The organism is Amycolatopsis sp. NPDC021455 (assembly GCF_040640995.1).
Taxonomy (GTDB): Bacteria; Actinomycetota; Actinomycetes; order Mycobacteriales; family Pseudonocardiaceae; genus Amycolatopsis.
In genome coordinates this window covers 1-84,416 of the sequence record NZ_JBFACT010000036.1, presented here as the reverse complement: position 1 = coordinate 84,416, position 84,416 = coordinate 1, and the positions used below count along the sequence as shown (strand labels likewise).

Below are 84,416 nucleotides of genomic sequence, written 5' to 3'. Positions count from 1 at the left end.
CGCTTCCTGACCAAAAGCCGTGAAGGCCTCCTTCCCGGCCATAAGAGCCGGGAAGGAGGCCTTCACGGCTTTCAGTACTCGCCCTCGCGAGGGCACTTCGGCGGCGGCGCAGTGAGTTTCAGCTGCGCCGCCGTCGTGTCGGAGTCGATGACCGTCACGCGCTCGGCGGTCCGGTAGCGGGCGTGCAGCTCCTGTGCCCAGGCCCTCAGGTCGGTGCCGGGGACGGCGAGCAGGGAGACCGACGGCGGGTCCACGAACACCCGCCGGACCTTCGGGTCGTCGTGGAAAGACGGCATGGCCGCCCGCATTTCGGCGTCGGAGGGGAACACCACGACGACCGCCGCGCACAGCGTGTGCCCCGCCAGGGGCGCCGGGTTCGTGTCGACCGGCAGGTCCGGCGGCCGGACGAGCGCGGCGATGAAGAACGCCAGCCCCACCCCGGCCGCCAACGCGAGCGCGAAGACCGCCACCACCACTCGGACCACACCCAAGATCACAGCACACGTTGGCCGCCGGGACACCGCCCGTTCACCCCGGCGGCTTAGCGTCCCGCCGTGACCACCGATCGACGCCGCTTCCTCAAGGGTGCCGGGCTCGCGGCCGCCGCCGCGGGCGTGCCCCTCCCGGCCCCTGCTTCCGCCGAGTCCGACGCCGACCTGAGCCGCCTGTGCGGCCGCTACCAGTGGCTGGTCGGCGACCACCACACGCACAGCCAGTACTCCTACGACGCGATGTACCGGATCGACGACATCGCGCGCGGCGGCCGGGCGCACGGCGCGGACTGGATCGTCTTCACCGACCACGGCCACGCCGAGCACGAGAAGGCGTCGGTCGAGCCCACCGAAGCCGACTTCCTCGCCGCCCGGCGGAAGTACCCGGACCTGCTGCTGTGGCACGGCATGGAGTGGAACGTCCCGGGCGCCGAGCACGCGACGGTGTTCTTCCAGGCCGGGGACCGGCAGGCCGCGAAGCTGCGCGAGTTCGAGCGCACCTTCGACTGGCGGCTGACGAACTCGGAGGCGTCGAGCCCGGCGAACGAGGCCCTCGCCCTCCGGGCGCTGCGGTGGCTCTCGGACGAAGAACGCGCGCGGCGGATCCACGCGCCGGTCGTGCTGGTCAACCACCCGCTGCGCAACGGCCGCGTCGCCCCGCACGAGCTGCGGGCCTACCGCGACGCCGCCCCGGCCATCGTCATCGGCATGGAAGGCGCACCCGGCGCGCAGGCCGACGGCTTCCCGAAGCCGCTCGGCAACGGCGGCGCGCGCGGCGGCTACGTCAACAACCCCGGCGCGAACTCGTGGCCGGGCTTCCCGGCCGAGGCGTACCGGACGCACGGCGGCTGGGACTGGGCGACGGCGAAGGTCGGCGGGCTCTGGGACTCGCTGCTCGCCGAGGGCAAGCCGTGGTGGGTCACGACGAACTCCGACTCCCACTACAACCGCGGCGACACGCTGGTCCGCCCGCAGGTGCCGGACGGCTGGTACGACACCAGCGGCAAGTTCCCCGACCCGGTCGACACCGGCGTCCCGCAGCTGCTCGCGCCGTACGCCGACTTCTACCCCGGCGAGTTCAGCCGCACGTACGTCGGCGTCACGCGGCGAAGCCTCGAAGGCGTCCTGGAGGGCCTCCGGGCGGGCCGGATCTGGGGTGTGCACGGCGGCCTCGCGCAGGATCTGCAGGTCGGCGCGTACAGCCGTGGTTCCTCGGCGACCCTGGGCGGGCGCCTGCGGGTCCGGCGCGGGTCGGACGTGACGCTGGTGATCAGCGCGCGGCTGGCGTCCCGGCCGAACGGCGGCGGCACGGTGCCGCGGCTGGCCCGCCTCGACGTCGTCGCGGGCCCGGTCACCGGCCCGGTGACCGACCGCGACACGATGACCGCGCCGGGCACGCGGGTCGTGGAGTCGTTCGAGCCGCGCTGGGCGCCGGGACGGCAGGTCGTCTTCCGGCACACCTTCCGGAACGTGCGCGAGCCGTTCTACGTGCGGGTCCGCGGCACGAACGGCGATTCCGAGCCGACGCCGGACGTCATCGGCCAGGCGAACCCGTTCGAGGACCTCTGGCTGTACGCGAATCCGATTTTCGCGGACATTTGTTGAAACTTCCCGCGCGGGTGTCCACTGTATACGGTGTGAGACGGATGCTCGTGTGGTCGATCATGACCGGGTTGCGGTTCCTGCTGCGGCTGCCGGAGCCGGTGCTGCGCGTGATCGCCGGCCGTCCGGTGGTGGTGGACGGGCGGCAGCCGGTGCTCTCCGCCCGCGTGCTGATGCAGGTGTCGCGGTTCGCGCCGTTCGACGCGCCGCATCAGAACGGCGACCTCGCGCGGGCGCGGCGGGAGCTGAACCTGGCGGGCGCGCTCGCCGGCGCGGGGATCTGCCCGGGCGTCCGGACCCGCGACGCTTCGTGGCCCGGGCCGGGCGGGCCGCTGCCGTTGCGGCTGTACGAACCGGAGGGCGTCCCGGCGGGCGGCCCGGCGCTGGTGTACTTCCACGGCGGCGGGTTCGTGCTCGGCAGCCTCGACACGCACGAAGGCGCGTGCCGGCTGCTGGCCGAGGAAGCCGGGGTGCGGGTGGTGTCGGTCGGTTACCGGCTCGCCCCGGAGCACCCGTTCCCGGCGGCGGCGTCGGACGCGGTGGCGGCGTTCGCCCACGTGCACGACCACGCGGCGGAGTTCGGCATCGACCCGGACCGGCTGGCGGTGGGCGGCGACAGCAGCGGCGGCAACCTCGCGGCGGTGGTCGCCCACACGGCGGCCCGCGGCGAGCTGCCCCGCCCGGTGTTCAGCCTCCTGCTCACCCCGGCGACCGACGCTCTCGGCGAGTCGGAGTCGCACCGCCAGTTCGGCTCGGGCTTCCGCCTCGACCGGGACGAGTGGAGCTGGTACCGCGAGCAGTACCTCCGCGACCCGGCCCTCTACAAGGACCCCCGCGCATCGGTCCTCTACGACGACCACCTGACGGGCCTGCCCCCGACGTACGTGGCAACGTGCGGCTTCGACCTGCTGCGCGACGAAGGCGAGGCCTACGCGGCCCGCTTGGCTTCCGCCGGAGTCCCCTTGGTCCACCGCCGTCACGAAGGCCAGCTACACGGCTTCGCCAACCGCGTCGGCGTGGACCCGGACGCCCGCGCGGCCATGCTCCACGCGGCCGGCGTCCTCCGCGCCGCCCTCGCCCTCAGCCCAACACGTGATCAAGGCGTCGACACGCGTGATTGAGGGGTCGAGACGCGTGATTGAGGGGTCGACACTCCGGATCGAGCGAGCGTCGGCGTGTCGTCCCTCCAATCACGCATGCTGACCCTTCAATCACGGGTCAGCGGACCGGGAGGTGGACCGTCACGCCCAGGCCGCCGCCCACGATCGGTTCCGCCGTGACCGTTCCGCCGTGGGCCGCCACCGCGGCGCGGACGATCGACAAGCCCAGGCCCGCGCCCGAGCGGGCCGTGCGGGCCACGCCGGCGCGGCGGAACGGCTCGAACAGCTCCGGCACCGCCGCCGGGTCCACCAGACCGCCGGACGAGCGGACCCGCAGCGTCGACCACCGCGGCCCGGGCTGGGTGACGACGTCCAGCCAGCCGCCGTCGACGTTGTGGCGGACGGCGTTCTCCAGCAGGTTGCCCGCGATCCGCTCCAGCAGCGCCGGGTCGCCGAACGCCGAAGCCGGCGGCGTCGCGAACGAAGCCCGGATGCCGCGCTGCTCGGCCTCGCGGCGGACCGCGCGCCAGGCCCGGTCGACGACGGCCGCCAGGTCGACCGGCTCGCGCACCCCGAGGCCGGCACCGTCCGTGCGGGCCAGCAGCAGCAGCGAGTTGACCAGCTGCCCGGCCCGCTCGGTGGCGTCGCGGACCACTCCGCCCATCCGGCGCAGCTCGGCGACGTCGGCTTCGTCGTCGGCGAGGGTGACGTCCAGTTCCGTGCGGATCACCGACAACGGCGTCCGCAGCTCGTGGCTCGCGTTCGCGACGAAGTGGCGTTGGGCGTCGAACGCGGCCTGCAGCCGGTCGAGCATGTCGTCGAACGTGCTCGCCAGCTCGGCCAGCTCGTCGCGAGAGCGGATCTCGCCGATCCGCTCCCCCAGCGACTCGACCGACAGCCGCCGCGCGGTGCCGGTGATCTCGCGCAGCGGCAGCAGCACCCGCGAGGTGAACGTCCAGGCGAGGATCGCCGCGGCCGCCACCACCAGCAGGAACGCCAGCGAGCCGAACAGCAGCATCCGGTCGCGGGCGTGCACGCGCAGGTGCTCGGCGAGCGAGGACGCGTCGACCTCGACGCCGTCGACGACCACCGTGCTCCCCGGCGGCATCTGCGGGACGGCGTCGAGCGAGTCCCGGACCAGCGTCCAGGCCAGCCAGAGCAGCAGCAGGCTGACGGCGGCGACCAGCACGGTCGCCAGCAGCGTGATCCGGGCGCGGAGCGTGCGGGTGCCCGGCAGGTTCACGCGCGCGGCGCGCCGGGCTCCGGCACCCGGTACCCGGAGCCGACGACGGTCTCGATGATCCCCGGCTCGCCGAGCTTCTTCCGCAACGTCATCACGGTGACCCGCACGGTCGTGGTGAACGGGTCGGCGTTCTCGTCCCACACCCGTTCGAGCAGCTCTTCGCTGCTGACGACGGATCCCGCGGCCTGCAGCAGGACCTCGAGGACGCCGAACTCCTTGCGGGTCAGCTCGATCGGCCCGCTCGCGCGGCGGACCGTGCGCTTGGCCGGGTCGAGCTCGACGTCCCCGGCGGTGAGCAGCGGCGGCGCGGCCGGCGTGGCCCGGCGGCCCAGCGCCCGCACCCGCGCGACGAGCTCGGGGAAGGCGAACGGCTTGGCGAGGTAGTCGTCGGCACCGATCGACAGCCCGTCCACGCGGTCGGACACCGAACTGCTCGCGGTGAGCATGAGCACCCGGGTCAGCTCCCCGGACGCGACGATCTCCCGGCACAGCTCGTCCCCGGACATCCCGGGCAGGTCCCGGTCCAGCAGCACGACGTCGTACCGCGTGACGGCGGCCTTCTCGTGCCCGTCGTCCCCGGTGAGCGCGACGTCCACCGCCATCCCCTCGCGGCGCAGGCCGCGGGCGATCGCGTCGGCCAGGGGTTCTTCGTCCTCGACTACCAAAACTCGCACGAGCCCACAATCCCATATTTTCCTGAGAGTGCCCTTTAAGGACCTTGTGCGTCCGGTGAGGCCGTGTCCCGGAAGCTCTCCAGCGGCACGTTCTCCGAGAGGGCATCCCGCAGGACACGCGTGGGCTGGGCCGCTCCTCTTCGGTGCCAGTGGCGTCCACGCCCGTCCAGGAAATGAAGACTCAGCCCCAGCCGGCGCGGACGCAGGACATCAACCGGGCCGCCACCTTCGGGCAGGTGGAGGACGAGCCGGGTCCGCACCGATTCACCCGGCTTCACGATCCGGAATCCCTGTTGCCCCGTGCCCACTTCCGGGATGGCGACGACGAGATTGAAGATCGGCATATCGCTGTAGTTCCACACCACGCCTGCCAGCTCCAGCGTCCGGAATTCGGCATTGAGGGGGTAAGACTCCTCGGTGATGCTCGACACGAGGAGCCTCGCCTGCGTGGCCTGCTCGTCACGGTCGGCGGCCCTGCGGGCGCGGATTTCGTGGACCAGTTACCCGTGTGCGTCCGGTGAGGCCCAGCGAAGCGCGAACCACAGCCGCATGCGGGTCTCCGGATCCGACAAATCCACCTGCAGCGCCCGCTCGGCCTGGGCGATCCGGTGCCGGACGCTGTTGCGGTGCACGCCCAGCTCCGCCGCCGTCGGCTCCCAGCCGCCGTGGTGGGCCAGCCACGTCCGCAACGTCAGCACCAGCTGCCGGTCCTGCGACCGGTCCAGTGCCACCAACGGCTCCAGGGCCTTCGCCGCGAAGCCACCCGCCGCGGCCGGATCGAGCAGGGCGTCGAAGTCCAGCGGCCCGCTGCCCGCCACGACCGGACGGCCCAGGGCGCGGGCACGCGAAAGCAGCAGCTCGGCCTCCGCCACGGAGTCGGCCAGCTGCCCGGCGGGCACCGGCGAGCCCACGGCCGCGAGCCAGCCGTGCTCGCGCAGGTCCTCCAGCACCGGAAGCGGGACGGCGCCGGCGACGGCCGTGAAAGAAGGCCCGGGCAGCACCGAGACCAAGGGCGTGTCCAGCCGCGCCCGCAGCCAGTCCGGGCGCTGGGCCACCTCGCCGGGGCCGCGCCGGTACGCCGCGCCGGCCACCAGCCGGACGACCTCCGACCCCAGCAGGGACCGGGCCACCTCGCCGGGCGAGGTCCGGCCGAGCAGCAGGCCGGTGGCCGCCGCGCCCAGCTCGGCCGCGTCCGAACCCGCGCGGCCGACCAGGCCGAGCAAGGCCGCTCCGACGGCGAGGATCGCCCGGTCGGCCCCTTCGAGCCGCCGGGACCGGCCGACGACCACCAGGTGCGACGCCGTGGCCTGCGGGTACACCGGCTGGACGACCACGAACCCGCCGTCGACCTCGGTCGTCGCGCTCCGGATCCCGCTGCCCGCCCGCACGGTCGCCATCAGCTCCCGCACCGGGAGCGGCAGCGGCACGGGCGCGTCGTGCGCCGAGGCCAGCACGTCCCCGGCGCCGACCAGGGCGACCCACGACCGCAGCACCGCCGCCAGCGACGACGTCAGCTCGCCGAGCCCGCCACCCGCCGCCCGCGTCAGCGTCTCGCGCGCCGCCGTGATCCGCCGCTGTTCCCGCTGGCCCGCCTCGGTCAGCGCGACCGAGACCGCCCGGTTGATCGCCAGGAACGGAGTGCGCGGAGGCACCACCAGCAGCGGCAGCCCGCGGCGCGCGCAGGCCCGGCGCAGGGATTCCGGCAGGGTCTCGTGCACCGTCGGGGTGAGGCCGAAGCCCAGCGCCGTCACGCCGGCGTCCCGCAGCCCGCGTACGTACCGGTCGATCCGCTCGGGCAGGTCGACACCCGCGGTGAGGATCAGTTCGCCACCCACCAGGTAGGGCGCGGGGTTCTGCAGCTCACTGACGTGGGCCCAGCGCACGGGGAGGTCCAGCGCGCCCGGCCGCAGCGTTTCGGGGACGACCTCCAGCGCTAGCTCCCGGTTGCCGACCACGTCCCGTAACGGGACATTCACCTCCGTGGACACCGAATCCGGGGTTGTGGCCATTTCATCCTCGCCCAAGTCGATTTGAAGATGCATCATCCCATCCCACCGGCGTGGCGGGCGAACCTACGGTGACCCGAAACGACACTCCGGCGGCAAGGAGGACACCGTGACCGGCGACTACGCGGTGATCGCGCTGTACATCGCGGGCATGATCGGGGTCGGCTGGTACGGCCTCCGGCTCGCGAAGACCAAGTCCGACTACCTGGTCGCCGGGCGGCGGCTGGGCTGGTTCATGTATTCCGGCACGATGTCGGCCGTCGTCCTCGGCGGCGCGTCGACGGTCGGCGGCGTGAAGCTCGGCTACAAGTTCGGCATCTCCGGCATGTGGCTGGTCGTGAGCATCGGCGTCGGCATCCTCGTGCTGCACGCGCTGTTCGCCCGCCGGCTGGTGAAGCTGAAGGTCTACACCGTCGGCGAGATGCTCGACCTGCGCTACGGCGGCCGCACCAGCGCCGTGTCCGGCGTCGTGATGTGGGGCTACACGCTGATGCTCACGGTCACCTCGACCCTGGCGTTCGCGACCATCTTCAAGGTGCTGTTCGACCTGCCGAACTGGGCCGGGATCGCCGTCGGCGGCTCGATCGTCGTGCTCTACTCGGTGCTCGGCGGCATGTGGTCGATCACCCTCACCGACATCGCCCAGTTCGTCATCAAGACCATCGGCATCCTGGCCATCCTGCTGCCGGTCGCGATCGGCTCCGCCGGCGGTTTCTCCGGCATGAGCGCCAAGCTCGACGCGAGCTTCTTCAGCTTCACCTCGATCGGTACCGACACGATCATCACGTACTTCGTGATCTACACCTTCGGCCTGCTGATCGGCCAGGACATCTGGCAGCGCGTGTTCACCGCCCGCACGCCGGCGATCGCGACGTCCGGCGGCATCACCTCCGGCGTCTACTGCCTGGTCTACGGCCTGGCCGGCGCCCTGATCGGCACCGCGGCGCACGCGCTGTACCCGGACATCGCCAGCGCGCAGGACGCCTTCGCGACGATCGTCGAGCGGCTGCTGCCGACCGGCGTCCGCGGCCTGGTCCTGGCGGCCGCGCTCTCGGCGATGATGTCGACGGCGAGCGGCGCGCTGATCGCCTGCTCGACCACCACGACGTCGGACCTGCTGACGAAGCTGGGCCTGAAGAAGGGCGGCGAAGTCAGCCGCAACCGGATCGCCACCCTCGTGCTCGGGCTGATCGCCATCGGGATCGCCATGATCGTCGACGATGTCGTCAACGCGCTGACCATCGCCTACGACATCCTGGTCGGCGGCCTGCTCGTGGCCATCGTCGGCGCGCTGTTCTGGAAGCGCGGCACCCGGCAGGGCGCGTACGCGTCGATGGTCGCCGGCACGGTGTGCGTGGTCGCGTTCATGATCATCGACGGCGTCGACGCCAACACCCCGATCTACTGGGGCCTGGGCGCGAGCCTGGTGGTCTACCTGGCCGTCAGCTTCGCCACGCCCCGCACGTCCGACGCGATCCTCACCGTCTGGACCCGGCGCCTCAGCGGCGCCGAGGCCGATCCCGAAGCCGATCCCGAAGCCGCGGAGACCCCCGCGCCCGTCCGAGCCTGACCACGAGAACAGGAGCCCTCAGCAGTGAACGACATGCCCCCGGTCGGCCCGCTCGACTCGTCCCGGATCCCGCGCTTCGCCGGGTTCGCGACCTTCGCGCGGCTGCCGCGGATCGACCAGGTCGACCACGCCGACGTCGCCGTGGTCGGGGTGCCCTTCGACTCCGGGGTGTCCTACCGGCCCGGCGCGCGGTTCGGCCCGGCGGCCGTGCGCGAGGCGAGCCGGCTGCTGCGGCCGTACCACCCGGAGCTGGACGTCTCGCCGTTCGCCGAACGGCAGGTGGTGGACGCGGGCGACATCGCCGTCAACCCGTTCAACATCGGCGAGGCGATCGAGACGCTGCAGCAGGAAGCCGAAGCACTGCAGGCGAGCGGGACGCGGCTGGTGACCGTCGGCGGCGACCACACCATCGCGCTGCCGCTGCTGCGGGCGGCGGCGAAGAAGTACGGACCCGTCGCCCTGCTGCACTTCGACGCGCACCTCGACACCTGGGACACCTACTTCGGCGAGCCGTACACGCACGGCACGCCGTTCCGGCGGGCGTCCGAGGAAGGCATCCTCGACACGAGCGCGCTGTCGCACGTCGGTACGCGCGGGCCGCTGTACGGCAAGCGTGACCTCGAAGAGGACCGGCGGCTGGGCTTCGGCATCGTCACCTCCGGCGACGTCCTGCGCCGCGGGGTGGCCGAGACCGTCGACGCGCTGCGGCAGCGCATCGGCGACCGGCCGCTGTACGTCTCGGTCGACATCGACGTGCTCGACCCGGCGCACGCCCCCGGTACCGGCACGCCCGAGGCGGGCGGGCTGACCAGCCGTGAGCTCCTGGAGATCCTGCGCGGCCTGCGTGATCTCAACCTGGTCGGCGCGGACGTCGTCGAGCTGGCCCCGGCCTACGACCACGCCGAGATCACCGCCATCGCGGCCTCCCACGTCGCCTACGACCTGGTGAGCCTGCTGACCTTGGGGAAGGGCGCATGACGCGCATCGGCGGCGACGTCGTCGTCGAGACGCTGCGGGCGCTGGGCGCCGACACGGTGTTCGGCCTGCCGGGCCAGCACGCGCTGGGCCTGTTCGAGGCGCTGCGGCGCGCGGGCGACCTGCGCGTGATCAGCGGGCGCGTCGAGAACAACCTCGCCTTCGCCGCCGACGGGCACGCCCGCGCCCGGCTCGCCGCCGACCCCGACGGCCCGGTGCCGGTGACGCCGTTGATCGTCTCCACCGGCCCGGGCGCGCTGCTGACGTTGGCGTCCCTGCAGGAGTCCCGCGCCGCTTCGGTGCCCGTGCTCGGGATCTCCAGCCAGGTCCCGGTCGCCGGGCTGGGCGGCGGACGGCACGGGTACCTGCACGAGCTGCCCGACCAGCAGGCCAGCTTCCGGGACGTCGTGAAGTCGGTGCACGTCGTGCGGCGCGCGAGCCAGCTCCCGTCAGCCCTGCGGGAGGCGTGGACGTCGGCGGCGACCGCGCCCTACGGGCCGGTGTGGGTCGAGATCCCGCAGGACGTGCTGCTCGGCCCGGCCGGACTCCCGCCGATCACGTCGGTCTCGGCCGCACCGCCGGTTTTGCCTCCGCTTCCCGAACTGGTGACTTCGGCGGCCGACCTGCTGGCGGCGGCGTCGAACCCGGTGATCCTCGCCGGCGGCGGCGCCCTGCGCTCCGGCGCGCATGCGGAGTTGCTGGCGCTGGCGGAGGCCCTGCGGGCGCCGGTGATCTCGACGTTCGGCGGCAAGGGTGTCTTTCCTTGGGGCCACGAGCTTTCCGGGCGGTCGTGGCTGGAGGACTGGCACACCACGGAGTTCCTCGCCGCCGCCGACGTGCTGCTGGTGCTCGGTTCCGGCCTGGGCGAGCTGTCCAGCAACTACCGGGAGTTCGCCCCGCGTGGCCGGGTGATCCAGGTCGAAGCCGATCTGGGGAAGCTGGAGTCGAACTACCCGGGCCTGGGCATCCACGCCGACGTCCGGCTCACGCTGCAGGCGCTGCTGGAGTGGGTGCCGATGCGGCGCTCCGACGGCCGGGCCGAGAAGGCGGTTTCTTCGCTGCTGTCCTCTGTCGAGTCGCGGTTGGACGGTCAGGACCTGGCCGCCGAGCGGAAGCTGATCGACGACATCCGCGCGGCGCTGCCCGAGGGCACGCAGACGTTCTGGGACATGACGATCGCGGCGTACTGGGCCTGGTCGGCGTGGAACCCCGAAGGCGCGCCGATCCACACCGCGCAGGGCGCGGGCGGCCTGGGCTACGGCTTGCCCGGCGCGCTCGGCGGCGCCGTCGCCGGAGGCCCGACGCTGGCGGTGTCGGGTGACGGCGGCGCGATGTACGGCGTCGCCGAGCTGGCCACCGCGGTGCAACACGACCTCGACGTCACCTGGCTGATCATCGACGACGGCGGCTACGGCATCCTCCGCGAGTACCTCACCGACGCCTTCGGCCGGACGACGGCCACCGAGCTGGCCCGGCCCGACTTCGTGGCCTTGGCTGCCTCCTTCGGCGTGCCGGCGTGTCTGTCCACTCCGGACACGGTCGGCGAAGACCTGGCGAAGGCGCTGCGCACGCCCGGGCCGTCCGTCGTCGTCCTCCCCGCGTTGCTGAAGCTGTTCGCGCCGACCCACCTGGAGAAGGCATGACCCGCACGCTCGACCTGACCGACCCGGCGACCGGCGAGGTCTTCGGCACCAGCCCCGTCGCCTCGCAGTCCGAGGTGGACGAGGCGATGGCGGTCGCCGCGCAAGCGTTTGCGGTCTGGCGTCGCAGCACGCCGGCGCAGCGGCAGCTGGCCTTGCTGAAGATCGCCGACGCCCTGGAAGCGCGGGCTTCCGAATTCGCCGACCTGGAGGTGCGCGAGACGGGCAAGATCCGGTCGGTGGTGCTCGAGGAGGAGATCCCGGAGTGCGTGAGCGCGCTGAGGTTCTTCGCCGGGGCCGCACGGCAGCTGGAGGGCACCGCGGCCGGGGAGTACGCGCCGGGCCACACGTCGGTGATCCGCCGTGAGCCGGTCGGGGTCTGCGCGCAGATCGCGCCGTGGAACTACCCGCTGATGATGGCGGTGTGGAAGATCGCACCGGCGCTGGCGGCGGGCAACACGGTGGTGCTCAAGCCGGCCGAGACGACACCGTCGACGGCGGTGCTGCTGGCCCGGGTGGCGGCGGAGTTCCTGCCACCGGGGGCGTTCACCGTGCTGACCGGCGACCGCGACACCGGCCGCGCGCTGGTCCGCCACCCGGGCACCGACCTGGTCTCGATCACGGGATCGACGCGCGCGGGCATCGACGTCGCCACCGTGGCGGCCGCGGACCTCAAGCGCACCCACCTGGAACTGGGCGGCAACGCACCACTGCTGGTGTTCCCCGACGCCGACCTCGCTTCGACGGTCGAGGGCATCGCCGGAGCGGCGTTCTACAACGCGGGCCAGGACTGCACGGCGGGCAGCAGGGTACTGGTGCACGAGTCGATCCACGACGACTTCGTCGCCTCACTCGCGAAGGCGGCTTCGGCACAAACGCCGGGCGTCGACTACGGGCCGTTGAACAGCGCAGCGCAGTTCTCACGCGTCGAGGGCCTGATTTCGCGGCTGCCTTCACACGCCCGCATCGAAACCGGCGGGACACGGTTCGGCGCACGCGGGTTCTTCTTCTCGCCCACGGTGATTTCGGGAGTGCGGCAGGACGACGAGATCGTCCAGGAGGAGATCTTCGGGCCGGTGATCACGGTCCAGTCCTTTTCGGACGAGGCCTCGGCGGTTTCGTTGGCCAACGGCGTCCCGTACGGTCTGGCATCGTCGGTCTGGACCCGCGACCTCGCCGTCGCGACGCGGGTATCGGCCGAGCTGGACTTCGGCTGCGTGTGGGTCAACACGCACGGGCCACTGGTGGCGGAGATGCCCCACGGCGGCTTCGGCCACTCCGGCCACGGCAAGGATCTTTCGGCGTATGCGTTTGCCGAGTACACCCGTGTCAAGCACGTGATGACGAGGTTCGGCTGAGCGCTCGCGAGCTGCGACCCGGCCTGGCGAGGTACCGCCGATTTCCGGCAATTCTTTTCAGCGCCTTTTATTGCGCCGAAAGGGTGAGATATTCCACATTCTGGGACCAAAGCCCCTATCGTCGTTGTCCACGGCAGGACACGGTGAAATCACCTGCCCGCACGACCGGCGAGGGTGATGGAAATGGTACATGGGACGAGACCTCCGGACTATGAATCCCAACACGAGGATTCAGGAGGTTTCTTTCACTCGACCCGGGCTATGCTCATCGCCGTGGCCGGCGTGATCACCGCGTTGACCGCACTGCTCACCATTCTGTCGCAGACGGGTGTGATCGGCCGGAATTCCACGCCCACCCCCACGCCCGCTCCGGTTACGACCAAGGCCTCCGACGATCGCTGGATCGCCGAAGCGACTTCGGTGTGCACGCAGGCCGACTCGATGCTGAACTCGCTGCAATCCGAGGTCGACCAACGTCGGCCGTGGGCCGAAGTCGTCGCCAGAATCGCCGCCATCTACCGGGCCATGGACATGGATCTGCGCAATGTCAGCGCACCCACCGAGGCCCGGCAACGGATTCAGCTGATGACCGGCGCCTGGGACCAGGCCGCCGGCGAGTACGAACACGCCGCGACCGATTATGCCGGGGGAAACGCCGCCCAGGTACCGGACGACCTCCAGCGGGCGACCGAAGCGAACGCGCGGGGCAACCAGGTGGCAGACGACCTCAACCTGTCGCCCTGCGCGTCCGCCGGGGCGGGCTTGTCCTTCGGCGTCTACTGATCAGCTGCGGTTCGCGTTCTTCTTCGCCGGTTCCTCCGAGCCGATGCGGCCCGCAGCCCACTCCGTCACCCGGCGGGCCACGTCCTGGGCCGTCAGGCCCACACGGGCCAGCACCTCATCCCGGCTCCCATGGTCATGGAAAGACTGCGGCACGGCGAGATCCCGCAGCGGCACGTCGCACTCCGCGTCGCGGAACAGGGCCGCCAGGGCCGAGCCGAAGCCGCCGTGACGGCCGCTGTCCTCCACCGTCACCACCAGCTTGTGCTGCGATGCCAGCGCCACCAGCTCCGCCGGGACCGGGAGCACCCAGCGCGGGTCGACGACCGTGACGCCGATGCCCTGGTCGGCCAGCCGGTCGGCGGCCGCCAGTCCCAGGTTCGCGAACGCGCCCACCGTCACCAGCAGCACGTCGGCGCCCTCGGCCGGGCGGCGCAGCACGTCGACCGTGCCGATCCGCTCCACCGCCGTCACGTCCGTGCCGACCTTGCCCTTCGAGAACCGCAGCGCGGTCGGCCCGTCCGACACCGCGACGGCCTCGCGCAGCTCCTCGCGCAACGTCGCCGGGTCGCGCGGCGCCGCCACGCGCATTCCCGGCACCATGCCGAGCAGCGAGAGGTCCCACATGCCGTGGTGGCTGGGCCCGTCCGGCCCGGTGATGCCGGCTCGGTCGAGCACCAGCGTCACCGGCAGGCGGTGCAGCGCGACGTCCATCAGCACCTGGTCGAACGCGCGGTTCAGGAACGTCGAGTAGATCGCGACGACCGGGTGCAGCCCGCCCATCGCGAGCCCCGCGGCCGAGGTGACCGCGTGCTGCTCCGCGATGCCGACGTCGTACCAGCGGTCCGGGAACGCGTCGGCGAACTTGTCCAGCCCGGTCGAGCGCAGCATCGCCGCCGTGATCGCGACGACGTCCTCGCGCTCGGCGCCGATCTTCGCCAGCTCCGCGCCGAACACGCCGGTCCAGCTCGGGCCCTTCACCGGGGGCAGGCCGGTCTCCGGGTCGATCGGGTCGGTCTGGTGCATCTGGTCGTGCTCGTTGTTCACCGCGGGCGCGTAGCCGTGGCCCTTCTCGGTCACCACGTGCACGATCACCGCTCCGCCGAACGTCTTCGCGCTGTGCAGGGCCTTCTCCAGCGCCACCTGGTCGTGACCGTCGACCGGGCCGAGGTACTTCAGGCCGAGGTCGGAGAACATCGCCTGCGGGCTCAGCGCGTCCTTCAGCCCGGCCTTCGCGGCGTGCAGCGCGGCGTAGATCGGCTTGCCGACGACCGGGGTGTGCTTGAGGATCTCGCGGCCGCCGTCGAGCAGCCGCTCGTAGCCCGGCTGCAGGCGCAGCGCGGCGAGGTGGTCGGCCAGGGCGCCGATGGTCGGCGAGTACGACCGGCCGTTGTCGTTGATGACGATGACGACCGGGCGGTCCCGGTGCGCGGCGATGTTGTTGAGCGCCTCCCAGCACATACCGCCGGTGAGCGCGCCGTCCCCGACGACGGCGATCGCGTGCCGCCCGCCGCCGGCCAGCTCGAAGGCCTTGGCCAGGCCGTCCACATAGGACAGTCCGGACGACGCGTGGCTGCTCTCCACCCAGTCGTGCTCACTCTCCGCACGCGACGGGTAGCCCGTGACCCCGCCGGTCTGGCGCAGCAGGTCGAACCCTGCCGCGCGGCCCGTGACGAGCTTGTGGACATACGCCTGGTGACCGACGTCCCAGACGATCGCGTCGCGGGGCGAGTCGAACACGCGGTGCAGCGCCAGGGTGAGCTCGACGACGCCGAGGTTGGGCCCCAGGTGCCCGCCGGCGCGGCGGACCTTGTCGACGAGGAAGTCCCGGATCTCGGCGGCCAGTTCGCCGAGGTCCTCGACACTCATGCGCTTCAGGTCCGCCGGTCCGTCCACGGACTCCAGCAACGTCACTCGTCTCCACCTCGCCTGGTCGATCCACCCCATGTTCCGGCCAGTCTACGGAGACCCGCCGGAGAGGTTCCGCCCGCCGCGTCCGGCGTCACAACCGGAGCGCGACCACACGTCAGCGTCCGGGGTGAACCTCGTCTCGGTCCGTCGCTGTGGCGGTCACGCCGCGTGGCCACGAGAATGGACCGCATGGCGGACTTCTTCATCGGCGGCGACTGGGTGGACGCGGTGGGCGGCGGACGGCGGGAGATCCGCTGCCCGGCCGACGGTTCCCTGGTCGCGACGGTCGCCGAGGGCACCGCCAAGGACACCGAGGCCGCCATCGCGGCGGCGCGCCGGGCGTTCGACACCGGCCCGTGGGCGGGCACGCCCGCGCAGCTGCGCGGCGACCTCCTGCTGCGCACCGCGGACCTGCTCGACCGCGACGCGGAGGCGTTCGCCCGCGCCGAGTCGCTCGACACCGGGAAACGCCTGGTCGAGAGCCGGTACGACATGGCCGACATCGCCGCCTGCCTGCGCTACTTCGGCAAGCTCGCGGGGCAGGACGCCGGGCGCGTCGTCGACACCGGCAACCCGGACGCGTTCAGCCGGATCGTGCACGAGCCGGTCGGCGTCTGCGGGCTGATCACGCCGTGGAACTACCCGCTGCTGCAGACCGTGTGGAAGATCGCGCCGGCGCTGGCCGCGGGCAACACGTTCGTGCTCAAGCCGAGCGAGCTGACCCCGCACACGGCGATCCTGTTCCTGAAGCTGCTCACCGAGGCCGGGCTGCCCGCGGGCGTCGGCAACCTGGTGCTCGGCGCCGGTGCCGAGGTCGGCGCGCCGCTGGCCGAGCACCCGGACGTCGACCTCGTGTCGTTCACCGGCGGGCTGGCCACCGGCAAGGTGATCGCCGCGGCGGCCGCGGGCACGGTCAAGAAAGTCGCCCTGGAGCTGGGCGGGAAGAACCCGAACGTGGTCTTCGCCGACGCCGACTTCGAGACCGCTGTGGACTACGCGCTGACCGCGGTGTTCCTGCACTCCGGCCAGGTGTGCTCGGCGGGCGCGCGGCTGATCGTGCAGCGGGAGTGGCACGACGAGTTCGTGGCCGAGCTGGTGCGCCGCGCCGAGCGGATCCGGCTGGGCGGGCCGTTCGACGACCGCGCCGAGACGGGCCCGCTGATCTCGGCGGCGCACCGGGAGAAGGTCGAGCGGTACGTGGCCGCCGCGCTGGCGGAGGGCGCGGTGCTGCGGACGGGCGGCCGCCGTCCGGACGACCCGGCGCTGGAGGACGGCTTCTACTACCTGCCGACCATCCTGGACCAGGTGAAACAGGGCTCGTCGGCGGTCGTCGACGAGTCGTTCGGGCCGGTCCTGACGGTCGAGACGTTCACCGACGAGGACGACGCCGTCCGCATCGCCAACGACACACACTACGGCCTGGCCGGCGCGGTGTTCACGAACGACGCGTCGCGGGCGCAGCGCGTGGCCGGCCGGCTGCGCCACGGCACGGTGTGGATCAACGACTTCCACCCGTACCTGCCGCAGGCCGAATGGGGCGGCTACAAGCAGTCCGGGTTCGGCCGCGAGCTGGGTCCGACCGGGCTCGCCGAGTACACCGAGGTCAAGCACATCTACCAGAACCTGCGCCCGGCGCCGCAGCACTGGTTCGCCGGCTGAGCGCTCCCCCGATCGGGATCCACCGAACGGCCCAGCCCGGAAAACGCGGTCGGAAAGCCGTTTCCGGCGCTTTATGCTGCCTCCACCGCGACGCAGGGAGGCCGGGGTGGAGCAGCAGCGACCGGGCAACCGGCTCCGGGGCCCGCGCGCGGTGATCGTGGTCGCGGCCGGGCTGGGGATCATCGCCGGGCTGACCCTGCGGACCGCCGACCACCCCGGGCTCCTGCCCCCGGGCACCCCGGACCCCGAGCTGGACCTCGGCCTGCGCCTGGTGTGCGCGGCGGCGGTGCTCGCCGCCGGCACGCTCGCGTACCTGACGTTCGCCCGCAAGCGCGACGAGCCCCTGGCCATGGCGTGCCTGCCCGGCCTGGTGGTCACCGGCGTGGTCCTGCGTCACCTGGTGGTGACGCTCCCCCAGGTGGCGCGCTTCGAACCGGCGGCGCGCATCGCCCCCGGCGCCGGTTCGTGGGTGCTGCTGGCCTCGGGCGTGGTGATGACGGCAACCGGCTTGGCGGCGGCCTTCGCGGTCCGCCGCGCCGGCTGACCTGGCTGCGGGCATCGCGACCGAGCCGACCCTCCAGGCACGCGAACCGACCGCCCCGCACGCGCCCCAAGGCGGACCGGACCCGGCGCGAACCTGCCGACCCGCGCTGCTTCGCCGTCGTCCAGCCCGCAAGACCAGCCCCGCGAGCCGGCACGATGATCGAGCCGTTAACCTCAGCCGTTTGCCCCCTTCCGGCCCAGGAAGGCCGCCAGCCGGTCCGCGGCCGTCGCCCCTTCCGGTGCCTCCAGCTCCGGCCCGAACGGCCCACCCGGCTGCCGGGGCGTCGCCCCGAACCGGGACCGCCACTGCTCGAGCGCCTGCGACGCCAGATCGGGCAGCAGATCCGTCGAAGCACCTGTCGCGTCCGCGAGGTCCCAGCCGTGGACCACGTACTCGTTCACGCGCATGTGCACCAGGAACACCCCGGGCACCTCGCCCAGCGGAGTCGTCACCTTGCGCGTGAACAGGTCCGGCCCGGCCAGCACGGCCCGCGCCCGGGCCACCGACGCCGCGAACTCCGCCGCGGGGTCGGCACCCAGGTAGTCGCCGTCCGGGGCCGGTGGGCCCGTGCCCGCCCAGAAGGCCACCTTGGCGTTGCCGTGCGCCAGGTGGTTCACCACCGCGCGGACGTCCCAGTCCGCGCAGGCCGTCGGCAGCGTCCACTGGTCCGGACGCAGGCCCGTGACCAGGGCGATCACCGTCGAGGAAGCTCTGTCGAAGTCGTCGAGAGGAGTCATGCGCACAGTGTGCCGACCACCACCGACAAAAACTCAGGACAGCAGCGCCACGCACTCCACGTGGTGGGTCATCGGGAAGGCGTCGAACGCCCGCAGGTCGGTCAGCCCGTACCCGTGCGAGGCGAAGATCGCCACGTCCCGGGCCAGCGCCGCCGGGTCGCAGGCCACGTACACGACCCGGTCCGGCGAGCCCGCCACGATCGACTCCACGACCGCCTTGCCGGCGCCCTTGCGCGGCGGGTCCAGCACCACGACATCCACGGGTTTCTCGGCCGACGCCACCACGTGCTCCACCCGCCCGGCCCGCCACGAAACCTGCGGCAGGTCGGCGAGGTTCCGCTCGCCGTCGGCGACCGCGCGCCGGCCGGACTCCACCGCCAGCACCCGGCCCGCGGACCCCACCTGCGCGGCCAGCACCGACGCGAACAGCCCGACCCCGGCGTAGAGGTCCCAGGCCGATCCGCCCGCCGGTGCCTCCGCCCACTCCCCCACGACCGCGGCCAGCGTCGACGCCGCCGCCGGGTGGACCTGCCAGAAGCCGTGCGCGTCGAGGCGCCAGTCGCGGCCCGCCGCGTGCTGGACCGCGACCCCGCCGGTCAGCTGCCGGGCCCGTACCTTGCCACGCACCGTCGACAGCTCGCGGACGTGCAGGTCGCCGTCGCCGTCGGTGGTGACCTCCAGCTCGCTGCCCGGCCGCCAGCGCCGCGCGAGGACGTCGTCGAGCTCGCCCGGGACCGCGATCGGGCAGTCCTCCAGGGCCACCACCCGGTGGCTGTGGTGGGCGCGCAGGCCGGCGCGCCCGTCGCGGCCGGCGACCAGCCGGACCCGGCTGCGCCAGTCCAGCGGCCCGCCGTCGAGGGCCTCCACGACGACGTCCCGCTCGATCCCGGCCAGCCGCTGCAGCTGCTCGGCGACGACCGCGGCCTTCAGCTCGCGCTGGTAGTCCGGCGAAGCGTGCTGCCAGTCGCAGCCACCGCAGCCGCCGGGCACGGCGAGCGGGCAGGGCGGCGGGACCCGGTGCGCGGACGGCGTCAGCACCTCGACGGCGTCGCCGCGGCAGAACGAGCCGCCGTTGTCCTCGGTGACCTCGACGCGGACCTGCTCGCCCGGCAGCGCGTGCCGGACGAACACGACCCGCCCGTCCGCGCGGGCGACGCAGTGGCCGCCGTGCGCCACCGGCCCGACCTCGACCTCGAGGACCCGGCCCAGCCAGCTCGTCATTCGGCGGGCTCCTTGGGCTTCGGCGCGGCAGCCGGCTTCGCGTCGGGCGAGAAGCCGCGGCGGACGTCGCCGGCCGCCGGCCACTCGTTCCGGACGCGCGCGGCCGCCTTCGCCGACGACTCCAGCTGCCACGGCACGCTCGCCACGATCACGCCGGACTGGAACAGCAGGCGGCCCTTGAGCCGCAGCGCGCTCTGGTTGTGCAGCACCTGCTCCCACCAGTGACCGACCACGTACTCCGGGATGAACACGGTGACCACGTTGCGCGGATTGTCACCGCGCACGCGCTTCACGTAGTCGAGCACGGGCTTCGTGATTTCGCGGTAGGGCGACTCGACGACCTTCAGCGGCACCTTGAAGTTGTGGGCGTCCCACTCGGCGGTGAGCTTTCGCGTGTCGGCATCGTCCACATTGACCGTCACGGCCTCGAGGACGTCCGGGCGCATCGCCTTGGCGTAGGCCAGGGCGCGCAGCGTCGGCCGGTGCAGTTTGGACACCAGCACGATGGCGTGGTTGCGCGACGGCAGCACGGTCGGGGTGTCGCCGAGGTCCTTCAGCTCGTCGGCCACCCGGTCGTAGTGCCTCCGGATCGCGGTCATGAGCACGAAGATCGCGACCATCGCGGCGATCGCGATCCACGCGCCGAGCAGGAACTTCGTGATCAGCACGATGATCAGCACGGTGCCGGTGCAGGTGAGACCGACCGCGTTGACGGTCTGCGAGCGCCGCATCCGCCGCCGGACGCCGGGGTCGGTTTCCTTGGCCAGCAACCGGTTCCAGTGCCGGATCATGCCGGCCTGGCTCACCGTGAACGACACGAACACGCCCACGATGTAGAGCTGGATGAGCCGGGTGACCTCGGCGTCGAAGGCGATGATCAGCACCAGCGCGAAGGCGGCCAGGAAGATGATGCCGTTGGAGAACGCCAGCCGGTCGCCGCGCGTGTGCAGCTGCCGCGGCAGGTAGCGGTCCTGGGCCAGGATCGACCCCAGCACCGGGAAGCCGTTGAACGCGGTGTTCGCGGCCAGCAGCAGGATGATGCCGGTGGAGAAGGACACGTAGTAGAACGCGGGCTGGAAGTCGGCGAAGACCGCGTGCGCGATCTGGGCGAGGATCGTCTTCTGCTCGTAGCCCGGGGGCGCGCCGACCAGCTGGCGGTCCGGGTCCTCGGCGAAGGTGACCTTGGTGATGATCGCCAGCGCGATGATGCCGACCAGCATGATCACCGCGAGCAGGCCCATCATCAGCAGCGTGGTCGCCGCGTTCTTCGACTTCGGCTTCTGGAACGCCGGGACGCCGTTGCTGATCGCCTCGACGCCGGTGAGTGCCGCGGCGCCGGAGGAGAACGCCCGCAGCACCAGGAACGCGTACGCGGCGCCGGCGAAGGTGCCTTCGGCGTTCAGCGTGAGCCCGGCGCTTTCGGCGCGCATCTCGGTGCCAGTCGCGGCCTGCACGAGCCCCCACGCCACCATGACCAGGATGCCGAGGATGAACCCGTATGTCGGGATCGCGAAGGCCTTCCCCGACTCGCGGATGCCGCGCAGGTTCAGCGACGTCAGCACGACCACGATGACGATCGACGCCAGCACCTTGTGCTGCGCGACCCACGGCACCGCCGAGCCGATGTTCGCCACACCGGACGAAGTGGACACTGCGACGGTGAGCACGTAGTCGACGAGCAGCGCGCTCGCCACGGTGAGCCCGAACCGGCCGCCGAGGTTGGTGTTGGCGACCTCGTAGTCGCCGCCGCCGCTCGGGTAGGCGTGCACGTTCTGCCGGTAGGACGCGACGACGACCAGCATGACCAGCGCGACGGCAATGCCGATCCACGGCGCCAGCGCGTACGCCGAGAGCCCGGCGACGCTCAGCGTCAGGAAGATTTCCTCCGGGGCGTAGGCGACGCTCGAGAGCGCGTCGGAGGCGAAGATCGGCAGCGCGATGCGCTTGGGCAGCAGCGTGTGGGACAGCCGGTCACTGCGGAACGGGCGTCCGAGGACCAGGCGTTTCAGCACGGTCGGGAACTTCGACACCACGAAAGCCTAACGGCACCGGGCACGGTAGGTTCGCCCCTGGCATGTCTGGTGTACGACGGACGGGTAAACCGCCAAGGAGGAGGCAGGGCGTGCACGTGGTGATCATGGGATGCGGCCGGGTCGGCGCGTCCCTGGCCGCTGCGCTGGAGCGGCTCGGCCACGAGGTGGCCGTCATCGACAAGAACCAGCAGGCGTTCCGCCGGCTCGGCAGCGACTTCCACGGCCAGCAGGTCGTCGGCGTCGGGTTCGACCGCCGGGTGCTGATCGAGGCCGGCATCGAGCGTGCCGGCGCGTTCGCGGCGGTGTCCAGCGGGGACAACTCGAACATCATCTCGGCCAGGGTGGCCCGCGAGAACTTCGGCATCGAGCACGTCGTCGCGCGGATCTACGACCACAAGCGCGCGGCCGTGTACGAGCGGCTGGGCATCCCGACGGTCGCGACCGTGCCGTGGACGACCGACCGGTTCCTGCGCACGCTCCTGCCGGACGGCGTCGCGTCGGCGTGGCGGGACCCGTCGGGCAACGTCGCGCTGCTGCAGCTGCCGCTGCACGAGGGCTGGGTCGGGCACTCCGTGCGCTCGCTGCAGGAGGCGACCGGCGCGCGGGTGGCGTTCATCATGCGCTTCGGCACCGGCGTCCTGCCCGACACCAAGACCGTGCTGCAGGCCGACGACGTCGTGTGGGTGGCCGCGCGGTCCGGCACCGTCACCGACGTGACCAGTGTGGCCCACCGCGAACCGGAGGACGAGGCATGAGGGTCGCGATTGCGGGCGCCGGGGCGGTCGGCCGTTCCATCGCCGCCGAGCTGATCGACGGCAGGCACCAGGTGATGCTGATCGAGCGCGAGGCCGACCAGTTCGAGCCGCACGCGGTCGAGCAGGCCGACTGGGTGCTCGGCGACGCGTGCGAGGTGTCGATCCTGGAGGAGTCGGGGATCGAGCAGTGCGACGTCGTCATCGCCGCGACGGGCGACGACAAGGCGAACCTGGTGGTGTCGCTGCTGGCCAAGACGGAGTTCGCGGTCCGCCGCGTGGTGGCCCGGGTGAACAACCCGGCCAACGAGTGGCTGTTCACGGACGCGTGGGGCGTCGACGTGGCGGTCTCGACCCCGCGCATGCTCGCGGCGATGGTCGAGGAGGCGGTGAGCGTCGGCGACCTGGTGCGGCTGATGACGTTCCGGCAGAGCAACGCGAACCTGGTCGAGCTGACGCTGCCGGCGGAGACGCCGCTGGCCGGCAAGCCGGTGAGCGACCTGACGCTGCCGCGGGACGCGGCCTTGGTGACGATCCTGCGGGGTGACCGCGTGATCGTGCCGCAACCGGAGGACCCACTGGAGCCCGGCGACGAGCTGCTGTTCGTGGCGACCGCGGACGTGGAGCCGGAGATCCGGACGGCCCTGGGCTACTGAGGCTTTGCCGAGAGGCCGCGGAGGTCGCCTTTCAGTGGCCTTCGCGGCGTTCGGCGACCGGAATTGTCGGTGCCTGCCGGTAGTGTGGAAGACGGGGGGCGCCCCCGCGGGCCCGGCGTTCGCGCGATGCCTCCCTGAGCACAGGTGATGCCTGCCCAGTCACGCGTAATGCCTCTCCCGTCACGCGCGATGCCCCTCCGCCGGTCGGTTTCGTGTACCGCTGGCCGGAACCCGCGTGGCCCAAGCCGGATCTCACGTGATCCGGGCCGATCCAGGCCGGAACTCACGTGATTGGAGCCGGAACTCGCCTGACCCCGACCGGAACCCGCGCGGTTCGATACGGGTCTCGCGCCGTCCGAGCCGGATCCCCGCGTGATCCGAGCCGGAACTCGCGTGATTCGAGGCGGGTCTCGCGTGATCCGGGCCGGAACTCACGTGATCGGACGCGGACTTCGCGTGACCAGAGAGGCATCACGCGTGATTGGCGGGGCATCTCGCGTGATTGAGCGGGCATCGGGCGGTCGGCGCGGCGGAATTGTCGGTGCCTGCCGGTAGAGTCGAAAACGGGGGGCGCCCCCGCGCGGGTCAGGCTTCCGGGGTTGCGTACTTCTGGCGGAGGCGGGCTTCGACCTCCGCGTCCGTCTCCGGCGCAGGCTCCGACTCCGCCAGGGCCTTCAGGCGCTTGTCCGACCGCCGGACCGCCCAGACGACCACCAGCAGGCCCAGCGCGTACAGCGGGTAGCCCATGGCGATCTTCGCGAAGGCCAGCCAGCCCGTGTAGTCCTCCTGGTAAAGCCACCGCTGCACCACGAAACGGGCGGCGAAGATCGCCGCCATGGCCAGCGTGGCGACGTCGTAGCCGTAGCGGGACGGCTTGTCCTTGCGCCATGCCTGGCCCGTGCCGTTGAGCATGTTCCAGACCACGCCCGCGATCGGCCAGCGCACCACCACCGACAGCACGAACACGCCGCAGTAGATCAGGCTGGCGTAGATCCCGAAGAGGAAGAACCCCTTCGCGGACCCGGTCCGGTAGGCGATGAACGCCGCGATCGCGACGCCGAAGAACCCGGAGATCGCCGGCTGCAGCGGCTCCTTGCGGACCACGCGCAGCACCGTGATGGCCACCGCGCTGCCCACCGACGTCCAGATGGCCGCGGTCAGGCCGAAGAACGAGTTCGCCAGGACGAACACGATGACCGGCAGCGAGGAGTAGATCAGGCCGGACACGCCGCCCATCTGCTCGAGCAGGGTCGGCTGCGGCTCTTCTTCCGCGTCGGTCTTCTTCTCGCTCGGGGCGGGTTCAGTCACGATGGGTGATCAACTCACTGGGCTCTGGAGCTCGTAATAGGGGTTGTACAGCACCTTCTGGCCGTCACGCTCGGCCATCCGGCCGCGCACCTTGATCGTCCGGCCAGGCTCGATGCCCGGGATCCGGCGGCGGCCGAGCCAGATTAGCGTCACGCCCTGTGTCCCGTCGAACAGCTCGGCCTCCAGCGTGGCGGCCTCGTTGGTCGGGCAGAGCTCGACGCTGCGGAGCCGTCCCATCACCGTGACCTCTTCGCCCGAGCGGCAGTCACACGCCCGCTGCGCCCCTTCGGCGCCCGACCTCATCGACATCTCGTCGGCGTCGAGTTCCTCGACGTCGCTGGTCAGCTTGCGAACCAACCGGCTGAAGTAGCCGCCGTCTTTGGCGGACATAGGTGCTCCTGTGCTCCGGGGCCCCCGACGTGGTGCTGCGGCCCGTGCGATTTCCAGCGTAGCTGCGGTCCCCGCCAGGAGAACGCCTTTGCGCAAAGATCGCAACGTGACGTCCGCAATCAGAGTTCCCGCCGCGGTGCTGCTGCCCGGCACCGGCTCGGACGAGGTGTTCGTCCGGGCCGTCTTCGAAGGGCCGTTGCGCGCCCTCGGTGTCCCGCTCATCGCGCCACCGCCACCCCCGGGTACCGCGCTCGCCGAGGGCTACCTGAAGACGCTGGACGCCTTGGCGGACGAATACGGCGAACTGCTCGTCGGCGGCATTTCGTTCGGCGCGCACCTCGCCGCGGAGTGGGCGGTGCGCCATCCGGCCCGTTGCGGGGGCCTGCTGGCCGCGCTCCCGGCCTGGAACGGCGCCCCGGGCTCAGCACCCGCATCACTGGCCGCGACGCTGACGGCGGATCTGGTGGCCCGTTCCGGCGTCGACGCCGCGCTGGCGCAGACCGCGGGCAGCCCGGACTGGCTGCGGACGGAGCTGGACCGGGCGTGGCGGCGCCACGGCGACGGGCTGGCGGACAGCTTGCGCGTCGCGGCGGGGCGCCCCTCCCCCACCCTCGCCGAACTCGCGAACCTCGCCGTCCCCGCCGGGATCGGCACGTGCACCGACGACCCGATCCACCCGACGAAAGTCGCGTCGGAGTGGGCCGGCGCACTTCCCCGCGCGGCCCTCGGCGAGACGACGCTCACGGCGCTGGGCGCGGACCGGGAGTCCCTCGGCCGGGCGACCGTCCTCGCCTACCTCCGGGCCCGGCAAAAGCCGTGAAGGCCTCCTTACCGGCCTTAAACGCCGGTAAGGAGGCCTTCACGGACATCCGGCGGGACTCAGCCCTGCTGCTGCTGGGCGGCGATGTGCTCGGCGACCGCCTCGGGCAGCGTGATGGTCAGCGGGGTCCGGACCGGCATGGGCGCGTCGCCGCGGTCGACGATCGTCCGCCGGACGATCTCCCGCAGCACCTCGACGGCCGCCGCGGCCTCCGACTGGGGCCCGGCGATGACGCCGCGCAGCATCCAGCGGGGCCGGTCGACGCCGACGAAGCGCAGGGCGACGTCGCCGACGATGGCCGAGATCTCCAGGCCCCACTTGCCGCGGCCGATGTTCACCTTGGCGCCGTCGGCCCGCAGCTGCTCGGCCAGCTCGGAGCTGACCTCCCGCCACAGCCCGCCCGAGCGCGGCGCGGCGTACGCGCTGACCGTGATCTGGCCCTGCTCGGTGACGACGTGCACGGCGCGCACGCCCTGCGTCTCCGGGTCCATTTCGACCTGGACCTGGGAACCGTCGGGCACCGGCACCTTCACCGAGCCGAGGTCGATCCGCGGGACGCCGTCGTCGTCGAAGTCCGCGACGTCGTACGGGCCGTCGGAGACGTCGGACAGCTCCGGCCCGTCCTCGTCGTCGTACGCGTCGTCCTCGATCGTGTCGTCGGCCTCGGGCGCGGCGTGCCGTCCGGCGGACCCGCCCTCGGTCCGCCGCTTGCGTCCGAAAATCCCCACTAGCTCTCCGTTCCTTCCCCCGCGCCGGCGCCCGTGCCGGGCGCCGGTGCTCCCAGTGTGGCGTGTCCACCTGTCGAGCCGTAGCCTCCGTCGCCCCGCTCGGTGGCGTCGAGCTCGGCGACCTCGACGAACTCCGCGTGCTCGACCCGCTGCACGACCAGCTGGGCGATGCGGTCGCCGCGCGTGAGCTTCACCGGGTGCACCGGGTCGTGGTTGATCAAACAGACTTTGATCTCCCCGCGGTACCCCGCGTCGATCGTGCCCGGGGTGTTCACCACCGACAGGCCGACCCGGGCGGCCAGGCCCGACCGCGGGTGGACGAACCCCGCGTACCCGGGCGGGAGCGCGATCGCGACGCCGGTGCCGACGACGCCGCGTTCCCCGGGTTCGAGCACGATATCCGAGGTGGTGACGAGATCGGCGCCCGCGTCGCCCGGCCGGGCGTAGGCGGGCGGCGGGACATCCGGGTCGAGCCGGGAGAGGAGTACCTGAACGCTGGACACGGGCCGCGAGATTACTCTGTTCCCGTGGGTGAATCAGCGAAGACGGCCGCGAACGCCGCGGTCCGGCACTCCGAGCGGCTGTACGTCCCGTGGTGGGGCTGGCCGCTGCCGGTGCTGGGGGCGGTCCTGCTCGCCGCCGAGATCGACCTCGGGTACCCGGGGATCCGGGCGTGGCTGCCGTACGTGATCGCGCTGCCGGTGGTCGTGGCGCTGCTGCTCTCGCTGGGCCGGTCGAAGGTCCGGGTCACCGGCGGCGACGAGCCGGAGCTGTGGGTCGGCGACGCGCACCTGCCGCTGCGCTACGTGGGCGAAGTCGAAATCTTCGACAAGGACGCCAAGCGCAAGGCCCTCGGGCGGGACGGCGACCCCGCCGCCTACGTGCTGCACCGCGGCTGGGTCGGCCCGGTCGTCAAGGTCCACCTGACCGACGCGAACGACCCGACGCCGTACTGGCTGTTCAGCACCCGGCACCCGGAAAAGGTCGTCGAGCTGCTGAAAGGTACCTGACCCCAGACATGGGAAGGGGGCCGGCCTGCCGGCCGGCCCCCTTGTCCCCAGCGCGCTTCGAGCCTCCCCCTGCTCTCCCTCGAGGCTCTCCGTCGCGTCTGTTCGTCCCCTGTTCCGAGAACCCCTCTGCGTTTCTCAGGCGCAGTCGCGGCAGATCAGGCGTCCGCCGTTGTCCTCGGCCAGCCGGCTGCGGTGGTGCACCAGGAAGCACACGGAGCAGGTGAACTCGTCAGCCTGCTTCGGCACCACCTTCACGGTCATGTCCTCCCCGGAAAGCCCGGAGAGGTCGGCACCCGGCAGCTCGAAGTTCTCGGCGGTCGCGTCCTCGTCGACGTCGACGACGCCGGACTGGTTCTCGTTCCGCCGGGCCTTGAGCTCCTCCAACGAGTCTTCGGCCAGCTCGTCGGCTTCGCTGCGGCGCGGAGCGTCGTAGTCGGTAGCCATGTTGTCCCTCACCCCTGCGATCAGCTTGTGTAGTCGTTTTCCCGGACCCCCGGGTGCGCCCGTGAGTCCGCCGTGCCGCTGGTCAACGTTCCAGGGCCCCTGTTTGTGCCCGGCGGCCGAAGTGACCGAGGTCTCTTCTTTTCGGGCCTCTTCCTGCGGCCGGAGCCCGGGAAGGGTAGCTCACCGCGATCCGGGTTCTGCAACGAGTCAGACATTGCCGGGGAATCGTCACCCGACAGGGGGAACCCGCAGGTAAGACGCGTTGTGGTCCGTTCGGGTTGCGCGTGGGTGGAGAACTTCACGCGCGGCCCGTGTCCGCTTGCCCCGGCCGGGGCGGGCGTGGTGCGATCGCTGCACGGGGATCGGCCCGGGACCACGGCCGGAACCGGATGTTTCCGGCGGGGTGACCCGGGACGACGCGCTCCGGCCGGTGCGCCTAGGCTGACCGGCCTCGAACGGTGCCGGTGCGCAGGGTCGGCTCGCACGGTCGGATTCGGTGTTTTGGGGAAGGGACGGGCAGGTGGCGTCGGGGAACGGCATCGGGGACCGTGGGGCGCGGCCGTATCGCAAGCACAAGCCGCTGCCGGCGCTGATCGTCATCGGCGTGCTCGCCGTCGCCGCGATCGTCGTCTGGGTGAACGCGGTCGTCGGCAAGGGTGACATCGACGAGGCCGTCCGCTGCGACCCGCCCCCCAGCCCGCCGCCGGGTGTCACGTTCAGCACCCTCCCCCACGACGCGCTCGACGGCCGCGCGCCCATCCCGCCCGACAAGATCGCCTACCGGGTCCTCAACGCCTCCGAGACCCGCGGCAAGGGCGGCATGACCACGACCGCGCTGAAGGAGCTCGGGTTCACCGGCGCGGCCGAACCGGCCAGCGACCCGGCGTACGAGAACCGCGAGGCCAAGTGCCGGGGCCAGATCCGCTTCGGCGAGAACGGCATGGCCGCGGCCCGGACGCTCAGCCTGGTCGTCCCCTGCGCCGAGCTGGTCCAGGACAACCGCAAGGACGCGAGCGTCGACGTGGTCACCGGCACCCTCTTCGGCGACGTCCGGCCGCGCGCCGAAGCCCGCCAGGTCATCACCCAGCTCGCCGACTGGTCGAAGACCCACCAGGGCGGCGGCGGCAACGAGCAGTCCGCGGGCGCGAAGGCCCCCGTCATCGACCAGACGCTGCTGGCCTCGGCTCGCGACGTGGAGTGCTGACCGGCGCCGACCCAGCCGACCGGCGCCGGGCCCGCGGGGGCGCCCCCGTTTTCCACGCTACCGGAGGACACCGACAGTTCCGGCCTCCGTGCGTCGCGAATGACTCATTCGCGGCGCCGGAGGTCCCGAATGAGTCATTCGCGACGTTGCCCGAGGTCGGCGGGAAGCTCAGACCTCCGCCGCGCCGCAGTCCGCCAGGACCTTCCGCAGCGGACCGGCGATGGCCGGGGCCGCCGCGTACGTCGCGTCCGCGCCCAGGTCCGCCGCGCTGCCCGGCAGGGACACCTCCGCGCCCGCCTCCGCCGCGATCAGCGCGCCCGCGGCCCAGTCCCAGGGGTTGAGGCCGTGCTCGACGTACGCGTCCAGCCAGCCCGCCGCCACCGCGCACAGGTCCAGCGAGGCCGCCCCGTTGCGGCGGATGTCCCGGACCTGCCCGAGCAGCGAGGCCGCGAACTTCGACTGCCGCGTCCGCCGCGAAAGCGAATACGCGAAACCGGTTCCGACCAACGTCACCTCCAGCGCGGACGGCGCCGAGACCGCCAGCCGCCGCCCGTCCAGGAACGCGCCCTGGCCGCGGGCCGCCGACCAGACGCGGCCGCTCGCCGGCTCCACCACCGCCCCGGCCACCGACACCCCGCCGACCTGCGCCGCCACCGACACCGCGAACCACGGCAGGCCGTAGAGGAAGTTGACCGTTCCGTCGATCGGGTCGACCACCCACGTGACGCCGGCGCCCGCCGCGCCGCCGCCTTCCTCTCCCAGCACCGGCTCGCCGGGCCGCAGCGCGGCCAGCCGCGACCGCACGAGCCGCTCCGACTCGTGGTCCACCGCGGTCACCACGTCGGTCGCCCCGGATTTGGTCCCGACGGCGACCGCACGACCGGAAGCCATCCCCTCCCAGGCCTCGCGGACCAGGGCGGAGGCTTCCGTCGCGACCTGCACCGCGACGCTTTTCAGCAACGACTCGTCAACTCCCACGTCCGACATGTCACCACATCCGGTTAAAGTCTCCGAGGCAGGCTTCTGAATCGTGCGAGAAGGGACCACGTCCGTGGTGGAGGCGACCCGCCGAGGTTTCGGCATCGACATCGGCGGCAGCGGGATCAAGGGCGCTTTGGTCGACCTGGACGCCGGACAGCTCATCGGCGACCGGATCCGGGTCGAGACGCCGAAGCCGTCCACGCCGTCGGCGGTGGCGGACGTCGTGCACGACATCGTGACGCAGGCGGGCTGGGACGGCCCGGTCGGCGTGACGCTCCCCGCGGTCGTCAAGAAGGGCGTCGCGCACACCGCGGCCAACATCGACAAGCAGTGGATCGGCACGGACGCCGACGCGCTGTTCGCCAAGCGGCTCGGCCGGAGCGTCGACCAGGTCGCGATGCTCAACGACGCCGACGCGGCGGGCATGGCGGAGATCCGCTTCGGCGACCCGGTCGCGCGCAAGGGCGTGACCGCGCTGCTCACCTTCGGCACCGGCATCGGCAGCGCGGTGTTCCAGGACGGCAAGCTCGTGCCCAACACCGAGTTCGGCCACCTGGAGATCGACGGCCACGACGCCGAGAAGCGCGCGGCCGCTTCGGTCAAGGACAACGAGGGCCTCACCTACCCCGAATGGGCCAAGCGCGTGCACCGTTACCTGACCGTGCTCGAGAACTTGATCTGGCCCGACCTGTTCATCGTCGGCGGCGGTGTCAGCAAGAAGGCCGAGAAATGGGTGCCGCTGCTGGACATCCGGACTCCGGTGCTGGTCGCGAGCCTGCAGAACAACGCCGGGATCGTCGGCGCCGCGGCCGCCGCGGCGGAGGGCATCCAGCACTGATCGGCCGCTGAGGGTGATCGCTTCGCACCGCATGCGCGTACCGTCGTTACAATGGAACACGGCCCACGGCTGCGGAGGCCAAAACCGCAGGCCGAGGCGTGTTCCCCGAATGTGAGGCAGCAGTGGCACCCGTGCCGTTGCTCGTCATGATCGACCGCTGCGAAAGGGCGTAAGTGGCAGCCGCAAGAACCGCAACCCGAGGCGGGACGAAGACAGCGACCGCAGCCGGCGAGCCGGCCGAAGAGGCAGCCACCGGGACGGCGAAGCCAGCGGCGCGCAAGACCACCACCGCCAAGAAGGCGCCGGCCAAGAAGGCACCCGCGAAGAAGCCGGCGACCAAGGCCGCGAAGACCGAAGACGGCGAGCCCGACGGTCCCGGCGACCTCGAGGACGTCGAACTCGACTCGCCCGACCTGTCGGACCTCGAAGAGGTCGAGGTCGACGTCGTCGACGAAACGGTCAACGACGAGCCGGACTCCGACTCGGCCGACGACGAGGACGACGAAGAAGAAGCCGACGAGGAGACCCCGGCGGCCCGCCGTCGCAACGCGGCCGCCGACAAGGCGGGCAAGAGCGGCTCCGACAACCCGGACTTCGTCTGGGACGAGGAGGAGTCCGAGGCGCTGCGGCAGGCGCGCAAGGACGCCGAGCTGACCGCGTCCGCCGACTCGGTGCGTGCCTACCTCAAGCAGATCGGCAAGGTCGCGCTGCTGAACGCCGAGGAGGAGGTGGAGCTGGCCAAGCGGATCGAGGCCGGGCTCTACGCCGCCGAGCGCGTGCGCACCGCCGAGGAGGAGGGCGAGAAGCTCGTCACCCAGATGCGCCGCGATCTCAAGTGGATCGTGCGTGACGGCGAGCGCGCCAAGAACCACCTGCTCGAGGCGAACCTCCGGCTCGTGGTGTCGCTGGCCAAGCGCTACACCGGCCGTGGCATGGCGTTCCTGGACCTGATCCAGGAGGGCAACCTCGGCCTGATCCGCGCGGTGGAGAAGTTCGACTACACCAAGGGCTACAAGTTCTCGACGTACGCCACGTGGTGGATCCGCCAGGCGATCACCCGCGCGATGGCCGACCAGGCCCGCACCATCCGCATCCCGGTGCACATGGTCGAGGTCATCAACAAGCTGGGCCGCATCCAGCGCGAGCTGCTCCAGGACCTCGGCCGCGAGCCGACCCCGGAAGAGCTCGCGAAGGAAATGGACATCTCCCCGGAGAAGGTCCTGGAGATCCAGCAGTACGCGCGCGAGCCGATCTCGCTGGACCAGACGATCGGCGACGAGGGCGACTCCCAGCTCGGCGACTTCATCGAGGACTCCGAGGCGGTCGTCGCGGTCGACGCGGTGTCGTTCACGCTGCTGCAGGACCAGCTCCAGTCGGTGCTGCAGACGCTGTCCGAGCGCGAGGCGGGCGTGGTCCGGCTGCGCTTCGGCCTCACCGACGGCCAGCCGCGCACGCTCGACGAGATCGGCCAGGTGTACGGGGTGACCCGGGAGCGCATCCGGCAGATCGAGTCGAAGACGATGTCGAAGCTGCGGCACCCGTCGCGGTCCCAGGTCCTGCGGGACTACCTGGACTGAGTTCTTGGCACACTGAGTTCTTGGTACAAAAGGGAAAACCCCGTCACGAAAGTGGCGGGGTTTTTTCTTTTCGAGGATCTTGGAAGAAGATCATCCCTTTCTTCCAGGAGCCTTCATGAAGATCGGCATCGGACTGCCGAACCAGGTCCGCGACATGCGTCCGGACGTCATCCCGGCCTGGGCCGCCCAAGCCGAGGAAGCCGGGTTCTCCACGCTCGGCACGGTCGGCCGGATCGCCTACCCCGGCGTGATGGACACCGTCGCGCTCGCCGCCGCGGCCGGCGCCACCAAGACCATCGGGCTGGTCAGCAACGTCCTGCTCGGCACCGTGTGGCCGCCCGTGCTGCTGGCGAAGGAGATCGCCGGCATCGACGGCGTCTCCGGCGGCCGGCTCACCCTCGGCATCGGGATCGGCGGGCGGCCGGACGACTTCGTCGCCGACGGGCTCGGCCCGAAGGGGCTCGGCAAGCGGATCGACGCCGACCTCGAGGTCTACCGCGACGTCTGGAACGGCAAGCCCGTCGGCGGTGGCGACAACCCCGCCGTCCCGGCGGGCACCCGCGAAGTTCCGTTGCTGTTCGGCGGGTTCGCGCCGAACGCCCTGGCGCGGATGGCGAAGTGGGGCGAGGGCTACGTCGCCGGTTCGGTGCCGCCCGAGATGGTCGCCGGCTCGTTCGACCAGGCCCGCGCGGCCTGGCGGGAAGCCGGCCGCGCGGGCGAGCCGCGGCTCGTCGCGATCACGTACTTCGCGCTCGGCGAGCCCGACACCGGCCGCGCGAAGGTCCACGACTACTACAGCAACATGGGGGAAGAAGGGGCCGGCTTCATCGCGTCGGGTGTGCGGACCACGCCGGACGCGGTGCGCGAAGCCGTGCAGGCGTTCGGTGACCTCGGCGCTGACGAGCTGATCTTCAACCCGGCCACCGACGAGCTCGACGACATCGCCCGCCTCGCGGACATCGTCACGCCCGGCCGGTGAGCACCGTCCACGGGACGTGCACCGTGACGCGTTCGCGGAGCTGCTCGTTGAGCAGCCACAGCTCGCCCGTGGCCGGCCAGTAGGAAAGGTTCTGGCTGTTCACCGGCGCCTGCCCGGCCAGCCTCGACGTCGAGGTGCCGCCGACCCCGCCGTGCAGGCACGACGGGTGGTCGCCGGCCACCCCGGCGTACTCCGGGCAGACGCCGGTGAGCACGAAGTAGCCGTTGCGGGACACCGCGCCCTGCATGCCCCACACCGGCGAGGAGAAGCCCTCCTTCGCGTGCACCAGGCCGTCGGCCGACGGCTGGAGGCGGCCGGTCGCGGAGTCGAACGGCCAGCGCAGGATCCGGCCGCCGGCCGCGGCCGGGACGTGCTCGGCGGTGACGAAGGTGGAGTCACTGTGGTCGAACGACAGCGTCGAGAGGCACGGCCGCGCGCCGGTCGCCGTCGTGCACGCTCCGCCGCCGGGGTACCAGTAGGCGCCGACCTGCGGCATCGCGTAGTCGTAGTAGGCGGCGTGGTACTTGCCGTCGCTGCCGAGCCCGACGGTCGCCGAGCTGTCGTCGACCTTCCAGAAGTGCGTGGTGTCGAAGACGCGGATCAGGCCGCCGGTGGTGGCGACGAAGAGGAGGTTGCCGGACCAGGTCACGCCGTGCCCGTGGCCGGTCACGACGGCGAAGTTCGTGTCCGAAACCGGTTCCACGAGCAGGACGTGCCGGTAGCCGAGCCCATTGGCGTCCACAAAGGACAGCCGGACCATGGTGTCGCCGGACGTGTGCCACGTCGTCACGACGACGCGCTTGCCGTCGGCGGTCCCGGTCGCCGGGTCGGCGTCGCCGGAGCCGGTGAGGCCCTGCGGGATCCAGTCGTTGGTCTTGTCGTCGTTGCCGTCCTCCCAGCAGAAGCCGGCGGGTTTCAGCGCGGCGGCGAGGTAGGTGGCGTGGCAGAGCGGGCGGGCCTTGCGGTTGGCGTCGCCGAGGACGTCCGGCAGGCCGCGGGGCGGGAGTTTCCGGTCCAGGGCGGCGATCCGGGACGCGTAGGTGGCGAAGGAGTCGCCGGCGGTGAGCCGGAAGCCGTCGACGGTCGCCGCGTCCAGCCGCGGGAAGTCCGCCGCCTGGGCCGACGGCGCGAGACCGAGCAGGAGCAGCACCACGAAGCCGATCACGAGTCGCATCCCGGCAGCGTGCCCGGCAGGCGTACACGCGCCGTACAAGTCAGGGCACGGCCAGCCCGCGCTCCCGCAGCGACTGCTCGACGCGCAGGCGTTCGATCTCGCGGTCCATCCCCTCGGGCAGCTCCCCGAGCCGGTGCGGGACGCCGACCTGGCGGCAGGCCACGGTGAGGAGCTCGTCGTAGGCCTGCCGGGTGCCGAACCGCCGCGCGGCCGGCGTGCCGGACGGGTAGCCGGCGAGCAGCCGGTGCACCCGCCGCAGGTCGGCGGCGACGCGTTCGATCGGCGGCCCGTCCGGTTCCGGCTTCGCCCGCTTCTGCCGGATCCAGCCGACCAGCTTGGGGACGCGCAGCGCGCACCAGAACAGCACCGTGGGAGCGACGCAGACCACGGCGAAGAGGATCAGGTTCGCGACGACACCACGGGAGCCGTCCATCCCCCGATGGTAAGCCCGCGACGCCAACCCAGCGGACCCCTTTTCGCGTGATCGAAGGGTCAGCACACGTGATTGAAGGGTCAACTCGCGTGATTGGAGAGTCGACACGACGCCGGTCGCCGTGTCGTCCCTTCAATCACGCGTGCCGACCTCCTGATCACGCGTGTCGACCCTCGAATCACGTGAGGTCGGGGTCCGGTGGGGTTTCTTCGGTCAGCCAGAGGACTCCCGCCGGGGGGAGCTGGAGGACGGCCGAGGCCGGCTGGCCGTGCCAGGGCTCGTCCGTCGCCTCCACCGCGCCCAGGTTGCCGACGCCGGACCCGCCGTAGACCTCGGCGTCGGTGTTGACGACTTCGCGCCAGCGGCCCGCCGCGGGCAGGCCGACGCGGTAGTCGTGGTGCGGGACGCCGGCGAAGTTGGCCACGCACGCCAGCCGTGAGCCGTCGGCGCCGATGCGCAGGAAGCTCAGGACGTTGCCGCTCGAGTCGTTCGCGTCGATCCACGCGAAGCCCTCCGGCGACGTGTCCTGGCTGTAGAGCGCCGGAGTCGACCGGTACACCGAGTTCAGCGACCGCAGCAGGTCCTGCACCCCGCGGTGCAAGGGCTCCTCCAGGAGGTGCCAGTCCAGCGACCGCTGCTCCGACCACTCCCCCTCCTGCGCGAACTCGCCGCCCATGAACAGCAGCTGCTTGCCCGGGTGCGCCCACATGAACGCCAGCAGCGAACGGACGCCCGCCGCCTTGTTCCAGGCGTCGCCCGGCATCCGGCCCCACAGGGATCCCTTGCCGTGCACCACTTCGTCGTGCGACAGCGGGAGCACGAAGTTCTCGCTCCACGCGTACACGAGCGAGAACGTCATCTCGTTGTGGTGGTACGCGCGGTGGATCGGCTCATGGGACAGGTACCGGAGCGTGTCGTGCATCCAGCCCATGTTCCACTTGAAGCCGAACCCGAGGCCGCCCAGGTGCGTCGGGCGCGTGACGCCCGGCCAGGCCGTGGACTCCTCGGCGACCATCACGACACCCGGGTGTCGCTTGTAGACGGTCGCGTTCAGCTCCTGCAGGAACCGCACCGCGTCGAGGTTTTCCCGCCCGCCGTACTGGTTGGGCAGCCACTCCCCTTCGTTGCGGGAGTAGTCCAGGTACAGCATCGACGCGACGGCGTCCACGCGCAGGCCGTCGAGGTGGAACTCCTCGATCCAGTACAGCGCGTTGGCGACCAGGAAGTTGCGGACCTCGTTGCGGCCGAAGTCGAACACGAGCGTGCCCCAGTCGGGCTGCTCGCCGCGGCGCGGGTCCGCGTGCTCGTACAGCGCGGTGCCGTCGAACTTCGCCAGCGCCCAGCTGTCCTTCGGAAAGTGCGCGGGCACCCAGTCCACCAGCACACCGATCCCGCGCTGGTGCAGGCGGTCGACGAAGTACCGGAAGTCGTCCGGCGAGCCGAAGCGGGACGTCGGCGCGTAGTACGACGTCACCTGGTAGCCCCACGAGCCGCCGAACGGGTGCTCCGACACCGGCAGCAGCTCGACGTGCGTGAAACCGGTTTCGACGAGGTAGTCGCCCAGCTGGTCGGCCAGTTCCCGGTAGTCCAGCCCGGGCCGCCACGAGCCGAGGTGGACTTCGTAGACGCTCATCGGCGCCGAGGCCCACTGGGTCGCCTCGCGCTTCGCGACCCACTCGTCGTCGTCCCACGAGAAAGCCGACTGCGTCACGACCGAAGCCGTCGCCGGCGGCTTCTCCGTGGCGAACGCCATCGGGTCGGCCTTCTCGTGCCAGTTGCCGTCGGAGCCGAGGATGCGGAACTTGTAGCAGGTGCCGACGCCGACACCCGGCACGAACAGCTCCCAGATGCCGGACGAGCCGAGCGAGCGCATCGGGTGCCCGCGCCCGTCCCAGCCGTTGAAGTCGCCGATCACGCGGATGCCGCGGGCGTTCGGCGCCCAGACCGCGAACGACGTCCCCTCGACGACCCCGTTCGGTGTGTCGTAGGAGCGGACGTGCGCGCCGAGCACCTCCCAGAGGCGCTCGTGCCGTCCCTCGCCGATCAGGTGCAGGTCCAGCTCCCCCACCGTGGGGAGCCAGCGGTACGGGTCGTCGGCGGTGGCGGTGTGCCCGTCGTACTCGACTTCCAGCCGGTAGTCGCCGGGGTGCTCCGGCACCGCCACGGCGAAGAGGGCGTCGATCACCGGCTCCAGGGGGTACCGGTGCTCACCCGCGCGCAGCGTGACGGCCTTGGCGCCGGGCAGCAGCGCCCGGGCCACGAAGTGCTCGCCAGCCGGGTGCACGCCCAGCACCGAGTGCGGGTCGTGGTGGGACCCGGCCAGCAGCCGGTCGATGTCCGCGGCCGGCGGGGCCGCGGCCGGGAGGCCTTCCGGAACGGCGTTCACGGTGTCATCCCTCTCCGCTCGTGATCCGGGCGATCGAAGCGAGCGGCACGCCCAGCCAGTCCGGCCGGTTCGCGTGCTCGTAGCCCACCTCGTAGACCGCCTTGTCCAGTTCGAAGGCACGCAGCAGCGCGCCCTGCTCGCGCGGGTCCGCCGCGATCGCGGCGTACCCCTCGCAGAATGCCGTCCGGTTGCGCTCGGACCACTCCATGGCGCGCCCGGCCAGTGCCGGGTCGTCCGGCTGGCCGACCAGCATCTGCTGGGCCGCGTAGTCGAACGACCTCAGCATGCCCGCGACGTCGCGCAACGGCGAGCGGAGCGCGTGCCGTTCCTCCACCGGGGCCGCCGGCTCCCCTTCGAAGTCGATCAGCAGCCAGCCGCCGACCGTTCGCAGGACCTGGCCGAGGTGCAGGTCGCCGTGGATGTACTGCATCTCGACCGAGCCGGCGGGCAGCGTGCGCAGCCCCTCGTACGCCGCCCGCAGCGCCGGGGCGTGCGCCGCCAGCTCCGGGACCCGCCCGGCGATGGTGTCGAGCCGGGTGAGCATCGCCTTCGCCGAGCGTTCCAGCTCGGCGGCGTCGACGGCCTCCGTGCCGAGGGCCTCGGCCAGGTCGGCGTGCACCTCGGCGACCGCGCGCCCGAGCCGCTCGGCCTCGCCGGCGAAGTCGCCGCCGACCTCCCCGGCGTGCAGGTCCGGCGCGGCCATCAGGTCGCGGACGCTGGTGGTGGCCATCGCCCAGCCGTCGACCGCGTCGGGCACGAACTGCTGGAGCATGCCGACCGTGGTCGGCTCGCCGCCGAGGTCGCCGGTGATCGAGCCGAGCGGGGCCGCGATGTGCTTGCTTCCGACGGCCTGCAGCGCGCGGTGCAGCAGCAGGTCCTTGTTCTTGCCCGGCGTCAGCTTGCGGAACAGCTTGAGGATGTACTGCCCGCCGTACACCAGGGACGTGTTGCTCTGCTCGGACGTGATCGGCCGGGCCCGCAGGCCGGTCTCCAGCTCGACGCCGGGCTCGTGCTCGAAGACCAGCGAGCCCACGGTCTCCTCCCGGGCCATCAGGTCCAGCAGCACGCCGGTGACGTCCAGGTCGCCGGAGGCCTCGTACGCGTTGAGGTCCCCGCCGGCGCCGATCCAGCTGGTGGACGCGATCTCCGGCGGGTGCGTCCGGCGGCCCACGAGCAGCTGGTAAGGCTCGCGCCGGTCGCCCTGGGCGACCTCGACGACCGCGTGCAGCAGCTGCGGGTCACCGGCGACCAGCTCGGTCACGCCGAGTGTCCGGACGCCGGTCACCGGCCGGTCCTTGCCGGCGAACCAGCGCTGCTCCGGCAGCCAGCGCTTCAGGTCCTCGGTCAGGTCGTCGACCAGCTCGCGCGGGTCGGACAAGGGACTCACCTCGCTTCGCCTTCGTCTCCCGGGCTCGTCAGCTGGAACCAGTAGAAGCCGTGCCCCGGCAGTGTCAGCAGGTACGACAGTTCGCCGATGCTCGGGAACCGCACGCCGCCGGTGAGCTCCACCGGCGTGCACCCGCGGTGCGCGGACAGATCCAGCTCCACCGGCTGCGGGAACCGGGAGAGATTATTGACGCAGAGCACGACGTCCTCGCCGCCGTCCGGGCGCCGCCACTGGCGCTTGTAGGCCAGCACGCTCGGGTTGGACCCGCCGAGGTCGACGAACTCGCCTTCGGCGAACGCGTGGTGCTGCTTGCGCACCTCGATCATCCGGCGGGTCCAGTTGAGCAGGGAGGCGTCGTTGTTCGACTGCGCCTCGACGTTCAGGCCCTGGTAGCCGTACACCGGGTCCATGATCACCGGCAGGTAGATGCGGCCCGGGTCGCAGGAGGAGAACCCCGCGTTGCGGTCCGGGGTCCACTGCATGGGGGTGCGCACCGCGTCGCGATCGCCGAGCCAGATGTTGTCTCCCATGCCGATCTCGTCACCGTAGTACAGAACGGGCGAACCGGGGAGGGACAGCAGCATCGCGGTGAACAGCTCCTGCTGGTTGCGGTCGTTGTCCAGCAGCGGCGCGAGCCTTCGGCGGATGCCGATGTTGGCCTTCATGCGCGGGTCCTTGGCGTACTCCGCGTACATGTAGTCGCGCTCTTCGTCGGTGACCATCTCGAGGGTCAGCTCGTCGTGGTTGCGCAGGAAGATGCCCCACTGGGTGCCGGTGGGGATTTCCGGTGTCTGGGCGAGGATCTCCGAGATCGGGAACCGCGACTCGCGCCGCACCGCCATGAAGATCCGCGGCATCAGCGGGAAGTGGAACGCCATGTGGCACTCGTCGCCGCCGACGGCCGGGTCGCCGAAGTACTCGACGACGTCCGACGGCCACTGGTTCGCCTCGGCCAGCAGGATCCGGCCCGGGTACTCGTCGTCGACGACCTTGCGGCAGCGCTTGAGGAACTCGTGCGTGCGCGGCAGGTTCTCGCAGTTGGTGCCCTCCTGCTCGAACAGGTACGGCACGGCGTCCAGGCGGAACCCGTCGATGCCCAGGTCCAGCCAGAACCGCAGGACGTCGATCATCGCGTTCTGGACGTCGGCGTTCTCGTAGTTCAGGTCGGGCTGGTGGGAGAAGAACCGGTGCCAGTAGAACTGGCCGCGGACCGGGTCGTAGGTCCAGTTCGACGTCTCGGTGTCGACGAAGATGATCCGCGCGTCGGCGTAGCGGGAGTCGTCGTCGCTCCACACGTAGTAGTCGCCGTACGGGCCGTCGGGGTCGCTGCGGGACTGCTGGAACCACGGGTGCGCGTCCGAGGTGTGGTTGAGCACCAGGTCGGTGATCACCCGGATGCCGCGCCGGTGGGCCTCGTTGAGCAGGAAGACGAAGTCCTCGACGCTGCCGAACTCCGGCAGCACCGCGCGGAAGTCGCTGATGTCGTACCCGCCGTCGCGCAGCGGCGACGCGTAGAACGGCGGCAGCCACAGGCAGTCGATGCCGAGCCAGGCCAGGTAGTCCAGCCGGCCCGCCAGGCCTCTCAGGTCGCCGGTGCCGTCGCCGTTGGAGTCGGCGAACGCGCGCACCAGCACCTCGTAGAACACCGCGCCCTTGAACCACTCCGGGTTGCTCGGCGCCTGCTGCGCCGACCGGAAGTCCCCGGCCTGGGGTTCCACCAGCATGCCGTCGGCGGTCATCGCCTCACCGGTGTGCGGCACGCCCTCCAGTCCCAGTGCCGCGTCGGGCCGGGTTTCTTCCGCCATGTGCTCCACCTCGTCCCTTCGAACCCTGTCCTTCCGCCCTCAGCCGGCCAGCCGGCGTCTCACCGACACGACGTGGGCGACCGCCCGCCAGGGTTCGAGCCGGACGTAGTTCGCCTGACCCCAGTCCCAGGTGTCGCCGGTGACCTCGTCGTGGGCGATCAGCCGTTCGTGCGCCTCGAACCCGAGCGCCGCCGTGTCGAGCCACAGCGTGCCCTCCTGGGGCCCGTACGGGTCGAGCGTGACGACGGTGACCACGGTGTCGCCGGTGGCCGGGTCCTGTTTGGAGTAGGCCAGCAGCGCGTCGTTGTCGACGTGGTGGAAGTGCAGGGTGCGCATCTGCTGCAGCGCGGGGTGCGCGCGGCGGACGGCGTTGAGCTTCGTCAGCCACGGCTCCAGCGAACGCCCTTCGGCGAGCGCGCGCTCGAAGTCGCGCGGGCGCAGCTGGTACTTCTCGGAATCGAGGTACTCCTCGCTGCCCTCGCGGACCGGGACGTGCTCGAACAGCTCGTAGCCGGAGTAGACGCCCCACGTCGGCGAGATCGTCGCCGCGAGCGCCGCCCGCAGCGCGAACATGCCGGGGCCGCCGCGCTGCAGCGACTCGTGGAGGATGTCCGGGGTGTTGACGAACAGGTTCGGCCGGCCCTCGTTCCAGTGGTCCCGCAGGTCGATGGCGAAGTCGATCAGTTCCTGCTTGCCGGTCCGCCAGGTGAAGTAGGTGTAGCTCTGGGTGAAGCCGAGCCGGGCCAGGCCCCACAGCCGCGCCGGCCGGGTGAACGCCTCGGCCAGGAAGATCACGTCCGGGTGAGCGTCCTTGACCGACTGGATCAGCCAGGCCCAGAAGTCCGGCGGCTTGGTGTGCGGGTTGTCGACCCGGAAGATCTTGACCCCGTGGTCGATCCAGACCGTGATCACCCGCAGCATCTCTTCGTAGACGGCCTTGGGGTCGTTGTCGAAGTTGATCGGGTAGATGTCCTGGTACTTCTTCGGCGGGTTCTCCGCGTACGCGATCGAGCCGTCCGGGCGGGTCGTGAAGAACTCCGGGTTCTTGAGCACCCACGGGTGGTCGGGCGCGGCCTGCAGCGCGAAGTCGAGCGCCACCTCCATGCCGAGCTCTTCGGTCCGGGCGACGAAGGCGTCGAAGTCCTCGAAGGTGCCCAGGTCGGGGTGGATGGCGTCGTGCCCGCCCTCGTCGGAGCCGATGGCCCACGGCGAGCCGACGTCGTCCGGGGTCGCGTCGAGGGTGTTGTTGGGGCCCTTGCGGTTCACCCGCCCGATCGGGTGGATGGGCGGGAGGTAGACGACGTCGAAGCCCATCTTCGCGACGCGGTCGAGCGCGTTCGCGGCGGTGGCGAAGGTGCCGTGCACCGGCTTGCCCTCGGCGTCGAGCCCGCCGGTCGAGCGGGGAAACAGCTCGTACCAGGAGCCGTACGCGGCGCGGCGACGGTCGACCCACACTTTGTGCGGTTTGCCCTTGGTGATCAGTTCCCGCACCGGGAACTCGTGCATGAGCTGGCGGACCTCGGGCGAGAGCGCGGGCCCGACGCGCTCGGCCAGACCGCGCTCTTCGTCGCGCAACGCCGTCACCGCGCCGAGCAGCAGCTGCTTCTCCGCCCGGCGGTCGGGACGGCGGGCGACGCGCTCCAGCAGGCGGGCGCCGTTCTCGAGGTCGTTGGCGAGGTCCTCGGGCCCCTGGCCGGCCGCCACCTTCACCTCGACGTTGTGCTCCCACGTCGCCCACGGGTCGCCCCAGGCGTCGATCCGGAAGGTCCACAAGCCGGTCGTGTCGGGGACGATCACCGCGGCGAACTCGTCGGGGTGGTCGGAGCCGCGCGGCACCATCCGCGTCTGCCGCGTCAGCCGGTCGTCCGGGCCACGCCACGCGACGGTGGCCGCGACGGCGTCGTGACCTTCGCGCCACACGGTCGCGGTGACCGGGATGTGTTCTCCCACAACGGCTTTGGCCGGGTACCGGCCGCAGCTCACGCTGGGGGAGACGTCGTCGATGCCGAGCCGGCCGGTCATGGGCAACGCCCCTCGGTGTGTCGGTTGGACGCAGACGGCGACAGTCTGCCTGACTCGATCAAGCGCCCACGAGGCAGGGTTCTTAAGCCAGGTACCCAGTGATCGCCGGCTGAAACGCTTTCGCCGCAACGAATTTCCGGCGGATGTCCGGCAGGTTAAACCGCCGCGCGAACGCACTCCGGCGACACGCGGACCCGAACGGCCGGGAGCCGTACCCGAATGGACGATCCCGCCCGTGCCCCGAGGGTCGACACGCGTGATCGAGGAGTCAACTCGCGTGTTTGAAGGGTCGACACGGCCACGGCCGCCGTGTCGACCCTTCAAACACGCGTGTCGACCTTCTGATCACGCGTGTCGGCCCGCTGATCACGCCGGGTGGGCCCGGGTTACGGGTCAGTAGGTTTCCGGTTGGGGTTCGGCGGCCAGGCGGGGGGCGCGGAGCAGGAGGAGCGAGCGGGACTGCAGCGTCACGCGGCTCTTGGCCTCCAGCACGCCCGGGTTCGCCGGGCTGCCGTCCGCCGTGCTCGTGTCCAGCGTCGGCTTGAACGTCTCGCCGTACTCGCGGCCCGGCAGGGTGACCTCGGCCGGGGTGTCGCCGGCGTGCAGCCACAGCAGCCACGAGTGGTCGGGCACCAGCTCGCCGTCGCGGTTGCGGGCCTGGCTGTTCGAGCCGTCGATCCACATGCCGAGCGTGTGGCGGTCCTCGAACCAGTCGGTCTCGCCGAACTCCTCGCCGTCCGGGCGGAACCAGACGAGGTCCGGCTTGCCGGTCGGGGTCGTCCGGCCTTCGAAGAACTCCGGCTGCCGCAGCGCCGGGCTGTTCGCGCGCAGCCGCACCACCCGGCGCGCGAAGGCGAGCATGGCCTCCGCCTCCGGGTCGTCCGGCGTCCAGTCGAACCAGGACGTCTCGTCGTCGAGGCAGTACGCGTTGTTGTTGCCGCGCTGGGTCCGCCAGAACTCGTCACCGGCCGTCAGCATCGGGGTGCCGGTGGACAGCAGCAGCGTCGCGAACATGTTCCGAGCCTGCCGGGTGCGCAGCGCGCGGATCGCCGGGTCGGCCGTGTCGCCCTCGGCGCCGTGGTTCCACGAGCGGTTGTCGTTGCCGCCGTCGCGGTTGTCCTCGCCGTTGGCCTCGTTGTGCTTTTCGTTGTACGACACCAGGTCCCGCAGCGTGAAGCCGTCGTGGGCGGTGACGAAGTTGATCGACTGCCACGGCCGCCGCAGGTTGTGGTCGTACAGGTCGGACGAACCGGACAGCCGGTAGGCGAGGTCGCGGACGCCGGTCGCGCCGCGCCAGAAGTCACGCACGGTGTCGCGGTAGCGGCCGTTCCACTCCGCCCACTGGGCGCCGAAGCCGCCGACGCGGTAGCCCTCGCCGGTCGCGTCCCACGGCTCGGCGATGAGCTTGCAGCGCGAGAGCACCGGGTCGGTGGTGATCGCGGTGAGCAGCGTCGACGCCGGGTCGAACGCGCCCCCGCGCGGCCGCCCGAGCGTGCTGGCGAGGTCGAAGCGGAAGCCGTCGACGCCCATCTCCTGCGTCCAGTACCGCAGCGAGTCGGTCACCAGCCGGACCACGGTCGGCGAGCCCGCCTCCAGGGTGTTGCCGCAGCCGGTGATGTCGGCCATGTGCCCGCGCTCGGTGTGCAGGTAGTACACCGGCGCGTTCAGCCCGCGGAAGCTCAGCGTCGGCCCGTCCGGCCCGCCCTCGCAGGTGTGGTTGAACACGACGTCGAGGATCACCTCGATGCCGGCCGCGTGCAGGGCGGCCACCATCAGCCGGAACTCCTCGACCTCGTGGCCGGGTTCGCTGGCGTAGGCGGCGTGCGGCGCGAAGAAGCCGAGCGGCGAGTAACCCCAGTAGTTGTGCCGCCCGGCCCGGATCAGGGCCGGCTCGTCGAGGAACGAGTGCACCGGCAGCAGCTCGACCGAGGTGACGCCGAGGCGGGTCAGGTACTCGATCGCCACCGGGTGGGCCAGGCCGAGGTAGGTGCCGCGCAGCGCCTCCGGGATGAACGGGTGCTGCTTCGTGAACCCCTTGACGTGCAGTTCGTAGACCACCGCCTCTTCGAACGGCACCTCCGGCTTGATCCCGGTGTCCGGCCCGCCCGGCGAGGTGACCACCGACAGCGGCACGCTGCCCAGCGAGTCCACAGTGGACATCTGACCGCGTTCCGGGTCGCCGGTGAAGCCCTGGGCCGCGCGCAGGTCGGTGAGCCCGCCGGTGATCTGCCGGGCGTACGGGTCGACCAGCAGCTTGTGCGGGTTGCACCGCAGGCCGCGGGCCGGGTCGTAGGGCCCGTGGATCCGGTAGCCGTACCGCTGCCCCGGCGTCACCCCGGGCACCAGGCCGTGCCAGACGCCGAAGGTGCGTTCGGTGAGCGCGATCCGGCGTTCCGACCCGTCGGCGTCGATCAGGCACAGGTCGACCGCGTCCGCGACGGCGGACGTGATCGCGAACCGCACCCCGCCGGCCTCCGGGTGGGCACCGAGCGGAAAGGGACGGCCGGCGAGGACGTGCTGGGTCGAGGGTCGTGTGGCCATTCCTGAATCGTCCCAGATCGGGCGCGGGGCGCGCGCGTCATTACCGAGGAGTTACCCGGCCGCCGCCGTGTCGACCAGGGCGAACGTGTCCGGCGGCAGCTGCGCGGCACCCCCGTCCACGGTGGCCCCCGGCCACGTGAGCAGCGCCGACGTCGCTCCGAGCGGGAGCGTCACCGGGCCCGCGCCGAAGTTGACGGCCAGCCGCAGCCCACCCCGGTGCAGCACGAGCCAGGACCCGTCCGGGGCGGTGTCGAGACGCAGGTCCGCGACCCGCGGGTCGGCCAGTTCGGGCCGTTCGCGGCGCAACCGGATCAACGCCCGGTAGAGGTCCAGTACCTCACGGTGACCGGGACGCTCTGCCTCGGCCCAGTCGAGCCGAGAGCGCTCGACGGTGGCCGGGTCCATCGGGTCGGGCACGTCGGCCTCGCCCCAGCCGTGCCGGGCGAACTCGCGACGGCGGCCCGTGCGGACGGCTTCGGCCAGCTCCGGGTCCGGGAAGGACGCGAAGAACTGCCACGGCGTGCTCGCCGCCCACTCCTCCCCCATGAACACCATCGGCGTGTACGGCGAGCAGAACAGCAGGGCCGCTCCGCAGGCCAGCCGGCCCGGGGCGACCGTCGCGGACAGCCGGTCGCCGGTCGCGCGGTTGCCGATCTGGTCGTGGTTCTGCAGGTAGCCGAGGAAGCGGTGACCGGGCACGGTCCGGGTGTCGACCGGACGGCCGTGCGCCCGCTCCCGGAACGACGACCAGGTGTTCGCGTGGAAGAACACCTCGCGCAGGACCCGCTCGAGCGCGTCCGGCGCGGCGAAGTCGGTGTAGTAGCCCGACGTCTCGCCGGTGAGCTTGACGTGCAGGGCGTGGTGCAGGTCGTCCGACCACTGCGCGTGCAGGCCGTAGCCGCCGCGCTCGCGGGGCGTGACCAGCTTCGGGTCGTTCAGGTCGGACTCGGCGATCAGCGTCAGCGGCCGGTTCAGCGCCGCCGACAGCGCGTCGACCTCGGTCGCGAGCTGTTCGAGCAGGTGGACGGCCCGCCGGTCGAGCAGCGCGTGCACGGCGTCGAGGCGCAGCGCGTCGACGTGGAAGTCGCGGAACCAGCTCAGCGCGTTGTCGACCACGTACCGGCGGACCTCGTCGGAGCCGGGGCCGTCGAGGTTGAGACCGGGCCCCCAGTCGTTCTGCCCGGCGAAGTACGGCCCGAACCTGTCGAGGTAGGCCCCGGACGGCCCGAGGTGGTTGTAGACGACGTCGAGCACGACGGCCAGGCCGCGCGCGTGGGCGGCGTCGACGAACCGCTTGAAGCCGTCGGGCCCGCCGTAGGGCTCGTGGACCGCGCCCCAGAGGACGCCGTCGTAGCCCCAGCCCGCGGTGCCGTCGAAGGAGTTGACCGGGAGCAGCTCGACGTGCGTGATCCCGAGGTCGACGAGGTGGTCCAGCCGCTCGATCGCCGCGTCGAACGTGCCGCCCTCGGTGAACGTGCCGACGTGCAGCTCGTAGAGGACGCCGCCGGGCAGCTGCCGTCCGGTCCAGGCGTCGTCGGTCCAGGCGAACTCCGCGTGGTCGTAGACGCGCGACTCGGCGTGGACGCCGTGCGGCTGGTGGCGTGAGCGCGGGTCGGGCAGCGGCTTCTCGTCGTCGTCCAGGAGGAAGGCGTAGTTGACGCCCTCGGCCTCGGCCTGCCACCAGCCGCCGTCGCCCGCGGTCATCTCGTGCACCTCGGCGTCGGCACTCACCCGGACCCGGCGGGCCGCCGGGGCCCACACGCTGAACTTCATGCGTCTCCTCGCACCAGCAACGCGACGGGGTAGCGGTCGAACAGGGTGGCCACGTCCTCGGACGCCTCGCGGCCGGTCAGGACGTCGGTCCAGACGCCGTCCGGCAGCGGCAGCACGGTGTCGTGCCAGCCGCCGCCGGCTTCGAGGCCGACCGGGAGCCGGGTCACCGCGACGGCGAGATCGGCGCTGCGCGTGTAGGCCAGGACGTGCTTGGCGGCCGGGCCCTCGGCCCGCAGCGGCCGGTAGCCGCGGAACAGCGCCGGGTGCTCGCGACGCAGCCGCAGCGCGTTGTGGACGACCAGGAGCTTCGCCGCGCCCGACGCGTCGATCGCCGGCAGCTCGCCGTCGAGGATCCGGGCCAGCATCTCGCGGCGGACGACGTAGTCGACCGGGCGGCGGTTGTCCGGGTCGACCAGCGAGAAGTCCCACAGCTCGGTGCCCTGGTAGACGTCCGGGACGCCGGGCGCGGTCAGCTGGACGAGCTTCTGCCCGAGCGAGTTCACGTAACCGGGCCCCTCGATGCGCCGGGCGAACCCGTCGACGTCCCCGGCCAGCTCGGCGTCGTTCATGACGGCGTCGGGCCAGGCGGCGACGTCGGCCTCGAAGGCCTCGTCGTGGTCGGTCCAGCTGGTCCGGAGCTTGGCCTCCTTGGCCGCCTTGTCGAGGTAGTCCCGCAGCCGCGCCGGCTCGATCGGCCAGGTCGCGACCAGGGTCTGCCAGGCCAGCAGGTTCAGCGACGGCTCGTCGATCCCGCGTCGCGCGGTCCACCGCCGGACGGCCCTGGCGAACTCGCCGGGCACCTCCGCCAGCACGGCCATCCGCGCCCGGGTGTCCTCGGACCGCTTGGTGTCGTGCGTGGTCAGCGTCGTCATCGCGGCCGGGTGGCCCGCCTCGCGCTCGGCGGCGAGCCGGTGGAACTCCTCGACGCCGAGGCCGAACCGGTCCGGGTTCCCACCGACCTCGTTGAGCGCGGCGAAGCGGGTGTAGCGGTAGAACGTCGTGTCCTCGGTGCCCTTGGCGACGACCATGCCGGACGTCTGCTGGATCCGGGTCGCCAGCTCGCTCTCCGGGTTCTGACGCACATGGGCGTCGAGAACGGCCAGCGTGTCGGCGAGGTCCGGCCGCGCTCGGCGGGCGCCGTCGATCGCCGCGGTCCAGTTTTCCGTGCCTTCGGGCAGGTAGGAGCGGTAGACGGGGAAGGCGATCATGGTCTCGGCCACCGCCTGCCGGGCCGCTTCGGGATCGCCGTGGGGCAGCAGCGCCGCGATCCGCCGTACCTCGGCCACCAGGATCCGGTCGGTGACCAGGCGCCGGGCCTCGGCCTCGACGCGGTGGTAGCCGGTCTTCACACCCAGTTCGTTCGCCAGCGCGGTGAAGTCGGGCTCGCCCGCCGGGTCGACGAAGACGCCGGCGATCTCCCGCAGGGCGTCGTAGCCGGTGGTGCCGTCGACCGGCCAGCTCTGCGGCAGCGGCTCGCCCGGGTGCAGGATCTTCTCGGCCACGATCCACGCGTTCGGCGCGTTCGCGCGCAGCCGCCGGAAGTAGCCGCCCGGGTCGGCGAGGCCGTCCGGGTGGTCGACGCGCAGGCCGGTGACGTCGCCGTCGGCGACCCAGCGCAGCACCTCGCCGTGGGTCTCGGCGAAGACCTTCGGGTCCTCGACGCGGACCGCGGCCAGGTTCGTGATGTCGAAGAACCGGCGGTAGTTCAGCTCGGCGTTGCCGCGGCGCCAGCCGATCAGGCGGTAGTGCTGGCGCTCGTGGACCTCTTGCGGCGTCCCGTTTTCCGTGCCGGGGGCGATCGGGAACCGGTGGTCGTAGTAGGCGAGCTCGTCGCCGTCGACGGTCAGCTCGGCGACGGCTCCATCGTCACTGTCGTCGCCGAGGACCGGCAGCAGGATCGGCCCGCGGTCCCAGTCGATGTCGAAGAAGGACGCGTATTCGGAGTCGCGGCCGTGCTTCAGGACGTCCCACCACCACGGGTCGGCCTTCGGCACCTCGACCGACATGTGGTTCGGCACGATGTCGACGACCAGGCCGAGGCCGAGTTCCTTCAGCAGCGCGGAGAGTTCCTGGCGGGCGGACTCACCGCCGAGCTCGGGCCGCGCGCGCGTCGGGTCGACGACGTCGTAGCCGTGGGTCGAGCCCGGCGTCGCGTCCAGCACCGGCGACGCGTACAACGCGCCGATGCCGAGGTCGCGCAGGTAGCCGGCGATGCCGGCCGCGTCGCTGAAAGTGAACTCCGGGCGCAGCTGCACCCGGTAGGTCGACTCCGGCACCGTCATTCGGGCTCCGTCTCCGTCCGTTGCAGCACGATCAGGGACCGGGCGGGGAGGGTGAACTGGCCGCCGCCTTCGATGGGCTTCGCGTCGCGCGGCTCGACCTCGCCGGTCGCGGTGTCGACGACGACGGTCCAGGCCTGGCCGTAGCCGTTGCCCGGCAGCTTGGCGTCGATGTCCTCGTAGTGGGCGTTGAAGGCGAGCAGGAACGAGTCGTCTTCGACGTGCATCCCGCGCTGGTCGAGGTCCGGGATCGCCTTGCCGTTGAGGAAGACCACGACCGCCTTGCCGAAGCCGTCGTCCCAGTTCTGCTCGGTCATCTCCTCGCCGGCCGGGGTGAACCAGGCGATGTCGCCGAGCTTGTCGCCCTTGCCGACCGGGCCGCCCTGGAAGAACCGGCGGCGGCGGAACACCGGGTGCCGGTGCCGGAACGCGCCCAGCCCGCCGGTGAACTTGACCAGGTCCGCGTTCTCCTTCGCCAGTTCCCAGTCCATCCAGGACAGTTCCGAGTCCTGGCAGTAGACGTTGTTGTTGCCCCGCTGGGTACGGCCGAACTCGTCGCCGTGCAGGATCATCGGCACGCCCTGGGACAGCATCAGGGTGGCCAGCATGTTGCGCTGCTGCCGGGCGCGCAGCCGGAGGACCTCCGGGTCGTCGGTCTCGCCTTCGACCCCGCAGTTCCACGACCGGTTGTCGTCGGCGCCGTCGCGGCCGTCCTCGCCGTTGGCCTCGTTGTGCTTTTCGTTGTAGGACACCAGGTCCCGCAGCGTGAAGCCGTCGTGCGCGGTGACGAAGTTGATCGACGCGAACGGGCGGCGGCCGTCGTCCTGGTAGAGGTCCGACGAGCCGGTGATGCGCGAGGCGAACTCCCCCAGCGTCGAGGGTTCGCCGCGCCAGAAGTCCCGGACGGTGTCGCGGAACTGCCCGTTCCACTCCGTCCACAGCGGCGGGAAGTTGCCGACCTGGTAGCCACCGGGGCCGACGTCCCACGGCTCGGCGATCAGCTTCACCTGGCTGACGATCGGGTCCTGCTGCACCAGGTCGAAGAACGTGGACAGCCGGTCGACGTCGTAGAACTCGCGCGCCAGCGCCGAGGCGAGGTCGAACCGGAAGCCGTCGACGTGCATCTCCGTCACCCAGTACCGCAGCGAATCCATGATCAGCTGCAGGGTGTGCGGGTTGCGCACGTTCAGCGAGTTCCCGGTGCCGGTGTAGTCCATGTAGTACTCGGGCTCCCCCTCCACCAGCCGGTAGTAGGCCTCGTTGTCGATGCCCCGCATCGACAGCGTCGGCCCGAGGTGGTTTCCCTCGGCCGTGTGGTTGTAAACCACGTCGAGGATGACTTCGATCCCGGCCTCGTGGAGCGCCTTGACCATGCCCTTGAACTCCTGGACCTGGCCGCCCTCGCCGGGCATCGCCGCGTAGGCGTCGTGCGGCGCGAAGTACCCGATCGTGTTGTAGCCCCAGTAGTTCGTCAGGCCCTTCCCGTCGAGGCCGTGGTCGGTGACGAACTGGTGCACCGGCAGCAGTTCCACCGCCGTCACGCCGAGCTTCTGCAGGTGCTCGACGACGGCGGGGTGCGCGAGACCGGCGTAGGTGCCCTGCAGTGGTTCGGGCACGAACGGGTGGTTCACGGTCATGCCCTTGACATGGGCCTCGTAGATGACCGTCTCGTTGTACGGCCGCTTCGGCTGGCGGTCGTTGCCCCAGTCGAAGAACGGGTTCGCCACCAGCGAATACGGCACCCGGCCCGCGGAGTCGTCGTCGTTGCGCTCCTCCGGGTTGCCGAACTTGTAGCCGAAGAGCGACTCGTCCCACTTCACGCCGTGCGAGACGGCCTTCGCGTACGGGTCGATGAGCAGCTTGTTCGGGTTGCAGCGCAGGCCGCGCTTCGGGTCGTACGGGCCGTGCACGCGGAACCCGTACCGCTGCCCGGGCCCGACGTTGAGCAGGTAGCCGTGGTGGACGAAGCCGTCGACCTCCTCGAGCGCGTACCGCTCCTCCTTGCCCTCGGCGTCGAACAAGCACAGTTCGACGCGCTCGGCCACCTCGGAGAACAGGGCGAAGTTCGTCCCGACTCCGTCGTAGGTCGCGCCGAGCGGGTAGGGCGTTCCTGGCCAGGGCCGCACTGGGGTCTCCTCGAGCTTGGGTCGTGCCGGTGGCGTCCGCTCCCGCGGACGCGCATCACTGGGGGTCGCGCGCCACGGGGTGGTCGTTACCGGGCAGCGGGCGGGCCGCCGCCAGCGGCGCGACCGCGGCACGGACCCCCTTCGCGGTGAAGAAGCCGTCCACGCTGACGGGAAGGCGAATCCGCCAGTTAGGGTACTGGTCGACCGTTCCGGGCAGATTCGGCTGCCGCACCTGGCCCGCCACGTCCGCCGGCGACGTCAGCACGAGCCGCGAGGCGGCCGACGCCAGCAGCGTGTGCAGCGCGACGACCGGGTCGCCGGCCGGAATCCCTTCCCGCGCAACGAGTTCGAACAGTGCCTTCCGCTCGGCGGCGGCCGCTTCTTCCTCCGCTTCGACGCCGCGGTCCAGCAGGCCCAGCTCCGCGCGGACCCGGACGTGCTCGCCCCGCAGCCAGCCCGAGACCGTCGGCAGGTCATGGGTGGAGATGCTCGCCATGGCGTCCGGATCCCACTCGGCCGGCCGCGTGAACGGCTTGCCCGGCGCGTCCCAGTCGCGTTCGAACCACAGCACGGCCGAGCTGAGCATGCCCCGCTCGTGCATGGTCTCGGTGACGATCTCCTCGACGGTGCCCAGGTCCTCCCCCACGACGACCGCGCCGGCGCGGTGCGCTTCGAGCGCGAGCACGCCGACCATGGCTTCGGCGTCGTAGTGGACGTACGTGCCGCGGTGCGCGGGCTCGCCCGGCGGGATCCACCACAGCCGCCAGAGCCCGGCGATGTGGTCGACGCGGATGCCGTCGGCGTACCGCAGCACGCCGCGGATGACGTCCCGGAACGGCCCGTACCCGGCCTCGGCGAGCTTGTCCGGCCGCCAGGGCGGCAGGTTCCAGTCCTGCCCCTGCTGGTTGAACGCGTCCGGCGGCGCGCCGACGCGGACGTCGGCGGCGAAGACGTCCCGGACCGCCCACGTGTCGGCCCCGCCGGGGTGCACGCCGACCGGCAGGTCGTGCACGATCCCGACCGTCATCCCCGCCGCTCGTGCCGCCTGCCGGGCGGTTTCCAGCTGCACCCGGCAGAGGTGCTGCAGCCACGCGTGGAAGCCGACGCGCTCCTTCAGCTCGGCCCGCGCGGCCGCCACCTCGGGCCCGGCCGGGTCGCGCAGCGGCTCCGGCCAGTCCCGCCAGTCCGCGCCGTGCCGTTCGGCGAGGGCGGAGAACAGCGCGAAGTCCAGCAGGTCGCCGTCCTCGGGCACCTGCTCGACCCGGTGCGGCCACAGCAGCTCCAGCGCGGCGCGCTTGGCCGTCCAGACCGCGTCGTAGTCGACGAGCTCGCCGCCGCGGTCCGGCTCCAGCGACCGCACCGCCTCCTGGGTCGCGGCGTCGGCCCGCTCGAACGTCTCGGTGGCCGTGACGCGCAGGTAGACCGGGTTGGCGAACCGCCGGCTCGCGGGCGAGTACGGCGAGCGCTCGATCGGCTGGGCCGGGCTGATCGCCTGGACCGGGTTGACCAGCAGGACGCCGGCGTCGAGCTCCGCGGCCGACCGGGCCGCGAAGGTCGCGAGGTCCGCGTAGTCGCCGATGCCCCAGGACCCGGCCGAGTGCAGGGCGTAGAGCTGCAGCATCCACCCCCACGCGGGCCGGACCTCCGGCAGCTTCGCCGGCACGACCGCGAGCACGGCCTCCTGGCCGCCCGCGACCACCCGGTGCCACCCGAGCGGCAGGTCCGCCGGCAGCTCCCCGTCGGCACGCCGCCGGGTCCCGTCCTCGAGCACGACCTCGGCATCGACGCCCAGCGGCCGTCCGGTGCCCTCCCGCACGACGATCGTCGGCGGCAGGACGGCGGCGGACCGGGCTTCGCGCACCGCGGTCAGCGCTTCGGCGATGGCCTCGTCACTGGTCGCGTCGACACCGAACTGGCCGAGGACGGCGGCGACGACGTCGTCGTCCACGTCGACCCAGACGCGGTCGGCGTTCTCGTACCGGGTGGCGATGCCGTGGTGGGCGGCGAGCTCGTGCAGGGCGGGGATCTGTTCGGGCACGGGACCAGCATTCCGGTGCCCGGCCGTTCCCGCCATCCGCACGCGACGACGTCACTCCGGCGGCGGGAGCGACCCCCACCCGCTCCCGCCGCCCGTCACCCCCGGCACCACCGGCGGGATCCCGGGCAACTCGATCACGGCCGTGCCTCCTCGCGCGTGCCGGACAGCGCCTCCCACACCGGCCCCGCGACCAGCCAGATCACCGAAACCGTGCCCAGCCGCGGGAACCACCCCCACAGCGGCGCGACCCGCTCCGGCTCGCCGATCGCGAGGATGGCCGCCAGCAGGGCCACCGCCGCGAGCCCGCAGGCCAGCAGGCACTTGCCCCACTCACGCCACTCGTGGCGCAGCTTCTCCCGCCCCTGCCGCTTCGGTGGCGGCGGCCCGCCCGCGAACCGGTGGGCGAAACGCTCGTCCGCCCACCGGACCATGCTCGGCCCGAACACCACGCTGAAGCCGAGGTAGACGGCCGCGAGGCCGTGGGTGAACCCCGGCTCGCCCCCGGCCGACAGGTCGAGCACGGTCGCCACCAGCACCACGACGTCGACCAGCGGGACCATGGCCAGCAGCACCGCCGACACGCGCCGCGCGCGCAGCACGTACCGCACCGCCAGCCCCGCCGCGATGAACACCCAGAACCCGACCTCGCCCGCCGCGATGACGGCGGCCATCGGGTTCTCCGCGAAGAACTCGCCGATCTCTTCCACCCCGCCACGCTCGCGCGCTCTCGCGGCCGGCCGCGTCGGCGAAGGGGCGGACCCGGCGTCATCACTTCGTAGGACGCGGGGCCGGCGCGCGGTGTGCTGGGATGATCGGGTGCCCCTGCCCCGCCTGCGCTCGCTCCCGGTGTGGCAGCAGGACGGCCTGATCGCGCTGGCCACCTGGCTGATCGGGTTCCTCGTCTACGCGACCGGCGCCCACCGGCTCGTGAGCGCGTACGACCACGCACCGCTGGGGGTGCGGCTGCTGGAGCTGGCCGTGTTGTGCGGGCTCGAACTGTTCCGCCGTCGCGTGCCCCTCGCGCTCGTGCTCGCCACGGCGGTGCTCGCGGTGGACCTCTGGCTCGGCCCGTCGCTGCCGGTGATGATCGTCTACACCGACTTCCTGTACGCGGCGACCCTCTACGGCTCCCGGCGCACCAGCCGGGTGATGATCGGCCTCGCCGCGTTCTCGGTGGTGGGCGTGCTCGCCGCGACGCTGGTCTTCGCGCAGCAGTGGCGGACGGCGGTACTGGCCGCGGTCGGCGTGCTGCCGTTCGTCATCACGCCGGTGTGGTGGGCGGCGAACGTCCGCCAGCAGCGCGACGTCGCCGAGGCCGAACGGGCGAACGCGGCGCAGCTGGCGAAGATCGCGGACCTGGACCGGCGGGCCGCGGTCGCCGCGGAACGCGGGCGGATGGCCCGCGACCTGCACGACGTGATCGCCGGGCACCTTTCGGCCATCGCCATCCAGTCGGAGGCGGCGCTGTCGCTGCCGGACCCGAAACTGGCGAAGGCGGTGCTGGAATCGGTGCGGGAGAACAGTGTCAGCGCCTTGGCGGAGATGCGCGCGATGATCGGGCTGCTCAAGGCCGACGGCGGAGACGCGGAAACCACCGCGCCCGCCCGGCTCTCGGACCTGGCCAAGCTGGTGGAGTCGGCCAGGGCCAGCGGACTGGAGGTGCACGTCGATTCCACAGTGGACTCCCGGGTGCCGCTGCCGGCGGCGGTCGACCTGACCGCGTACCGGATCGCGCAGGAGGCGCTGACCAACGCCGTCAAGCACGCCCCGGGCGGACGGGTGGACATCACCGTCCACTGCCTCGCCGGCGTCTTGGCGGTGGAGGTCCGCAACGACGTCCGCCGCCCGCTTCCCGCGGCGGGCGGCGGAACGGGCCTGCTGAGCATGCGCGAGCGCGCCGGCGCGGTGGGCGGCGAACTCACCGCGGGCCCGGCGGGCGACGGCTGGCTGGTCCGCGCGGAGCTCCCGATGGGCGGGCCGCTGTGACCATCCGCGTCCTGGTCGCCGACGACCACAGCGCCGTCCGGTTCGGCCTCACGACCATCCTCGGCCACGCCGAGGGCATCCAGGTCGTCGGCGAGGCCGCCGACGGCGCCGCCGCCGTCCGGCAGGCGCGGGCGCTGCGGCCGGACGTCACCCTGATGGACATCCGGATGCCCGGGACCGACGGCATCGCCGCCACCCGGGCGCTGGTGTCCGCGGGGCTCACGCAGGTGCTCGTGCTGACCACGTTCGACCTCGACGAGTACGTGCACGGCGCGCTGCGGGCCGGGGCCGCCGGGTTCCTGCTCAAATCGGTCGAAGCGCCCCGGCTGATCGAAGCCGTGAAGCTCGTCGCGGCCGGTGACGGCGTGCTCGCCCCGCCGGTCACGAGGCGGCTGATCACGGCGTTCGCCGCCTCCGCCCGGGATCGGGCCCCCGTCCCGCACGGCCTCGGCGACCTCACCGAGCGCGAGCGCGAGGTGCTCGGCTGCCTCGGCGAAGGCCTGTCCAACGCCCAGATCGGTACCCGGCTGCACATCGGCGAGACGACGGTGAAGACGCACGTCTCGCGCGTGCTGGCCAAGCTCGGCCTCCGCTCCCGCGTGCAGGCCGCGATCCTCGCCCAGGAGAACGGCCTCACCGCCGCCGATCTGCGGAAAGACCCGTGACCTTTTAACTTCTCCTCATGGGTGAGCGGCGAACGCTGAACGTGGACGAGGTCCTGGACCGCCAGGACTCCGGGGAGCTCAAACGGCGGCTGCGCGGACGCGACCTGGTCGGGTTCGGCGTCGGGATCATCATCGGCACCGGCATCTTCACCTTGGCGGGGGTCGAGGCGAAGACGCACGCCGGGCCCGCGGTGACGTTGTCGTTCGTGCTCGGCGCGGTCGTCGCCGGGCTCGCCGCGCTGTGCTACGCGGAGCTCGCCTCCAGCGTCCCGACGGCGGGAAGTGCCTACACCTACGCCTTCGCCACCCTCGGCGAAGTGTTCGCCTGGATCATCGGCTGGGACCTGCTGCTGGAGTTCGCGCTCGGCGCCGCCGTGGTCTCGCGCGGCTGGTCGGGGTACCTGGCGAACCTGCTCGGGCTGTCGCCGGAGTGGTTCGGCGAAGACGCGAAGGTGAACGTCGGCGCGGTGCTCGTCATCGCCGTGCTGACGGTGGTCGCCGTGCTGGGCATCAAGGAGTCGGCCTGGCTGACCAACCTGCTGGTGTGCGTGAAGGTCGCGGTCTGCGTCCTGGTGCTCGCGGTCGGGCTGTTCTTCGTCAAGGGTGCCAACCTGACGCCGTTCGTCCCGCCGGCCCAGCCGCCCGCGGCGGGCACGACGGTGCTCGAGCAACCGGTCGTCCAGGCGGCACTCGGCCTGGAGCAGTCGGTCTACGGCCTCGCCGGGATGATCACCGCGGCCGCCGTGGTCTTCTTCGCCTACACCGGCTTCGAAGCGCTCGCGAACCTCGGCGAGGAGACGCTGAACCCGCGCAAGGACCTCCGGGTCGGCATCCTCGGCGCGCTGGGGGTGTGCGCGCTGCTCTACATCGGCGTGTCGATCGTGCTGACCGGCATGGTCCCGTTCACCGACATCGACACCGGCGCGCCGCTGGCCGACGCGTTCGACCGGGTCGGCCAGCACTGGGTGGGCGCGCTGATCTCGCTGGGCGCGGTGACCGGGCTGACGTCGGTGATGATGGTCGAGCTGGTCACGATCGGGCGGATCGGGTTCGCGATGGGCCGGGACGGCCTGCTGCCGAAGGCGCTCGGCACCGCGCACCCGCGCTGGGGCACCCCGCACCGGATGACCATCGGCGGTGCCGTCCTGATCGCCGTGCTGGCCGCGTTCATCCCGATTTCCGAACTGGCCGACATGGTCAGCATCGGCGCGCTGTCGGCGATGATCATCGTGGCGGTGGCGGTCCCGGTGCTGCGCCGCCGCCGTCCCGACCTGGACCGCCCGTTCACCGTGCCGTTCTCGCCGGTCGTCCCGGCCCTCGCGGCGCTGGCGTGCCTGTACCTGATGCTCAACCTCAACGTGCTCACGTGGATCCGCTTCGCGGTGTGGCTGGTGATCGGCCTGGTGATCTACTTCGCCTACGGCCGCCGCCACTCCCGCTTCGCGACCGGAGAGGCGAAGACGGCGGTCAGTCCCAAAAGGACGGAGTGAGCCCGGCGACGCGGGCCGCCTCGCGGACCACGCCGTCCCGGTCGGCGTCGACGACCACGAGCACGCCGAGCCCGGTCAGCGCCGCCGTCACCCATTCCACGGGCTGGTCGTGGATCCCGTTGTCGCCCAACGACGGGTAAGTGTCCACAACGGACAGTAGGGTCCCCTCGGCGCCGATGCGGATGCCCGCCAGGAGCACGAAGTGACCTCCGGGCGGGCGCCACCTGGACGTCCACAGTGGCGGGACGCCGGTGTCGAGGTAGTCGAGCAGCGCGCGTTCCGGGGTGTCGTGGGCACCGAGCTCGGCACCGTCGATCCGGGCGATCACCGCGACGCGCGGGACGTTCCACAGCCCGACGAGCAGGTCGAACAGCGACCCGGTGGTCCACTCCCCCGTCACCGGCACCGCCGTGAGCGTGCCCCGCGACAGCGACCCGACGGCCGACGCGAGCCCGGAAACCCGGGTGCCGGCCGCGGCCGGGTCGTCGACCACCGGCAGCGGCAGCCGGAAATCGCGGCGGCCCGCCTCGCCCCGCGGGCGCACGGCCGGGCCGCGGACCGTGCCCGCGGCCGCCGCGACGGCGTCCTGGTCGAGCCCGTCGAACCCGGCCGCCCGCAGCGCCGCGAGCCCGCAGAACGCGGCGGCCAGGCCGTCCTTCTGGGGCAGCTCCGCCTGGGCCACCGCGGCCAGCCGGGCCCCGCCCGGCAGCCACCGCACCCCGGACAGGTCGAGCTGCCCGCCGTCGATCCCCGAAGACATCGGTCCCCTCAATAGCGCCAAAGGTGGGCGGCGACGATCTCGTCCGCCGTGTGGTCGGCCGCCCAAGCGGCGTCCGACGCCCGGACGGCGCGGAAAGCGCCCAGCAGCTCGTCGCCGAGCACGCCGGCGATCCGCGGCGACGCCAGCAGCGCGGCGTCCTGTTCGGCGGTGTCCGCCGGCAGCGGCCGCACGCCGCGCGTCTCCCGCTCCCCGTCCGTCCAGCCGCCCGGGTCCTCGCCGATCGGCTCGGGCAGCGCGGGCGAGTCCTCGATGCCGGCCATCCCGGCGGCCAGCACCACGGCCAGGGCGAGGTACGGGTTGGCCGAGGCGTCGGACGTCTTGAGCTCGACGTTCGCGTGGTCGGCGCCCAGCAGCGGCGTGCCCGGGACGTACCGCAGCGGCGCCTCCCGGTTCTCCACGCCCCAGAACGCGTACGCGCCCGCGAAGTAGCCGGGCCGGAGGCGAAGGGTCGAGGGCACGCTCGGCGCGGTGATCGCGGTCAGCGCCGGCAGGTCGCGCAGCAGCCCGGCGAGGTAGCCGGCGCCGTCGCCTTCGGGCGTGTTCTCGGCGCCGTCGAGCAGGTTGCGGCCCTTGCGGCGGACGGAGGTGTGCAGGTGCCAGCCGTTCCCGGCCGCCCCCGACCCGACGAGCGGCGCGAAGCTGGCGGCGAGGCCGTGCGCGTGCGCGGCGGCGTGGATGGTCTGGCGGGCGAGCAGCTGGTCGTCGGCGGCGGAGACGGGATCGGTCGCGGCGAGCGACAGCTCGAGCTGGGCCACGCCGTACTCGGCGTGCAGCTGGCCGATCCGCAGCCCGTTGGCGGCGAAGTCGTGAAGGAGGGCCGCGACGAACCCGTCGAGGCCGACCAGGGCGTGCGGGCTGTAGGCCGGGCCGGGATGCCCGGGCGCGCCCACGATGTCGGTGCTGCCCGCGGGCGCGACGGCGAACTCGAGCTCGTAGCCGGCCCGGAACTCGAGCCCGCGCCGCGCGCCCTCCGCGACCTGCCGTTCGAGGACCGTGCGCTGGCAGTAGGGCCACGGCTCGCCGTCCTTGGCGACCTGCCGGACCGGCGCCCAGGCGAGCGCGGGCTGCCCGGCCAGCCGCCGCAGCCGGTCGACGACGGGCACGAGCCGGATGTCCCCGGACGGCGTCGCGAGGCCGGCGTGCCCGTAGGTGATGGCATCGTGGCTGTCGAAGACGGCGAACAGTGACGTGGCGCCGACTCCGCGGGTGGCGGCATCGGCCAGCCCGGCGACGGGGACGATGCGGGAGCGCGGGATGCCGTTGTTGTCCGCCCAGGCCAGGTGGACGCCGCCCACTCCGGCGGCGGCGAAGTCCTTCGCCGCGGCCGACGCCGCTTTCGTCATGACCACCCGCTTCCTGCCGCCCGGGCTCAGTATCCCGGGCCGGTGCGGCTGGGGCCATCACGATCCGGCCGGCGAAAACACCACCCGCCCTCCGAGGCCGGCCACGCTACCGAAAGTCGCGAATGAGTCATTCGGGACCTCGCACGTCCCGAATGAGTCATTCGCGACACCCGGCCGACAGCGCACAGCACCACTTCCACCACGGAGCACCGCGGCAGCGATCGACTTCGCCGGAACCCGGGCCCCGTGAGGGGACCCCCGGTTTCAGCCCGGCGGCTCCAGACCCGGCGGCTCCGGCCGCGCCGGGGCCTCGCGGCTCCGCACCGCCACCCCTCCCACCACCGCCAGCGTCCCCAAAGCCTCCGGCAGGCTCGGCACCTGGCCGAGCAGCACGAACCCCATCACTCCCGCCGTCACCGGGAGTAACGCCAGCAACACCGCGAAGCGGGCCCGGCCCACCCGTCGCAGCACCACCTGGTCGAGCGCGTACGGCACCACCGTCGACAGCACCCCGACCCCGATACCCAGCAGCAACAGCCGTGGCGAAGACCACACCTCGGCCGTCCCGGCCGCCAGCGGGGACAGCACCACAGTGCCCGCCGCGAAGCCGATCGCCAGGCTGTCGATGCCGTCGCCGTCCACCGCCACCCGCTTGCCCAGCAGGATGTAGCCCGCCCAGGCCGCCGCCGCTCCCAGGGCGAACACCACTCCCCAGAAGCTGCCCTCCAGGCGGACGTCCGCGATCGCCACCACCCCCGTGGCCACCAGCAGCACCGCCAGCACGTCCCGCAGCGTCCGGGACCCCAGCGCCGCCACGACCACCGGGCCCGCGAACTCCATCGCCACCGCCGTGCCGAGCGGCAGGCGGGCGATCGCCTCGTAGAAGAGCACGTTCATGCCCGCCGTCACGACGCCGAAGACGATCGCCAGGCGCAGGCGCCTCCCTTGCCAGGCCGCCCGGGGCGGACGGCGCCAGGCCAGCAGCACCACCGCCGCGCCGAGGCAGCGCAGCCAGGCCACCCCCGCCGGGGTCGCGTGACCGAAAAGACCGACCGCGACCGCCGCGCCGGCGTACATCGAAATTCCGCTGAGAACGAACAAGGCCGGAGCGGGTACCACGGAAAGATGTCGTGGGGAAGTCACCGAACTCACGATCCCATGGTGCCTGACCACGGAAAACGTAACTCTCCGGGTATTCGTCTCCTGGATTGCGGGACGCGGCTACGACATCCGGGGTAAATCGGCGTGACTCAGGTCCCACCGGCGCGGGAACACTTGCGGGCAGCGAAACGTCTGGAACAGTGGAAGCACGAACACCGCGGAGCCGGAGGCGATCGCCGCCACCGGCATCAGTCCCGAAGTGGGCGTAGCTGGATCGATGGCACCGGGCGACCGGTGCCGGGACGGAGGGAGACCCCCATGACATCGCCGACGCTCACCCGCCCCGAACTGACCGCCGCCGACCGCTGTGACCGGTGCGGAGCAGCAGCTCAGGTACGAGCCATCCTCAGCACGGGTGGCGAACTGCTCTTCTGCGGGCACCACGCCCGCGAGCACGAGGCCAAGCTCAAGGAACTGTCCGCCGACATCCAGCGGTAACACCAGACGAGCGAAAGGCGGCCGGTGCGCACAGGCGCCGGCCGCCTTTCTGCATCTTGCAGAATGCGTGGTCTTTATCACGGTACGGCCGCGAACCGCAGTGACTGCGGACACGAAAGCGGACAGAAAATCAGACAGAATCCAGCACGACTTCGAATGCCACTTCCGCGGCGCCCACCAGCTTCCCGTCGCCGCCCAGTGCCGAGCTGACGATCCGCGTGCCCCCGACCGCCCGGCTGACCAGGCTGCGGCGGCGCACCTCGGCGCCGACGTGCCGGAGCACCGCCTCCGGCAGCACCGTCAGCAGGTCGCCGAGGATCACCAGCTGTGCTCCCAGCAGGTTGACGACGTTGATCAGCCCCAGGGTCAGCCACTCGGCGAACTCCGCGAGCCGCGACAGCGCCGCCTCCGGGTCCCGGCCCAGCTCGCGCAGCTCGAACAGGATCGCGCCGCGCGGGGTGTCCTCGGGCAGCCCGAGCGCCCGGCAGAGCGCCGCTTCGCCGACCTCGGTCTCCCAGCAGCCGCTGCTGCCGCAGTAGCAGGGCCGCCCGTCCGGGCGGATCACCATGTGCCCGATCTCGCCGACGTAGCCGGCGCCGCCGCGCAGCGCCGACCCTTCGGCGATGACGCCGCCGCCCACCCCGACGTCCGCCGAGATGTACACCACGTCGGACGCCCCGCGGGCGGCCCCGCGCAGGTGCTCGGCCACCGCGCCGAACTCGGCGTCGTTGCCGACCAGGATCGGGATCTGCAGCACCCCGCCGAGCCGCTCGCCGAGTGCGACGTCGGTCCAGCGCAGGTTCGGGGCCTCGTGCACGTGCCCGTCCGCCCGCCGGACGACACCGGGCACCGACACCCCGGCCGCCACCGGCGTCACGCCGAGGTCGCTCGCCAGGATGTTCGTCGACTCGATGACGTGGGTGATGACCTCGTCCGGCTGCCCCATCCGGCCGCGCAGGTTCCAGCTGTTGCGGCCCAGGATCTGCCCGCCCAGCCCGACCAGGGCGATCGCGACGTGCTCGACCTGCAGGTCGACCGCGAGCACGACCGCCGCGTGCGGCTGGGGCAGGACCAGGAGCGAGGGGCGGCCCGCCCCTCGTCCCGGCCTCGGCACCTTCTCCTCGACGACGCCGGCTTCGGCGAGCCCGTCGACGAGGGTCTTGATCGTGCTCCGGTTGAGCCCCAGCTCGGCGGCCAGGGTCGCCCGGGTGCTCGGCCCGCCGACGTGCAGCAGGCGGAGCAGGGTCGTGCGGTTGTGCCGGCGCACCTCGTCCGGTCGAGCAACGGGCGAGCTGGTCACGGGTTTGATCATCCCACGGGCGGTTCAGCGCGCCGACGCAGCCGCGCGGCGCCGGGACAGCGCGTCGACCGTGGCGGCGAGGAGCAGGACCAGGCCCGTGATGATGTTGACCACCGCGGCCGGCTGCTTGAGCAGGCCCAGGCCGTTGATCACGACGGCGATCACGAGCCCGCCGACCACGGCGTCGGAGACCCGGCCCTTGCCGCCGAACAGCGACGTGCCGCCGATGACGGCCGAACCCACCGCGAACAGCAGCGTGTTCAGGCCACCGGACTGCGGGCTGACCGAACCGACCTTCGACGCGGCGACGATGCCGCCGATGGCCGCGACCGCCGAGCCGATGACGAACACGCTCGCCCGGATCTTCGGCACGTCGATACCGGCGCGGCGGGCGGCTTCCTTGTTGCCGCCGACCGCGTAGACGTACCGGCCGTACTTGGTCCGGTTGAGCACGTACGTGCCGGCCACGAGCAGCGCCAGCATGATCGGGATGACGTACGGGACACCCTCGATCGTGACGACCGCCTTGTTCGGCGAGCGGTTGATCGTCAGCAGCCAGGTCCCCAGCGCCGAAAGCACGACGAGCGCGCCGACCTTGACCATCATCAGCGCCGTCGGCTGCACGACCAGGCCGCGCTGGAGCCGCCTGAAGTGACTGATCACGGTGATCACCGCGAACCCGCCGGCGGCGACGAGGAAGAAGATCCAGCTGCCCAGGATGTTCAGGTTGCCGTTGGCGATCTTGTACAGGACGTCCGAGTTGCTGATGCCGATCGTGCCGCCCTCACCGATGAACTGCAGCAGGACACCCTGCCACACGATGAACAGTGCCAGCGTCACGACGAAGGACGGCATGCCGATCTTCGACACGAGGAAGCCGGTGATGGAGCCGATCGCGGTGCCGACGCAGATGGCCAGCAGGATCTCGAGCCAGGCGTTGGCGGGAATCCCGATCGCGACGATCAGCAGGCCGATCAGCGACAGCGCGGCGCCGGCCCAGATCCGCTGGTAGGCCGACAGCAGCAGAGCCACGGCGAGGACCGCGATGAACGTGATGAACACGCCGGGTCCCAGGAGGCCGAGCAGGTTTCCGTTCTGCACGTAGTGCAGGGCCATCACCGACGCGGCCGTGCCGGACGCGACGCCGGCGGCGAGGTCGATTTCCCCGAGCAGCAGCACGAAGACGATGCCCATCGCGATGATGATCACGCCCGCGCCCTGCGGGAACACGTTGGCGATGTTGGCCAGCGTGAAGAAGTTGTCCGACAGCGCGCTGAACAGGATGACGAGCACGAGCAGGCCGAACAGCGACGGCAGCGCGCCGAGCTCACCGGCCCGCAGGCGGGCGAAGTAGTCGCGGATCGCTTCGCCGGTTGACATCGATGTCGTGTCGATGCCGAAGTCGGAGATCGCCCCGGTCGGGGCCTGGGTCTGCGCGAGCGCCTCGGCGGGCGAGCCGATCTCGTGCTTGGCAGGGGATTCAGTCATTTCCGGTTCTTTCTTCCCGCTCACAGGACCACGGCTTCGGGCCGGGCCAGGCCGAGGTCACCGGAGCGACCGGCGGTGATCAGCTCCACGACCTGGCCGTGGGTGACGTCCTTCGTGTGCACCTCGGCGACGAGCCGGCCGAGGTAGAGCACGGCGATGCGGTCGGCGACCTCGAACACGTCGGCCATGTTGTGGCTGATGAGCACGACCCCCAAGCCCTGCTCGGCCAGCCGGCGGACCAGGTCGAGCACCTGCCGGGTCTGCGCGACGCCGAGAGCCGCGGTCGGCTCGTCGAGCACGACGACCTTGCTGTTCCACAGCACCGACTTCGCGATGGCCACGGTCTGCCGCTGACCACCGGACAGCGAGGAGACCGGGGTGCGGACCGACTTCACGGTCCGGACCGACAGGGAGGCCAGCGTCTCGCGGGCGGCCTTCTCCATGCTGGCTTCGTCGAGCTTCCACGCGTTGCCGCGTTCGCGGCCGAGGAACATGTTCTGGACGATGTCGAGGTTGTCGGCGAGCGCGAGGTCCTGGTAGACGACCTCGATGCCGAGGTCGGCGGCGTCGCGCGGGCCGCGGATGTGGGCGTCCTCGCCGTTGAACCGCACGGCCCCCGAGTCGTACGGGTGGATGCCGGCGATGCACTTGACGAGGGTCGACTTGCCGGCGCCGTTGTCGCCGACCAGTGCGGTCACCTCGCCCGCACGCACGTCGAAGTCCACGTCGTGGAGGACGTGGACCGGGCCGAAGCTCTTGTTCAGGCCCTTGATCTCGAGAATGGGCTCACTCATGGCTGGCTTTTCTCCTGGGTGGGGACCGGGCCGGGACGCGCCGTCGGGGTGCGCGTCCCGGCCCGGCTGTTCATGGGGTACCGCGGGGCTCAGGAGATGCCGAGCTCGCTGCACTTGGCGGCGAGGTCACCGGCGCAGATCTCGCTCGCCTTCACGTAGCCCTGGGTCACGACGGTCTTGATGTCCTTCGGCAGGATCGTCGTCGGGGTCAGCAGCACGGACTTGATGTCGCGGTTGTTCTTCGGGTCGTGCAGCTTGCCCGTCGCGATGGCGTCGGCACCGGCCTTGTCGCCCTTGGCCAGCGCGGCGGCCAGCTTCGCGGTCGCCTCGGCCTCTTCCTTGATCGGCTTGAACACGGTCATGTACTGGTCGCCGCGCATGATCGCCTTCAGGCCGTCGGCGGTGGCGTCCTGGCCGGTGACCGGGACCTTGCCGTTGAGGCCGTTGCGCTTGAGGACGGTGATGATCGCGCCGGCCAGACCGTCGTTCGCCGCGACGACGCCGTCGACCTTGCCACCGTTGTTGGTGAAGATCTGCTCGAACGTCGTGCCGCCGAGTTGGTTGTCCCAGTCGTTGATCGGCTGCTTCTGGAGCAGCTTCAGCGTGCCGGCGGAGAACAGCGGTTTGAGGACGGAGTCCTGGCCGTTGGTGAACAGCGTCGCGTTGTTGTCGGTCGGCGCGCCCTCGATCTGGACGACGCCCGCGCCCGGCTTGCTCTTCAGCGCGTCCGCCATCGCCTGGCCCTGGAGCTGGCCGACCTTCTCGTTGTCGAACGAGACGTAGTAGTCGGCGCTGCCGCCGAGGCTCGGGCGGTCGTAGTCGATGACCGGGATGCCGGCGGTCTTGGCCTTGGCCTCGACGGCGGCACCGACGGCCGGGTCGGACGGGGCGATGACCAGGACCTTGACGCCGGAGCTGATGAAGCCGTCGGCCAGCGTGGCGAACTTCTGGCTGTCGCCCTGGGCGTTCTGGACGTCGGCGTCGAAGCCCTGCGCCGCGAGGGCGGCCTGGATCATCGGCTTGTCGAAGGCTTCCCAGCGGGCGGAGCTGGCGGTCTCCGGCAGGATGACGCCGACCTTGCCGTTGGCGCCGCCACCGGCGGCCGGGGCCGACGAGGAAGCGGAGTTGCTTCCCGTGCCCCCGCTGTTCGAACTGTTGGTACCGCAGGCGGTCAGCACCAGGCCGGCGCTCACCGTGGCGGCGAGGAGGGTAAGGGTTCTGCTGCGCATCCTCGTTCCTTCCGGATCCAAGCATTGGTGACGAGCGGCCGTCGGCGTGTGCTTCGGGCCAGCGAGGCGGCGATCCGGGAGGCCCGGCGCACCGTCGCGCATATGTTGTGGGCGACAACATATGCCGCTGAGCGGCTGCGGGGAAGATAGCTGGATCGATTAAATGACACCAATTGGACACGGTTCGGCAACACGGGCTGAACCTCGCCCGGAAAGAGTAGATCCGCTGACGATGTGATCGCCAGCACTCACGGTAAGTTACAGGGAAGTTTCCCGGGGACGGGTGGTTGCTCCGCTCGTGTGCACCGAGCGCAACCCTGTGGCGAATCCACGGTTCCGAGGCGGGATTGGTCGCCGACTTGCGGAACGGCGCGGCCGTCGTGCCCGGACGGCCATCCGGCCAGGGACGGACGGGCAGTCAAAAGGTGACAGCGCAATACAGAGCGTCACAAGCCTCGCGGTGCGGTGACGCCGCCGCCCCGGGAACGGACGGTGATCGCCGGAACTTCAGCCTCCCGGGCGACACCGGGCGCGCCGGGCCGGCTTCACCAGGAGCGAAGCGTGACGATCCGCTCTTCGAGCTGCTCCACGGTCGCCATGGCGGTCACCGGCCCGCCGCACACGCGCCGCAGCTCGTTGTGGATCGCGCCGTGGGGCTTCTTCGTCCGGTGGTGGTACATGCCGACCAGCGCGTTCAGCTCCTTGCGCAACGCGCCTAGCCGCTCGCTCACCGACTGGGAGCGGGCCGGCTGCGGCGCCGCCGGCTCCTCCTTCGCCGGCTTGCGGCGCTTCTCGTCCGCGATCTGCTCTTCCTGCCGCTTCCGCAGCAGCGCGCGGACCTGGTCCGGCTCCAGGAGCCCCGGCAGGCCGAGGTACTCCTGCTCCTCGTCGGAGCCGGAGAACACCGCCGTGCCGAACGAGTTGCCGTCGTAGATCACCTGGTCGAGCTCGGCCGAGGCGCCCAGCGACGTGAACGCCTTCTCCTCTTCGCCCGGCTCGTCCTCGGTGCGGTTGGCCTGGGCGAGGAGCTCGTCCTCCCAGCCTTCCTTCTCCCGGTGCGGCTTGCCGAGCACGTGGTCGCGCTGGGCTTCGAGCTCGCTGGCCAGCTCCAGCAGGACCGGCACCGACGGCAGGAACACGCTCGCCGTCTCGCCCTTCCTGCGCGCCCGCACGTACCGGCCGATCGCCTGGGCGAAGAACAGCGGGGTCGACGCGCTCGTCGCGTACACCCCCACCGCCAGGCGCGGGACGTCGACGCCTTCCGAGACCATGCGGACCGCCACGATCCAGCGCTCGTTCGTCTCGGAGAACTCCTTGATCCGGCCCGACGCCTTCGGGTCGTCCGAAAGCACCAGCGTCGGCGTCTCGCCCGAGATGCGTTCCAGGATCTTCGCGTACGCCCGCGCCGAGTCCTGGTCCGTCGCGATCACCAGGCCGCCCGCGTCCGGCACGCTCTGGCGGACCTGCGACAACCGCGTGTCGGCGGCCTGCAGCACAGCCGGGATCCATTCGCCCGCCGGATCGAGCGCCGTGCGCCACGCCCGGGCGTTCTGCTCCGCCGTCAGCGGCTCGCCGAGCCGCGCGGTGAACTCCTCGCCCGCGCTCGTGCGCCAGGACGCCTCGCCCGAGTAGGCCAGGAAGACGACCGGCCGGACCACGCCGTCGGCCAGCGCGTCCGCGTAGCCGTACGCGTGGTCGGCCTTGCTGCGCTGGAAGCCGCCCGCGTCCGGCTCGTAGGTGACGAACGGGATGGCCGAGTCGTCGGACCGGAACGGCGTCCCGGTCAGGGACAGCCGCCGGACCGCCGGGGTGAAGGCCTCGCGGATCGCGTCACCCCAGGACTTGGCGTCGCCGCCGTGGTGGATCTCGTCGAGGATCACCAGCGTCTTGCGGTTCTCGGTGCGCACCCGGTGCAGCGTCGGGTGCGCCGCGACCTGCGCGTACGTCAGCGCGACGCCGTTGTAGTCCGACGACGTGACGCCGGTGGTGTTGCGGAAGTTCGAGTCGATGGCGATGCCGGCCGCGGCGGCCGAGGCCGCCCACTGGTGCTTGAGGTGCTCGGTCGGGGTCACGATGGTGATCGCCTCGACCGTGCGGTCACTCAGCAGCTCGGCGGCGATCCGCAGGCCGAACACGGTCTTGCCGGCGCCCGGCGTCGCGACCGCGAGGAAGTCCTTCGGCTTCTGCGTCAGGTACTTGGTGAGCGCCCGCCGCTGCCACGCCCGCAGCGGGCGCGCGGTCGAGTCCTTCTCCGCGGGAGGCGCCCCGAGCTGCGTCTCCGTCATGCCGGTCCCCCCTCGCTCAAGTGCTTGACATACGGCTGTGACGTGCGAAAACCCTCACTGTGGCACCGACTGCTGCTTCATTGGGCGGCCGGCGACTTGCGGTGAGGGCACTGGAGCGAGTCTACCGGCCGGGTCCGACAGTTCCGGGCACCGGCACGGGTGATGTCCGCCGACACGCCCGGCCGCAGGGGGTGTGACGAGCCAAATCAGCACCGATGGACCATGCTGGACACGTCATGGGTGAGGTGCAGCCGTCCGAAGCGACGAAGGTGGCCCGCAAGGGGCCGTGGCGCCTCATCACGCGCACGTTCGCCAAGGCGTGGGAGGGCAACGTCTTCTCCGAGGCCGCGGAGGCGGCCTTCTGGCAGACGTTGTCCCTGCCGCCGCTGCTGCTGGGGCTGCTCGGCAGCCTGGGCTTCGTCGGCGAGTGGTTCGGCCAGGACGTGGTCACCGCGGTGCACGACCGGATCATCGGCTTCTGCCGGACGGTGTTCAGCACCAACGCCGTCCAGGACATCATCGAACCGACGGTGAACAGCATCCTCACCGTCGGCAAGGGCGAGATCGTCTCGGTCGGCTTCCTGATCTCGCTGTGGGCGGGTTCGTCGGCGATGTCGTCGTTCGTGGACGCGATCACCGTCGCGCACGACCAGTACGGTGTCCGCAACGACGTCTGGCAGCGGATCTTCGCGCTCCTGCTCTACCTGTGCGGCCTGGTGATCCTCGTGGTCGGGCTGCCGCTGCTGGCGATCGGTCCCGACCTGCTGCCGGAGTTCTTCCCGCTCGACTGGCGCCCGACCGTGACGTCGTGGGTGAGCGCGCTGTACTTCCCGACCCTCGGGGTGATGATCACCCTCGCGCTGACCACGCTGTACAAGCTGGCGCTTCCCCGGAAGCTGCCGTGGCACCGCGGGCTGCCGGGCGCGGTGCTCGCCATGGTCGTGTTCCTGCTGTCCTCGGTGGGCCTGCGCGTCTACCTGAACTGGATCACCAAGACCGGCTACACCTACGGCGCGCTCGCGGCGCCGATCGCGTTCCTGCTGCTGATGTTCTTCATCGGGCTGGCCGTGGTCGGCGGGGCCTACTTCAACAGCGCGATCCAGGAGCTGTGGCCGGCCAAGGCGACCCGGCGGCAGCGGCGCAAGTGGCGGCGGCTGGAGATGGAACGCGCCTCCGAGCGGCTGCGCTCGGAGGAGGGCCGCACGCTGTGGGAACGCTCGACCACGCCGCTGCGGCGCCCGCGCGCCGAAGACGTCTCCCCCAACGGCACCGAGCCCGAGCCGTCCGAAGAGGACACGCCGTCACCGAGCGCGCCGGAACCGGCACCGAGCGCTGCTCAGGGTCGCGGGTCCACCGAAGGGACGACCCGGAATCCACCCTCAGACTGAGTCGCTCCTCAGATCGGACATGGGACGCTCTGCGGGTCACTGACGACGGCGGGGGCCACTGTGCCTTCTTCGTCATTCCCGAGGGGGTTTTCACGTCATGTCCGTGCTGGCCAGACTGAGCCTGCGCAACCGGAGCCTGATCGGCCTGCTCGCGCTGGTGGTCGTCGGCTTCGGCGCGTTCGCGCTGCCGCAGCTCAAACAGCAGCTGTTCCCGTCACTGCAGTTCCCGCAGGCGCAGATCGTCACCGCGTACCCCGGCGCGTCCCCGGACGCGGTCGACCGGCAGGTCAGCGAGCCCCTCGAGGGCGGCCTGCAAGGCCTGAAGGGCCTGGAGCAGGTCACGTCGACGTCGTCGGACGGCGTTTCGCGGGTCGTCGCGCAGTTCCAGTTCGGCACGGACATCGACGCCGCCGTCTCGCAGATCCAGCAGGTGGTGAACCAGGTCCGGCCCCGGCTGCCGCAGAACTCCGAGCCCGCCGTGTCCGCGGGCAGCACCGACGACCTGCCGGTGGCGCTGGTCGCCGCGGGCACCACGGGCGACCCGCAGGCCCTCGCGCCGGCGCTGACCGACCAGGTCGCGCCCGAGCTGCGGAAGATCGAGGGCGTCCGCACGGTGACCGTCACGGGGGTGCAGCAGCCGCGCGTCACGATCACGCTCGACTACGCGAAGCTGGCCGCCGCGGGCGTCGACCCGGCGTCGGTCGCCACGACGCTGCAGACCGCCGGCGCCGCCGTGCCGGCCGGCACGCTGACCGAGAACGGCAAGACGCTGTCGGTCCAGGTCGGCGGCGGGCAGACCACTGTGGACACTCTCCGCAACCTCTACCTGACGCCGAGTGCGGCCGGTCGCACGGGCGCCCCGGCGCGGGGCCCGGTCAAGCTGGGTGACGTGGCCGACGTCCAGACTGGGTTCGCGCCCCCGACATCGATCACGCGCACCAACGGCAAGCCGAGCCTCGGCCTGTCGATCACCATGGTGGACAACGGGAACGCCGTCGCGATCTCCCAGGCGGTGCGGGACAAGCTGCCGGAGCTGGCGAAGAAGACCGGCGCCGAGATGAGCGTCGTGTTCGACCAGGGCACCCCGGTGAAGGACGCGATCAGCGGCCTGACCACCGAAGGCCTGCTGGGGCTGGCCTTCGCCGTCGTCGTCATCCTGCTGTTCCTGCTGTCGGTGCGTTCGACGCTGGTGACCGCGGTGTCGATCCCGCTGTCGGTCGTGGTCGCGCTGCTGGCGCTGTGGACCGGCGACCTGTCGCTGAACCTGCTCACCCTCGGCGCGCTGACCATCGCGATCGGCCGGGTGGTCGACGACTCGATCGTGGTGCTGGAGAACATCAAACGGCATCTGGCCTACGGCGAGGAGAAGCAGCGCGCGGTGCTCGACGGCGTCCGCGAGGTGGCCGGCGCGGTCACTTCGTCGACGCTGACGACCGTCGCGGTGTTCCTGCCGATCGCGTTCGTCGGCGGGTTCGTGGGCGAGCTGTTCTCGCCGTTCGCGATCACCGTGACGGTGGCGCTGCTGGCGTCGCTGCTCGTGTCGCTGACCGTGGTTCCGGTGCTGGCGTACTGGTTCCTGAAGCCCCCGGCGGTGCCGTCGGACGCCGTCGAAGCCGAACGGGCACGCGAGGCGGCCGTCGAGAAGGAACGCCGCAGCGTCCTGCAGCGGGCCTACCTGCCGGTGATCCGGTTCGCGACGCGGCGGCGGCTGACCGTCGTCCTGCTGGCACTGTTGATCTTCGCCGGCACGGTGGGGCTGGCGACGCGGCTGAACACGAACTTCCTCGACCAGTCCGGTGGGACGACGCTGAACATGACGCAGAAGCTGCCCGCCGGCACCAGCGTCGAGGCGAAGGAGAAGGCGGCCACGGCCGTCGAACAGGCCCTCGCGGCCGAGCCCGCGGTGCGGACGTACCAGGTCAGCATCGGCGGGGGTGGCGCGTTCGGCTTCGGCGGCGGGACCAACACGAGCATCTCGGTCACCGTCGCCAAGGACACCGACCTGAACGCGCTGTCGGACCGGCTGCGGTCGAAGCTGACGTCGCGGCCCGAGCTGGGTGAGATCAAGATCGGGGCGGACGCGTCCGGGTTCAACTCCGACCAGGTCTCGGTGACGGTCACCGCGCCGTCGGAGGCGGCGCTGAAGCCCGCGTCCGACCAGGTGGCGCAGGCGCTGCGCGGGGTGTCCGGGCTGACCGAGGTGTCGAGCGACCTGAGCGTCGGCTCGCCGCGGGTGCAGGTCGAGGTGGACGACGCCGCGGCCGCCGCGCACGGGCTGTCGGCGAGCACCATCGGGCAGATCGCCAACCAGGCGATCGCCGGCCGCACGGTGACGCAGCTGCCGGTCGGCGGGCAGCGTACGGACATCGTCCTGCGGGCCGGCACGGCGCCGGCCACGGTGGACCAGGTTCGCGGGCTGCCGATCCCGGGCCCGGGCGGGGTCGTCCGGCTCGACGAGGTGGCGAAGGTATCCACTGTGGACGGACCGGCGTCGGTGCACCGCACCGGCGGCGACCTGAGCACCACGGTGACCGCCAAGAACACCGGCAGCGACCTGAGCAAGACGACCGCGGACATCAAGTCCAAACTGGACGGATTGACGTTCACCGGTGGCGCGTCGTACTCGCTCGGCGGCGTGAGCCAGGACCAGCAGGAGGCGTTCTCGAACCTGTTCCTGGCGCTGCTGGCGGCCATCGCGATCGTGTTCCTGATCATGGTGGCGACGTTCCGGAGCCTGATCCAGCCGCTGATCCTGCTGGTGTCGATCCCGTTCGCGGCGACCGGCGCGATCGGGCTGCTGCTGGCCACCGGCACCGCGCTCGGCCTGCCGGCGCTGATCGGGATGCTGATGCTGGTCGGCATCGTCGTCACCAACGCGATCGTGCTGATCGACCTGATCAACCAGTACCGCGCCGAAGGGATGAGCGTCGCCGACGCCGTCACCGAAGGCGGCCGCCGCCGGCTGCGGCCGATCCTGATGACCGCGGCGGCGACGATCTTCGCGCTGGTCCCGATGGCGCTGGGCATCACCGGCCAGGGCGGGTTCATCGGCCAGCCTCTGGCGATCGTGGTGATCGGCGGCCTGGTCAGCTCGACCTTGCTGACCCTGGTCCTGGTCCCGACCCTCTACACGATGGTCGAGACCCGCAAGGAACGCCGGAAGAGTCGTCGCGCGGCCCGCCGGACCCCGGCCCAGGCCCCGGAAACGGAGTCCCTGAACCCGGAACTCGCGTGATCCGAGGGGCATCACTCGTGATCAGGGAGGCATCACTCGTGATTGGCGGGGCATCACGCCGATGCCTCCTCAATCACGAGTGATGCCCCTCCAGTCACGCGTGATGCCCCTGCAATCACAGGTGATGCCCCTTCCCGCTCACTGGCGGAAGCGGTAGGTCATGCTGTCGAAGAGGATGCAGATGCTCGGGGACATCACGATCACGCGGAGCGTGTTGTCACGTTCGTCGAAGTCGATGCCTTCGACCTCGAACGAGCCTGAGCAGCCGCTGCGGAGCGGGAGCTGGCCCAGCGAGGTGACGTGGCCCGTGACGTCCGTGCCGGACAGGGGGCCGGCCAGGTCGACCTGGAGCAGGGGCTTCGTGGTGCCGAAGAGGCTGCCGTCCGGGTCGTCGGACGCGCAGAACAGGCGGGTCGCGGTCTGGAAGTCGCAGCCCTGGATGTCGCGGACGGCGTGGTCCAGGCGGATCGTGCCGGCCAGCGGCAGGTTCGCCGCCGGGTCGGTGGCCGCGACGCCGGGCATCGGGTGCACCAGGAGCCGGTCCATGGTGCCCCACTCCCCCGCCACCAGCCAGCGGGCGTCCGGCGAGACGGCGGCGAAGGAGTTGTTGCTCGCCTCCCACGACTCCAGGTTGTGCTTGTAGTTGGCCCACGAACCGTCCGGGGCCTGCACGCGGAAGAGCTTCGCGCCCCGGTCGTCACGCTGGTAGGGCTCGACGTACCAGCCCTGGGCCGAGCCCGGGTCGCCGACGTGGTTCCAGCCCTGGGAGTTCAGGTCCGCCGGGATCGTGCCGACCCCGGTGTAGCGGATCGTGGTGCCCGACGGGCGCACGATCGTGGCGAGCCCCTGGCTCTCGTCGAGGGCCCTGGCGTGGTCGGAACCGACCTCCGTCCAGCCCGTGACGGCCTGGGCCAGCGCCGGCGAGAACGCGGTGAGCAGGGCGACGACGGCGAGCACGATCCCGGTTCTGCGCATGACGCCTCCGGTCGGAGTGGGAAACCTGGCGAGCAGGATTTACCAGCACTCCCGGACGTCGCACACCCGCCGAATGAAGGTTTTTCACGTTTGTTCGGCGATCTGTCCACTTCAGGACAGCGGAAGACCCCGGCGGGCGCACCCGCCGGGGTTCAGGCGCGCGGGATCAGTCCCCCGCGCGGAGACCGTCGTAGATCTCCTTGCAGGCCGGGCAGACCGGCGACCCGGGCTTCGGCGACTTCGTCACCGGGAAGACCTCGCCGCACAACGCCACCACGTGAGTGCCCATGACCGCGCTCTCGGCGATCTTGTTCTTCTTCACGTAGTGGAACATCTTCGGCGAGTCGTCGTCGGTGGTGTCCGTGCCCTCGGGCGTGGTCTCCGGCTTCGTCAGCGTCTCGGTGCTCACCCGACCATTGTGCCCGAGTCCCCGCGCGAAAGGTCTCCGGCCTGGCAGGATCCCCGGCATGTTCCAGAAGGTGCTCGCGACGTTCGGCTCGGGCGGGGCGAAGATCGACGCCCGGCTGCTGGACGCCGCCGCGGCCCCGGGCCGCCTGCTGCACGGCGAGGTGCTGCTGCTCGGCGGCGAGGTCGACCAGGAGATCAAGGGCCTCTCGGTGACGCTGCTGGCCCGCGTCCGGCTGCCCGGCGGCGAGCAGACCGAAGACCTCCCGTTCGGCTCCCGGCAGCTGGCCGGCCAGGAGGTCATCCGGGCCGGGCAGCAGGTCAGGGTGCCGTTCGAGCTGCCGCTGCCCTGGGAGACGCCGGTGACCGGCGTCTACGGCAAGCCGCTGGCCGGCATGGCGGTCGGGGTGCGGGCCGAGCTCGACCTGGCCGCGGCGGTGTCGGACCCGTTCGACGCCGACGCCGTCGCCATCGAGCCGCTTCCGGCGCAGAAGCGGATCCTCGACGCGGTGAGCCGACTCGGCTTCACCTTCCGCGAGGCGGTCCTCGAGCAGGGCCGGGTCGACGGCGCCGCCCAGCAGCTGCCGTTCTTCCAGGAGATCCGGTTCGCGCCCTCACCCCGCTTCGCGAGCGTCTTCTCCCAGGTCGCGGTCACTTTCCTGACGTCGGGCGAGCGCACCGACGTCGTGCTGGAGGTCACCAAGCGGGTCCGGGTGAGCAAGACCGGCGGCTTCGGCGGCCGCGGGCAGGACTTCCTCGGGATGTTCACCGTGCGGCCGGACGTCGACTGGGAAAAGCAGCTCGAAGTCTGGCTGGACCTCCTCGCGCGGCCGCGCGGGATCTTCGACTGATGCGCTGGCCCGACGCGGTCGCCGCGCTCGGCGGCACGTCCGACGCCTGGCCGCGGCTCGAAGCCCGCTACGGCGAACCGCACCGGCGCTACCACACGCTGGACCACGCGGCCGCCGTCGCCCGCGACTCCGCCTGGCTGGCCGAAGGCCTCGGCGACACCGACCGCGCGATCGTCGCCGTAGCCGCCTGGACACACGACGTCGTGTACGACGCGAAGCCCGGCGAAGACGAGCGCGCCAGCGCCGCCTGGGCCCGCGAAGCCCTGGCCGGAGTGGCCGAAGCGCACGTCGAGCGCGTCGAGGGCCTGATCCTCGCCACGATCACGCACGACGCCCCGGCGGACGACCTCCTGGCCACCGCCCTCCTCGACGCGGACCTCGCCATTCTCGGAGCGCCCGAAGCGCAGTACGCGGCGTACGCCCGCGGAGTGCGCGAGGAGTACGCGAAGTACCCCGACGACGTCTGGCGCGAAGGGCGCATCGCCGTCCTCGAACGGCTCCTCGAACGGCCGCTCTACCGCAGCGAAGCCGCGCGGACACGCTGGGCGAACGCCGCGACGGCGAACGTCACGGCCGAGCTGACCCGCTGGCGCCGCGCGACGGGCGATCACCGATGATGGTCCCTCGTGACTACCGCACTCTCGCTGCACGAAGAGGTCGCCTCGGCGCTGCGTGACGGGCACCCCGTCGTCGCGCTGGAGAGCACCATCCTGTCCCACGGCCTGCCGCCGGGCCGCAACCTCGACGTCGCCCGCCGGCTCGAAGGCGTGGTCCGCGACGGCGGCGCCGTCCCGGCCACCATCGCGGTGCTCGACGGGCGGGTCGTCGTCGGCCTCTCCCCCGCCGAGCTCGAGCGGGTCTGCGCGCCGGACGCCGGCCTGGACAAGCTGTCGCTGCGCGACCTCGGCCCGGCCGTCGGGCTCGGCCGGTCGGGCGCGACGACCGTGGCGAGCACGTCGGCGCTGGCCGCGGCGGCCGGGATCGGGATGTTCGCCACCGGCGGGCTCGGCGGCGTGCACGTCGGGGCCGCGCAGAGCTGGGACGTCTCGGCGGACCTCGGCGTGCTGGCGAAGGTGCCGACCGTGGTGGTCTGCTCCGGCGTGAAGTCGGTGCTCGACATCCCGGCCACCCTGGAAGTCCTCGAGACGAACTCGGTGCCGGTGCTGGGTTACCGCACCGACGACTTCCCGGCGTTCTACCTGCGGTCGTCCGGGCACCAGGTCGGCTGGCGGGTCGACGACCCCAAGCAGGCCGCCGCCGTCATCGACGCGCACCGCGCCTACGCGGGTTCCGGTGTCCTGCTGGCGAACCCGATCCCCGAAGCGTCCGAAATGGACAAAGAGCTGCACGACCGGCTGCTCGCCGAGGGGCTCGCGCTCGTCGAAGAGCAGGGCGTGCACGGCGCCGACGTCACGCCGGTGCTGCTGGAGCACTTCCACACCGCGAGCGGCGGGGTCAGCATCGACGCGAACGAAGCGCTGGTGCTGAACAACGCGAAGCTGGCCACCGAAGTGGCCGTGGCGCTCGCATGACCGGGATCGTGGTGGTCGGCGACGCGGCCCTCGACGTGATCGCCCGGCACGACAAGCCGTTGCCGCACGGCGGCGACGCCCGCGCGAAGATCCGGTTCACCGGCGGCGGCGCGGGCGCCAACACGGCGTTGTGGCTGCGGCACCTCGGCGCGGAGACGACGTTGCTCGCGCGGATCGGCGACGACCCCGGCGGCCGGCTCATCCGGGCGGAGCTGGAGGCGGCGGGCGTGCGGTGCGCGTTCGCCGTCGACCCCGAGGCGCCGACCTGCTGCGTCGTGGTGATGGTCGACGGCGCCGGGCAGCGCAGCATGCTGGCCGACCGCGGCGCCAACCAGCGCTTCGCGCCCGAGGACGTCACCCCGGAGTCACTCGCCGGGGCGAGCCACCTGCACCTGTCCGGGTACGTGCTGCTGGACCCGCCGTCGCGGGCCGCGGGTCTCGCCGCGCTGGCCGCGGCCAGGGAAGCCGGGCTGACGACGTCGGTCGACCCGCAGGCCGCCGCCCACATCACCGACCCCGCCGCGTTCCTGGCCGACGTCCGCGGGGTGGACCTGCTGATGCCGAACACCGAAGAGCTGGTCGCGCTGACCGGCTCGGCGGACCCCGTGTCGGCGAAGGAGCTGCTCGGCACGGTCGGCGCGGTGGTGGTCACGGCCGGCCTCGACGGTGCCAGCTGGGTCGACGCGGGTGGCGTCACGAGCGTGCCCGCCGTCGAGGCGGAGTGCATCGACTCGACGGGCGCGGGTGACGCGTTCGACGCGGGCGTGCTCACCGGCTGGCTGGCCGGGGAGTCCACAGTGGACGTTCTCCGGCACGGGACGCGGCTGGGCGCGCTGGCCGTCGGGAAGGTGGGCCCCCAGCCGGTCTGAGGCGTAGCTTTCACGTGAAAGCTACGCTTCTCAGCCGTCGATGACGCGGTGGTTGGTGCCTTCGATCGCCTTCGCCTCGCGCTCGTACCGCGAGACCTTCTCGGACTTGCGGGGCGGGCGGTCGTTGGCGATCAGCACCGCGATCCACGGCAGCGGCACGGAGATCGCCAGGAAGCCCAGCGCCAGCCACCAGACGTGATAGGTCAGCCCGGCGAGGATCAGGCACGGGATGCGGCAGCACATCATGATGACGTACTTGCGCTTCCGCGCGGCGAACTGCTCTTCGTACGACGGGGCCGCCCCGGTGATCAGGACCGGGTCCGTGTTGCCGGCGGGCGTGGTCACTGCACCACCTCCACCGTCCATCGTCCCACTCGCGCGGTTCATCCGACAGCGGGGTGACGTAAGCGGCTCAACGCGGCGAGGACCAGCGTCTCGATGCCCGTGCGCAGGGTCGGGTGCAGCACGGGCGCGAACCGCGGCGAGTGGTTGGACGGGATGTCGCGCTCGAACCGGCCCTCGGTCATCGCCGTGATCACCGTCTCCGGGTCGAAGCCGCCGACCAGCCAGAACACCGACGGCACGCCGGCCGCCCGGCCGAACTCGCTGAAGTCCTCGCTGCCGGTGATCAGCGGTGCCGGGAACACGACGTCGGTGCCGAAGTGGCCGCGGAAGACCTCGGTGAGCGCCTCGTTGGCTGCTTCGTCGTTCTCGGTGATCGGGTAGGCACCGGACCGCTCGATGTCCGGCGGCTTCGGCGCGCCCGCCGTGGCCGCCTCGCCGTGGACGATCCGCTCGACCGCGGCCAGAACCCGCTCGCGCACGGCCTGGTCGAAGGACCGGACGTTGACCTCCAGGACGGCGTCGTCGGCGATCACGTTGGCCGCGGTGCCCACGTGCAGCGAACCGACGGTGACCACGGCCGACTCCGTCGCGGCGATCTCGCGCGACACGATCGTCTGCAGCTTGAGCACCACGGACGCGGCCAGCACGGCCGGGTCGACGGTCGTCTCCGGGCGCGAGCCGTGCCCGCCACGGCCGTGCAGGGTGACGCGCAGCGTGTCGGTCGCGGCCATGATCACGCCCGGCCGGGTGAGCACCCAGCCCGCCGGGCCGGGCACCAGGTGCTGCCCGAACACGACGTCGGGCTTGCCCGCGATGTCGAACAGGCCTTCGGCCACCATCGCCGACGCGCCGCCCGCGCTCTCCTCCCCCGGCTGGAACACCACGAGCAGCGTGCCGGACCAGGTGTCGCGGCCCTTCGCGAGCAGCCCGGCGGCGCCGGAGAGCCAAGTGGCGTGCATGTCGTGCCCGCAGGCGTGCATCACCGGGACGTCGTTGCCGTGCTCGTCGGTGCCGCGGGCGGTGCTGGCGTAGGACAGCCCGGTCTTCTCCTCGACCGGCAGCGCGTCGATGTCGGCGCGCAGCAGCACCGTGGGCCCCTCGCCGTTGCGCAGCACGCCCAGGACACCGGTGCCGGCGATGCCGGTGTGCACCTCGTAACCGCCGTCCTCCAGCCGCCGGGCCAGCTCGGCCGCCGTCCGGGTCTCGGCGAAGGACAGCTCCGGGTGCCGGTGGAAGTCGATGTACAGCGCTTCGAGCTCGGGCAGCGCCGCGTCGAGCGGGGCGAGGACGCGTTCAGGGGTCACGGGAGCCATCGTGGCAGCATTACCCACCGTGAGCACGCGAAGTGGATTGCCCGACCTGTCCGACGACGTCTGCGCGCGGCTGCGCGACGCCTTCCGGCGCACCGGCTACGACGCCGACGGCGTGGTGGCCGCCCTCGGCGGTGCCGCGCACGCGGCGCTGGGCCGCGGCGAACCGGTGCCCGCCGAACGCGCGAGCCGCGACGCGGGCGACCTCGGCGCGCTGATCCGGCTCTTCCTGCTGGGCGCCACCGAGCCCGAGACGGCGGTCAAGGCCGCCTTCGCCCCCCTTTCCCCCGAGGACGCCGTGGCCGCAGGGGTGCTGGCTCCGGCGTCCGAGGGCTATCGCGCCGCCCTCGACATCCGGCCGCACGGCGACGAGGAAGGCTCGTGGTGGGTCGTGTCCGACCTGGACGCCGACCTGCTGGGCCACACCGTCCCCGAGGACCACGTGCTCGGCGTCGGCCACGCGTCGCTGTCGCTGATCCGCGCGACCAGCCGCCGCCCGGTCGGCACCCTGCTCGACCTCGGCACCGGCAACGGCGTCCAGGCGCTGCACGCGACCCGGCACGCCCAGCGCGTCACCGCCACCGACGTCTCCGCGCGGGCCCTCGCGCTGGCCGCGGCGACGTTCCGGCTCAACGAGCTGGACGTCGAGCTGGTGCGCGGCGAGTGGTTCGCCCCGGTCGCGCGGCGGAAGTTCGACCAGGTCGTGTGCAACCCGCCGTTCGTGGTCGGCCCGGCGCGGGTGGACTACACCTACCGCGACTCCGGGCTGGCCGGCGACGACGCGAGCGCGCTGGTCGTGCGGCAGCTGCCGGGCTTCCTGAACGACGGCGGCGTCGGCCACCTGCTCGCCTCGTGGCTGCACACCTCCCGCGAGGACTGGGCCGACCGGGTGAGCCGCTGGCTGCCCGCCGAGACGGACGCCTGGTTCGTGCAGCGGGACGTCGCCGATCCGGCGCTCTACGTCGGCACGTGGCTGCGGGACGCGGGCCTCGACCCGCGCTCGCCCGAAGGCCGGGCGAAGGCGGCGGCGTGGCTCGACTGGTTCGCGGCGAACGACGTCCGCGGCATCGGCTTCGGGTTCGTCACGCTGCGGCGCGCGGCCGGGCGGACACCGACCGTGGTCTGCGAAGACCTGCGACAGGCTTACGACGACCCGCTCGGCCCGGAAGCGGCGGGCTGGCTGGACCGCGTGGAATGGCTGCGCGAATCGGGTGATTCACTGCTCGATGTCCGTTTCGTGGTGCCCGACACGGTTTTGCTGGAAAGCGTCGGGGAACCCGGCGACGAGGGCTGGGCGACGACGATCCGCCGCCTGCACCGCACCGACGGCCCCGGCTGGCAGCACGAGGTCGACGAGCTGGCCACCCGGCTGCTGGCGGGCTGCCGCGGCGCGCTGCCCCTGGAGGACCTGATCGAGCTCCTCGCGGCCGCACAGGGCCTGTCGCCGGAGGAGCTGGCGGCCGCCGCGCTGCCCGTCGTCCGGGAGCTCGTCCGGCACGGCATGCTCGTCCCGGCGCGGCGGTGAGGGCCGTCGCGGCCCGCGTCACGCGGGCGGACGTCACCGTCGGTGGCGAGGTCGTCGGCGCGATCGACGAGCCGGGTTTGCTTGTGCTGCTGGGAATCCACGCCGGCGACGACGTCGGGAAGGCCGCCGTGATGGCGCGCAAATTGCACGAACTGCGGGTGCTGCGCGACGAGGAATCATGCGCCACGGCGAATGCGCCGCTGCTGGTGGTGAGCCAGTTCACGCTCTACGGCGACACGAAGAAAGGCCGGCGCCCGTCGTGGACGCAGGCGGCCCGGCCGGAGGTCGCCGAGCCGTTGGTGGACGCCGTCGTCGCCGAGCTGCGCGGCCGCGGCGCCACCGTCGCCACCGGCCGGTTCGGCGCGATGATGGCGGTCTCGAGCGTCAACGACGGTCCGTTCACGGTTCTCGTAGAGGTCTAGACCATGCGGGTCCGGTCCGGTTTCCGGCCGGATTCATATGGAATTCTCAGGTTCCCCGGTCACGGAACGTTCTCAGGAAAAGCTCAGCCTTGATTCAGCAACCGGATCGCTCCCGCATCCGTCTTCTTCTATGACGAGCCGGGAACGTTTTGGGAACCCGGAGCGTTGTGCCAGATGTCCAGCCAAGCCGGCCGGACCGGCGTACCGGGATCCACAGGCCCCGGTCCGCGGGGACGAACCCGGCGGGACCACCGCAGCAGCACGTTCAGCCCGTGACCGGGGAGGCAGAATGTCAGTCCAGACTCTCGAACGCGAGTCGCGCGGGATTCGCGAGCGCATCCCGGCTCAGGTGTCCGAGGAGCCGGTGGGCGTGGGGGCGCTCACCGACGCCGACCTCGACGCCCAGAGCCCCGCCGCCGACCTCGTCCGCGTCTACCTCAACGGCATCGGCAAGACGGCCCTGCTCAGCGCGGCCGACGAGGTCGAGCTCGCCAAGCGCATCGAGGCCGGGGTCTTCGCCCAGCACATGCTGGACACGGCCGAGGACCTCACGGCGAAGCGCCGCACCGAGCTGTCGGCCCTGGTCCGCGACGGCCACGTGGCCAAGAACCACCTGCTGGAGGCCAACCTCCGCCTGGTGGTCTCGCTCGCCAAGCGCTACACCGGCCGGGGGATGCCGCTGCTCGACCTGATCCAGGAGGGGAACCTGGGTCTGATCCGCGCGGTGGAGAAGTTCGACTACTCCAAGGGGTTCAAGTTCTCGACCTACGCCACCTGGTGGATCCGGCAGGCCATCACCCGGGGCATGGCCGACCAGGGCCGCACCATCCGGCTGCCCGTCCACCTGGTGGAACAGGTGAACAAGCTGGCCCGCATCAAGCGCGACCTGCACCAGCAGCTCGGGCGTGACGCGACGCACGAGGAGCTGGCGGCCGAGTCGGGCATCCCGGCGCACAAGATCTCGGACCTGCTCGACCACTCGCGTGACCCGGTAAGCCTGGACATGCCGGTCGGCACGGAGGAGGACGCCCCACTGGGCGACTTCATCGAGGACTCCGAGGCGACGGACGCCGAGAGCGCCGTGATCTCCGGCCTGCTGCAGGACGACCTGCGCCGTGTCCTGGCGACGCTGGACGACCGCGAGCAGCACGTGATCCGCCTGCGCTACGGCCTCGACGACGGCCAGCCGCGCACGCTCGACCAGATCGGCAAGCACTTCGGGCTGTCCCGTGAGCGCGTCCGCCAGATCGAGCGCGAGGTCATGTCGAAGCTGCGCCAGGGCGAGCGCGCGGACCGGCTCCGCGCCTACGCGAGCTGATCGGTTCTCGTTTCCCCTCCGAGGGCGGGTGCACCCGGTGCACCCGCCCTCGGACGTTTCCGCACCCCGGTGACCAGGCGTTCGGCCGGGCACGAAAATTTTCCACGAAAACCGGGTTTCACCCTTCACGGCCGCGGGTAGCAACCCTCCGCCAGCACCCGTTCGGCGGCGTTGACTTATGACCTGCGTCACGACAGCCTCGAAGTGCCGGCGCAGGCCTCGCAACCGGATGTGCACGCATCCGGGCGCTTTCCCCGGGAGGTCGGGTCCGTCGGGGTGGACCCGGCCTCCCGACCAGCTTCCCGGGATCTTCGGGTGTCCTGAACGAGTCGTTCAGGACATCGGACGTCCTGAACGAGTCGTTCAAGACGTCGCCAAGTGGGCCCGCGTGGAGTGGGATGCGTGGGGTGGCCCACAGTGACCGCATGCCTCTTCGGCGTGGCCCTCACCGCTGCGTAGGGTGGACCGATCCCGGAGCTGGCAAAGGAGCCTGGCAGTGCCGTCCACCACGTTTCAGCACACCGAAGTCCTCCCGCTGGGCAAGGACACCACCACCGAGTACCGGCTGGTCACCGGCGAAGGCGTCGAGACCGTCGCAGCCGCCGGTCGCACCTTCCTGAAGATCGCCCCGGAAGCGCTCACCACCCTGGCCCGCACCGCCATCACCGACATCCAGCACCTGTTGCGCACGTCACACCTCACCCAGCTGCGCGCGATCGTCGACGACCCCGAAGCCAGCGGCAACGACCGGTTCGTGGCCATGGACCTGCTGCGCAACGCCGCCATCTCCGCCGGAGGTGTCCTGCCCATGTGCCAGGACACCGGCACCGCCATCGTCATCGGCAAGCGCGGCGAAGGCGTCCTCACCGGCGGTGACGACGAGCGCGCCCTCTCGCAGGGCATCTTCGACGCCTACCAGCAGCTGAACCTGCGGTACTCGCAGATGGCGCCGCTGAACTTCTGGGACGAGCGCAACACCGGCACGAACCTGCCCGCGCAGATCGAGCTGTACCACAAGGACGGGAAGGACGACCCGTCCTACGAGTTCCTCTTCATGGCCAAGGGCGGCGGCAGCGCCAACAAGACGTTCCTGTACCAGGAGACCAAGGCCGTCCTGAACCCGAAGCGGCTCGCCCGCTTCCTCGACGAGAAGCTGCGCAGCCTCGGCACCGCCGCCTGCCCGCCGTACCACCTCGCGATCGTCGTCGGCGGGATGTCCGCGGAGTTCAACCTCAAGGTCGCGAAGCTCGCCTCCGCCCGCTACCTCGACAACCTCCCGGCCGAGGGCTCCGAGCTGGGCCACGCCTTCCGCGACCGCGACCTCGAGCAGCAGGTCCTGGAGATGACCCGGCAGTTCGGCATCGGCGCGCAGTTCGGCGGCAAGTACTTCTGCCACGACGTCCGCGTCATCCGGCTCCCCCGCCACGGTGCTTCCTGCCCCGTCGGCGTCGCCGTCTCCTGCTCCGCCGACCGGCAGGCCAAGGCCAAGATCACCGCCGACGGCGTCTTCATCGAGCAGCTCGAGCGCGACCCGGCCCGGTTCCTGCCCGACGTCACCGAGGAAGACCTCTCCGACGACGTCGTCAGCGTCGACCTCAACCGGCCGATGGCCGAGATCCGCGCGCAGCTTTCGCAGCTGCCGGTCAAGACGCGGCTTTCGCTCACCGGGCCGCTCGTCGTCGCCCGCGACATCGCCCACGCGAAGATCGCCGAGCGCCTCGACGCCGGCGAGGAGATGCCGGACTACCTGAAGAACCACCCGGTCTACTACGCCGGCCCGGCGAAGACGCCCGAGGGCTACGCGTCCGGCTCGTTCGGCCCGACCACGGCCGGGCGGATGGACTCCTACGTCGAGCAGTTCCAGGCCGCCGGCGGCTCACTCGTCATGCTGGCCAAGGGGAACCGCTCGAAGCAGGTGACCGCGGCCTGCCAGGCGCACGGCGGGTTCTACCTCGGCTCCATCGGCGGCCCGGCCGCCCGGCTCGCCCAGGCGGTTCCTGAGCGGTGCCGATGCCTGAAAAGCCGATGCCTGAAGAACAGCCGGGCCGGAGGACGACGGTGTGAGCTTGGAATCGATCTACTTTTC

General features: G+C 71.7%; 70 protein-coding genes. 31 read left to right on the top strand and 39 right to left on the bottom strand.

Annotated features, from left to right (window positions below; genetic code table 11):
- Window positions 1-71 precede the first annotated feature (71 nt).
- Window positions 72-485 carry a hypothetical protein gene (locus tag AB0G28_RS31265; RefSeq protein WP_361097053.1) on the bottom strand — a complete coding sequence of 138 codons (414 nt, stop codon included), beginning with the start codon at window positions 483-485 and terminating at the stop codon, window positions 72-74.
- A 69-nt stretch (window positions 486-554) separates the two neighbouring features.
- On the opposite strand from AB0G28_RS31265, the gene AB0G28_RS31260 reads away from it, so the two are divergent.
- Both AB0G28_RS31260 and AB0G28_RS31255 read left to right on the top strand, forming a co-directional pair.
- Entirely contained in the window at window positions 555-2,096 is a 1,542-nt protein-coding gene (locus AB0G28_RS31260; protein WP_361097033.1) for a PHP domain-containing protein, read from the top strand.
- A 41-nt stretch (window positions 2,097-2,137) separates the two neighbouring features.
- A complete protein-coding gene (locus tag AB0G28_RS31255) occupies window positions 2,138-3,214 on the top strand; it encodes an alpha/beta hydrolase (protein WP_361097051.1) in 1,077 nt (358 codons plus the stop codon).
- 97 nt (window positions 3,215-3,311) lie between these two features.
- Here the strand turns inward: AB0G28_RS31255 and AB0G28_RS31250 are convergent, their stop codons facing one another.
- The 4 genes from AB0G28_RS31250 to AB0G28_RS31235 all read right to left on the bottom strand — a co-directional run bounded on the left by AB0G28_RS31250 (window position 3,312) and on the right by AB0G28_RS31235 (window position 7,065).
- On the bottom strand, window positions 3,312-4,436 hold the full coding sequence (locus AB0G28_RS31250) for a HAMP domain-containing sensor histidine kinase (protein ID WP_361097030.1): 1,125 nt from the start codon (window positions 4,434-4,436) through the stop codon (window positions 3,312-3,314).
- The gene (locus AB0G28_RS31245; RefSeq protein WP_361097027.1) at window positions 4,433-5,110 is read right to left on the bottom strand and encodes a response regulator transcription factor; all 678 of its coding nucleotides are present in this window, start codon (window positions 5,108-5,110) and stop codon (window positions 4,433-4,435) included. The genes AB0G28_RS31250 and AB0G28_RS31245 overlap by 4 nt, the downstream gene beginning before the upstream one ends.
- 35 nt (window positions 5,111-5,145) lie before the next feature.
- Window positions 5,146-5,541, bottom strand: a complete 396-nt coding sequence (locus tag AB0G28_RS31240) for a hypothetical protein (protein WP_361097024.1) — start codon at window positions 5,539-5,541, stop codon at window positions 5,146-5,148.
- A 69-nt stretch (window positions 5,542-5,610) separates the two neighbouring features.
- On the bottom strand, window positions 5,611-7,065 hold the full coding sequence (locus AB0G28_RS31235) for a PucR family transcriptional regulator (protein ID WP_361097022.1): 1,455 nt from the start codon (window positions 7,063-7,065) through the stop codon (window positions 5,611-5,613).
- 160 nt (window positions 7,066-7,225) lie between these two features.
- Between AB0G28_RS31235 and AB0G28_RS31230 the strand changes: the two genes are divergently transcribed.
- The 5 genes from AB0G28_RS31230 (at window position 7,226) to AB0G28_RS31210 (ending at window position 13,442) form a co-directional block, all read left to right on the top strand.
- Window positions 7,226-8,686, top strand: coding sequence for a sodium:solute symporter (locus AB0G28_RS31230; RefSeq protein WP_361097019.1), 1,461 nt, complete (start codon window positions 7,226-7,228; stop codon window positions 8,684-8,686).
- Window positions 8,687-8,719: 33 nt separating this feature from the next.
- Entirely contained in the window at window positions 8,720-9,664 is a 945-nt protein-coding gene (gene speB, locus AB0G28_RS31225; protein ID WP_361097048.1) for an agmatinase, read from the top strand.
- Window positions 9,661-11,304, top strand: a complete 1,644-nt coding sequence (locus tag AB0G28_RS31220) for a thiamine pyrophosphate-binding protein (RefSeq protein ID WP_361097016.1) — start codon at window positions 9,661-9,663, stop codon at window positions 11,302-11,304. Before speB ends, AB0G28_RS31220 begins: the two co-directional genes overlap by 4 nt.
- Window positions 11,301-12,659 carry an aminobutyraldehyde dehydrogenase gene (locus tag AB0G28_RS31215; protein ID WP_361097013.1) on the top strand — a complete coding sequence of 453 codons (1,359 nt, stop codon included), beginning with the start codon at window positions 11,301-11,303 and terminating at the stop codon, window positions 12,657-12,659. The genes AB0G28_RS31220 and AB0G28_RS31215 overlap by 4 nt, the downstream gene beginning before the upstream one ends.
- A 273-nt stretch (window positions 12,660-12,932) precedes the next feature.
- The gene (locus AB0G28_RS31210) at window positions 12,933-13,442 is read left to right on the top strand and encodes a hypothetical protein (RefSeq protein WP_361097010.1); all 510 of its coding nucleotides are present in this window, start codon (window positions 12,933-12,935) and stop codon (window positions 13,440-13,442) included.
- Here AB0G28_RS31210 and dxs read toward each other — a convergent pair whose 3' ends face one another.
- Window positions 13,443-15,353, bottom strand: coding sequence for a 1-deoxy-D-xylulose-5-phosphate synthase (gene dxs, locus AB0G28_RS31205; RefSeq protein WP_361097007.1), 1,911 nt, complete (start codon window positions 15,351-15,353; stop codon window positions 13,443-13,445). It lies immediately after the preceding gene.
- Between the two features lie 186 nt (window positions 15,354-15,539).
- Here dxs and AB0G28_RS31200 point away from each other — a divergent pair, with 186 nt between their 5' ends.
- Both AB0G28_RS31200 and AB0G28_RS31195 read left to right on the top strand, forming a co-directional pair.
- Entirely contained in the window at window positions 15,540-17,009 is a 1,470-nt protein-coding gene (locus AB0G28_RS31200; protein ID WP_361097004.1) for an aldehyde dehydrogenase family protein, read from the top strand.
- Window positions 17,010-17,115: 106 nt separating this feature from the next.
- Window positions 17,116-17,553, top strand: a complete 438-nt coding sequence (locus AB0G28_RS31195) for a hypothetical protein (RefSeq protein ID WP_361097002.1) — start codon at window positions 17,116-17,118, stop codon at window positions 17,551-17,553.
- A gap of 173 nt (window positions 17,554-17,726) precedes the next feature.
- Here the strand turns inward: AB0G28_RS31195 and AB0G28_RS31190 are convergent, their stop codons facing one another.
- The 3 genes from AB0G28_RS31190 to AB0G28_RS31180 are packed head-to-tail and all read right to left on the bottom strand — an operon-like array spanning window position 17,727 to window position 21,541.
- Entirely contained in the window at window positions 17,727-18,290 is a 564-nt protein-coding gene (locus tag AB0G28_RS31190) for a TIGR03086 family metal-binding protein (RefSeq protein WP_361096999.1), read from the bottom strand.
- A gap of 33 nt (window positions 18,291-18,323) precedes the next feature.
- Window positions 18,324-19,511 carry a class I SAM-dependent RNA methyltransferase gene (locus AB0G28_RS31185; protein WP_361096996.1) on the bottom strand — a complete coding sequence of 396 codons (1,188 nt, stop codon included), beginning with the start codon at window positions 19,509-19,511 and terminating at the stop codon, window positions 18,324-18,326.
- On the bottom strand, window positions 19,508-21,541 hold the full coding sequence (locus AB0G28_RS31180) for an APC family permease (RefSeq protein WP_361096993.1): 2,034 nt from the start codon (window positions 21,539-21,541) through the stop codon (window positions 19,508-19,510). Before AB0G28_RS31180 ends, AB0G28_RS31185 begins: the two co-directional genes overlap by 4 nt.
- A 44-nt stretch (window positions 21,542-21,585) precedes the next feature.
- On the opposite strand from AB0G28_RS31180, the gene AB0G28_RS31175 reads away from it, so the two are divergent.
- Together AB0G28_RS31175 and AB0G28_RS31170 are read left to right on the top strand one after the other, a co-directional pair.
- Complete coding sequence (locus AB0G28_RS31175; protein WP_361096990.1) at window positions 21,586-22,299, top strand: TrkA family potassium uptake protein; 714 nt, start codon at window positions 21,586-21,588, stop codon at window positions 22,297-22,299.
- On the top strand, window positions 22,296-22,952 hold the full coding sequence (locus tag AB0G28_RS31170) for a TrkA family potassium uptake protein (protein ID WP_348946888.1): 657 nt from the start codon (window positions 22,296-22,298) through the stop codon (window positions 22,950-22,952). Before AB0G28_RS31175 ends, AB0G28_RS31170 begins: the two co-directional genes overlap by 4 nt.
- A 585-nt stretch (window positions 22,953-23,537) precedes the next feature.
- Here the strand turns inward: AB0G28_RS31170 and AB0G28_RS31165 are convergent.
- The gene (locus AB0G28_RS31165; protein WP_361096986.1) at window positions 23,538-24,260 is read right to left on the bottom strand and encodes a DUF3159 domain-containing protein; all 723 of its coding nucleotides are present in this window, start codon (window positions 24,258-24,260) and stop codon (window positions 23,538-23,540) included.
- Window positions 24,261-24,269: 9 nt separating this feature from the next.
- Entirely contained in the window at window positions 24,270-24,650 is a 381-nt protein-coding gene (locus tag AB0G28_RS31160) for an OB-fold nucleic acid binding domain-containing protein (protein ID WP_013224481.1), read from the bottom strand.
- A gap of 136 nt (window positions 24,651-24,786) precedes the next feature.
- On the opposite strand from AB0G28_RS31160, the gene AB0G28_RS31155 reads away from it, so the two are divergent.
- The gene (locus tag AB0G28_RS31155; RefSeq protein WP_361097045.1) at window positions 24,787-25,470 is read left to right on the top strand and encodes an alpha/beta hydrolase; all 684 of its coding nucleotides are present in this window, start codon (window positions 24,787-24,789) and stop codon (window positions 25,468-25,470) included.
- A gap of 59 nt (window positions 25,471-25,529) precedes the next feature.
- On the opposite strand, the gene AB0G28_RS31150 is transcribed toward AB0G28_RS31155, so the two are convergent.
- On the bottom strand, window positions 25,530-26,198 hold the full coding sequence (locus tag AB0G28_RS31150; RefSeq protein ID WP_361096982.1) for a DUF3710 domain-containing protein: 669 nt from the start codon (window positions 26,196-26,198) through the stop codon (window positions 25,530-25,532).
- Window positions 26,198-26,701, bottom strand: coding sequence for a dUTP diphosphatase (dut, locus tag AB0G28_RS31145; protein ID WP_361096979.1), 504 nt, complete (start codon window positions 26,699-26,701; stop codon window positions 26,198-26,200). Before dut ends, AB0G28_RS31150 begins: the two co-directional genes overlap by 1 nt.
- A 24-nt stretch (window positions 26,702-26,725) precedes the next feature.
- On the opposite strand from dut, the gene AB0G28_RS31140 reads away from it, so the two are divergent.
- Window positions 26,726-27,208, top strand: coding sequence for a DUF3093 domain-containing protein (locus AB0G28_RS31140; protein ID WP_361096976.1), 483 nt, complete (start codon window positions 26,726-26,728; stop codon window positions 27,206-27,208).
- 135 nt (window positions 27,209-27,343) lie between these two features.
- Here the strand turns inward: AB0G28_RS31140 and AB0G28_RS31135 are convergent, their stop codons facing one another.
- Entirely contained in the window at window positions 27,344-27,652 is a 309-nt protein-coding gene (locus tag AB0G28_RS31135; RefSeq protein ID WP_013224476.1) for a DUF4193 domain-containing protein, read from the bottom strand.
- A 520-nt stretch (window positions 27,653-28,172) separates the two neighbouring features.
- Between AB0G28_RS31135 and cei the strand changes: the two genes are divergently transcribed.
- Entirely contained in the window at window positions 28,173-28,856 is a 684-nt protein-coding gene (gene cei, locus AB0G28_RS31130; protein WP_361096973.1) for an envelope integrity protein Cei, read from the top strand.
- Window positions 28,857-29,024: 168 nt separating this feature from the next.
- On the opposite strand, the gene AB0G28_RS31125 is transcribed toward cei, so the two are convergent.
- Entirely contained in the window at window positions 29,025-29,843 is an 819-nt protein-coding gene (locus AB0G28_RS31125; protein WP_361096969.1) for an inositol monophosphatase family protein, read from the bottom strand.
- Window positions 29,844-29,910: 67 nt separating this feature from the next.
- Between AB0G28_RS31125 and ppgK the strand changes: the two genes are divergently transcribed.
- The 3 genes from ppgK (at window position 29,911) to AB0G28_RS31110 (ending at window position 33,231) form a co-directional block, all read left to right on the top strand.
- On the top strand, window positions 29,911-30,675 hold the full coding sequence (gene ppgK / locus AB0G28_RS31120) for a polyphosphate--glucose phosphotransferase (protein WP_361097042.1): 765 nt from the start codon (window positions 29,911-29,913) through the stop codon (window positions 30,673-30,675).
- A 173-nt stretch (window positions 30,676-30,848) separates the two neighbouring features.
- Window positions 30,849-32,252: an RNA polymerase sigma factor gene (locus AB0G28_RS31115; protein ID WP_361096966.1), complete on the top strand. Its 1,404-nt coding sequence runs from the start codon at window positions 30,849-30,851 to the stop codon at window positions 32,250-32,252.
- A 115-nt stretch (window positions 32,253-32,367) separates the two neighbouring features.
- Window positions 32,368-33,231: an LLM class flavin-dependent oxidoreductase gene (locus AB0G28_RS31110; RefSeq protein WP_361096963.1), complete on the top strand. Its 864-nt coding sequence runs from the start codon at window positions 32,368-32,370 to the stop codon at window positions 33,229-33,231.
- On the opposite strand, the gene AB0G28_RS31105 is transcribed toward AB0G28_RS31110, so the two are convergent.
- The 12 genes from AB0G28_RS31105 to AB0G28_RS31050 all read right to left on the bottom strand — a co-directional run bounded on the left by AB0G28_RS31105 (window position 33,215) and on the right by AB0G28_RS31050 (window position 53,902).
- Entirely contained in the window at window positions 33,215-34,405 is a 1,191-nt protein-coding gene (locus AB0G28_RS31105; protein WP_361096960.1) for a hypothetical protein, read from the bottom strand. The genes AB0G28_RS31110 and AB0G28_RS31105 overlap by 17 nt on opposite strands.
- 40 nt (window positions 34,406-34,445) lie before the next feature.
- Window positions 34,446-34,838, bottom strand: coding sequence for a hypothetical protein (locus tag AB0G28_RS31100; protein ID WP_361096958.1), 393 nt, complete (start codon window positions 34,836-34,838; stop codon window positions 34,446-34,448).
- 178 nt (window positions 34,839-35,016) lie between these two features.
- Window positions 35,017-37,224 carry a 1,4-alpha-glucan branching protein GlgB gene (glgB, locus tag AB0G28_RS31095; RefSeq protein ID WP_361096955.1) on the bottom strand — a complete coding sequence of 736 codons (2,208 nt, stop codon included), beginning with the start codon at window positions 37,222-37,224 and terminating at the stop codon, window positions 35,017-35,019.
- Window positions 37,225-37,228: 4 nt separating this feature from the next.
- On the bottom strand, window positions 37,229-38,602 hold the full coding sequence (locus tag AB0G28_RS31090; RefSeq protein ID WP_361096952.1) for an aminoglycoside phosphotransferase: 1,374 nt from the start codon (window positions 38,600-38,602) through the stop codon (window positions 37,229-37,231).
- Window positions 38,603-38,607: 5 nt separating this feature from the next.
- The gene (gene treS / locus AB0G28_RS31085) at window positions 38,608-40,416 is read right to left on the bottom strand and encodes a maltose alpha-D-glucosyltransferase (RefSeq protein WP_361096949.1); all 1,809 of its coding nucleotides are present in this window, start codon (window positions 40,414-40,416) and stop codon (window positions 38,608-38,610) included.
- A 39-nt stretch (window positions 40,417-40,455) separates the two neighbouring features.
- Window positions 40,456-42,438 carry an alpha-1,4-glucan--maltose-1-phosphate maltosyltransferase gene (locus AB0G28_RS31080; RefSeq protein ID WP_361096946.1) on the bottom strand — a complete coding sequence of 661 codons (1,983 nt, stop codon included), beginning with the start codon at window positions 42,436-42,438 and terminating at the stop codon, window positions 40,456-40,458.
- A gap of 393 nt (window positions 42,439-42,831) precedes the next feature.
- Entirely contained in the window at window positions 42,832-44,979 is a 2,148-nt protein-coding gene (gene glgX, locus AB0G28_RS31075) for a glycogen debranching protein GlgX (protein ID WP_361096943.1), read from the bottom strand.
- A gap of 51 nt (window positions 44,980-45,030) precedes the next feature.
- Window positions 45,031-46,752 (bottom strand): malto-oligosyltrehalose trehalohydrolase, encoded by a 1,722-nt coding sequence (gene treZ / locus AB0G28_RS31070; protein WP_361096940.1) that lies wholly within the window; start codon window positions 46,750-46,752, stop codon window positions 45,031-45,033.
- Window positions 46,749-49,034 carry a malto-oligosyltrehalose synthase gene (gene treY, locus AB0G28_RS31065; protein WP_361096937.1) on the bottom strand — a complete coding sequence of 762 codons (2,286 nt, stop codon included), beginning with the start codon at window positions 49,032-49,034 and terminating at the stop codon, window positions 46,749-46,751. The genes treZ and treY overlap by 4 nt, the downstream gene beginning before the upstream one ends.
- Window positions 49,031-51,157, bottom strand: coding sequence for a glycogen debranching protein GlgX (gene glgX / locus AB0G28_RS31060; RefSeq protein ID WP_361096934.1), 2,127 nt, complete (start codon window positions 51,155-51,157; stop codon window positions 49,031-49,033). Before glgX (AB0G28_RS31060) ends, treY begins: the two co-directional genes overlap by 4 nt.
- A 55-nt stretch (window positions 51,158-51,212) precedes the next feature.
- A complete protein-coding gene (gene malQ / locus AB0G28_RS31055) occupies window positions 51,213-53,231 on the bottom strand; it encodes a 4-alpha-glucanotransferase (protein WP_361097039.1) in 2,019 nt (672 codons plus the stop codon).
- Between the two features lie 98 nt (window positions 53,232-53,329).
- A complete protein-coding gene (locus AB0G28_RS31050; protein ID WP_361096931.1) occupies window positions 53,330-53,902 on the bottom strand; it encodes a hypothetical protein in 573 nt (190 codons plus the stop codon).
- A gap of 109 nt (window positions 53,903-54,011) precedes the next feature.
- On the opposite strand from AB0G28_RS31050, the gene AB0G28_RS31045 reads away from it, so the two are divergent.
- The 3 genes from AB0G28_RS31045 to AB0G28_RS31035 are packed head-to-tail and all read left to right on the top strand — an operon-like array spanning window position 54,012 to window position 57,336.
- Window positions 54,012-55,181, top strand: coding sequence for a histidine kinase (locus tag AB0G28_RS31045; RefSeq protein WP_361096928.1), 1,170 nt, complete (start codon window positions 54,012-54,014; stop codon window positions 55,179-55,181).
- Complete coding sequence (locus AB0G28_RS31040) at window positions 55,178-55,846, top strand: response regulator transcription factor (RefSeq protein ID WP_361096925.1); 669 nt, start codon at window positions 55,178-55,180, stop codon at window positions 55,844-55,846. Before AB0G28_RS31045 ends, AB0G28_RS31040 begins: the two co-directional genes overlap by 4 nt.
- 41 nt (window positions 55,847-55,887) lie before the next feature.
- On the top strand, window positions 55,888-57,336 hold the full coding sequence (locus AB0G28_RS31035) for an amino acid permease (RefSeq protein WP_361097036.1): 1,449 nt from the start codon (window positions 55,888-55,890) through the stop codon (window positions 57,334-57,336).
- On the opposite strand, the gene AB0G28_RS31030 is transcribed toward AB0G28_RS31035, so the two are convergent.
- From AB0G28_RS31030 to AB0G28_RS31020, 3 genes are all read right to left on the bottom strand, one after another.
- Complete coding sequence (locus AB0G28_RS31030; RefSeq protein WP_361096922.1) at window positions 57,314-58,096, bottom strand: hypothetical protein; 783 nt, start codon at window positions 58,094-58,096, stop codon at window positions 57,314-57,316. The two genes, AB0G28_RS31035 and AB0G28_RS31030, sit on opposite strands and share 23 nt — an antisense overlap.
- 8 nt (window positions 58,097-58,104) lie before the next feature.
- Window positions 58,105-59,460 (bottom strand): glutamine synthetase, encoded by a 1,356-nt coding sequence (locus AB0G28_RS31025; RefSeq protein WP_361096919.1) that lies wholly within the window; start codon window positions 59,458-59,460, stop codon window positions 58,105-58,107.
- Between the two features lie 264 nt (window positions 59,461-59,724).
- A complete protein-coding gene (locus tag AB0G28_RS31020; RefSeq protein ID WP_361096916.1) occupies window positions 59,725-60,537 on the bottom strand; it encodes an EamA family transporter in 813 nt (270 codons plus the stop codon).
- A 342-nt stretch (window positions 60,538-60,879) separates the two neighbouring features.
- On the opposite strand from AB0G28_RS31020, the gene AB0G28_RS31015 reads away from it, so the two are divergent.
- Window positions 60,880-61,059, top strand: a complete 180-nt coding sequence (locus AB0G28_RS31015; protein WP_004561029.1) for a hypothetical protein — start codon at window positions 60,880-60,882, stop codon at window positions 61,057-61,059.
- 130 nt (window positions 61,060-61,189) lie between these two features.
- Here the strand turns inward: AB0G28_RS31015 and AB0G28_RS31010 are convergent, their stop codons facing one another.
- From AB0G28_RS31010 to AB0G28_RS30990, 5 genes are all read right to left on the bottom strand, one after another.
- Window positions 61,190-62,371, bottom strand: a complete 1,182-nt coding sequence (locus tag AB0G28_RS31010) for an ROK family transcriptional regulator (protein WP_361096913.1) — start codon at window positions 62,369-62,371, stop codon at window positions 61,190-61,192.
- A gap of 12 nt (window positions 62,372-62,383) precedes the next feature.
- Entirely contained in the window at window positions 62,384-63,847 is a 1,464-nt protein-coding gene (locus AB0G28_RS31005) for an ABC transporter permease (protein ID WP_361096911.1), read from the bottom strand.
- A gap of 20 nt (window positions 63,848-63,867) precedes the next feature.
- On the bottom strand, window positions 63,868-64,641 hold the full coding sequence (locus AB0G28_RS31000; RefSeq protein ID WP_361096908.1) for an ATP-binding cassette domain-containing protein: 774 nt from the start codon (window positions 64,639-64,641) through the stop codon (window positions 63,868-63,870).
- Window positions 64,642-64,730: 89 nt separating this feature from the next.
- Window positions 64,731-65,870, bottom strand: coding sequence for a substrate-binding domain-containing protein (locus AB0G28_RS30995; protein WP_361096905.1), 1,140 nt, complete (start codon window positions 65,868-65,870; stop codon window positions 64,731-64,733).
- A gap of 545 nt (window positions 65,871-66,415) precedes the next feature.
- On the bottom strand, window positions 66,416-68,155 hold the full coding sequence (locus tag AB0G28_RS30990; RefSeq protein ID WP_361096902.1) for a DEAD/DEAH box helicase: 1,740 nt from the start codon (window positions 68,153-68,155) through the stop codon (window positions 66,416-66,418).
- Between the two features lie 236 nt (window positions 68,156-68,391).
- Between AB0G28_RS30990 and AB0G28_RS30985 the strand changes: the two genes are divergently transcribed.
- Together AB0G28_RS30985 and AB0G28_RS30980 are read left to right on the top strand one after the other, a co-directional pair.
- A complete protein-coding gene (locus AB0G28_RS30985; RefSeq protein WP_361096899.1) occupies window positions 68,392-69,543 on the top strand; it encodes a YihY/virulence factor BrkB family protein in 1,152 nt (383 codons plus the stop codon).
- A 97-nt stretch (window positions 69,544-69,640) separates the two neighbouring features.
- Window positions 69,641-72,778 (top strand): efflux RND transporter permease subunit, encoded by a 3,138-nt coding sequence (locus AB0G28_RS30980; RefSeq protein WP_361096896.1) that lies wholly within the window; start codon window positions 69,641-69,643, stop codon window positions 72,776-72,778.
- Window positions 72,779-72,916: 138 nt separating this feature from the next.
- Here AB0G28_RS30980 and AB0G28_RS30975 read toward each other — a convergent pair whose 3' ends face one another.
- A complete protein-coding gene (locus tag AB0G28_RS30975) occupies window positions 72,917-73,753 on the bottom strand; it encodes a hypothetical protein (protein WP_361096893.1) in 837 nt (278 codons plus the stop codon).
- Window positions 73,754-73,919: 166 nt separating this feature from the next.
- Window positions 73,920-74,162: a DUF3039 domain-containing protein gene (locus tag AB0G28_RS30970; RefSeq protein ID WP_361096890.1), complete on the bottom strand. Its 243-nt coding sequence runs from the start codon at window positions 74,160-74,162 to the stop codon at window positions 73,920-73,922.
- Window positions 74,163-74,220: 58 nt separating this feature from the next.
- Between AB0G28_RS30970 and AB0G28_RS30965 the strand changes: the two genes are divergently transcribed.
- The 4 genes from AB0G28_RS30965 to AB0G28_RS30950 are packed head-to-tail and all read left to right on the top strand — an operon-like array spanning window position 74,221 to window position 77,410.
- Window positions 74,221-75,009: a sporulation protein gene (locus AB0G28_RS30965; protein ID WP_361096887.1), complete on the top strand. Its 789-nt coding sequence runs from the start codon at window positions 74,221-74,223 to the stop codon at window positions 75,007-75,009.
- Window positions 75,009-75,626 (top strand): HD domain-containing protein, encoded by a 618-nt coding sequence (locus AB0G28_RS30960; RefSeq protein WP_361096884.1) that lies wholly within the window; start codon window positions 75,009-75,011, stop codon window positions 75,624-75,626. The genes AB0G28_RS30965 and AB0G28_RS30960 overlap by 1 nt, the downstream gene beginning before the upstream one ends.
- 9 nt (window positions 75,627-75,635) lie before the next feature.
- Window positions 75,636-76,541 (top strand): pseudouridine-5'-phosphate glycosidase, encoded by a 906-nt coding sequence (locus tag AB0G28_RS30955; protein ID WP_361096881.1) that lies wholly within the window; start codon window positions 75,636-75,638, stop codon window positions 76,539-76,541.
- Window positions 76,538-77,410: a sugar kinase gene (locus AB0G28_RS30950; protein WP_361096878.1), complete on the top strand. Its 873-nt coding sequence runs from the start codon at window positions 76,538-76,540 to the stop codon at window positions 77,408-77,410. The genes AB0G28_RS30955 and AB0G28_RS30950 overlap by 4 nt, the downstream gene beginning before the upstream one ends.
- Before the next feature lie 30 nt (window positions 77,411-77,440).
- Here the strand turns inward: AB0G28_RS30950 and AB0G28_RS30945 are convergent, their stop codons facing one another.
- Together AB0G28_RS30945 and AB0G28_RS30940 are read right to left on the bottom strand one after the other, a co-directional pair.
- Entirely contained in the window at window positions 77,441-77,776 is a 336-nt protein-coding gene (locus tag AB0G28_RS30945) for a DUF3099 domain-containing protein (protein ID WP_361096875.1), read from the bottom strand.
- A gap of 17 nt (window positions 77,777-77,793) precedes the next feature.
- Window positions 77,794-79,059 (bottom strand): amidohydrolase, encoded by a 1,266-nt coding sequence (locus AB0G28_RS30940; RefSeq protein ID WP_361096872.1) that lies wholly within the window; start codon window positions 79,057-79,059, stop codon window positions 77,794-77,796.
- A gap of 28 nt (window positions 79,060-79,087) precedes the next feature.
- Here AB0G28_RS30940 and AB0G28_RS30935 point away from each other — a divergent pair, with 28 nt between their 5' ends.
- The 4 genes from AB0G28_RS30935 to AB0G28_RS30920 form a co-directional block, all read left to right on the top strand.
- Complete coding sequence (locus AB0G28_RS30935; protein ID WP_361096869.1) at window positions 79,088-80,590, top strand: methyltransferase; 1,503 nt, start codon at window positions 79,088-79,090, stop codon at window positions 80,588-80,590.
- Window positions 80,587-81,012: a D-aminoacyl-tRNA deacylase gene (gene dtd, locus AB0G28_RS30930; RefSeq protein WP_361096866.1), complete on the top strand. Its 426-nt coding sequence runs from the start codon at window positions 80,587-80,589 to the stop codon at window positions 81,010-81,012. Before AB0G28_RS30935 ends, dtd begins: the two co-directional genes overlap by 4 nt.
- 289 nt (window positions 81,013-81,301) lie before the next feature.
- A complete protein-coding gene (locus AB0G28_RS30925) occupies window positions 81,302-82,330 on the top strand; it encodes a sigma-70 family RNA polymerase sigma factor (protein ID WP_361096863.1) in 1,029 nt (342 codons plus the stop codon).
- A gap of 496 nt (window positions 82,331-82,826) precedes the next feature.
- On the top strand, window positions 82,827-84,416 hold a 1,590-nt coding region (locus AB0G28_RS30920; RefSeq protein ID WP_361096861.1), incomplete at its 3' end, for a fumarate hydratase.

What these genes read in the sequence shown, in the direction of transcription:
- malQ (WP_361097039.1), bottom strand. Translation starts at nt 53,231, where the DNA reads ATGGCGGGAACGGCCGGGCACCGGAATGCTGGTCCCGTGCCCGAACAG.
- AB0G28_RS31110 (WP_361096963.1), top strand. Translation starts at nt 32,368, where the DNA reads ATGAAGATCGGCATCGGACTGCCGAACCAGGTCCGCGACATGCGTCCG.
- AB0G28_RS31170 (WP_348946888.1), top strand. Translation starts at nt 22,296, where the DNA reads ATGAGGGTCGCGATTGCGGGCGCCGGGGCGGTCGGCCGTTCCATCGCC.
- treS (WP_361096949.1), bottom strand. Translation starts at nt 40,416, where the DNA reads ATGGCGGAAGAAACCCGGCCCGACGCGGCACTGGGACTGGAGGGCGTG.
- AB0G28_RS30945 (WP_361096875.1), bottom strand. Translation starts at nt 77,776, where the DNA reads ATGGACGGTGGAGGTGGTGCAGTGACCACGCCCGCCGGCAACACGGAC.
- AB0G28_RS31020 (WP_361096916.1), bottom strand. Translation starts at nt 60,537, where the DNA reads ATGTACGCCGGCGCGGCGGTCGCGGTCGGTCTTTTCGGTCACGCGACC.
- AB0G28_RS31185 (WP_361096996.1), bottom strand. Translation starts at nt 19,511, where the DNA reads ATGACGAGCTGGCTGGGCCGGGTCCTCGAGGTCGAGGTCGGGCCGGTG.
- AB0G28_RS31030 (WP_361096922.1), bottom strand. Translation starts at nt 58,096, where the DNA reads ATGTCTTCGGGGATCGACGGCGGGCAGCTCGACCTGTCCGGGGTGCGG.
- AB0G28_RS31105 (WP_361096960.1), bottom strand. Translation starts at nt 34,405, where the DNA reads ATGCGACTCGTGATCGGCTTCGTGGTGCTGCTCCTGCTCGGTCTCGCG.
- AB0G28_RS30925 (WP_361096863.1), top strand. Translation starts at nt 81,302, where the DNA reads ATGTCAGTCCAGACTCTCGAACGCGAGTCGCGCGGGATTCGCGAGCGC.
- treY (WP_361096937.1), bottom strand. Translation starts at nt 49,034, where the DNA reads ATGACGGTGCCGGAGTCGACCTACCGGGTGCAGCTGCGCCCGGAGTTC.
- AB0G28_RS30960 (WP_361096884.1), top strand. Translation starts at nt 75,009, where the DNA reads ATGCGCTGGCCCGACGCGGTCGCCGCGCTCGGCGGCACGTCCGACGCC.
- AB0G28_RS31190 (WP_361096999.1), bottom strand. Translation starts at nt 18,290, where the DNA reads ATGACTCCTCTCGACGACTTCGACAGAGCTTCCTCGACGGTGATCGCC.
- AB0G28_RS31000 (WP_361096908.1), bottom strand. Translation starts at nt 64,641, where the DNA reads ATGAGTGAGCCCATTCTCGAGATCAAGGGCCTGAACAAGAGCTTCGGC.
- AB0G28_RS30950 (WP_361096878.1), top strand. Translation starts at nt 76,538, where the DNA reads ATGACCGGGATCGTGGTGGTCGGCGACGCGGCCCTCGACGTGATCGCC.
- AB0G28_RS31220 (WP_361097016.1), top strand. Translation starts at nt 9,661, where the DNA reads ATGACGCGCATCGGCGGCGACGTCGTCGTCGAGACGCTGCGGGCGCTG.
- treZ (WP_361096940.1), bottom strand. Translation starts at nt 46,752, where the DNA reads ATGAAGTTCAGCGTGTGGGCCCCGGCGGCCCGCCGGGTCCGGGTGAGT.
- AB0G28_RS31015 (WP_004561029.1), top strand. Translation starts at nt 60,880, where the DNA reads ATGACATCGCCGACGCTCACCCGCCCCGAACTGACCGCCGCCGACCGC.
- AB0G28_RS30995 (WP_361096905.1), bottom strand. Translation starts at nt 65,870, where the DNA reads ATGCGCAGCAGAACCCTTACCCTCCTCGCCGCCACGGTGAGCGCCGGC.
- AB0G28_RS30975 (WP_361096893.1), bottom strand. Translation starts at nt 73,753, where the DNA reads ATGCGCAGAACCGGGATCGTGCTCGCCGTCGTCGCCCTGCTCACCGCG.
- glgX (WP_361096943.1), bottom strand. Translation starts at nt 44,979, where the DNA reads ATGGCCACACGACCCTCGACCCAGCACGTCCTCGCCGGCCGTCCCTTT.
- AB0G28_RS31215 (WP_361097013.1), top strand. Translation starts at nt 11,301, where the DNA reads ATGACCCGCACGCTCGACCTGACCGACCCGGCGACCGGCGAGGTCTTC.
- AB0G28_RS31255 (WP_361097051.1), top strand. Translation starts at nt 2,138, where the DNA reads ATGCTCGTGTGGTCGATCATGACCGGGTTGCGGTTCCTGCTGCGGCTG.
- AB0G28_RS30990 (WP_361096902.1), bottom strand. Translation starts at nt 68,155, where the DNA reads ATGACGGAGACGCAGCTCGGGGCGCCTCCCGCGGAGAAGGACTCGACC.
- AB0G28_RS30985 (WP_361096899.1), top strand. Translation starts at nt 68,392, where the DNA reads ATGGGTGAGGTGCAGCCGTCCGAAGCGACGAAGGTGGCCCGCAAGGGG.
- AB0G28_RS31005 (WP_361096911.1), bottom strand. Translation starts at nt 63,847, where the DNA reads ATGACTGAATCCCCTGCCAAGCACGAGATCGGCTCGCCCGCCGAGGCG.
- AB0G28_RS31080 (WP_361096946.1), bottom strand. Translation starts at nt 42,438, where the DNA reads ATGACCGGCCGGCTCGGCATCGACGACGTCTCCCCCAGCGTGAGCTGC.
- AB0G28_RS30965 (WP_361096887.1), top strand. Translation starts at nt 74,221, where the DNA reads ATGTTCCAGAAGGTGCTCGCGACGTTCGGCTCGGGCGGGGCGAAGATC.
- AB0G28_RS31125 (WP_361096969.1), bottom strand. Translation starts at nt 29,843, where the DNA reads ATGTCGGACGTGGGAGTTGACGAGTCGTTGCTGAAAAGCGTCGCGGTG.
- AB0G28_RS31175 (WP_361096990.1), top strand. Translation starts at nt 21,586, where the DNA reads ATGTCTGGTGTACGACGGACGGGTAAACCGCCAAGGAGGAGGCAGGGC.
- AB0G28_RS31160 (WP_013224481.1), bottom strand. Translation starts at nt 24,650, where the DNA reads ATGTCCGCCAAAGACGGCGGCTACTTCAGCCGGTTGGTTCGCAAGCTG.
- AB0G28_RS30980 (WP_361096896.1), top strand. Translation starts at nt 69,641, where the DNA reads ATGTCCGTGCTGGCCAGACTGAGCCTGCGCAACCGGAGCCTGATCGGC.
- AB0G28_RS31135 (WP_013224476.1), bottom strand. Translation starts at nt 27,652, where the DNA reads ATGGCTACCGACTACGACGCTCCGCGCCGCAGCGAAGCCGACGAGCTG.
- AB0G28_RS31100 (WP_361096958.1), bottom strand. Translation starts at nt 34,838, where the DNA reads ATGGACGGCTCCCGTGGTGTCGTCGCGAACCTGATCCTCTTCGCCGTG.
- speB (WP_361097048.1), top strand. Translation starts at nt 8,720, where the DNA reads ATGCCCCCGGTCGGCCCGCTCGACTCGTCCCGGATCCCGCGCTTCGCC.
- AB0G28_RS31025 (WP_361096919.1), bottom strand. Translation starts at nt 59,460, where the DNA reads ATGACGAAAGCGGCGTCGGCCGCGGCGAAGGACTTCGCCGCCGCCGGA.
- AB0G28_RS31010 (WP_361096913.1), bottom strand. Translation starts at nt 62,371, where the DNA reads ATGATCAAACCCGTGACCAGCTCGCCCGTTGCTCGACCGGACGAGGTG.
- AB0G28_RS31200 (WP_361097004.1), top strand. Translation starts at nt 15,540, where the DNA reads ATGGCGGACTTCTTCATCGGCGGCGACTGGGTGGACGCGGTGGGCGGC.